We start from the raw sequence: 114,188 nt of genomic DNA on the forward strand, positions 1-114,188 counted from the left end.
TCCCCGCCCTCGGTGTCGCTCTCGGCCGGATCGAGACCGCCCGCCGCCGGACGCCCGTCCGGGAGCAGGGCGAACGGCGAGGGGGTCGCGGACGACAGAGGTACGAGGTAGGGGCGGCAGCCCAGCGGGAACGACAGGTCGCCGGTGTGCACGTCGTACACCGGGTCGAAGCCCCGCCAGGAGAGGAAGGCGAGGTAGCGGCCGTCGCTGGTGAAGACCGGGTTCTCGTCCTCGAAGCGGCCGTTGGTGACGTCGACGATCGTCCGGGCGCCCGGCCCGGAGATCCGGGCCATCTTGATCTGGCGCAGCGAGCGCCCGATGCCGGGGTGCGACCAGGTCAGCCAGGCGCCGTCGGGGGAGAAGGCGAGGTCGCGCACCGGTCCGTTGACCGACCGGATCACCTCGGTGACCTCGCCCCCGCTGCCCTCGTCGGCCTCGCTCCCGGCTTCTTCCGCCGCCGCGGCCCCGGCCGTGTCGTCGGGCACGGTGATGAGGAGGAGACGGCCGTCGTTGGAGGCGATGGCGAGGCGTTCGCCGTCCGGGTCGGAGACCATCTCCTCCACCCGGCCCAGTGCTCCGGAGGCCAGCCGGCGCGGCTCGCGGTCGCCACTGGCCCGTGGCAGGTACGCGACCTCGATCGCGTCCTCGCCCTCGGCGTCGGTGACGTACGCGATCTGGTCACCGCTGCCGAGCATCTCCGGCAGCCGCACCCGTACGCCCGGGGTGTCCGTGATCGTGCGGGCAGGCCCGTCGCGGTGGGTGAGCCAGTACAGGCTGCCGCGCACCGAGACGGCGCTCGCCCGCCCGGTCTCGTCGACCGAGAGGGCGTCCACGTGGTTGGCGGCCGGGACCTGGTAGCGGCGCCGGCCCGCGCGCGGGCCGCCGAGCCGTACCTCCAGCTTGCGCGGCGCGGAGTCGGGCACGGTCAGGTCGTCGACGATCCACAGGTCGCCGGCGCACTGGTAGACCACCCGCCGCCCGTCGCTCGACGCGTGCCGTGCGTAGAAGGCGTCGTGGTCGGTGTGCCGGCGCAGGTCCGTGCCGTCGGGCAGGCAGGAGTACAGGTTGCCGATGCCCTCGTGGTCGGAGAGGAAGGCGATCCGGCCGGAGACGAACATCGGGCAGTCGAGATGGCCGTCCACGTCCGGCAGCAACTGTTCCCCGTGCAGCCACAGCCGCCCCGTGGCGCCGCCCCGGTACCGCTTCCAGGCGGCCGGCTCGTGCGGCGGTTTGCCCGTGAGGAGGAGCGTGCGGCGCTCTCCGTCGAGGTCGGCCACGGAGATGTCGGAGACCGGTCCCCAGGGCATCCGGCCGCCGGGTGAGCCGTCGGTGGGGACGGTGTAGGCCCAGGAGAAGTACGAGAAGGGCTGGCCGTGCGAGGAGACGGCGAGGATGTCGCCGTCCGGGGACCAGGAACAGACCCGGGTGTCCGTCGAACCCCAGTAGGTCAGCCGCCGGGCGGGCCCGCCCTCGACCGGCGCGAGATGGATCTCGGGGTCGAGGCTGCGCCAGCTCGTGTAGGCGAGATGGCGCCCGTCGGGCGAGAAACGCGGGTGGCCGACCCGGGTCCGGTCGACGGTCACCCGCCAGGCCCGGCCGGGTGGGTGTCCCTCCGGCACGAGGGGTGCGACCCAGAGGTCGTCCTCGGCCGCGAAGCACAGCAGATCGTCGTGGAGGTGCGGGAAGCGGAGATACGCGGCGTCGTCACTCACCTCCTCATGCTTTCCGCGCGGAGGAGGCCCGGCAACTCGTACGGGTGTACCAGGGTGTGGGCCACGACACGTACGAAACGGTTTCGTTTCGCTGGGCACCGGGGTACCTTCGTACTGTACGAAACCGTTTCGTTCGCGATGGAGACCGGACATGGCACGCAGCAGACTCACCCCCGAGCGTGAGTCCGAGCTGTACGAAGCCGTGCTCGACCTCCTGCGCGAGGTCGGCTACGACGGCCTCACCATGGACGCCGTCGCCGCCCGCACCCGCTCCAGCAAGGCCACCCTCTACCGCCAGTGGGGGAGCAAGCCCGAACTCGTCGCCAAGGCCCTGCGCCACAACAAGCCCGTCGGTTTCTCCGAGATCGACACCGGCTCGTTGCGCGGCGACTTCCGGGCGATGCTGGAGCAGACCGACGACTGCCAGATGGAGAAGGACTCCGCGCTGATGCGGGGTCTGGCCCATGCCGTCCACGACAACCCCGACCTGCTCCAGGCGCTCCGCGAGCTGCTCATCGCACCCGAGATGACCGGTTTCGACGAAGTGCTGGAGCGAGCGGTGGAACGGGGCGAGATCCGTGCCGACAACCCGGCACTGAGGCTCGTGCCCCACATGCTGATCGGAGCGTTCGTCGCCCGGCCGCTGATCGAGGATCAGCCGGTCGACCACGCCTTCATCAGCGCGTACGTCGACGCCGTCGTGCTCCCCTCACTCGGCGCCTGACAGCACTTCCGTAGTCCCCAGTACCTGACGTCGCACCGCTCACGCCGTCGGGCCGGCTCCCCATGCCCTGTCCCTCACGAATCGGGAGTACGCCCCCGTGGCCACGTTCCTCTACAAGCTGGGTCGCTCCGCCTTCCGGCGCCGACGGCTCGTCGCCCTCCTCTGGGTGGCGCTCCTCGCGCTCGCCGGAGTCGGCGCCGCCACCGCGCCCGCCGCGACCTCCAGCTCCTTCTCGATACCCGGCACGGAGGCCCAGAAGGCCTTCGACCTCCTCGAACAGCGCTTCCCCGGCGGCAACGCCGACGGGGCCACCGCCCGGGTCGTCTTCAAGGCCCCCGACGGCCAGAAGATGACCGACCCGGCCCACAAGGCCACGGTCCAGGACGTCGTCGGCGAGCTGAAGGCCGGTTCGGACCAGGTCGCCTCGGTCACCGACCCGTACACCGCCCAGGCGGTCTCGAAGGACGGTTCGACCGCCTACGTCTCCGTCAGCTACACGGTCTCCGGCATGGAGCTGAGCGACGCGACGCGCGAGGCCCTGAAGAAGACGGGGAACGACGCGCAGGGGAAGGGGCTGACCGTCGAGATCGGCGGTGACGCGCTCCAGACCGTCCCGGCGACCGGCGCGGGGGAGATCGTCGGCGTGATCATCGCCGGCATCGTGCTCGTCATCACCTTCGGTTCGCTGGTCGCGGCCGGACTCCCGCTGCTCACCGCCATCATCGGCGTCGGCATCGGCGTCTCCTCGATCACCGCGCTGGCCAGCGTCCTCGACCTCGGCTCCACCACCTCCACCCTCGCGATGATGATCGGCCTCGCGGTCGGCATCGACTACGCCCTCTTCATCGTCTCCCGCTACCGCGCGGAGGTCGCCGAGGGCCGTGAGGGCGAGGACGCCGCGGGCCGCGCGGTCGGCACGGCCGGCTCCGCCGTCGTCTTCGCCGGTCTGACCGTCGTCATCGCGCTGGTCGGCCTGGCCGTCGTCAACATCCCGATGCTGACGAAGATGGGCTTCGCCGCCGCCGGCACGGTCGTGATCGCCGTCCTGATCGCGCTCACCCTCATCCCGGCCCTGCTCGGGTTCGCGGGGCCGAAGGTCCTGGGCCGCAAGCAGCGCAAGGGCGCCCGTGAGGGCGACGCCAAGGGCGCCGTGGACCTGGCCGAGGCGGACGCCGAGCCCGGCACGAGCGCCGACGCCACGCCCAACATGGGCACCCGCTGGGCCCGGTTCGTGATCCGCCGCCCGGTGACGGTCCTGCTCGTCGGCGTCCTCGGCCTCGGCGCGATCGCCCTGCCCGCCGCCTCCCTGGAGATGGGTCTGCCCGACGACGGCTCCTCGCCCACCTCCACCAGCCAGCGGCGCGCCTACGACCTGCTGTCGGACGGGTTCGGCCCCGGGTTCAACGGGCCGCTGATGGTCGTCGTCGACGGGGACAAGGCCACCGCCGAGTCCACCGTCGAGAAGATCAAGGGCCTGGACGGGATCGTGGCGGTCACCCCGCCGACGCCGAACAAGGCCGGCGACACCTCGATGATCACGGTGATCCCGAAGGACCGCCCCTCCTCGGTGGAGACCGAGAACCTGGTCCACGACATCCGGGACGCGACCGGCGACAACGTCCTGGTCACCGGCGCCACCGCGATGAACGTCGACTTCTCGCAGAAGATGAACGACGCGCTCGTGCCCTATCTGGCCCTGGTCGTCGGGCTCGCCTTCCTGCTCCTCATGGTGGTCTTCCGCTCGATCCTGGTCCCGTTGAAGGCGGCCCTCGGCTTCCTGCTCTCGGTGGTCGCGGCCCTCGGCGCGGTCGTCGCGGTCTTCCAGTGGGGCTGGCTCGGCTCCCTCTTCGGCGTCGAGCAGACCGGCCCGATCATGTCGATGATGCCGATCTTCATGGTCGGTGTGGTCTTCGGTCTCGCGATGGACTACGAGGTCTTCCTCGTGACCCGGATGCGCGAGGCGTACGTCCACGGCGAGCGGCCCGGCGAGACGATCGTGACCGGCTTCCGGCACAGCGCCCGGGTGGTCACCGCCGCCGCGGTGATCATGATCGCGGTCTTCTCCGGGTTCATCGGCATGGACGACCAGATGATCAAGATGATCGGCTTCGGTCTCGCCGTGGCCGTCCTCTTCGACGCCTTCGTGGTCCGGATGGCGATCGTCCCGGCCGTGCTCGCGCTGCTCGGACACAAGGCGTGGTGGCTGCCGAAGTGGCTGGACAAGGCGCTGCCGAACGTCGACGTCGAGGGCGAGGCCCTGGCCGCGCAGGACGCGGAGGACGGGAACGGCCCGCACGACCCGCGGCGCGAGCTGGTGCGGGTCTGAGCCTGAGCCCCGGGGCGGCCTCTTGAGCGGAGGGCTACGCCCCGGATCGCGCCGGACCCGTGGGGACGGGGAGCCGACGCGGCCCTACGCCGTCATCGTGTCGACGAACTCGACGCGGTGACGGCGTAGGTGTGTCTGAGGAAGCGGAGGAGGGCCGTGGAGTCGAACTGGACGACCGCCACCCCGTCCGTCGTGTGGAACTCGACGATCGTCTGCACCCGCCCGCACGGCCAGATCCCGATGTCCCCGCGACGGGCGGGGGCCCGCATCCCGGTCTCGAGCAGGGCGCGGGGGAAGGACCACTCGATGTTGCCGGGGAAGGCGAAGCGCACGGTGGCGGGGCTCGCCCCGGGGTCGAAGCGCAGGGCGACGGGGACGGGGCGGGAGAGCGGGGCGTCGGTGATGATCCGGCCTCGGGCGTGATCCTCGACGGGACGGCCTTCGGCATCGTGATCCAGGGCTGGGGACATCAGCCGACTCCTCACGTTCGTCGCACTTATTCACCAATGTCCCATATATCCGGTGTGTGCGCGGTGCGGTGCTGTGACCTGTGCGCTCTTGCAAGCCCTTTGCAGGTAGCGCCTATCATCAGTGCCGTGCATGTACCCGACGGATTCATCAACGCCCCCATATCGGCCGCGGCAGGCGTCGCCGCCGTCGGCGCCGTCGCCGTCAGCCTCCGCGGCGCCCGGCGCGAGCTGGACGAGCGGGCGGCACCGCTCGCCGGTCTCGTCGCCGCCTTCATCTTCGCCGTGCAGATGCTGAACTTCCCGGTCGGCGCCGGGACCAGCGGACACCTGCTGGGCGGCGCGCTCGCGGCGATCCTCGTCGGGCCGTACACCGGTGTGCTCTGCATCGCGGTCGTCCTGCTCATGCAGGGCATCCTCTTCGCGGACGGCGGACTCACCGCGCTCGGCGTGAACATCACCGTCATGGGCGTCGTCACGGTCGTCGTCGCGTACGTGCTCTTCCGCGGCCTCGTCCTGGTCCTGCCGCGCACCCGCCGCTCGGTGACCGTCGCCTCCTTCGTCGCCGCGCTCGTCTCCGTGCCCGCCGCGGCCGCCGCCTTCACCCTCGTCTACGCGATCGGCGGCACCACCGACGTACCGCTCGGCAAGGTGCTCACCGCGATGGTCGGCGTCCACACGCTGATCGGCATCGGCGAGGCCGTCATCACCATGCTGACCGTCGGCGCGGTCGTCGCCGTACGGCCCGACCTCGTCCACGGAGCCCGTGGCCTGAGCTCCCCGCTCAAGCTGCGCGTGAACGGCGAACTGGTCGACGCGGCACCGGCGCCGACGGCGGCCCCCGCCGCGGGCTCCCCGAAGAAGGTCTGGATCGGCGGCCTCGTCGCCGCCCTCGTCCTGGCCGGCTTCGTCTCCTTCTACGCCTCCGCCAGCCCCGACGGCCTGGAGAAGGTCGCCGCCGACAAGGGCATCGACAAGAACGTCGAAGAGCACGCTGCCGCCGGTTCCCCGCTCGCCGACTACGGCGTCGAGGGTGTCGATACGGCCCGGCTCTCCGGTGGCCTGGCGGGCGTGATCGGCGTGGGCGCGACCCTCGGCGTCGGCACCGGTGCCTTCTGGGTGATCCGCCGCCGACGGACGGCCTCGGCCGCCGGCTCCACCACGGGACCCGCATCCGCCTCGCCCGGGGCGCGGGTCTGACATGGGCGCGGGGCACGCGCACACGCTGTACCGGCGGGGGGACTCGCCGGTCCACGCCCTGCCCCCGCACACCAAACTCGCCGCCGTGCTCGCCTTCGTCGTGGTCGTCGTCTCCACGCCCCGCGAGGCGGTCTGGGCCTTCGCCCTCTACGCCGTCCTGCTCGCGGGCGTGGCGGCGGCGGCCCGCGTCCCGGCCGGATTCCTGCTGCGGCGGCTGCTGATCGAGATCCCGTTCGTGGCCTTCGCCTTCCTGATGCCCTTCGTGGTCCCGGGCGAACAGACCGAGATCCTCGGGGTGTCCGTGAGTGTCCCCGGCCTGTGGGGCGCCTGGAACGTCCTCGCCAAGGGCACCCTCGGCGTCGCCGCCTCCGTGCTGCTCGCCTCCACCACCGAACTGCGCGCGCTGCTCCTCGGCCTCCAGCGGCTGAAGCTCCCGCCCCTCCTCGTACAGATCGCCTCCTTCATGATCCGGTACGGCGACGTCATCACCGACGAGATGCGCCGGATGTCCGTCGCCCGCCGCTCGCGCGGCTTCGAGGCCAAGGGGATCCGTCACTGGGGCGTCCTCGCCAAGTCCGCCGGCGCGCTCTTCATCCGCTCCTACGAGCGGGGCGAGCGCGTGCACCTCGCGATGGTCAGCCGGGGCTACGCGGGCTCGATGCCGGTCATCGACGAGGCGACCGCCACCCGCGCCCAGTGGCTCCGGGCCGCCTCACTGCCGCTCACCGCCCTCCTGATCTGCCTCCTCGGATGGACGACGTCATGACCGCTCCGACCCCCGCCTTCGTGCCCTCCCTCGAGGTACGCGGCCTCGCGTACGCCTACCCCGACGGCCACCAGGCCCTCTTCGGCGTCGACCTGACCGTCGAGCGCGGCGAGCGGGTCGCGCTGCTCGGACCGAACGGCGCCGGCAAGACCACGCTCGTCCTCCACCTCAACGGCATCCTCACCGGCGGCGCCGGCACGGTCTCCGTCGCCGGGCTGCCCGTCGAGAAGCGGAACCTGGCCGAGATCCGGCGCCGGGTCGGCATCGTCTTCCAGGACCCGGACGACCAGCTGTTCATGCCCACCGTCCGCGAGGACGTCGCCTTCGGCCCGGCCTCGGCCGGGCTGCGCGGGCCGGAGCTGGAGGCCGTGGTGGAGAAGGCCCTCGCCCGCGTCGGCATGGCGGAGTACGCGGACCGGCCGCCGCACCACCTGTCGTTCGGGCAGCGACGGCGCGTGGCCGTGGCGACCGTCCTCGCGATGGAGCCGGAGATCCTCGTCCTCGACGAGCCCTCCTCCAACCTCGACCCCGCCTCGCGCCGTGAGCTCGCGGACGTCCTGCGCTCCCTGGACGTCACCGTCCTGATGGTCACCCACGACCTGCCGTACGCACTGGAGCTCTGCCCGCGCTCGGTCATCCTCAGCGAAGGCGTGATCACCGGCGACGGGCCCACGGCGGACGTCCTCGCCGACGAGGAGCTGATGGCCCGCAACCGTCTGGAACTGCCGTACGGCTTCGTCCCCCGCCCGGTCGTCTGACCCCCGGAATCGGGGGCCCCGGGCCGACGTTGCACCATGGGATCGCGACGCGTCCGTCCGTACGAGCGCGTACGAGCGAGAAGGAGTGGGGAACGTGGACGTCCGGGGCACGGTGGCGGCGGGATTCGAGCCGGTCAGGGACGCGTTCCTGCGCAACTTCGAGCACCGGGGCGAGCGGGGCGCGGCGGTCGCCGTCTACCGCGACGGCGTGAAGGTCGTCGACCTGTGGGCCGGGACCCGGGACGCTCACGGCGGGGAAGGTGCCCGGGACACCCCCTGGGCCGTGGACACCGCCCAGGTCGTCCGCTCGGCCACCAAGGGCGTCGCGGCGGCCGTGCCGCTGCTGCTGCACCAGCGCGGGCAGCTCGACCTGGACGCCCCGGTGGGCACGTACTGGCCGGAGTTCAAGGCGGCGGGCAAGGACCGCGTCACCGTACGGCAGTTGCTCGCGCACCGGGCCGGCGTGCCGGTCCTGGACCGGCCGCTGACCCTCACGGAGGCCGTCGACCTGGAGACGGCGACCGCGGCGATCGCCGCGCAGGCGCCCGTCTGGGAGCCGGGCACCGCGCACGGCTACCACGCCCACACCTTCAGCTGGCTGCTCGGCGGGCTGGTGCACCGCGTCACCGGCCGCACGATCGGCCGATGGGTCGCCGAGGAGATCGCCCGCCCGCTCGGCCTCGACCTCTGGATCGGCCTGCCGGCCGAGGAGGCCCACCGGGCCGGCCGCCTCGGCCCGGTCGAGGAGATCGAGCCGCCCGGCGGCGGGGCCCTGAAGCTGCGCCCCAAGCGCTCGGTGACGGAGGCATACCGCGACCCCGAGTCGCTCACGCGGCGCGCGTTCGGGGCGATCGACCCGCAGCCCGACGAGAACGACCCGCTGTACCGGGCGGCCGAACTCCCCGGCTCGGCCGGTGTCTCCACCGCCCGCGCTCTGGCCCGCTTCTACGCCGCCACCCTCGGCCCGGTCGACGGCGGCGCCCGCCTCTTCGCCCCGGCCACCCTGACCCTCGCCCGCACCGAGGAATCCGCGGGCCCCGACCGCGTCCTGATCGTCGGCACCCGCTTCGGCCTGGGCCACATGCTGCACGGCCCGGCCTCCCCGCTCCTCGGCCCCACCTCCTTCGGCCACCCCGGCCGCGGCGGCTCCCTGGGCTTCGCGGACGCGGAGTCGGGCATCGCCCTCGGCTACGTCACGAACGGCATGCGCAAGACGGTGACGGCGGACCCGCGCGCGCAGGCGCTGGTGCGGGCGGTGCGGTCCAGCATCGGGGGCTGAGGCACGCGGGCGCTGCTCGCCGGCCCGGGGGCTGGGCGCGGGCGAGTGCGGAATCGGCGGGCCGGGGGTCTGCAGCCCCCCGGCGGGCTCGCCCGCTCACGGCTCCCGCTCACGGCTCACGGCTCCCGCTCCCGGCTCGCGGCTCAGAACCCACTGCTCACGGCTCAGCCGCCTCCCGCTCACCGTTTCCGGCTCGCCCTCCCGGCTTCGCCCCCTCCGGTTCGCGCTCCGGTTCGCGCTCCGGTTCGTGCTTCGGTTCGCGCTCCGGTTCAGCTCAGCCGGGTATCGGCGTAGACGACCATCGCGTCACGCTGATAGTCGGCCAGGCCGACGGCGATGCTGTCGAAGTTCGCGCGGAAGCGCGGGTCGTCGACGTACGTCTGGGCCAGGCCCTTGTACGCCTCCGCCGTCGGGGTCCAGATGCGGCAGACGGTCCGGTAGTGGGCGTCCACCTCGGTCTGGACCGTGTCGGAGGTGACCGGGGTGCCGGACGCCATCAGCTCCGCGAAGCGGATCATCTGCGCCGTCGCCTCCCGCTGCCACCGCTCCTGGTCCTCCGCGGTCATCGATCCGACGGCCGCGCGGGACTCCTCCCACGCCTCCGGCCACCGCTCGCGCACCTCGTCGTCGATCTCCGGGGAGGGCGCGAAGCCCTCGAAGAGGTTCTCCGGCCTGTTGATCTTCGTCATCGTGTGATCGTCCTCGTCTTCCTCCAGTTCGGCGATGGTCCGCCCGACCGTCCGGGCCAGCGTGTCCAGCCGCTCCCGCTCCCCGAGCAGCCGCGCATGGTGCTCGCGCAGCACGGCCACCCGGTCGACCTGGCTGTCCAGGACCGCCCGGATCTCGCGCAGTCCCAGGTCCAGCTCACGCATCAGCAGGATCTGCTGCAGGCGCAGCAGATCGGCCTCCTCGTAGTAGCGGTGCCCGTTGCTCCCGGTCCACGCGGGCGGCAGCAGCCCGATCTCGTCGTAGTGCCGCAGCGTCCGCGAGGTCACCCCGGACATCCGGGCCACCTCAGCGATCGACCAGGCCATGGCAGGGCCTCCCTCGCCGGGCCGGTCTCTCCGGCCCCACACACGACCGTAGGAGTTGACGCGGCGGCAACCGCAAGTCGGATGTCGGTGCGCCGTGACATCGTGGATTCATGACCATCGAGGTGCGTCCGGCTTCCGTCTTCGAGGATGTCCGCGCCGTGCTGGGCCCGAAGTCACCGGACGCCAGCGTCTGCTGGTGCCTGAGCTACCGGATCCCGTCCGCGCTCAACAACGAGCTCCGCGGACCGGCGCGCGGCGAGTACGTCGCCGAGCTGTGCCGTCGCGGACCGCCACCCGGGGTGATCGCCTACGACGGGGACGAGCCGGTGGGCTGGGCCGCCGTGGCACCGCGTGCGGACACCTCCTTCGCGCGCAGCCGGAAGATCCCGTACGTCGACGACCTGCCGGTCTGGTCGCTGTGGTGCGTCCGGGTGCGCCCCGGCCACCGCAAGCGCGGCGTCTCCCATGCCCTCATCGCCGGCGCGGTCGAGTTCGCGCGCGCCCAGGGCGCCCCGGCGGTCGAGGCGTACCCTCTCGACAACGGGGAGGCGAAGGTCGACCTGACGATGGCGTACGCCGGACTCCGCGGGAACTTCGAACGGGCCGGCTTCGTCCACGCCGCCGACACCACCTCCGTCCTGGCCGGCCACCCCCGGGTCGTGATGCGACTCGACCTGCGACAGCCGCGGTAGGGCAGGTGAGCCCCCTGGTGCGGGGCCCGGGGTCGGTGCTGTGATCGGGGGCATGGACAGATTCGAGGGGTACGCGGCACTGGTCACGGGCGCGGCGCGGGGGATCGGGGCCGCCAGTGCGCGCAGGCTGGCCGAGGAGGGGGCGCGGGTGCTCGTCGCCGATGTGGACGAGGAGGTCGCGCGGGAGACCGCCGACGCGCTGCCCGGGGCCCTGGCCGTGCGGTGCGACGTGGGGGACCCGGAGTCGGTGGCGGCGGCCGTCGCGTACGCGGCCGGGACGTTCGGCGGGCTCGACGTGCTCGTCAACAACGCCTTCGCCCGCGATCTGCCGGACGAGGACTCCTTCGAGGACGAGCGCGAGGACGGCTGGCGCAAGCAGCTCGACATCACGCTGATGGGCGCGATGCGCTGTGCCCGCGCCGCGCTGCCCCTGCTGGCGGAGGGCGGGCGCGGGGCGATCGTCAACATCGGGTCCGTCAACGCCGAGGCGTCCTTCGGCGGTCACGCCTACAGCGCCGCCAAGGCCGGCCTCGGCTCCCTGACCCGGACCCTCGCCGGCGCCGCCGCCCCGCGCGGGGTGCGCGTCAACCAGGTCAACCCCGGCACGATCGACACCCGCGCCTGGGCGACCCGGCAGGAGCGGCTCACCGCGCTCGCCGACCGCGTCTACCCCCTGGGCCGCGTCGGCACCCCGCAGGACGTGGCCGCCGCGGTCGCCTTCCTCGCCTCCTCGGACGCCGCCTGGATCACCGGCACGACGCTCCGGGTGGACGGCGGGCTGCTCGCCGTGAACACGCACTTCGCCGAGGTGCTGGGGGAGTGAGAACGGTCAACTCGCGTACAGCATCAGGCTGATGCCCACCACCATCAGTCCGGCCGCGGCCACCCTCGGCCCCCCGAAACGCTCCTTGAAGAAGAGCGCCCCGATCGCCGCGCCCACGATGATCGAGGACTCCCGCAGGGCGGCGACGGGCGCCAGCGCCGCCCTCGTCTGGGCCCAGAGGACCAGGGCGTACGCGGCGACCGACAGGGCGGCCCCGACCAGCCCCCGGACCGCGTGCGGGCGGAGCTGGTCGAGGAGGGCGGACCGGCGGGTCCAGAGCGCGTACGCCGGGATGGCCAGGCCCTCCAGGACCATCAGCCAGGCGAGGTAGCCGAGCGGGGTGCCCGAGGCGCGGACCCCGACGCCGTCGACGACGGTGTAGCCGGCGATCGCCAGGCCCGTCGCACCGGCCGCGAGCAGCGCCGGCCAGTCGGGGCGGTGGCCGGAGCCCCGGATTCCCCACAGCGCCAGGCCCGTCAGCCCCGCGCAGGCGAACGCGACCCCGGTGAGCTGCCGGCCGTCGGGGATCTCGTCGACGAAGACCGCCGCGAGCGCGGTCACGGCCAGCGGGGCCGTACCGCGTGCGATCGGATACATCTGCCCGAAGTCGCCGAGCGTGAACGACCGCATGAGCAGGGCGTAGTAGCCGATGTGGAGCACCGCCGAAGCGATCAGGTACGGCCACGCCCCGGCCGCCGGCAGGGGGACGAAGAGGGCGAGTGCCCCTCCGATCAGCGCCCCGCCACCGGAGATGAGCGTGAAGGAGAGCAGCTGGTCGCGGATCGCGTGAGCGATGGCGTTCCAACTGGCGTGCGTCACGGCGGCGATGAGCACCGCCACCGCGACCAGCGGCGTCACGGCGTGCGCTCGCGGAGGTCCACCCGCGCGCCGCCCGCGGGGGCGACCAGCGACCTGGGGTCCGGCGCGAACACCGTGGGGGATGCGCTCATGCCCCGCACGCCGGCCGTACGTCTACGGCGCACACGAGCCGTCAACCGGCCTTCAGCACGCTCGCCACGACCGGGCCCGCGGAGTCCCCGCCGTGCCCGCCCTCCTGGACGACGGCGGCGGCCGCGAGGTCGTCGGAGTAGCCGGCGAACCAGCTGTTGGAGGTCGCCTGACCACCGACCTCCGCCGAACCCGTCTTCGCGCCCTTGTCCCCGCCGACCGACGCCATCGCCCGCGCGCCGGTGCCCTCACCGGTCGCGGTGGCCCGCATCATGGCGCGCAGCTGACGGGCCACCGAGCCCGGCAGCGAGCGCGCGGCCTCGGCGAACGTGCGGCCGTCCAGCTCCTGGGAGACGAGGTACGGCTGCTTGAACGTTCCGTACTTCGCGGTGGCGGTGATCGAGGCGATGTTGAGCACGTTCATCTGCACCGTGCCCTGGCCGATGTACTGCTCCGCCGCCGCCCCCTGGGTCTCCTCGGGGATGCTTCCGTCGGAGGACGTGATGCCCGTCTTCCAGTCGAGGCCGATCCCGAAGACGTCCCGGGCCTCCTTGCCGAGGGCGGAGTCGTCGCCCACGTCGTCGATCTTCTTGATGAACGCGGTGTTGCAGGACTTGGCGAAGCTCCGCGAGAACGGGACGTTCCCCAGCGCGAAGCCGTCGAGGTTCCGGAAGGTCCGCCCGTGGTACATGGCGTTCGCCGGGCACTCCGCGGCCCGGTCCGCCCTGACCAGCCCCTTCTCGAGGAGCAGCGCCGCGGTGACGATCTTCAGGGTCGAGCCGGGGGCCTGCTTTCCCTCGAACGCCGTGTTGAAGCCCGCCGCCGGGTTGTTCGCGACCGCCCGCACCTCGCCCGTGGACGGCTTGACCGCCACGACCGACGCCCCGGGGTACCGCGTCACGGCCTGCTCGGCCGCCGCCTGGACCTTCGCGTCGATCGTCGTCCGCAGGAGTCCCGGCTTGCCCGCCACATGGGTCACCAGCGTGCTGTCGGCGACGCCCTCGGTGCCGGACTGGACGAAGGTCTCGATGCCCGGCTCCCCGCCGGTCTTCGTCCCGTACTTGGCACGCAACTGGTCCAGGACCGGCCCGAGTGACGGGTACTTCTCCTTCATCAGCTCGACACCCTTGCGGTCGACGGCCTTGACGGCCCCGGTCGTCGCCGGGCCGGTGCGCAGGGTCCCGTCCTTGGTCAGCTGAGGGTGGATGACGGCGGGCTTCCAGTCGACCAGCGGCCGCCCGGTGGTCAGCCCGCGCACCACGGTGAGTCGAGAGGAGTACGTCCAGGGCTTCGACTGCCCCTCGTACGTCACGGTGGCGTTCACGGTGAACGGCACCGTCGCGCCGACCGCCTTGCCGGGGGTGATCTCGGCCCGGGAGACCTTCGCCCCCTCACGGAAGTTGAGCACGGCCGGCCCTGCCTCGACGGGGTTGTTCGTCGACTGGGCGGCCCGATCGGACTCACCGGCGGCCCAGGCGGCCAGGAACTCCTTGGCTGCGCTCTCGATCTCGTCCCCCGTGACGGGCCCGGACCGTCTCTCCTCGCTCCCGGAGGACCGGGTACCGACGCCGGAGCCGCCGTTGATCCCCTGCCAGAGGTTGTAGCCGCCGTACCCGACGCCGCTCGCGACGACGACGAAGACGCCCCCGACCACCGCGACCTTCACACCACTGCGCATCTCCGTGGTCCCCTCCCCAGAAGCCCCACAAGTTCACTCAGTCAACCAGTGTCACACGCACGTGTCGACCCGTTTCGGGGCTGCGCACCGGGTCCACGGGGATCGTCGTGAGGGTCGGCCGGGTGTCCGCGGCCGGGTCGCCCACCCGGACAGGCCCACCGATAATTGGCGGTATGACCGAGAAAACCGCAAAAGCGCACGGACCGTCCAAGGTGACGGTCAAAGGGCGGGACATGCGCCTGCGCACCATCGGCTTCATCGTTCTGGCCGGCCTGGCCATCTGGTTCATCGCGGCCAACACCGGATCCGTCACCATCAAGCTCTGGGTCCCCACCGTGACGCTCCCCCTGTGGATCGTCCTGACGGTCACCCTGCTCGTCGGGCTTCTCCTCGGACTGATCATCGCCCACCGCCGCGCCGCCCGGCGATAGCCGTCCCCCGTGAGCCGAGAGGGCACGGCCGACGGCCGCGCCCTCTCGCCGCGAATCCCCGGCTAGACCCAGGTGTCCAGCCACATCCGGTTCCGCCACTGGTCCATCGGGATCGCCGTGCCCGTGTAGATCGGCCAGAAGTAGATGAAGTTCCAGACGATGAGGAGCACGAGCACGCCCGCCCCCACCGCCCCGAACGTCCGTCGTCTCTCCGAGGAGCCGGCCGGGCCGAGCATCGCGCCGATGAGCATCGTCACCGCGAGACACAGGAACGGCACGAACACCACCGCGTAGAACAGGAAGATGGTGCGCTCCTGGTACAGCAGCCACGGCAGCCAGCCCGCCGCGATGCCGCACGCGATCGCGCCCGCCCGCCAGTCCCGGCGGAAGAACCAGCGCCACAGGATGTACAGGATCGCGACACAGGCCGCCCACCACAGCAGCGGCGTGCCCAGGGCCAGGACCTCCTGGGCACACTTCTCCGTGGCGGTCGACGGGCAGCCCGCCGTGCCCGGGGCCGGGGACTCGTAGAAGTACGAGACGGGGCGGCCCAGGACCAGCCAGCTCCACGGGTTCGACTCGTAGGTGTGCGGCGAGTTCAGGCCCACGTGGAACTTGTAGACCTCCGTCTCGTAGTGCCACAGGCTCCGCAGCCAGTCCGGCAGGAAGGACCACATCCCGCCGCCGTGCACCTTGTCCTGCTCGGCCGCCCAGCCACGGAAGTAGCCCTTGTCCGTGACGATCCAGCCCGTCCACGTGACCAGGTACGTGACGATCGCGACCGGCACCACCGAGACGAACGCCGGCAGCAGGTCGCGCCGCAGCACCGCCGCGTACGGACGGACCGCGCCGGCCGTGCGCCGGCCGCCCACGTCCCACAGCACCGCCATCAGACCGAACGCCGCCATCACGTACAGGCCGTTCCACTTGGTCGCCGCCGCGAGCCCCAGCGTCACACCGGCCGCGAGCCGCCACGGACGCCAGCCGAGCCGCAGCGTCTCCGCGATGTCCGCGTCCGGCCGCAGGACCCCCTCCTCGTCCACCGGAAGCGCTCCGGCGAGTCGCCGGCGCGCCCAGTCCCGGTCGATGACCAGGCAGCCGAAGGCGGCCAGCACGAAGAACATCAGCACCTGGTCGAGCAGCGCCGTGCGGCTCATCACGAAGTGCAGGCCGTCCACCGTGAGCAGCAGCCCCGCCAGGCACCCCAGGAACGTGGACCGGAACATGCGCCGCCCGATCCGGCAGAGCATCAGCACCGACAGCGTGCCGAGCAGCGCCACCATGAACCGCCAGCCGAACGGCGAGAAGTCGATGATCTTCTCGCCGAGGCCGATGACCCACTTGCCCATCGGCGGATGGACCACATAGCCCGGATCGGTCGGGACGACGACCGTGTCGGGGGCCGTGAGGATCGTCTTGTCGATGTCCTTCGGCCACGCCCCCTCGTACCCCTGGTTGATCAGGGCCCAGGAGTCCTTGGCGTAGTACGTCTCGTCGAATATCACCGCGTGCGGCTTGCCCAGGTTCCAGAACCGCAGCAGGCCCGCCAGCAGCGCCACGGCCAGCGGTCCGCCCCAGGCGGCCAGCCGCCAGATCCGGTCCGCCGCCCCGGGCGAGGCGCCCAGCAGCGACCAGAGGCGCTCCGACGGCCGCGTGTACGGCGGCACGAGACGCTCGCGCAGCCCGGGCCCCGCGGCCTTCCCTGCGGGTGGCACGTAGCCGAAGCGCCGCAGACGCTGCTGCCACGACGGGGGCTCTTGCACGGCGTGCTGACCCTGCAGGGCCTCGGGTGCGGTACTGGTCACCGCGCCATCGTAGGGAACGCGCCTGTGCGCGTCGCCTGTCCGGGCTGCGAGGATGACCCATGTGACAGGAACGCTGGTACTTGCAGGGACCCCCATCGGGGAGATCGCGGACGCCCCGCCGCGGCTCGCGGCCGAGCTGGAGACCGCCGACATCGTCGCGGCGGAGGACACCCGGCGGCTGCGCGGCCTGACGCGGGCCCTCGGGGTGCACACCTCGGGCCGGGTCGTCTCCTACTTCGAGGGCAACGAGTCCGCCCGTACGCCCGAACTGGTCGAGGCGCTCGTCGGCGGCGCGCGGGTGCTGCTGGTCACCGACGCGGGCATGCCGTCCGTCTCCGACCCCGGCTACCGGCTCGTCGCCGCCGCCGTCGAGCAGGACATCAAGGTCACCGCGGTCCCCGGCCCCTCCGCCGTGCTGACCGCGCTCGCCCTGTCCGGGCTGCCCGTGGACCGCTTCTGCTTCGAGGGCTTCCTGCCGAGGAAGGCGGGCGAGCGGCTCGGGCGGCTGCGGGAGGTGGAGAAGGAGCGCAGGACCCTCGTCTACTTCGAGGCCCCGCACCGCCTCGACGACACCCTCGCCGCGATGGCCGAGGTGTTCGGCACCGAGCGCCGGGCCGCCGTCTGCCGTGAACTCACCAAGACGTACGAGGAGGTCAAGCGCGGCGGCCTCGGTGAACTGGCCGCCTGGGCCGCCGAGGGCGTACGGGGCGAGATCACCGTGGTCGTCGAGGGCGCCCCGGAGGCGGGGCCGGCCGAGCTGGACGCCGAGGAGCTGGTGCGCAGGGTGCGGATCCGCGAGGAGGCGGGGGAGCGGCGCAAGGAGGCCATCGCGGCGGTCGCCGCCGAGGTCGGCCTGCCCAAGCGTGAGGTGTTCGACGCCGTCGTCGCGGCGAAGAACGCGGCCGCGCAGGGGCACGTGGCGGCGCCGGGGACCGCGGCGGGCGGGTCGGTGCGCGGCGGGTCGGTGCAGGGCCCCACGAACGGGTAAAGGTTTATGGTGAAAGGCAAAGCGGAACCCGCGTGGCAGGCCTTCTGAGGGCCTCAGGGCAAGGGAAGGCCCAAGGGCATTCCATTGTTCCACCGGCGCTGATGCGCTCCGGCCGGAAAAGGCGTCCACTGGTTCGGTGGAGAGGAGCTGGCATGAGTGAGATCACCGGCACCGGAGTACCCGTCGCCCATGAGGCGTACGCCTTCGCCTGCATGCGCTGCGGATACGGCTGGGAGCAGGCGTACGACATCGAGCACCACGTCGACCCCGCCGGCCAGGAATTCATCGTCTACAAGGCCGGTGGCGAGCGGGTGCCCTCGCCGCTGTCCAGCCCGACCTGCCTGAACTGCGGGGGCCATGTCGTCCGCATCATGCGCGCGGGCCAGGTCTCGTCGGCCGTGAGCTCCTGGGAGGAGGCCTACCACCCGCGCGAGACCCGGGAGGGCAGGCCGTTCGCCCCGGCCGGCCCGATCGGACCGGCCGGCCCGATCGGACAGGACCTGGAACGCAACCAGGGAGTCGAGCGGGCCGAGAGCGCCAGGAAGCACGCCCCCAAGACGGGCGGCCCCGAAGGGGACGCGCCCGGTCCCGTGCACGTGGGGGAGGAGCCGCAGCGCAGGCGCTTCTCCGGCCTTTTCCACCGCAAGCCGCCCACCACCTGACCGCCTACCCCCACGGGCCGCCGGAACCGGGCCGTCGCGAGCGAACCCATGGCCCCTCGTACGATCGGGGCCATGAGTTCCAAGGACGCCCCGCCGCCGCTGCCCGAGCCCCTCATGGTGCCCGTGGCGGACTCGCACACCCACCTGGACATGCAGTCCGGCACCGTCGAGGAGGCCCTCACCAAGGCCGCCGCCGTCGGCGTCACCACCGTCGTCCAGGTGGGCTGCGACCTCAAGGGCTCCCAGTGGGCCGCCGAGACCGCGGCCCAGTACGACAACGTCCACGCGGCCGTCGCCCTGCACCCGAACGAGGCCCCCCGGATCGTCCTGGGCGATCCCGACGGCTGGTCCCGGCAGGGGGCCCGCGAGGCAGGCGGGGACACGGCGCTCGACGAGGCGCTCGCCGAGATCGACCGGCTGGCCGCCCTGCCGCACGTCCGCGCCGTCGGTGAGACCGGACTCGACCACTTCCGCACCGGCCCCGGGGGCATGGCCGCCCAGGAGCGCTCCTTCCGCGCGCACATCGAGATCGCCAAACGCCACGGCAAGGCGCTCGTGATCCACGACCGCGACGCGCACGCCGACGTCCTGCGGGTCCTGGAGGAGGAGGGCGCGCCGGAGCGCACCGTCTTCCACTGCTACTCCGGCGACGCCGAGATGGCCGAGATCTGCGCCGCGAAGGGCTACTACATGTCCTTCGCGGGCAACATGACCTTCAAGAACGCGCAGCCGCTGCGCGACGCCCTCGCCGTCGCCCCGCTGGAGCTCGTCCTGGTCGAGACGGACGCCCCGTTCCTCACCCCGGCGCCGTTCCGCGGACGCCCCAACGCGCCGTACCTGATCCCCGTCACCGTCCGGGCGATGGCCGCCGTGCGCGGGATCACGGAGGAGGAACTCTGCGAGGCGATCGCCGTGAACTCCGCCCGCGCCTTCGACTACTGAGCCCCCGGCCGGTCACCGGTCCATCACCGATCCATAACGGTTACGAGGAGTAGTCGGGTCGCTTTGGAGAGTGACCGCCGCTCCGCTAGGGTCCCGGCCTCGTGAGCACCTCGCAGGGAAGTCACCGCGCCGCACGGGGCGGGCGCCGGTCGGACGTCTCCCTCCATGAGCAGCCGACCCAGGCGGCCCCGCTCGTCGTCCCCGGCCAGGGCACCCGGGCCGAGGCCCGGCGGGCCGCCCGCCGACGCAAGGCGGGCCCCGGCCCGGCCGAAGGGCTGCGGCGCATCGTCCCGCAGGCCCTGGTCGTGGCCTTCCTCGCCGGCGGCACCAGCGCCTTCGTCGCCGACGACAAGGCGATCCGGCTCTCCGTCGACGGGGTGCCCCGCACCCTGCACACCTTCGCCGACGACGTCGGTGAACTCCTCGCCGACGAGGGGCTCGCCGTCGGCGCCCACGACCTGGTCGCCCCCGGCCCCGGCGCCGACCTGGCCAGCGGCGACGAGGTCGCCGTCCGCTACGGCCGGCCCGTCACCCTCACCCTCGACGGGCAGCGCCGCCAGGTGTGGACCACGGCCCGCACCGTCGACGGCGCCCTGCGCCAGCTCGGGGTACGCGCCGAGGGCGCGTACCTCTCGGTCTCCCGCTCCGCCCCCATCTCCCGCAGCGGCCTCACCCTCGACGTCCGCACCGAACGGACCGTCACCCTCCTCGCCGACGGCCGCGAACGGACCCTGCGCACCAACGCCGCCACCGTCCGCGAGGCCGTCGCGGAGGCCGGGATCACACTCTCCGGCCAGGACACCACGTCCGTACCGCCGAGCTCCTTCCCCCGCGACGGCCAGACGATCACCGTCATGCGGATCACCGGCACCAAGGAGATCCGCGAGGAGCCCATCCCGTACGTCGTCGAGAGGACCCGCGACCCCGAGCTCTTCGCGGGCACGGAGGTCGTCGAACGGCAGGGGGTGCAGGGCGTGCGCCGGGTCACCTACACCCTGCGGACCGTCAACGGCGTCCGGCAGAAGCCGAAGAAGATCGGCGAGGAGATCGTGCGGCAGCCCGTCGCCCGGAAGGTGAAGGTCGGCACCCGTCCGCTGCCCTCCTCGGTGTCCGGCGCGGACGGGCTGAACTGGGGCGCGCTCGCCGCGTGCGAGTCCGGAGGCCGGCCGGGCGCGGTCGACCCGTCGGGCACGTACGGCGGGCTCTACCAGTTCGACCCCGGCACCTGGCGCTCGCTCGGCGGCAGCGGAGTCGCCCAGAACGCGCCCGCGTCGGAGCAGACGTACCGGGCGAAGAAGCTCTACGTGCAGCGGGGTGCGAGTCCCTGGCCGCACTGCGGCCGAAGGCTGTACCGGTGAGCCCTCGGGGCCTCGCCGCGCCAGGGAGCGGGCTCGCGGTCGTTAGTCTGTACCGGTGAGCACCACCACCGGCCCCGAAGGCCCCGACGCCCTCCTCGGCCCCGCCGACATCCGTGAACTGGCCGCAGCCCTCGGCGTGCGCCCCACGAAGCAGAAGGGCCAGAACTTCGTCATCGACGCCAACACCGTGCGGCGGATCGTCCGCACGGCCGAGGTACGCCCCGACGACGTGGTCGTGGAGGTGGGCCCGGGCCTCGGCTCGCTGACCCTGGCGCTCCTGGAGGCGGCGGACCGGGTGACGGCCGTCGAGATCGACGACGTGCTGGCCGGCGCGCTGCCGGCGACGATCGAGGCACGCCTGCCCGGGAAGAAGGACCGCTTCGCGCTCGTCCACTCCGACGCCATGCACGTCCAGGAGCTGCCGGGCCCGCCGCCGACCGCGCTGGTCGCGAACCTTCCGTACAACGTGGCCGTGCCCGTCCTGCTGCACATGCTGGACCGCTTCCCGACGATCGAGCGGACGCTGGTCATGGTCCAGGCCGAGGTCGCCGACCGGCTCGCGGCCCGGCCCGGGAACAAGGTCTACGGCGTGCCGTCGGTCAAGGCGAACTGGTACGCCGAGGTGAAGCGGGCCGGCTCGATCGGCCGCAACGTCTTCTGGCCCGCGCCGAACGTCGACTCGGGTCTCGTCTCGCTCGTCCGCCGTACGGAGCCGGTGGCGACCACCGCCTCCAAGGCGGAGGTCTTCGCGGTCGTCGACGCGGCGTTCGCGCAGCGCCGCAAGACCCTGCGCGCCGCGCTCGCCGGCTGGGCGGGCTCGCCCGCGGCGGCGGAGGAGGCGCTGGTGAAGGCCGGGATCTCGCCGCAGGCGCGGGGCGAGGCGCTGACGGTGGAGGAGTTCGCGCGGATCGCGGAGGCCAAGGCGTGAACGGCGGTACGGCGACCGGGGGCACCGTCACGGTGCGCGTGCCCGCGAAGGTCAACGTCCAGCTGGCGGTCGGTGGGGCGCGCCCCGACGGCTTCCACGACCTGGCCAACGTCTTCCTCGCCGTGTCCCTGTACGACGAGGTCACGGCGACGCCCGCGGCGGAGCTGACGATCACGTGCGAGGGCCCGGACGCGGACAAGGTCCCGCTGGACCGGACGAACCTCGCCGCGCGCGCGGCGGAGCTGCTCGCCGCCCGGCACGGCATCTCCCCGGACGTGCACCTCCACATCGCCAAGGACATCCCGGTCGCCGGCGGCATGGCGGGCGGCAGCGCGGACGGCGCGGGCGCGCTGCTCGCGTGCGACGCGCTGTGGGGGCTGAACTCCTCGCGCGCGGAGCTGCTGGAGATCTGCGCCGAGCTGGGCAGCGACGTTCCCTTCAGCCTGGTCGGCGGGGCGGCGCTCGGCGTCGGCCGTGGCGAGAGGCTGACGGAGCTTCCGGTGGGCGGCACCTTCCACTGGGTGTTCGCGGTCGCCGACGGCGGACTGTCGACCCCGGCGGTGTACGGCGAGTTCGACCGGCTCACCGAGGGCGTCGCCGTCCCGGAACCGGCCGCCTCGCCGGAGCTGCTGGAGGCCCTGCGCACTGGTGACGCGACCGCCCTGGCCGGTGCGCTGGCCAACGACCTCCAGCCGGCCGCCGTCTCCCTGCGCCCGTCCCTGACGCCGACGCTGGACGCCGGCCTCGCGGCCGGCGCCCTGGCCGCCCTGGTCTCGGGCTCCGGCCCGACGACGGCGTTCCTGGTGAAGGACGCGGAGTCGGCGGAGTCGGTGGCGGCCGCGCTGACCGCCTCCGGCACCTGCCGCACGGCCCGCGCGACCACCTCCCCGGCTGCGGGGGCGACGGTCCTCGGCTAGGACGGTTTCGCTCCGGCCCTTCTGCGGCGGGACGCACCCCTCCCGGTCGCGCACCGTGCCGGGAGGCGCGGGTACTCAGGTACCGGTTGAGTACGTGGACCCTGACGGAGGCGGGAGGGTGCGCGGGACCGTATCCACATGGTCATCGGTGGAGTCAGGGCAGGCGGCGGAGCCGGTGGGGCCGGTGCGCGGGAGCTCGCCGCCGCCACGCCCGCGACGCGGGACCGGTACGTCGATCTGCTGCGGGTCGCCTCGCTCGCCGTCGTGGTCCTCGGCCACTGGCTGATGGCCGCGGTGACCGCCGACGGATCGGTGGGCAATCTGCTCGCCGTCGTGCCCGAACTCCAGGTGGTGACCTGGGCGTTCCAGGTCATGCCGGTGTTCTTCTTCGTCGGCGGCTTCTCGCACGCGCTGGCCCACCGCTCCCGCCCCCGGTACGCCGCCTTCCTGCGCGCCCGGCTCCAGCGGCTGCTGCGACCGACGATGGTCTTCGTCGGGGTGTGGGGGGCCGTCGCGCTCCTGGCGCAGCTCCTCGGCGCCGACCGGGGACTGGCCGGAGTCGCGCTGCGGCTCGTCACCCAGCCGCTGTGGTTCGTCGGCATCTACCTCGCCATGGTGGCCTTCACTCCGTCGCTGCTCAGGCTCCACGAGCGGTGGGGATGGGGCGCTTTCGCCGTGCTCGCGGGCGGGGCGGTGGCCGTGGACGTCCTGCGGTTCGCGCTCGACGTGCCCTTCGTGGAGTTCCTGAACTTCGCCTTCGTCTGGCTCGCGATCCACCAGCTCGGCTTCCTCAGGGCCGACGGAAGGATCCGCCTGCCCGGTGTCCTCGCCGCGGGCGGCCTGCTCGGCGCCGGGCTCCTGGTCGCCCTCGGGCCGTATCCGCTCTCCATGGTCGGGATGCCCGGCGAGAAGGTCTCCAACATGGCCCCGCCGACCCTGGCCCTGCTCTGCCACGGCCTCTGGCTGGTCGGCGCGGTGGAGCTGCTGCGGGGCCCGGGGGCCCGGTTCGCCGCCCGGGCGGGCGTCTGGCACAAGATCGTCGTCGCGAACGGGATCGCGATGACCGCCTTCCTGTGGCATCTGACCGCGATGCTCGCCGTGTACGGCACGCTCCTGGCGTTCGGCGTACGGCTCCCCGAGCCCGCGAGCGCCGCCTGGTGGGCCCAGGTGCCGCTCCGTATCGCCGCCGCGGCCGTCCTCACCGCCCTGCTCGTCGCCGCCTTCCGCCGCTTCGAACGGCCCCCCGCACCCGAGTCGGTGGCGCCCACCGAGGGCTCGGGCGGCCCGGTCGCCGCCGCCGGAATCATCCTCGCCCTCTTCGGCGTCCTCGGCCTGTCCATGGTCGGCTTCGGCGGGCTGCTGGAGGGCCACGCGGCCACCCTGATCGTCGTCCGGATCACGGCCCCGGCCGCGGTGGCGATGGCCCTCGCGGGCTGGCTGCTCGTCGAACGGGCGGGGCGCGGGCGGGCGAACTGACGCCGCGTCGGGCCGGAGGGCGAGCCCCGGGGCCGTCCGACGCCTTCGCCACGCCTACCCCTACGCTGGTCCTTCGGCGTGATGAGTCGGTGCGGTACGACGGAGCGGAGCGTGACAGGTGACGGGGGCTAACGGCGCGGAGCTGGTCGGTCAGGTCCTGGGCGGGCGCTACCGCGTGACCGCGACGATCGGGCGCGGCGGCATGGGCGTCGTCGCCCGGGCGGTGGACCAGGTCCTGCACCGCGAGGTCGCCGTCAAGGTCCTGCGGGCCTTCACCGACGCGTCCGCCGTCGAACTGGCCGATCTGCGCTCCCGGATGCAGCGGGAGGCGCAGGCCGCCGCCCGCGTCCGGCACAGCGGCGTGGTCACCGTGCACGACGTGGTCGAGGAGCGGGGACTGCCCGTCATCGTCATGGAGCTGGTCGACGGACCGTCCCTCGACGACCTGGTGACGCGACGCGGACCGCTGGACCCGCGCGAGGTGGCCTCGATCGGTGCCAAGCTGATGGACGCGCTGGCGGCGGCGCACCGGGCCGGCGTCCTGCACCGGGACGTCAAGCCCGGCAACGTGCTCCTCGACCGCTCGGGCCGGGTCGTGCTCACGGACTTCGGCATCGCCACGATGGAGGCCGGCGACGGCGACGCCATGGCCAAGCTGACCCAGAGCGGTCAGATCGTCGGCTCCCTCGACTATCTGCCGCCGGAGCGCGCGCAGGGCCAGGAGCCGGGGCCCGCCTCCGACATCTGGTCGCTCGGCATGACGCTGTACGCGGCCGTGGAGGGCACGGCGCCCTTCCGCCGTACGTCGGCGTGGTCCACGCTCTCGGCGATCGTCACCGAGCCGCTGCCCGAACCCCACCGGGCCGGAGCGCTCGCCCCCGTGCTGTGGGCGCTCATGGCCAAGGACCCGCATCAGCGCCCCGACGCCGCCCAGGCACGCGAGATGCTGGAGGCGGTCGCCGCGGGCGGAACGGTGAACCCGGCCCCCGGTCCCGTACCCGCGTCTGCTCCCGGTCCCGTACCCGCGCCTGCCCCCGGTCCCGTACCCGCGCCTGCTCCCGGTCCCGTACCCGCTCCGGCTCCCGGTCCCGTACCCGCGTCTGCTCCCGGTCCCGTACCCGCGCCTGCTCCCGGTCCCGTGGCCCCGCCCGGTGCCTTCGGGCCCCCCGCGGGGGCGTTCCATCAGTCCGCCCCGCAGCCGGGCTTTCCGCACGGCGCGCCCACCGGCCCCGGCGACCGCGCCGACACCCCCACCTCGACCGTCCACGCACGTCGCCGACGCACCCGTACCGTCGTCGCGGCGGCGGTCGCCACCGTCCTCGTCGGCGGCGGGGTCGCGTACGGGCTGATGAACACGGAGAGCGAACCCGGCGGCACCTCGCAGGCGGCGGCTCCCACGACGAGCGCCCCGGCCGGCGACGACGTGTCCGGCACGGGCGGCCTCACCGACGGCCCGACCCCACCCGGGGACCTGACGTCCATGGCCCCCGACGGAACGCCGACCGGCACCCCCACGAAGAAGACGGAGCCCGGCGCGCCGACCCCCACGAAGTCGCCCGCCGACGACAAGCCGACGACCACCCCCTCGGCCGCGCCGGCGACCACACCCGGCACCACGGTGAAGGAGCCCACCCCCGTCTCCACCGCGTGCACCGGCTGGGCCCACGCGAACCGCAGCGACGGCCACGGCTACCTGGCCCAGAACTCCCACCTCTACACGGGGCCGTACTCGGAGTGCTCCTACGTGAGCGGGGTCAAGGCCGGCACGAAGATCTACTACCACTGCTACGCCACCAACGCCTACGGCAACAAGTGGATCTACGCCCGGATCCAGGGCACGGAGACCGAGGGCTGGGTCTACAGCGACAAGACCACCCGGGAGAGCGGCTCACTCGCCCGCTGCTGACAAGGCCCGGAGGAGGCGGGATCACCGCACGCCGTCGCACCGGCCCGGCCGTCTACCCTTGGACGTCGATCCATCCCCCGGTACAGGAGTCAAAGTGGCCGTCAATCTGGTCAATGTCGAGGCTGTCAGCAAGGTGTACGGCACCCGTGCCCTGCTCGACGGCGTCTCGCTCGGCGTCTCCGAGGGCGACCGGATCGGCGTCGTGGGCCGTAACGGCGACGGCAAGACCACCCTCATCCGCATGCTCGCCAAGCTGGAGGAGGCCGACACCGGCCGCGTCACGCACAGTGGCGGGCTGCGGCTCGGGGTGCTCACCCAGCACGACTCGCTCGACCCGAAGGCGACCGTCCGGCATGAGGTCATCGGCGTCATGGCCGACCACGAGTGGGCCGGCAGCGCCAAGATCCGCGATGTGCTCACCGGGCTCTTCGGCGGACTCGACCTGCCCGGTTTCGAGCACGGTCTCGACACCGTCATCGGCCCGCTCTCCGGTGGCGAGCGGCGCCGGATCGCGCTCGCCAAGCTCCTCATCGAGGACCAGGACCTGATCGTCCTCGACGAGCCCACCAACCACCTCGACGTCGAGGGCATCGCCTGGCTCGCCAAGCACCTCCAGGAGCGCCGCTCGGCGCTCGTCTGCGTCACCCACGACCGCTGGTTCCTCGACCAGGTCTGCACCCGCATGTGGGACGTGCAGCGCGGTGACGTCCACGAGTACGAGGGCGGCTACTCCGACTACGTCTTCGCCCGCGCCGAGCGCGAGCGCATCGCCGCCACCGAGGAGACCAAGCGGCAGAACCTGATGCGCAAGGAGCTCGCCTGGCTGCGGCGCGGCGCCCCCGCCCGTACCTCCAAGCCCCGCTACCGCATCGAGGCCGCCAACGAGCTGATCGCCGACGTGCCGCCGCCGCGCGACACCTCCGAGCTGATGAAGTTCGCCAACGCGCGCCTCGGGAAGACGGTCTTCGACCTCGAGGACGTCACCGTCACCGCCGGCCCCAAGACGCTGCTGCAGCACCTCACCTGGCAGCTCGGGCCGGGCGACCGCATCGGCCTGGTCGGCGTCAACGGCGCCGGCAAGACCTCCCTGCTGCGGGCCTTGGCCGACGCGGCGGTCTCCCACGGCGACATCCAGCCCGCCGCCGGGAAGATCGTCGTCGGCAAGACCGTACGGCTCGCCTACCTCTCCCAGGACGTCACGGAGCTGCCCGCGCCGCTGCGGGTCCTGGAGGCCGTCCAGCAGATCCGCGACCGGGTCGACCTCGGCAAGGGCCGGGAGATGACCGCCGGTCAGCTCTGCGAGCAGTTCGGCTTCTCCAAGGAGAAGCAGTGGACGCCCGTCGGCGACCTCTCCGGCGGCGAGCGGCGCCGGCTCCAGCTGCTGCGTCTGCTGATGGACGAGCCGAACGTCCTCTTCCTCGACGAGCCCACCAACGACCTGGACATCGAGACCCTGACCCAGCTGGAGGACCTCCTCGACGGCTGGCCGGGCTCCATGGTCGTCATCTCCCACGACCGGTTCTTCATCGAGCGCACCACGGACCGGACGTTCGCGCTGCTCGGCGACCGGACGCTGCGGATGCTGCCGCGCGGGATCGAGGAGTACCTGGAGCGCCGGCAGAGGATGATCGAGGCGTCGGTCCCCGCCCCGGCCGCGGCACAGACCGCGCAGCAGAAGCCCGGTGTCTCCGCCGCGGACGCCCGTGCCGCGAAGAAGGAGCTGCAGAAGGTCGAGCGGCAACTCGACAAGGTGGCCGACAAGGAGGCCAAGCTGCACGCGCAAATCGCCGAAAACGCGACAGACTTCGAGAAGGTCGCGAAGCTCGACGCCGAGCTGCGGGAACTGGCGGGCGAGCGCGAGGAGTTGGAGATGCGCTGGCTGGAATTGGCCGAGGACGCGTAGAGAACCCGTGCGGAACGCGTAACGAGGGCATCACGGGCCGGTCCTCCCTTGGGAACAAGGGGCGGACCGGTCGCTTTTGCGCCATCCCCTGAGTGGTAGAAAGAAAACCCGCTCACTTCAAGGGGGAACGCGCTGATGACCCAGCCGCCCAGCAACCAGCCGCCTGGCTTCGGCGCACCGCAGGATCCGCAGGACCACGGCGCCGGCCAGGGCGTCCCGCCGATGCCTCCGGCCCCGCCGCAGGCCCCGCAGACGCCTCAGCCTCCGCAGGCCCCGCAGACTCCCCAGGCCCCGCAGACGCCGCCGCCCGCCGCGCCCGGCCCGTACGGCCAGCCGGCGCAGCCCGGTTACGGCTATCCCCAGCAGGCCCCGCAGCCCGGTTACGGATACCCGCAGCAGCCCCAGCAGCCGCAGACCGGCCCGTACGCCGCGCAGCCCGGCCCGTACGGCCAGCCGGCGCAGCCCGGTCCGTACGGCCAGCAGGCTCCCTACGGCGGCTACCCCGGCCAGCCCCAGTATCCCGGTGCTCCCGCCCCCTCCGGAGGCGGCAACAACCCCTTCAAGGGCAAGCCGGGCGTCATCGTCGCCGCGGCCGTGGCCGCGCTCCTCGTCATCGGCGGCGGCACCTGGTTCGCCCTCAGCGGTGGTGACGACGAGAAGGAACCGGTCGCGAAGCCGACCACGAGCAGCGGCGCCCCGAAGCCCACCGAGTCCGTGGACCAGGGCGACGGCAGCGGCGACGGCCGCAACGGCGAGGAGGACCTCAACGCCGGCCGCAAGCCCGGCGAGGCGAAGATCAACTGGCTGCTGAAGAACAACGTCGACCTGCCCCGCAACGGCGCCGACGTGTTCGGCCCGTGGATCGTCGGCGACATCGTCGTCAAGGGCATGTACAAGAGCCTCGACGGCTACAGCCTGAGCGACGGCTCCGCCAAGTGGCACCTGGACCTGCCCTTCGAGCTGTGCACGACCGCGCCCGAGCCCGCCGCCGACGGCAGCCTCGTCATCGGCGTCAACGACAGTGCGGGCGACCGCGCCAAGTGCACCGAGCTGCAGAAGGTCGACCTCAGGACCGGCAAGGTCGGCTGGAAGAAGTCCGTCCCCAAGGGCACCGGCTTCAGCTCGCTCTCCGACACCACCATCGCCGTCAGCGGCAACACGGTGACCGCGGCCGGCACCGGCAACTCGCACGGCTACTCCCTCGCCGACGGGCGCGAGCTCTTCACCGGGCCGACCAGCGGCTGCAAGCCGTACGCCTTCGCGGGCGGGGCGAAGCTGATCGCCGCCGCCAGCTGCCCCACGAGCGACTACAAGAAGAAGCAGGAACAGATCAGCGAGGTCGACCCGAACACCGGAAAGGCCCGGTGGACCTTCAAGCTCCAGCCCAACTGGGAAGTCGACAAGGTCTACTCGGTGAACCCGCTGGTCGTCTCCGCCCAGCAGCGTGACGAGAAGAAGTGGACCGTCTTCGCCGTCACGCCGGACGGCAAGCTCCGCTCCCAGATCGAGGGCGGCACCGACAAGTACGCGCCCAAGTGCGGCGGCGGATTCGTCGTCTTCGGCCGCAACCTCCAGGGCTGCACCGGCGTCACCGCCGACGCCAACACCTTCTACATGGCCACCGAGGCCGCCTACGGCACCGCCAACGCGGTCGTCGCCTTCGATCTGAACACCGGCAAGTCCAAGTGGCGCGCCTCCGCGCCCGCCGAGCGGACCATGACCCCGCTGCGCATGGAGGGTGCGGACGTCCTGCTCTACGTGGACGCCTCGTACGACACCGGCGGCGCGGTCGCCACGCTCGCCCCGACCGGCGGCACGCCGAAGATCCTGCTCCAGCACCCGGCGTCGACGGCCCAGATCGAGAACACCTTCTACGACGCGGGCTACGCCTACGGCAACGGCACGTTCGTCGTCTCCAGCGGACGAGTGAGCGCCTCGAACGACAAGGAAGAGAAGGAAGCCAAGACGATGATGGCTTTCGGCAAGTGACGGCTGCCGGAATCCGATGACGACACCGCGACAGCCGGGGCCGCCCCCGTCGGCACACGGCCCGTACGGACGGCTCAATCCGTACGGGGGCGGGGGCCCCGGCCCTGCCGCGCCACCTCCGCCGCAGCAGCCGCCCGTCCGCCGGAAGCGCCGCACGACCGCCGTGATCGCGGCGGTCGTGGCGGCGCTGCTGGCCGTGGGCGGGATGACCTGGTACGCCCTCGGGGACACGGGGGACCGCTCGGACGCCGAGGCGTCCGGGAGCCCCGCGTCCGGCGCCCCGGGGAAGCCTTCGGCGCGGCCCTCGGGCCCGCCCGCCGGCCCGCCCGGGCCGGACACCGGCGCCGCGGCCCGCTACAACAAGGGCCGCGCCGCCGGTGACGCGTCCGTGCTCTGGGTCCGCCGGAACGACATCGACGTACCCGGTCTGGGAGGCGGCGTCTTCGGCCCGTGGCTCGTCGGGGACACCGTCGTCACCGCCATGTACCGCACGGTCACGGCGGTCGACGTGGCGGACGGCACGGTGAAGTGGCGGCTGACGCTCGGCACCGAGATCTGCCGGGCGTCGCAGGTCGCCTCCGCCGACGGGAAGATCGCCCTCGCCCTCAAGGACCGCCTCCACGCGGAGACCGACGAGTGCCGCCGGCTGCAACTGGTCGACCTGCGCACCGGCACGGCCGGCTGGCAGCAGAAGATCGTCGAACAGAACCGGTGGGACTTCAGCGACGCGTACTCGATCGCGATCAGCGGCGGCACCGTCACCGCCGGCCGGCACGGCTTCTCGACCGGGTACCGGCTCAGCGACGGCAAGCAGCTGTTCGGCCGGTGGGAGGGGAGCGGCTGCCAGCCGTACGCGTACGCCGGCGGGCCCAAGCTCGTCGCCGCCGTCTCCTGCCCGACCTCCGACGCGGACAAGCCGCAGGAGGAGATCCACGAGGTGGACCCGGCCACGGGGAAGTCCCGCTGGAAGTACCGGCTTCCGGTCGGCTACCGGGTGGACCACGTCTACTCCGTGCGGCCCCTGGTCGTGTCCGCCTACCACCGCGCCGAGGACAAGCGCGGGATCGTCGTCCTGAACGAGGACGGCAGCAAGCGCTCCTCGCTGACCGGCCGGGACCCGTACGCCGACGGGTGCGCCGACGCCGTCGAGCACCAGGGCAACCTGCAGCGCTGTCAGGTCGTCGCGGACGACGACACGCTGTACCTGGCGACCGCCGGGGCCGGCAAGGGCAAGAGCAACGCGATCGTCGCCTTCGACCTGCGCACCGGCAACGAGGTGCGGCGTATCCAGGGGCCCGTGGGGCGCATGGCGTGGCCGCTGCGGACGGAAGGCGGTTCGCTGATCGTCCGGATGGCCGCGCTCCTCGACGAGCCCGGCTCGCTGGCCACCGTCGCACCCGGTTCGAGCACCCCCGTCGAGCTGCTGCGCATCCCGCGGGCGGCCGGGCGGGCCGAGTCACGGTTCTACGACTGTCCGGCGCTGTACACCGGCGGTCGCTACATCCTGATGCAGAACGTCGTCGCCGGCACGGACGACGATGACGAGAGGGAGAGGGAGACGCTGATGGCCTTCGGCATGTGACACCGGCTCCCGCGCGACTCCCGCCCGCCTTCCGAGACTTCAGAGGTACGCATACCCATGACACAGCCGCCCCCGCCGAACCAGCCCCCGGGCCCTCCGCCGAACCAGCCGCCCGGCCCGCCCCAGGGGGGCTTCGGCGCGCCCCAGGAGCCCCAGGGAGGCTTCGGCGCGCCCACGCCGCCCCCCGGGCAGCCCGGGTACGGATATCCCCAGCAGCCTCCGACGCAGCCGCAGTACGGCTACCCCCAGCAGCCGCCGACCCAGCCGCAGTACGGCTACCCGCAGCAGGGCCCGCCGCAGGGCCCCGGGGGACAGCCGCCGTACGGCTACCCGACGCAGCCGCAGTACCCGCAGGCGGCCGCGCCGGCCGGCGGCGGCAAGAAGCTGTCCACGCAGATGCAGATCGTCATCGCCGCCGTGGTCGCCGTCGCCCTGATCGTCGGCGGCGGCATCTGGTACGCGACCTCCGGTGGCGAGGAGAACGACAAGGCCAAGGGCGGCTCCGGCGCTTCCCAGGGCCAGGGCGGCGAGCAGGGCAAGGGGCTCGGGGGCAACGGCAAGGAGAAGGTCCCCGCCAACACGCAGTCCAAGCTGTCCTTCCAGCTGCCGCTGCCGAAGGTCCCCGAGCTCACGGACGTGACCGGTTCCTGGATCACGGACAAGGCGTACGTCAAGACGGACGTGAACTCGATCGTCGGCCGTGACCTCGACAAGGGCACCCCGCTGTGGACGCTGCCCCTCCCGGGCCAGGTCTGCGGCGCCTCGCGTCACGTCACGGCGGACCACAAGGTGCCGATCCTCTTCGAGGCGTCCAAGCGCGTCCCGCCGAGGTACTACCAGCCGTGCACCGAGGTCGGCCTGGTCGACCTGACCACCGGCAAGTTGGTGTGGTCCACCTCGGTCACCGGCGGCACGGCCGGCGACCAGAAGGTGCGGTTCAGCGAGATCACGCTCAGCGGCACGACCGTCGCGGCCGGCGGCACGGACGGCGGCGCCGCCTTCGACCTCGCCAACGGCAACCCGCGCTGGAAGCCGCAGGCCAACGACCAGAACTGCGTCGACATGGGTTACGGCGGCGGCGCCGGCCTCGTCGCGGCACGCAAGTGCGGCTCGTACGACGCCCGTCAGCTCATCATCCAGAACCTCGACCCGATGACGGGCGCGCCGATCTCGCAGTACAAGATGCCGACGGGTGTGGAGTACGCCTCGATCGTCTCGTCCAAGCCCCTGGTCGTCGCCGCCGACGTCGGCGACACCGCCGGTGACGGCAGCGGCATCTCGGACTTCTTCTCGATCGACGAGAAGACCGGCAAGCTGAAGGCCAAGATCGCGGCGGACGCGGACCGGTACGCCGCCCGCTGCCGCTCGACCACGGTCGAGCAGTGCTCCAAGGTGCTCGTCGGCAACGGCCGGCTCTACCTTCCGACCGAGGAGCACGAAGGCTCCACCGGGGAGTACGGCGACGAGACCAACGAGATCGTCGCGTTCGACCTGGCCACCGGGAAGCCGGCCTCGGGCAAGGCGGACGCCGGCGACCGGTACACGCTCGTCCCGCTCCGGATGGACGGCGGCAACCTGATCGCGTACAAGGTCCCGCCGTACGACAAGGGCGGGCAGATCGTCTCGATCGACGGCGGCACCATGCAGTCGACGGTGCTCATGGAGAACCCGTCGGACAAGACCGTGCGCGACGCGGAGGACACCTTCAGCGAGGACTACTCCGAGATCCTCTTCGGGAACGGCCGGATGTTCATCTCCGTGATGAGGGTCAGCGAGCCGCGTGAGTCCTCGACGAGCCTCAAGGAGTACTTCGCGCTGTCGTTCAGCACGAACTGAGCCCCGCCGGGGACCGGGACGGCCCGGCGCGTCGAGCAGTCGACGCGCCGGGCCGTTCGCGTCCGCGTCCGCGGGACTGCGGTGATTTCGGCCCGTGAGGGGCATTCCGTCGGAGTTCGGGAACGTATGCCCACAGGAGCGTGTAGTTTGCCGGGTCATCGGAGTGGCTGGGGCCGGGGGACGGCTTCAGGGGGGATCTAAGGGGTTGCTCGATGGGCGTGCGGCTCATGGTGGTCGACGACCACCGTCTGCTCGCCGAGGCGCTCGCCTCGGCATTGAAACTGCGCGGGCACCGTGTGCTCGCGGCGGCCGCCCCGGTGGCGGGGGCCGCGGAGCTGGTGGTGAGCCGCGCGCCGGAGGTGTGTCTGCTCGGTACGGCAGCACCGGCCGAACCGGGCGTCTTCGACCCGATCGTGCGGATCAAGCGCGAGCGGCCGCAGGTGGCCGTGGTCGTGCTCGGGCCGGTGCCCTCGCCGCGCGGCATCGCGGCGGCCTTCGCGGCCGGCGCCTCGGGTTACGTACGGCACGACGAGCGCATCGAGGGCGTCGAGCGGGCGCTGATCAAGGCGCGGGCGGGGGAGACGGCGGTGGCGCCGCAGCTTCTCCAGGGGGCCTTCGCCGAGCTGCTCGACCCGGCCGCGCAGCCGGACGACGAAGGGCAGCGGCTGCTCGGGATGCTGACGCCGCGGGAGATCGAGGTCCTCGTCCGGGTGGCGGAGGGCGAGGACACGCGGCTGATCGCCGCGGGGATGGGGATCGCGCCGAGCACGGCGCGGACGCATGTGCAGCGGGTGCTGATGAAGCTGGGCGTGGGCTCCCGTCTGGAGGCGGCGGCGCTCGCCGCGCGAACCGGTCTGCTGGACCGCGCCCCGCTCCCGGGGCCTCGGCGGGAGTTCCTCTAGGGGTGTCCGAAGACCCGGGCCGTCTCACGGTCCGGGCCTTCGGCGTTGACGCGGATGTTTGGTTGTGATTCCTTGTGCGTGGTTCTGTTTGGTTCCCCGTTGAGGACACCCCGTGAAGAAGACCGTCACCACCCTCGCCGACGGACGCGAGCTCATCTACTACGACGCGCGGGACGACGCCGTCCGCGACGCCGTCGACGCACGGCCGCTCGATCCCGTCTCCTCCGCCTCCGAGATCCGGTACGACGCGCTCCTCGGGGACTCCGTCGTCATCGCCTCGCACCGGCAGGCCCGGACCTACCACCCGCCCGCCGACGAGTGCCCGCTCTGCCCCTCCCGCGACGGGCGGCTGAGCGAGATCCCCTCACCCGACTACGAGGTCGCCGTCTTCGAGAACCGCTTCCCCTCGCTCGCCGGCGACTCCGGGCGGTGCGAGGTCGTCTGCTTCACCCCCGACCACGACGCGTCCTTCGCCGACCTCACCCCCGCACGGGCCCGGCTCGTCCTCGACGCCTGGACCGACCGGACCGTCGAACTCGCCGAGCGGCCCGGCGTCGAGCAGGTGTACTGCTTCGAGAACCGGGGCGCCGAGATCGGCGTCACCCTCGGCCACCCGCACGGCCAGATCTACGCGTTCCCGTTCACCACCCCCCGCACCGCCCTGATGCTGCGCAACGCCGCCGAGCACCGGGCCCGCACCGGCCGCAACCTCTTCGACGACCTCGTCGCCCGCGAGCGGACCGACGGCGCCCGCGTCGTCCTGGAGACCGAGGACTGGATCGCCTTCGTGCCGTACGCCGCGCACTGGCCGTACGAGGTCCACCTGCACCCCACCCGCCGCGTCCCCGACCTGCGGGCGCTCGACGACGCGGCGCGCACCGCCTTCCCTCAGATCTATCTGGAACTCCTGGGGCGCTTCGACCGGATCTTCGGTCCGGGGCAGCCGCCCACGCCCTACATCGCCGCCTGGCACCAGGCGCCGTTCACCGGCGCCGGCCGCGAGGAGTTCGGGCTGCACCTGGAGCTTTTCACCGTCCGGCGGACGCCCGGCAAACTGAAGTACCTCGCGGGCACCGAGTCCGGCATGGGCGCCTTCATGAACGACGTGCCGCCGGAGGCGGCGGCCGAGCGACTCCGAGAGGTGGCAACCCGATGAAATACCTGGTCACAGGTGGAGCCGGCTACGTAGGGAGCACGGTCGCCCAGCATCTCCTGGAGGCGGGCCACCGGGTCACGGTCGTCGACGACCTCTCCACCGGCTTCGCCGAGGGCGTCCCGGCCGGCGCCGAGTTCGTCGAGGGCCGCGTCCAGGACGCCGCCGCGTGGCTGGACGGCTCGTACGACGGCGTCCTGCACTTCGCCGCCTTCTCCCAGGTCGGCGAGTCGGTCGTCCGGCCCGAGAAGTACTGGGAGAACAACGTCGGCGGCACGATGGCCCTGCTCGCCGCCATGCGCGCGGCGAACGTCCGCAAGCTGGTCTTCTCCTCCACCGCCGCCACCTACGGCGAACCGGTCTCGGTCCCGATCACCGAGACCGCGGCGACCGCCCCGACGAGCCCCTACGGCGCCTCCAAGCTGGCCGTGGACCACATGATCGGCGGCGAGTGCGCCGCCCACGGCCTGGCCGCGGTCTCCCTGCGGTACTTCAACGTGGCGGGGGCGTACGGCCGCTGCGGTGAACGGCACGCGCCCGAGTCGCACCTCATCCCGCTGGTCCTCGAGGTCGCCCTCGGCCGGCGCGAGGCGATCGGCGTCTACGGCGACGACTACCCGACCGCCGACGGCACCTGCGTACGGGACTACATCCACGTCGCCGACCTCGCCGAGGCCCATCTGCTCGCCCTCGGCGCCATGACGCCCGGCGAGCACCTGATCTGCAACCTCGGCAACGGCAACGGCTTCTCCGTGCGCGAGGTCGTCGAGACCGTCCGGAAGGTGACCGGACACCCCGTCCCCGAGGTGACGGCCGCGCGCCGCCCCGGCGACCCCGCCGTGCTCGTCGCCTCGGCCGAGGCCGCGCGCGAGCGGCTCGGCTGGATTCCGTCCCGCCCGGACCTGGCGGACATCGTGCGTGACGCGTGGGCGTTCGCCAGAGAGAGGGAGCAGGGCGGGGCATGAGCGTACTGGCGGAGTTCGAGGCGCTGTACGGGGTGGAGCCGGAGGGAATCTGGGCGGCCCCCGGGCGTGTCAACCTCATAGGGGAGTACACCGACTTCAACGACGGTTTCGTCATGCCGCTGGCCCTGCCGCACACGGCCGTCGCCGCCGTCGCCCGGCGGACCGACGGCGTCCTGAGGGTCCACTCCGCCGACGTCGAGGGCGGCATCGTCCAGCTCGACGTCGGCGCCCTCGAACCGCTCGCCGGCACGGAGTGGGCCGCCTACCCGGCCGGGGTCGTCTGGGCGCTGCGCGAGGCGGGCCACCCGGTCACCGGGGCGGACATCCATCTCGCCTCGACCGTCCCCACCGGTGCCGGTCTTTCGTCCTCCGCCGCCCTGGAGGTCGTCACCGCGCTCGCCCTGAACGACCTGTTCGGGCTCGGTCTGAGCCGTCCGGAGATCGCCGTCCTCGCGCAGCGCGCGGAGAACGCCTTCGTCGGCGTCCCCTGCGGGGTCATGGACCAGATGGCGTCCGCGTGCGCGGCCGAGGGCCACGCGCTGTTCCTCGACACCCGCGATCTCTCGTACCGCCAGGTGCCCTTCGACCTGGCCGCGCAGGGGCTGGGGCTGCTGGTGGTGGACACCAGGGTGAAGCACGCGCTCGGGGACGGCGCGTACGCGGAGCGGCGCGCCGGCTGCGAAGCCGGTGCGCGGGCGCTCGGCGTGCGAGCGCTGCGCGAAGTCCCCCACGCGCATCTGGCCGACGCCCTCGGGCGTTTGAGCGAGGAATCGGTTCGCCGCTACGTCCGGCACGTCGTCTCGGACAACCACCGGGTCGAGCGGACCATCGCCCTCCTCGACGCCGAAGACCCCCGCTCGGTCGGCCCCGTCCTCACCGAGGGCCATGCCTCGCTCCGGGACGATCTGCGCGTCTCCTGCCGGGAGTTGGACCTCGCGGTCGAGACGGCGAACGCGGCGGGCGCGCTCGGGGCGCGGATGACGGGCGGTGGTTTCGGTGGTTCGGCGATCGTGCTGGTCGAGACCCGGCTGGCGGGCACGGTGTCCGCCGCGGTGGAGAAGGCCTTCGCCGAGGCCGGGTTCACCGCCCCGAGGATCTTCCCCGCGGTGCCCTCGCGGGGTGCGCGACGGCTCTGAAAGCCCTTGCGGCGCACGGCAAGAGCCCTTGGATCGTCGACTTCTGTCGTGATCGGCCCCAGGCGGCACAGGCGCACCCGGGACGTTCGGCCAGTTCTGCGAATCGCCTTCCGCGGCGTCCACCCGCCCGTACCCTGATGCACAGCACCGGTGGGGGCCGGTGCTGATCAGGGGGCGAGACCAGTCGGGTACGGCGCCCGGGACGGATCCCCGTCACCGCACGGCGGCGGCCGCGCGGTCGGCGGACCCTCGTCACCGGCGCCGTGCCCGCGCCGGTCCGTTCCTCGACACATAGGGGTGTCCGTGGGTCGTATCCGGGTTCTGGTGGTGGACGACCACCGCATTTTCGCCGAGTCGCTGGCCGCCGCGCTCGCGGCGGAGCCCGACGTCGACGTCTCGGCGGCGGGCAGCGGTCCGGCCGCCCTGCGCTGTCTGGACCGCGCGGTGGCGGAGGGGCGCCGGTACGACGTGATGCTGGTCGACGCCGACCTGGGCACGGTGGCCGGGCCGGCCGCGTCGGTCGCGGTGGCCCGGGTCGTACCGGAGCAGGGCGGGGGCGTGGTCGACGGCATCTCGCTGGTCGCCGGGGTCCGCTCGGCCCAACCCGCCGTCCGTACGATCGTGCTCGCGGAGAAGGACGACGCCCACCGGGCCGCGCTCGCGCTGCAGGCCGGGGCATCTGGCTGGGTGGCCAAGGACTGCTCGCTGCAGCGGCTGCTCGCCGTGATCCGCGGTGTCCTGCGCGACGAGACGCATCTGCCGCCCGCGCTCCTCACCGGCGTGCTGCGGGAGCTGACGGCGGCCCGCAAACACCGCACCGAGAGCGAACAGCTGGTGGAGTCGCTGACCCCGCGCGAGCGGGAGGTGCTGCGGTGCATGGTGGCGGGCCTGGGACGCAAGGCCGTCGCGGAGCGGCTCTTCCTCTCCCCGCACACCGTCCGTACGCACATGCAGAACGTGCTCGGGAAGCTGGGGGTGCACTCCACGCTCGCCGCGGTCGCCCTGGCGCGCCGGGCCGGTGTCGGCCCCGCCGAGCTGGAGGGGGACCTAACCGGGGATGTTGTCGAACGGGGCGGTCAGCCGGCGTAGCAGACCGGCCAGGTCGCCGCGCTGGGCGCGGGAGAGCTGGGCCAGGATGGCCCGCTCCTGGGCGAGCAGTCCGGCGAGCGCCTGGTCGGCCCGGTCACGGCCCTCGGGGGTCAGGCGGACCAGGACCCCGCGCCGGTCGCTGGGGTCGGGCAGCCGCTCGACCAGGCCCTTCTTGGTGAGCCGGTCGATGCGGTTGGTCATGGTGCCGGAGGTGACCAGCGTCTGGGTGAGGAGCTGGCCGGGAGAGAGCTGGTACGGGGCGCCCGCGCGGCGCAGCGACGTCAGGACGTCGAACTCCCACGGCTCCAGCTGGTGCTCGGAGAAAGCGAGCCGCCGGGCGCGGTCGAGGTGGCGGGCGAGCCGTGAGACGCGGCTCAGCACCTCGAGCGGTTCCACGTCGAGGTCCGGGCGCTCGCGGCGCCATGCAGCGACCAGCCGGTCGACCTCGTCCTCCATGTCGATCAGTGTAGATGGTCTGTTGACATAAAGTCTCTTGACGTCAAGATATATTCCGCTGGACTATGGGGAAGGACCGGGCCGGAACCCTGTTCCGCTTCGGCAACTCGTTCCAGCAAGGGGGCTCGAACATGCATTCCGCACCATCTTCTGCGTCTGCCGCACCGACATGGGACCCACAGCAGTACCTCCGGCACTCCGGCCACCGCACGCGCCCGTTCCTCGACCTGCTCGCCCGAATACCGCATCTGCCCACCACCGATCAGCCCGCCCGCATCGCCGATCTCGGCTGCGGCCCCGGCAATGTGACCGTCCTGCTCGCGGACCGCTGGCCCGACGCCCACATCAGCGGCTTCGACCTCTCGCCCGACATGCTGGAACGCGCCGAGAAGGACTGGGCCGGCACCACCGCCGGCGGCGGCTGGCTCGACTTCCGGCCCGCCGACGCCGCCCACTGGGTGCCGGAAGAGCCCTACGACCTGATCGTCTCCAACGCCGCCCTGCAGTGGGTCCCCAACCACCCCGAGTCCTTCGCCGCCTGGATCGACGGCCTCAAACCGGGCGGGACCCTCGCCTTCCAGGTCCCCGGCAACTTCACCTCGCCCAGCCACGCCCTGCTCGGCGAGCTCTGCGACACCCCCCAGTGGCGCGACCGCCTCGACGGCGAGGGGCGCCGGTTCGTGCACGTCCTCGACGCGGCCGACTATCTGAACCGCCTTGCCGACCTCGGCTGCGAGACCGACACCTGGGAGACCACCTACTCACAACTCCTGCCGGGGGAGGACCCGGTCCTCGACTGGGTCAAGGGCACGGCCCTGCGCCCCGTACTGACCGCACTGGAAGGTGACGAGGAGGCGACCGCCGCCTTCCTCGCCCAGTACCGCGACCTGCTGCGCGAGGCGTACCCGCCGGGGCCGCACGGCACGGTCTTCCCGTTCCGCCGCATCTTCGCCGTCGCGACGAAGCCGCTGTGACGCACGGGCGCCCCGCACCGGTGATCCGGTGCGGGGCGCCCGTGCGGTGCGGGACCGCCGTCGTGCCCACGGAGGCGGTGGGGAATCGCCGCCGTGCCGCCGTGCGGTCGTGCCGTCGTGCCCTCGTGCGGTGCGGGACCGTCGTCGCGTCAGCTCTTGCGGTGGCCTATCAGGCGCGGCTTCTGCTCCAGGCCGTCCAGGCCGTGCCAGGCCAGATTCACCAGGTGCGCCGCGACCTCCGCCTTCTTCGGCTTGCGGACGTCCAGCCACCACTGGCCCGTCAGCGCCACACTGCCCACCAGCGCCTGCGCGTACAGCGGCGCCAGCTTCGGGTCGAACCCGCGGGCCTTGAACTCCAGCCCCAGGATGTCCTCCACCTGCGTGGCGATGTCGCTGATCAGCGAGGCGAACGTGCCCGTCGACTGGGCCACCGGCGAATCGCGGACCAGGATCCGGAAACCGTCGGTGTACCGCTCGATGTAGTCCAGCAGCGCGAACGCCGCCTGCTCCAGGAGCTCCCGCGGATGGCCCGCCGTCAGCGCCCCGGTCACCATGTCGAGCAGCTGCCGCATCTCCCGGTCGACGACGACCGCGTACAGCCCCTCCTTGCCGCCGAAGTGCTCGTAGACCACCGGCTTGGAGACGCCGGCCTTCGCCGCGATCTCCTCCACCGACGTGCCCTCGAAGCCCTTCTCGGCGAAGAGCGCCCGGCCGATGTCCAGCAGCTGCTCCCGGCGCTCCGCGCCCGTCATCCGCACCCGGCGGCCGCGCCGGGGCTTGTTCTCGCTGCTTCCGGTACCGCTGGTACTGCCCTCGATCGCCACGTTCTCCATCATGCCGCGTCGGCGGGCTCGCCCCGGCGCCGGGCTTCGATCCGGGAGGCGTCCGGCCAGCGCACGTCGTGGGCCCAGCCCAGCTGCTCGAACCAGCGGATCAGCCGCGCGCTGGAGTCGACCTGGCCCCGCAGCACCCCGTGGCGCGCCGAGGTCGGGTCGGCGTGGTGCAGGTTGTGCCAGGACTCACCGCAGGACAGCACGGCCAGCCACCACACGTTGCCCGAGCGGTCGCGGGACTTGAAGGGGCGCTTGCCGACGGCGTGACAGATCGAGTTGATCGACCACGTGACGTGGTGCAGCAGCGCGACCCGGACCAGCGAACCCCAGAAGAACGCGGTGAACGCGCCCCACCACGACATCGTCACCAGACCGCCGACCAGCGGCGGGATCGCCAGCGACAGCACCGTCCAGAAGATGAAGTCGCGCGAGATCCGGCGGATCGCCGGGTCCTTGATCAGGTCGGGCGCGTACTTGGCCTGCGGGGTGCGCTCCTGGTCGAACATCCAGCCGATGTGCGCCCACCACAGCCCCTTCATCAGGGCCGGCACCGTCTCGCCGTAACGCCACGGCGAGTGCGGGTCGCCGTCCGCGTCGGAGAACTTGTGGTGCTTGCGGTGGTCCGCCACCCAGCGCACCAGCGGACCCTCCACCGCGAGCGAGCCCATGATCGCCAGGGCGATCCGCAGCGGCCGCTTGGCCTTGAAGGAACCGTGGGTGAAGTAACGGTGGAAGCCGATCGTGATGCCGTGGCAGCCGATGTAGTACATCGCGACCAGCAGGCCCAGGTCGAGCCAGGACACGCCGCCCCAGCTCCAGGCCAGCGGCACGGCCGCGATCAGGGCGATGAAGGGCACCGTGATGAACAGCAACAGCGTGATCTGCTCGATCGATCGCTTTTTGTCCCCGCCGAGCGTCGCGGGGGGCAGGTCCTGTTCGGTTTCGAGCACATCGGGGCTAGTGGTCATGGGTGTCCCCTGGGGATGAAGGGATGAGGGAGAGGGAAGAAGACGGGGAGGAAAGTGAGCGGAACGGGGCGAAACGAGCGCGTGGCTACGCCTCCGTAACCTACGGCGACGTAAGTATGGCAGTGCGGTGGCGCGCGGCAAGAGGGCGCAAGAGGGGCTCGGGAGGAGTCCAGGGAATGGACACCTATCCTGTGTCCGTCGGACAGCGCGGTCCGCAAGCCTCCAGTACCCCTCCAGACGTGCTCAAACACTGCAAGGAGCCGCACCTGTGAGCAGTGCCGACCAGACCCCCACCGCCAGCGCCGAGCTGCGTTCCGACATCCGCCGACTGGGCGACCTGCTGGGCGAGACACTCGTCCGCCAGGAAGGACACGAGCTTCTCGACCTCGTCGAGAAGGTCCGCAGCCTCACCCGCGAGAACGGCGAGGCCGCCGCCGAGCTGCTCGGGGAGACCGATCTGGAGACCGCCACCAAGCTGGTGCGCGCCTTCTCCACCTATTTCCACCTGGCGAACGTCACCGAGCAGGTCCACCGCGGCCGCGAGATGCGCGAGAAGCGCGCCGCCGAGGGCGGGCTCCTCGCCCGCACCGCCGACATGCTCAAGGACGGCGACCCGCAGCACGTCCGCGAGACGGTACGGAACCTCAGCGTGCGGCCCGTCTTCACCGCGCACCCCACCGAGGCCGCCCGCCGCTCCGTCCTCAACAAGCTGCGCCGGATCGCCGCCCTCCTGGAGACCCCGGTCATCGAGGCCGACCGGCGCCGCCACGACCTGCGGCTCGCCGAGAACATCGACCTCATCTGGCAGACCGACGAACTCCGGGTCGTCCGCCCCGAGCCCGCCGACGAGGCCCGCAACGCCATCTACTACCTCGACGAGCTGCACGCCGGCGCCGTCGGCGACGTCCTGGAGGACCTCGCCGCCGAGCTGGAGCGCGTCGGCTTCGAGCTGCCCTCCGGCACCCGCCCGCTGACCTTCGGCACCTGGATCGGCGGCGACCGCGACGGCAACCCCAACGTGACCCCGCAGGTCACCTGGGACGTGCTGATCCTCCAGCACGAGCACGGCATCACCGACGCCCTCGACCTCATCGACGAGCTGCGCGGCTTCCTCTCCAACTCCATCCGCTACGCCGGCGCCACCGAGGAACTCCTCGCCTCCCTCCAGGCCGACCTGGAGCGCCTGCCGGAGATCAGCCCCCGCTACAAGCGCCTCAACGCCGAGGAGCCGTACCGGCTCAAGGCCACCTGCGTCCGCCAGAAGCTCGTCAACACCCGTGAGCGCCTGGCCAACGGAACCCCGCACCAGGAGGGCCGCGACTACCTCGGCACCTCCGAGCTGGTCCAGGACCTCGCCCTGATCCAGACCTCCCTGCGCGAGCACCGCGGCGCCCTGTTCGCCGACGGCCGGATGGACCGCACCATCCGCACGCTGTCCGCCTTCGGCCTCCAGCTCGCCACCATGGACGTCCGCGAGCACGCCGACGCCCACCACCACGCCCTCGGCCAGCTCTTCGACCGACTCGGCGAGGAGTCCTGGCGGTACGCCGACATGCCGCGCGACTACCGGCAGAAGCTGCTCGCCAAGGAGCTGCGCTCCCGCCGCCCGCTCGCGCCCAAGCCCGCCCCGCTGGACGCGGCCGGCCAGAAGACCCTCGGCGTGTTCCACACGATCAAGGAGTCCTTCGAGCGCTTCGGCCCCGAGGTCATCGAGTCGTACATCATCTCGATGTGCCAGGGCGCCGACGACGTCTTCGCCGCCGCCGTCCTCGCCCGCGAGGCGGGCCTCCTCGACCTGCACGGCGGCTGGGCCAAGATCGGCATCGTGCCGCTCCTGGAGACCACCGACGAGCTCAGGGCCGCCGACGTCATCCTCAACGACATGCTGGCCGACCCCTCCTACCGCCGTCTCGTCTCGCTCCGCGGCGACGTCCAGGAGGTCATGCTCGGCTACTCCGACTCCTCCAAGTTCGGCGGCATCACCACCTCCCAGTGGGAGATCCACCGCGCCCAGCGCCGGCTCCGCGACGTCGCCCACCGCTACGGCGTCCGCCTGCGCCTCTTCCACGGCCGCGGCGGCACCGTCGGCCGCGGCGGCGGCCCCTCGCACGACGCGATCCTCGCCCAGCCCTGGGGCACCCTGGAGGGCGAGATCAAGGTGACCGAGCAGGGCGAGGTCATCTCCGACAAGTACCTCATCCCGTCCCTCGCCCGCGAGAACCTCGAACTGACCGTCGCCGCCACGCTGCAGGCCTCCGCCCTGCACACCGCGCCGCGCCAGTCCGACGAGGCCCTGGCCCGCTGGGACGCGGCCATGGACACCGTCTCGGAGGCCGCCCACACGGCGTACCGCAGGCTCGTCGAGGACCCGGACCTGCCGACGTACTTCCTCGCCTCGACCCCGGTCGACCAGCTCGCCGACCTGCACCTGGGCTCGCGGCCCTCCCGCCGCCCCGGCTCGGGCGTCTCCCTCGACGGCCTGCGGGCCATCCCGTGGGTCTTCGGCTGGACCCAGTCCCGGCAGATCGTCCCCGGCTGGTTCGGCGTCGGCTCCGGCCTCAAGGCCCTGCGCGAGGCGGGTCTCGACGAGGTCCTCGGCGAGATGTACGAGCGCTGGCACTTCTTCCGCAACTTCCTCGCCAACGTCGAGATGACGCTGGCCAAGACGGACCTGCGGATCGCCCGCCACTACGTCGACACCCTGGTGCCCGACGAGCTCAAGCACGTCTTCGAGACCATCCAGGCGGAGCACGAGCTCACCGTCGCGGAGGTCCTGAAGGTGACCGGCGGTCAGAAGCTGCTCGACTCCAACCCGGTGCTCCAGCAGACCTTCGCCATCCGCGACGCCTACCTGGACCCGATCTCCTACCTCCAGGTGGCCCTGCTGGCCCGCCAGCGCCAGGCGGCGGAGCGCGGCGAGGACCCCGACCCGCTGCTCGCCCGGGCGCTGCTGCTCACGGTGAACGGAGTGGCGGCGGGCCTGCGCAACACGGGCTGACGCGCTGAGACGACGAACGACGGTGCCCCCGCCGGAATCGCTTCCGGCGGGGGCACCGTCGTCACCACGGGACTCAGTGCTGCTGAGCCTTGCGGCGGCGCGTCACCAGGAACGCACCGGCGCCCGCGAGGGCGACAGCGGCGGCGGCGAGGATGCCGACGGGGGCGCTGGAGCCCGTCTCGGCGAGGTCACCGGAGCCGGCGGCGCCGCTGCTCGTGCCGGCGGACGGAGTCGCACCGGCCGACGCGGAGTCCGTGGCGGACGGCGTACCGCCCGGGGTCGACGCCGTCGCCGACGGCGTCACGCTGGGCGTACCGGTGGGGGTATCGGTGGGCTTGGGGGACTCCTCGTAAGGCGGGCAGTCGATCTTGAAGACCTTCTGCTTGGCGCGGCCGTTCTCGCCCTCGAAGTTCCAGAACAGCTTGTACTGGCCGTCCGGGAGGGTCATGTCCGCGGTGCGCTCGTGACCGTCGGCGTCGAGGGTGATGAGACCGGTCTTGACCGTCTCACCCTTCTCCTGCTCGTTGTTCGCCCACGCCTCGATGTGCCAGGTGACCTTCTGGCCGGCGTCGAACTTGAAGGCGTCGAGGTAGAAGGAGCAGACCTTCGGCTGGTTGGCCTTGATTTCCTCGCCGGTCTCCGACTTGTGAATCTTCACGGTGCCGTTGTCGCCCTTGGGGTCGTCCTTCGGACCCTTCGTGGCGGAGGCGGCCGGAGCCAGCAGCAGAGAGGCAGCGGTCACGGCAGTGACGACGGTGCCGGTGGAGATGAGGGTACGTCGCATAGGGGCTTGTCCATCTGAGAGATGAGAGGGATGCCGTGGGAGGTGGCGGAGGGCAGCCTAGCGGCACCTTTAAGCCACCCTTAACCCAAGGGGCATAACAATCAGAGCGCGAAGAACGCCGCCACCAGCAGCGCGCCCCCCGCGCCCGCCAGCCCCCACGCCGTCCGCGTCAGCCGCAGACCGCCACCGACGAGCGGCGCCGCCAGCAACAGCGCCCCGCCCAGCGGCAGCCAGGCGTGCAGGCCGCCGCCCCAGCCCGTCCGTACCGCCTCCGTCGTACCCGGCTTCACGACCACCGGCAGCGTCTGGCCCTTGCCGGCCGCCACCGAGCGGTCGATGGTCAGGGTGGTGTGCGGCGACGGCGGCCCGGCCGGTACGTAACGGCCGCTGCACGTCTCCTCGTCGCAACCGGTCACCGTCAGCGTGCCGTGCTCACGGCCCTTGGGCAGCAGGACGTGCTGCGCCGTCCCCCAGGACGACCAGACGCCCGCGACGACGAGCAGCAGGGCGACCAGGACCATGGCGGCGTTACGGGCGTGCGTCATGGTCCGCGATCGTACAGTCGTACCGCTCGGGTCGGTCGCTCAGGAGTTGTACGCCGACTGCGCCCGCTCCAGACCCTCCGCCACCAGGCACTCGACGGAGTCCGCCGCCCGGTCCACGAAGTAGTCGAGCTCCTTGCGCTCCGTCGACGAGAAGTCCTTCAGAACGAAGTCGGCGACCTGCATCCGGCCGGGCGGACGGCCGATGCCGAACCGCACCCGGTGGTAGTCCGCCCCCATCGCCTTCGTCATCGACTTCAGACCGTTGTGCCCGTTGTCGCCGCCGCCGATCTTCAGCCGCAGCACCCCGTAGTCGATGTCCAGCTCGTCGTGGATCGCCACGACGTGCGCCGTCGGCACCTTGTAGAAGTCCCGCAGCGCCGTCACCGGGCCACCCGAAAGATTCATGTACGACATCGGCTTCGCGAGGATCACCCGGCGGTTCGCCGGCCCCGGAGGCCCCATCCGCCCCTCGACGACCTGCGCCTGCGCCTTCTGCGCCCGCTTGAACTTCCCGCCGATACGGTCCGCGAGCAGGTCCACCACCATGAAGCCCACGTTGTGGCGGTTGGCGGCGTACTCCGGCCCCGGGTTGCCGAGACCGACGATCAGCCAGGGGGCGTTCGCCTCGTCCGTCATGGGGGTCTCGTCTCCTCGTGTGCGTACCGGCAGGTGTACAGAAGAAACGGGGTGACGGGCCGCACGGCCCGTCACCCCGTCACGTCAGGCAGAGCCTACGGCTCAGGCCTCGGCGCCCTCGGTGGCCTCGCCCTCGGCGGCCGGCTCCTCGGCCTGGGCGGCCAGGATCTGGATGACGACGGCGTCGGGGTCCGTCTCCAGGGTGGTGCCCTTCGGCAGCGCGATGTCCTTGGCGAGGATGGAGTTACCGGCCTCCAGGCCCTCGATCGAGACCGTGACGGACTCGGGGATGTGGGTGGCCTCGGTCTCGACGGAGAGCGTGTTCAGCACGTTCTCGACGAGGTAGCTGCCCGGCGCCAGGTCGCCCTCGGTCTCGACGACGATCTCGACGGTGACCTTCTCGCCGCGCTTCACCAGCAGCAGGTCGACGTGCTCCAGGAAGCCCTTCAGCGGGTCGCGCTGCACGGCCTTCGGGATCGCCAGCTCGGTGGTACCACCCAGGTCCAGCGACAGCAGGACGTTCGGGGTACGCAGGGCGAGCAGCAGCTCGTGGCCCGGCAGGGTGACGTGGACCGGCTCGGTGCCGTGACCGTAGAGAACGCCGGGGACCTTGCCCTCGCGGCGGACGCGGCGCGCCGCACCCTTGCCGAACTCGGTACGGGTCTCGGTGGCCAGCTTGACCTCGGACATGTGCACTCCTCGTAGACGATGACGAAAAAAGGGTGGTCACCCGGCCACGACTGGCGATGGCCTGCTACGAAGAGCGCGTCGATAACGGACCGCCGTACCACGCCGGGTACGGCCTCCCTCGCCGAGCAACTACGGCAGTCTACTCGGCCCCCGCCGCACGGCCCAATTGGATCACCGGCCCCCGTCGCGACGGCCCACACCGGCCCCGGCGGTCCCACGTCGGCGCACGGGAAAGGGCCCGCTCCCCCCGAGGGGAGCGGGCCCTTCCACGACATACGAGAAAGCTCAGTGCTCCTCGAAGAGGCTCGTCACCGAACCGTCCTCGAACACCTCACGCACCGCGCGGGCGATCGTCGGGGCGATCGACAGAACCGTGATCTTGTCGAGCTCCAGGGAACCCGGCACCGGGAGCGTGTCCGTGAAGACGAACTCGCTCACCTTGGAGTTCTTCAGACGATCGGCGGCCGGCCCGGACAGGATGCCGTGCGTGGCCGTCACGATGACGTCCTCGGCACCGTGCGCGAAGAGCGCGTCCGCGGCGGCGCAGATCGTGCCACCCGTGTCCACCATGTCGTCGACCAGGACGCAGACGCGGCCCTTCACGTCACCGACGACCTCGTGGACGGTCACCTGGTTGGCGACGTCCTTGTCACGGCGCTTGTGCACGATCGCCAGCGGCGCGTCCAGACGGTCGCACCACCGGTCGGCGACACGCACACGGCCGGCGTCCGGGGAGACGATCGTCAGCTTCGAGCGGTCGACCTTGCTGCCCACGTAGTCCGCCAGGACCGGAAGGGCCGACAGGTGGTCCACCGGGCCGTCGAAGAAGCCCTGGATCTGGTCGGTGTGCAGGTCGACCGTGAGGATGCGGTGCGCACCGGCGGTCTTCAGCAGGTCCGCGACCAGACGCGCCGAGATCGGCTCACGGCCGCGGTGCTTCTTGTCCTGACGGGCGTAGCCGTACGACGGGATGATCACGGTGATGCTCCGCGCGGAAGCCCGCTTCAGAGCATCGATCATGATCAGCTGCTCCATGATCCACTTGTTGATCGGAGCCGTGTGGCTCTGGATCAGGAAGCAGTCCGCGCCACGAGCCGACTCCTGGAAACGGACGTAGATCTCACCGTTCGCGAAGTCGAAGGCCTTCGTCGGCACGAGGCCGACACCCAACTGGTGCGCGACCTCCTCGGCCAGCTCGGGGTGGGCGCGGCCGGAGAAGAGCATCAGCTTCTTCTCGCCGGTCGTCTTGATCCCGGTCACAGCACTGTCTCCTCAGACGTGTCCTCTGGTCGCGATCTCCGCGCTCCCGTGCGCGTGTGCGAGCCAGCCGAATTTATGTGCACGTATCACGGTACGCCGAGTTCGACGCACCTGTTTCCGGTCAGCTCGCGCCGGAGGACTCCTCCGAGGCCGCCTGAGCAGCCTGCGCCGCGGCACTCCCGGGCCGCTTCCGCGCCACCCAACCCTCGATATTCCGCTGCTGGCCGCGGGCCACGGCGAGCGAACCGGCCGGTACGTCCTTGGTGATGACGGACCCGGCGGCCGTGTACGCGCCGTCCCCGATGGTGATGGGTGCCACAAACATGTTGTCCGACCCGGTCCGGCAGTGGGACCCGATCGTGGTGTGGTGCTTCGCCTCGCCGTCGTAGTTCACGAAGACGCTGGCTGCGCCGATGTTCGTGTGCTCACCGATCGTGGCGTCGCCCACGTAGGAGAGGTGCGGGACCTTGGTGCCCTCGCCGATCTTGGCGTTCTTCATCTCCACGTACGTCCCCGCCTTGGCCTTCGGGCCGAGATGGGTGCCCGGACGCAGATACGCGAACGGACCCACGGACGCGCTCTCGCCGATCACGGCGGAATCGGCGACCGTGTTGTCCACCCGGGCGCCCTTGCCGACCGTGGTGTCCTTCAGGCGCGTGTTCGGGCCGACCTCGGCGTCCTCACCGATGTGGGTCGTGCCGAACAGCTGCGTACCGGGGTGGACGACGGAGTCCGGCTCGAAGGTCACCGTGACGTCGACGAGGACGGAGGAGGGGTCGACGACCGTGACGCCGGCCATCATCGCCCGCTCCAGGAGGCGCTGATTGAGCAGGGCGCGGGCCTCGGCGAGCTGGACACGGTTGTTGATGCCGAGGATCTCCCGGTGGTCACCGGCGACGGACGCGCCGACACGGTGACCGGCCTCGCGGAGGATCGACAGCACGTCGGTGAGGTACTCCTCGCCCTGGCTGTTGTCGGTGCGCACCTTGCCGAGCGCGTCGGCGAGCAGCCGGCCGTCGAACGCGAACACCCCGGAGTTGATCTCCCGGATCGCGCGCTGCTCGTCCGTCGCGTCCTTGTGCTCGACGATCGCGGTCACGGCGCCCGAGGCGTCCCGGACGATCCGGCCGTAGCCGGTGGAGTCCGGCACCTCGGCGGTCAGCACGGTGACGGCGTTGCCGTCGGCGGCGTGCGTGGCGGCGAGCGCCTTCAGGGTCTCCCCGGAGAGCAGCGGGGTGTCGCCGCAGACCACGACCACGGTGCCGTCGGGGGCCTGCCCCAGCTCCTCGAGGCCCATGCGGACGGCGTGACCGGTGCCGTTCTGCTCGTGCTGCACGGCGGTACGGGTCCCGGCGTAGTGCGCGTCGAGATGCGCGGTGACCTGCTCCCGGGCGTGCCCGACGATCACGACGAGCTGCTCGGGCTCCAGCTCGCGCGCGGCGGAGACGACGTGTCCGACGAGGGACCGTCCGGCGATCTCGTGCAGGACCTTGGGGGTCTTGGACTTCATGCGGGTGCCCTCACCCGCTGCGAGGACGACGACGGCGGCCGGGCGATTGGCGCTCACGGGAATGCCCTTCGGCTTCGGGTGGTGGACAACCGCAGGATACCGGGGGGTTTCGGGGCGGAAACGAGTGCGGGTCCTGACCAGGGAGGTCAGGACCCGAACCGAACGGCTCCCAGGGAAGGAATCGAACCCTCATTCAATGGACCAAAACCATTTGTCCTGCCATTAGACGACCTGGGAAGGTCTGCCCTTTATGTCCGACTCTCTCGATCGGCCGAGTGGGCAGCCCCTACTATGCCGCACCACCAGCCCTCGACGCGACGGTAGAGCTCCGCGCTTCGGTGAACTTGGATCACCAGGCAGCCTCGGTACTCCTCTCCGGTGTTCTGCCGGTTGGTTTTCGGGTTGTGCCTCTTGAGCGAGGTCTTGTTGAAGGACGAGGCGTCCGCACCGACCAGTTCGGCCCAGAATCGTTCGGCCGCGCCGACGTCGGCGGTTTCGTGGATGTGGACGTAGAAGCGCACCCGCTCCCTCTCGACCCCGATGAGGCGGAGCCAGTCCAGGAAGAGCTTGATCATGTCCGGGTCGCTGTTGACGAACGTGATGCGTTCCTGCCGTCGATGCGGCTTGGACTTCGTGCCTTCGGCCCAGTAGAGCGCGACGCCCAGGAGGAACAGCTCGCGGTCGGTCACGGAGCCGATCTCGTGCGCGGCCTCCCGCTTGGTCCGCCGGCGCTCCTCCTCACGGCGTTGCAGCGTGGCCGCCCACCCCTTACGGGCGATCGCCGACGCCTCCTCGCGGGTGCGCGTCCGCTCCGGCTTCGGAAGGTCGCGTACCCACAGCGAGATCGAGCTCTTCGAGCAGCCCAGCTCGACCTGGATCTGGTCGTAGGTCATGCCCTCGAGGCGGAGTTCCCGGGCTCTCTCCCGTAGGGCGTCCTTGGCCCTCGGGCGCTTCGTCCAGTCCGGTGGGGGTTCTCCCTTCACCAGGCGGTTGAGAAGGTCGTTGTTGTCGATCTTCAGTCGGTCCCGGATCCGGGCGCAGGCTGAGGCCCTCTCGGCGTAACGCGATCGCCTGTTCGCGCAGGGACTCGAAGTCCGCGTACTTGTGGGTGGCGGATGTCATACGAACACCATCGTCCGGATGGTGAACGTCCGGGTCGAAAGCGTGGGCGATTCAGTAGTTCGAGGGACGGGTGTGTGTACGTGGTTGACGTGCGCCGTCCGCGGGCCGCGGCCGTCTCCGGAAAATGACTCGCGCCCGCCCGTAGGCTGGTCCGCATGACCACAACGGGGGCGCACCAGGACGCGGCGGGTTCCGTCGCGCCGGGCTGGTGGTGGTGGGGGAGACGGCGCAGTGCGGTGCTCGACGGCGGGCTCGCCGTCGTGTCGGCGCTGGAGTGCGGGCTGGAAGGGGTCGCCTTCGCCGGTGAGGCGGGGCTGCCCGTTCCCCTGGGGGTGCTGTTCGGGCTGGTCGTCGGGACGGTGCTGCTGGTGCGGCGCCGGTGGCCGATCGTCGTCGTGCTCGTCTCGATCGCCGTCACGCCCGCCGAGATGGGCTTTCTGATGGGGATCGTCGGGCTCTACACGCTCGCCGCCTCCGAGGTGCCCCGCCGGATCACGGCCGCGCTGGCCGGAATGTCGACGGTCGCCGTCTTCCTGGTGACCGTGGTGCGGCTGCGCCAGGACGTCGCGCAGGCCGATGTCGACCAGCGGGAATTCGATCCCAGCGGCTGGTACGTCCCTCTCGTCTCGCTCTTCATGACGCTCGGCCTCAACGCGCCCCCTGTTCTCTTCGGCCTGTACATAGGGGCACGGCGCCGGCTCATGGAGAGCCTGCGGGAGCGGGCAGACAGTCTGGAGGCGGAGCTGTCGCTGCTCGCCGACCGGGCCGAGCAGCGGGCGCAGTGGGCGCGGCAGGAGGAGCGGACGCGGATCGCGCGGGAGATGCACGACGTGGTCGCCCACCGGGTGTCGTTGATGGTGGTGCACGCGGCGGCGCTGCAGGCGGTCGCGTTGAAGGATCCGCAGAAGGCGGTGAAGAACGCGGCGCTGGTCGGGGACATGGGCCGGCAGGCGCTGACGGAGCTGCGTCAGATGCTCGGTGTGCTGCGGGAGGACGTGGCGCCGGTCCCGGCCGCTCCGGTGCCGTTGGCCGCGGTCGGCCGGGCGGCGGCGGCCGCCGCCGAGGCCGCCTCGGAGGACGGTCCGTGTCTGGACGCGCTGGAGGACCTGGTCGAGCAGTCCCGGCAGGCCGGGGTGGTCGTCGAGCTGACCGTGCTGGGTGAGGTGCGGGCGTACGCGGCGGAGGTCGAGCGGACCGCGTACCGCGTGGTCCAGGAGGCGCTGACCAACGTGCACAAGCACGCGGCCGGCGCGAAGGTCGTCGTGCGCCTCGCCCATCGGGACGGGGAGGTGGCGATGCAGGTGGAGAACGGTCCGTCGGACGCGGGTGCGGCCGACGCGCACCTGCCGAGCGGTGGCAACGGTCTGGTGGGCATGCGGGAGCGGGTGACCCGGCTGGGCGGCGTGTTCGTGTCGGGTCCGACGGACGCGGGTGGTTTCCGGGTGTCGGCGGTGTTGCCGGTGGGGGAGCGGGCGGCGTAGGCCGGGCCGGGCTCAGCCCGTGATCAGCCGGGCCGGCTGCGTCCCCGTGATCAGCGTCGAGAGTGCCGCGTCGATGTCCTGGCCGAGGTACCAGTCCCCGGTGTGGTCCAGGCTGTAGACCCGGCCCTCCAGGTCGATGGCGAGGACCGCCTGGTGGTCGCCCTCCTCGCCGAGCGGGGCGATCTCGGTGTCGAGCGCGCGCCCCAGGTCCGCGAGGGTGCGGGCCAGGTGCAGGCCGGCCAGCGGGTCGAAGCGTACGGTCGCGGGGGCGATCTGGCGGCCGCCGCCCGGCGCGGTGACGCGCAGGCCGCCGAACTCCGCCCATGCCTCGACGGCCGCGGGGAAGACGCTGTGCCGGTGGCCGCCGGGGGAGACGTGGGCGCGCAGGGTGTCGGCCCACTGCTCGGCGAGTTTGATGTCCCAGCGGCCCGGTTGCCATCCGGCCTCGCGGAGTGCGGCGTCGATGTTGACCGGGAATCGGGTGGTGCTCAGGTGGTCGGGCATGAAGGTGCGGTCAGCCGTTCTCGACAGTCGAGGTGGGGTCGACGGTGCGGACGCCGAAGTGGGCGAGCATCGCCGTACAGGAGCGGCAGGGGGCGGCGTAACTGCCGTGCAGCGGGTCGCCGTCCTCGCGGATGCGGCGCGCGGTCAGTTTGGCGTGCTTGAGCGAGCGGCGGGCCTCGCTGTGGGTGAGCGGCTTGCGCTGGGCGCGCTTGGAGCGGCCGGTCTCGGCGGCCGTGAGGTGGCGGGAGAGCAGGATCGCCTCGGGGCAGCGGCCGGTGAACCGCTCGCGCTGTCCGCTGGTGAGGGTGTCCAGGAAGTCCTGGACGAGGGCGTGCAGGACCGGCGGCTGGTCGCCGCGGCCCGCGGTGCAGGTGAGGGTCTCGCCGCGGACGGAGAGGGCGGCGCCGACGGTGGGGAGGATGCCGTCGCGGCGGAAGCGCAGTAACGGGGCGCGGCTGGGCTCGGTGCTGCTCCAGTTGAGGCGTGGGTCACCCTGCGTGGGCGTCGGTGCTGCGTACATGGTGCGATTCTTCCCCTCCTGCAATCCCCCGAGTTGCGGGAACAGAGTGCCAAATGGGACGCCTCATGTGGAAGCGGGGTACGCAAACGGGGTGTCGGTGTGTCGGAACTATCGCCGGTGCGTCATCCGGTCGTGACACTTGGTCACGGACGGTGGTCATGGCCGTATCGGGCCGGGTGGTGGGCTTGTGGCAGCGCATAGGCTGTGCGGAATCAGCCAGTAGCCAGCGCAGGGGGCAACCGCCATGACGACAGGTCGGCTCGGGCAGCATGCCGCGCCACCGAACGCGGCTTACGCCGGGCAGGTCGTGCACTTCCCGGACCCGGTCCGCGCTTCCCGGCACCCCAGAGGGGTGCGGGTGGACGAACGGGGCTATCCGGACTTCTCGCCGTACGCCCGGGCGGCGGCGGAGATTGCCGATCCGCCCGAGGGCTTCGGCGTCGACGAGCTGCGGCTGACGGACTACGTGTCGGCGAACGCGGCGCTGGCCGCGACCGGCCATGAGTTGTGGGACACGATTCCCCCGGTGGCCACTCCGCACGGCTGGACCTGGCACCACGTGGCGGGCGGCCGGCGGATGGAGCTCGTACCGGTCGAGGTGAAGGCGTTGCTGCGTCACCACGGCGGGGTGACGACGGCCGCCGTCGACCACGCCAAGCGGGGTACGCGCCCGCTGCAGGAGACCCGGCCGGCGCACTTCGGGCTGCCGAAGGGCCTGGTGTCAGTGTCCGAGCAGCAGCTGCTCGGTGTCGAGGAGGACCTGGGGTACCGCCTGCCGGGCGCGTACCGCTCCTTCCTGAAGGCGGCGGGCGGTTGCGCGCCGGTGGGCGCGGCGCTCGACGCGGAGCTCGGCCTGCTGGTGGACCAGCCGTTCTTCACGGTGCGCGAGGAGGCGGGGGTCAACGACCTCGTCTACGTCAACAAGTGTCTGCGGGACCACCTGACGAAGGACTACCTGGGCGTCGCGTTCGTCCAGGGCGGGATTCTCGCGGTGAAGGTGAAGGGCGAGGCCATCGGGTCGGTGTGGTTCTGCGCGTACGACGACGCGCGGGACGTCAGCGACGCGGTCGGGTGGTCCGTGAACGAGCGGGTGGAGCGGTTGCTGCTTCCGTGCGGCGAGGACTTCGACGCGTTCCTGCAGCGCCTCGCCGGCAATCCGCCGGAGCTGGAGACGGTGGCGAACCTGATGGTGGACGGTGGCTTCGCGCGCGCCGTGCCCGTGGTCCCGGTAGGGGAGTGAACTGGCTGTGGTGACGTTCGCGCAGGCGCAGGAGCGCGCCGAGGAATGGATCAACGGTGACGTGCCGGCGTACCAGCAACGTGAGGTGCGGGTACGGGAGTTCGAGCTGGGCTTCGTCGTGTGGGCGGAGGACCGTGAGGAGGGTCCGACCTCGGACGGCGGCCGGCAGCGGCTGGTCATCGCGCGGGACAGCGGCGAGGCGACGCTGTGGCCCGGGCTGCCGGTGGGTGAGGTGATCCGCCGGTACGAGGAGGAGTACGGGACCTCCGGCGAGGCCGACGCGGGGGCCGCGGCGCCCGCGCCGCCGGAGCGGGTCGATCTGAACGCGACGTCGTTCCTGCTGAGCCCGCCGGAGTGGCTGCAGGACGCGGCGGACAAGCTGGGCCTGCCGCCGGCCCCGTCGAAGGGCCCGGACGCCTCGCGGGCGGACGGGGGTTCGTCGTCTCCGGAGGCGACGGGTGAGGCGACGGGTGAGGTGTCGGACGCGCCGGTGGATGCGCCGGTGGATGCGCCGGGCGCGGTGCCGGATGCGGTGACGGACGTGCCGGCGGGTACGCCGTCGGGTGCCGGCGTCGGCGTCGGCGCCGGTGCCGGTGCGGGTGCTTCGGCGGGCCGTCCGGTCGACTACGAGCCGACGGCGTCGGACGGGGTGCCGGCGAGCAGCCCGTGGGTGGACGCGAACGCGAGCTCGGGAGGGGCGGAGGGTCTGGTGCCGCTCCCGGCGACGGTCTTCGCCCCGCCGCTCTCGGGTGCGGACGACGAGGACACGCCGCCCCCGGTGGTGGGCGCGGACGCCCCGACGGCCCTGATGGCGGCCGGCAGCGCGCTCCCGCCGACGGCGATCGCCCCGGCCCTCGACCCCCACGCCCCGCCGCCCGGTGGCTCGATCGGTGGCCCGGCCGCTCCGGCGGCCCCGGGCGCTCCCGGCTCTTCTTCCGGTGGGCCTTCGGCTCCGGGCGCTCCCGGCTCTGCTCCCGGTTCTCCCGGTGGTCCGGCGTCCGTCGGTTCTTCCGGTGGACCCGGTGTACCCCCGGCGCCCGGCGCGCCCGGCGGGTCCGGTGCCTCGGGGGCCGTGTCCATGCCCGCCGCGCCCACGCCTCCCCCCGCTCCGGGGGCCGGGGCCCGGGACATCGCGGACGCCGCCACCAGTAAGGCCGCACTGTCGCCGCGCGGCCCGCGGTCGACCGGGGGAAACCCTCCTCCGCCGCCGCAGGCGCCGGGGGTTCCCGGTGCGCCCGCGGGCGGATACGTACCGACGCAGATGGTGGCGCAGCTCGGGCCCGACGGGCCAAAGCCGCCCGGGCCTCCCGGCCCGCCCACGCCTCCGCAGCCGGTGCACCAGGCCGCGACCATGCTCGCGCACCCGAGCCAGGGCGGGCCCGGCTCACCGCCGCCCCCGCCCGCGCCGCCGGGCATGCCCGGTGGTTCCGACGGTGCCGGTGTGGCGCACGCGGCGACGATGCTCGCCCACCCCGGACCCCAGGGCATCGCCCCGCCCGGGCCGCCCGGTGCTCCGGGAGCCCCCGGTGCGCCCGGCGCTCCGGGGACGCCGCCCGGTGGGGTGCACCACGCGGCGACGATGCTCGCGCAGCCCGGTCCGGGCGGTCCGCCCGCCCCGCCGGTGCCGCCGCCGTCCGCGCCGGGCGCCCCGCTCGGCGCGCCCACGCCGCCGCCCGCGTACGGGTACCCGCAGCAGCCCCCCGGTCAGCCGACCGTCGGCCCCGGCTACCAGGCCGTGCTGCGCTACCGCGCGCCCGACGGTTCCGAGGCGCAGATCATCCGGCGGTCCGCTCCCGGCACCCCGCACCCCGAGTGGCAGATCCTGCACGAGCTGCGCGCCATGAACGTGCCGCCGCAGCAGGTCCTCGAACTGCACACGGAGCTGGAGTCCTGCGAGCTGCCGGGCGGTTACTGCGCCCGGATGATCCGGGAGACCTGGCCGCAGGCGCGGATCACCAACATCGCGCCGTACGGCAGGGATCACGCGGGCCGGCAGCAGGGAATGCGCCAACTTCTCACGCACCAGGGCGAGTTGCATCAGGTCGCGGACGGTCCGGCCCGGCCGGCGCCGATCCGTGCCCCGCTGCCGCCGGTGCAGCCGGCGCCGCCGATCCCCCCGGAGGGTGTCGCGCAGGAGCTGGCGGGTGCCTTCGGCCCCGGCATCTGCCGGTTCGACCAGCGGGCGGTGTCCCGCCAGGGTGTGCCGGAGGTCGTGGCGCTGACCCTCGTATGGGCGGGTCTGCCGGCCGATTTCGGGCCGTTCTTCTGGGCCCAGCCGGCTCATCCGGTGGTTCCGACGCTGGCCGAACTCGCGGCCCAGCGGCAGGTGCAGCCGGCGGCGGACGCGGGCTCGTACCTCGTGATCGGCTCGGACTTCGGTCGCGCGATCTGCGTCCAGTACGGGACCGCGCACATCGTCGCCGTACCGGTCGAGGCCGGGCCGGGCGGGCAGCCGGTACCGCCGCAGTTCGTCAACAGCGGGCTGCCGGAGTTCACCCGGTCCATGGCGCTGCTCGGCCGGATGTGGCGGCTGCGGTTCGGGCTCAACCCGGAGCAGGCGGGCCGCTGGACGGTCGACTTCCAGGCGCAGCTGGCGATGCTGGACCCGGCGGCGCTGGCGTCGCCGGACAACTGGTGGTCGGTGCTTCTGGAACAGATGTGGGACGGACTGCTCTAGTGCCCCGCTAGTCCGTACCGGTCCGTACCCTTCCGCACCGGTCCGTTCGTGACCGAAGGCGCCCGACGTGTACCTCATGTCGGGCGCCTTTTGTCGTGTCTGATGGTGCCTTATGTCGCATCCTTGGCTTGTGAGCCATTACGGAAGGGGCGTCACGGATGGGTTTCTCCGTCGGACGGGGCCGCGGTTACCGCCCCGAACAGGTCGACCGTCATCTCGCCGCGCTGTCCGGGCAACGCGACGCCGCGTGGGAGCGGGTGGCGCGGCTGGCCGTCCTCGTGAAGGAGAAGCAGGCGGAGGCGGCGCGGCTGCGCACGGTGGTCGCCGGGCTGGCCCCGCAGCGGTACGAGTCCCTGGGCGATCGGGCCCGGAAGATCCTGGAGCTGGCCGAGCAGGAGGAGCAGGCGCTCGTGACCGCGGCCGAGGCGGCGGCCCAGCGCCTCGTCGCACAGGCGGAGTCGGCGGCGGCGCGGACGGTCGAGGCGGCGCGGGCGTCCGCGGACGGCGTCCGGGCCGAGGCGGAGTCCGCGGCCGGGGAGATCCTGCGGAAGGCCGACGGTGAGGCCGAGGCGATCCGCGCCCACGCCCGCCGCGCGGCCGAGGGGGAGCGCGGCGCCGCGCAGGAGGACTTCGAGGAGGCCACCCGCCGGTCGGCGGCGCTGCTGGCGGCCCAGAAGCAGGAGCAGGCGGCCGTACGGGCGGAGGAGGAGCGGGCCGCGAAGGCCCGGGCGGCCGCACTGGACGCCCGCCACGAGGAGCTCGTCACCTCCGCGGAGGCCCGCCTGGCCGAGGCCCGGCGCGCCCTCACGCAGACGGAGGAGCAGGCCCGCCACGGCCAGGAGGACGCGGAGGCCCGGGCCGCCGAAATCCTCGCGGAGGCCCGGCTGCACGAGGAGCGCACCGCACGCGAGACGGAGCGCATCCTGCGGGAGCACGAGGAGGCACGGGAGGAGATCCACGCCCGCGTGAACCACATCCGCACCGCCCTGGCGACCCTCACCGGCCGCCCGGACCCGGACCCGGACCCGGAGCCGGAGGACAAGGGCGGGGAGGAGGGTGGCGAGCGAGACTGAGCGCCCCGCGGGCCGAGCCGCGCCCCGGAAGCTTCGCCTGGAAGCCTCACGCCTCGGCGGGCCGATCCTCCTCCGTCAGGACCGGGAAGCGGCGCGGGGCCAGGACCAGCAGGACGAGGAGGGCCAGGGCCGCCGCCCCCGCCGCGCCCAGGTAGACGTAGTCGACGGCCGTGTCGATCGCGCGGCGCAGGGTGTCGTCCGCGTGGTCCAGCCGGGAGCCCAGGCCGTCCAGGTCCTGGCCGCCGCCGAGGCGGGCCGCCAGGACGGCGTTGGCGATCGCGCCGAACAGGGCCGCGCCCACGCTCTGGCCGACCTGGCGGCAGAAGAGGACGGACGCGGTCGTCGTACCGCGCTCCTCGTACGGGACCGTCGACTGGACCCCGACGATCAGCGGGAGCTGGAAGAAGCCGAGCGCGCCGCCGAGCAGCAGCATGAGCAGGGCCGGCTGCCAGGGTTCGCCGGGGAACGGCAGGAAGGGGAAGGCGAGCAGGACGAGGAGGGCGAGGGTGATGCCGACGATCGCGGTGAGGCGGAAGCCGATGCGGTTGTACACCCGGTTGGAGAGGGCCGCGGTGACCGGCCAGCTGAGGGTCATCGCGGAGAGGACGAAGCCGGCGGCCGTCGATCCGAGGCCGAGCACGGCCTGGGCGTAGGTGGGCAGGAAGACGGTCGGGGCGACCATGACCAGGCCGAGCGCGCCGAGGGCCAGGTTGACCGCGGCGATCGTGCGGCGGCGCCAGATCCAGCCGGGGATGACCGGTTCGGCGGCCCGGCGCTCCACGAGGACGGTCACCCCGGCGAGGAGGAGCGCGCCGCCGAAGAGACCGAGGGAGGGCGCGGACAGCCAGGGCCAGGCGACGCCGCCCTGGACGAGCGCGGTGAGCAGCAGGGCCCCGGTGGCGAAGACGGCGACCGCTCCCGCCCAGTCGACGGACACCTTCCGGCGCGCCGCTCTCGGCGGCTCCACCAGGTATCGCCCGACCAGCCACAGCGCCACCAGCCCCACCGGCAGGTTGATCAGGAAGATCCAGCGCCAGTCCGCGTACCCCGCGAGGAGTCCGCCCGCCGCGGGCCCCGCGACGGAGGCCGTCGCCCAGACCGAGGAGAGCTTGGCCTGGATCTTCGGGCGTTCCTCGAGCGGGTACAGGTCGGCCGCGATCGTCTGGATCGTGCCCTGGAGCGCGCCGCCGCCCAGGCCCTGGACCACCCGGAACGCGATCAGCGATCCCATGTTCCAGGCGGCCGCGCACAGCAGGGAGCCGATGAGGAAGAGGACCGTCCCGGCGATCAGGACCGGCTTGCGGCCGAAGGTGTCGCAGAGCTTCCCGTACACGGGCAGCGTCACGGTCACGGCGAGCAGATAGCCGGAGAACAGCCAGGAGAAGACCGACAGACCGCCGAGGTCGCCGACGATCTGCGGCACGGCGGTGGAGACGACGGTGCCGTCGAGCGCGGTCAGGCCCATCACGAGCATGAGCGCGGCGACGACGGGGCCGCGTCCGCGCGCCGTGGTGGCCGGTGGCGCGCTGCGCCGTGTCGTCGTCTCGGGCACCCCGGAACCCCTCTCTCCGTCCCTCGACGCGGGCCCCCACCTGTCCGCCACGGCCTGAATGCGTCGTACACCTAGTTCGTCGGGACAGCCTCTCACTCAACCGCGAGGCGGAGAACCCCTAGGGGCGCCTCCCCCATAGAGGGCAGGGGCCGCTCGTCCCGGCGGAGGACGAGATGGTCATGGTCCGGTCTTTAGCTTGGTCCTACGGAAGCCCGGGCCGGCTCGGACCTACGGAAAACCCCAGGGTGAAGTGTGCGGCCTGCACCAGCGACCCGTCGGCCCTCCCTCGCGCAGACTCGACACGAGTCGGATCCGCCCCAGACATAGGAGACATACCGTGACTTCGGCTGTGACCATCCCCAAGCACGGGAGTATTGGAGCGAGTTCCGCCGTGGCCGCGCGGGCGCGGCAGGTCGTCAAGGCGTACGGCGCGGGGGAGACGCGGGTCGTCGCGCTCGACCACGTCGACGTGGACATCGCCCGCGGGCGGTTCACCGCGATCATGGGCCCCTCGGGCTCGGGCAAGTCGACGCTGATGCACTGCCTCGCGGGTCTCGACACCGTCACCAGCGGCGAGATCTTCCTCGACGAGACCGAGATCACCGGGCTGAAGGACAAGAAGCTCACCCAGCTCCGCCGGGACCGGATCGGCTTCATCTTCCAGGCGTTCAACCTGCTGCCGACCCTGAACGCGCTCGAGAACATCACGCTGCCCATGGACATCGCGGGCCGCAAGGCCGACGCCGCGTGGCTCGACCGGGTCGTGTCGACCGTCGGCCTCGCCGACCGGCTCAGACACCGCCCCGCCCAGCTCTCCGGCGGACAGCAGCAGCGCGTCGCCGTGGCCCGCGCGCTCGCCGCCCGCCCCGAGATCATCTTCGGCGACGAACCCACCGGAAACCTCGACTCCCGTGCCGGAGCCGAGGTGTTGGGCTTCCTGCGGCAGTCCGTGGACGAGCTGGGACAGACCATCGTGATGGTCACGCACGACCCCGTCGCCGCCAGTCACGCCGACCGCGTCCTCTACCTCGCCGACGGCCGGATCGTCGACGAGATGGCCCGGCCCACCGCCGAAGCCGTACTGGACCGCATGAAGGACTTCGACGCGCGCGGGCGGACGTCATGACCGTCCTCAAGACCTCGCTGCGCAACTTCCTCGCGCACAAGGGACGCATGGCGCTCTCCGCCGTCGCCGTCCTGCTCTCCGTGGCGTTCGTGAGCGGCACGCTCGTCTTCACGGACACCATGAACACCACCTTCGACAAGCTCTTCGCCTCGACGGCCTCCGACGTCACGCTCAGCCCCAGGGACGGGACGGTCGAGAGCGAGACGCCGCAGACCGGCCGCCCCGAGACCCTGCCCGCCTCCCTCGTCGACCGGGTCCGCAAGGCCGACGGTGTCAAGGACGCCCAGGGCTCGGTCGTCTCGCTGAGCGTCACCGTCGTCGACTCCCGGAACAAGAACGTCGGGCCCACCAGCGGCGCCCCGACGATCGCCGTCAACTGGGGTCCCAACGAGCTGCGTTCGGTGGACATCGCCTCCGGTCACGAGCCGCGCGGACCCACCGAGGTGATGGTCGACGCCGGCACCGCGGAGAAGCACAAGCTGAAGATCGGCGACGAGCTGCGCACCATCGCCGTCACCGGCGACTTCAAGGCCCGGATCTCCGGCATCGCCGAGTTCAAGGTGACCAACCCCGGTGCCACGGTCGTCTACTTCGACCTCGCCACCGCCCAGCGCGAACTCCTTGGCAAGGAGGGCCTGTTCACCCAGATCACGGCCGACGCCGCGCCCGGTGTCAGTGACGAGCGGCTGAAGAGCAACATCATCGCCGCCGTCGGCGGCGGGTACACGCTCCAGACCGCGGCGGAGGTGGCCGACGCGGGCCGCGAGGACGTCGCCGGCTTCCTCGACGTCATGAAGTACGCGATGCTCGGCTTCGCCGGGATCGCCTTCCTGGTCGGCATCTTCCTCATCGTCAACACCTTCTCCATGCTGGTGGCCCAGCGCACCCGCGAGATCGGTCTCCTGCGGGCCATCGGCTCCAGCCGCAAGCAGGTCAACCGCTCCGTCCTCGTCGAGGCGTTCCTGCTGGGCGTCGTCGGCTCGATCGCCGGAGTCGCGGCCGGCGTCGGACTCGCCGTCGGCCTGATGGAGCTCATGTCCTCCATGGGCATGGAGCTGTCCACCCAGGACCTCACCGTGAAGTGGACGACGCCCGCCGTCGGTCTGCTCCTCGGCATCGTCGTCACCGTCCTCGCCGCGTACATCCCGGCCCGCCGCGCCGGCAAGGTGTCCCCGATGGCGGCCCTGCGCGACGCCGGGACCCCGGCCGACGGCAGGGCGGGACGCATCCGGGGCGGGCTCGGCCTGGCGCTCACCCTGGGCGGCGGCGCCGCGCTGTGGACGGCGACCCAGGCCGAGAAGGCATCCACCGGCTCCCTCTGGCTCGGCCTCGGCGTGGTGCTCTCGCTCATCGGCTTCATCGTCGTCGGACCGCTCCTCGCGGGCGGCGTCGTCCGGGTCCTCGGCGCGGTCGTCCTGCGGGTCTTCGGCCCGGTCGGACGGATGGCCGAGCGCAACGCACTGCGCAACCCCCGTCGTACGGGTGCCACCGGCGCCGCCCTGATGATCGGGCTCGCGCTCGTCGCCTGTCTGTCGGTGGTCGGCTCGTCGATGGTCGCCTCGGCCACCGAGGAGCTGGACCGTTCGGTCGGCGCGGACTTCATCGTCCAGTCCACGAACGGTCAGCCGGTCATGCCGCAGGCGCAGGCCGCCCTGGAGAAGACGCCCGGCCTGAGCCACGTCACCGAGTACAAGTGGGTCGAGGCGACGATCACCGACCCGAAGGGCAAGGCCGTCGAGAAGGGCGTGGTCGCCGCCGACCCGACGTACGCCAAGGACCTGCGCCGGGACACCACCGCGGGCACCCTCACGAAGGCGTACGACGAGAACGCGATGTCCGTCGGCAGCGACTACGCCACCGAGCACGGCGTGAAGGTCGGCGACGAGCTGACCGTGGCCTTCCAGGGCGGCCGGAGCGCGAAGCTGAGGATCGCGGCGATCACCTCGGACGAGAACAACGTCGACAAGGGCGTGATGTACACCAGCATCACCACCGCGGCGCAGTACCTGCCCGCCGACAAGCTGCCGCAGAGCATGATCATGTTCGCGACGGCGGAGGACGGCAAGGAGACGGAGGCGTACGCGGCCCTCAAGAACTCCCTCGCCGCCTACCCGCAGTACACGGTGCAGAACCAGGCCGACTACAAGCAGGACCTGAAGGACCAGGTCGGCCAGCTCCTCAACATCGTGTACGGGCTGCTGGCGCTCGCGATCATCGTCGCCGTGCTCGGCGTGGTGAACACGCTCGCCCTGTCGGTGGTCGAGCGCACCCGGGAGATCGGCCTCATGCGGGCCATCGGCCTCTCGCGCCGCCAGCTGCGCCGCATGATCCGCCTGGAGTCGGTGGTCATCGCCCTCTTCGGCGCCCTGCTCGGACTCGCCCTGGGCATGGGCTGGGGCACGTCGGCCCAGAAGCTGCTGGCCCTGGAGGGCCTGGGGGTCCTGGAGATCCCCTGGCCGACGATCCTGACCGTCTTCGTCGGCTCGGCTTTCGTGGGCCTGTTCGCGGCGCTGGTCCCGGCGTTCCGCGCGGGCCGGATGAACGTCCTGAACGCGATCGCGACGGAGTAGCGCGGCACTGCACGCGTGCACGGCCCCCGGTGCGTCCGCCGGGGGCCGTCCGCGCGTGCGTCCGTGTCCCAGGTCGGGGGCCGGCTCTTCCGCTCCCCCGAGTGAACGCCTTCCCTCGCGCCGGTGAGCCGGCCACGTCGTAGGCTGGGACCACCCCGGCCCCGCGTCGGGACCCCCGGCCCGTGAGACGTGTCGGGCTGTTCGCGTTGCTCGCTGCCGTAACCCCCGGGATGGAAGTCCATGAGCCTGCACGGTCTGCTCGACGTCGTCGTCAAGGACGCGGCCCTCGCCGAAGCGGTGAAGGCCGCGGCGGACGGCAACCGCAGCCACGTCGATCTGGTCGGTCCGCCGGCCGCGCGGCCCTTCGCGCTGGCCGCACTCGCCCGGGACGCCGGCCGGACCGTCCTCGCCGTCACCGCGACCGGCCGGGAGGCCGAGGACCTGGCCGCCGCCCTGCGCACCCTCCTCGACCCGGACACGGTCGCCGAGTACCCCTCCTGGGAGACGCTGCCGCACGAGCGGCTCTCGCCCCGCTCCGACACCGTCGGCCGGCGCCTCGCCGTGCTGCGCCGCCTCGCGCACCCCTCCGCCGACGACCCGTCCTCCGGCCCGGTGTCCGTCGTCGTCGCGCCCGTACGGTCCGTGCTCCAGCCCCAGGTCAAGGGCCTCGGCGACCTGGAGCCGGTGGCCCTGCGCAGTGGGCAGACGGCGGACCTGAACGAGATCGTCGAGGGCCTCGCGGCCGCCGCGTACTCCCGGGTCGAGCTGGTCGAGAAGCGCGGCGAGTTCGCCGTGCGCGGCGGCATCCTGGACGTCTTCCCGCCGACCGAGGAGCACCCGCTCCGGGTCGAGTTCTGGGGCGACGACGTCGAGGAGATCCGTTACTTCAAGGTCGCCGACCAGCGCTCCCTCGAGGTCGCCGAGCACGGCCTGTGGGCGCCGCCCTGCCGCGAGCTGCTGCTGACCGATTCCGTACGCGAGAAGGCCCGGGCGCTGGCCGAGGCCCACCCCGAGCTGGGCGAACTCCTCGGCAAGATCGCGGAGGGCATCGCGGTGGAGGGCATGGAGTCCCTCGCCCCGGTCCTCGTCGACGACATGGAGCTGCTGCTCGACGTGCTGCCCAAGGGCTCCATGACGGTGGTCTGCGACCCCGAGCGGGTCCGCACCCGGGCATCCGACCTGGTGGCGACCTCGCAGGAGTTCCTGCAGGCGTCCTGGGCGGCCACCGCCGGCGGCGGCGAGGCCCCGATCGACGTCGACGCGGCCTCCCTGTGGGGGATCGCGGACGTACGGGACCGGGCACGCGAGCTCGACATGATGTGGTGGTCGGTCTCCCCGTTCGCCGCCGACGAAGAGCTGACGGGGACCTTCGCCGCCGACGCGGCGGGCGACACCCTCAAGCTCGGGATGCACGCCCCGGAGTCGTACCGCGGCGACACCGCCCGCGCGCTCGCCGACACCAAGGGCTGGCTGGCCGACGGCTGGCGCACGGTCTACGTCACGGAGGCGCACGGCCCGGCGGCCCGCACGGTCGAGGTGCTCGGCGGGGAGGGCATCGCGGCCCGCCTCGACGCCGACCTGACGGAGATCTCGCCGTCCGTCGTGCACGTGGCGTGCGGCTCGATCGACTACGGCTTCGTCGACCCGGCGCTCAAGCTCGCCGTCCTGACCGAGACCGACCTGTCCGGGCAGAAGGCGGCCGGCAAGGACGGCCGGCGCATGCCGGCCAAGCGGCGCAAGACGATCGACCCGCTGACCCTGGAGGTCGGCGACTACATCGTGCACGAGCAGCACGGCGTCGGCCGGTACATCGAGATGGTCCAGCGGACCGTCCAGGGCGCCACCCGCGAGTACCTCCTCGTCGAGTACGCGCCGGCCAAGCGCGGCCAGCCCGGTGACCGGCTCTACATCCCCACCGACCAGCTGGAGCAGGTCACCAAGTACGTCGGCGGCGAGGCACCCACCCTGCACCGGCTCGGCGGAGCCGACTGGACGAAGACCAAGGCGCGCGCGAAGAAGGCGGTCAAGGAGATCGCCGCCGACCTGATCAAGCTGTACAGCGCCCGGATGGCGGCGCCCGGCCACGCCTTCGGCCCGGACACCCCGTGGCAGCGCGAGCTGGAGGACGCCTTCCCGTACGCCGAGACGCCCGACCAGCTGTCCACCATCGCCGAGGTGAAGGAGGACATGGAGAAGACGGTTCCGATGGACCGTCTGATCTGCGGCGACGTCGGTTACGGCAAGACCGAGATCGCCGTGCGCGCCGCCTTCAAGGCCGTCCAGGACGGCAAGCAGGTCGCCGTCCTCGTACCGACGACCCTCCTCGTGCAGCAGCACTTCGGCACGTTCTCGGAGCGGTACTCCCAGTTCCCCGTCGTCACCCGCGCGCTCAGCCGCTTCCAGTCGGAGAGCGAGTCCAAGGCGACTCTGGAGGGGCTGCGGGACGGCTCCGTCGACATCGTCATCGGCACGCACCGCCTCTTCTCCTCCGAGACCAAGTTCAAGGACCTGGGCCTGGTCATCGTCGACGAGGAGCAGCGCTTCGGCGTCGAGCACAAGGAGCAGCTGAAGAAGCTGCGGGCCAACGTCGACGTCCTGACCATGTCCGCGACGCCCATCCCCCGTACGCTCGAGATGGCGGTGACGGGCATCCGCGAGATGTCGACGATCACGACTCCGCCGGAGGAGCGGCACCCGGTCCTCACCTTCGTCGGCCCGTACGAGCAGAAGCAGATCGGGGCCGCGATCCGCCGCGAACTCCTGCGCGAGGGCCAGGTCTTCTACATCCACAACCGGGTGGAGTCGATCGACCGGGCGGCCGCGAAGCTCCGCGAGATCGTCCCGGAGGCGCGGATCGCGACAGCGCACGGTCAGATGGGCGAGAGCCAGCTGGAGCAGGTGGTCGTCGACTTCTGGGAGAAGAAGTTCGACGTCCTGGTCTCGACGACGATCGTCGAGTCCGGCATCGACATCTCCAACGCCAACACGCTGATCGTCGAGCGCGGCGACAACTTCGGCCTGTCGCAGCTGCACCAGCTGCGCGGTCGGGTCGGCCGCGGCCGCGACCGCGGCTACGCGTACTTCCTGTACCCGCCGGAGAAGCCGCTGACCGAGACCGCGCACGAGCGGCTGGCGACGATCGCCCAGCACACCGAGATGGGCGCGGGCATGTACGTGGCCATGAAGGACCTGGAGATCCGCGGCGCGGGCAATCTGCTCGGCGGCGAGCAGTCCGGACACATCGCGGGCGTCGGCTTCGACCTCTACGTACGGATGGTGGGCGAGGCGGTCGCGGACTACCGGGCGCAGATGGAGGGGGGCGCCGAGGAGGAGGTCCCGCTGGAGGTCAAGATCGAGCTCCCGGTCGACGCGCACGTCCCGCACGACTACGCGCCCGGCGAGCGGCTGCGTCTGCAGGCGTACCGCGCGATCGCCTCGGCCAACACGGAGGAGGACATCAAGGCGGTACGGGAGGAGCTGACCGACCGCTACGGCAAGCTGCCCGAGCCGGTGGAGAACCTCCTCCTGGTCGCCGGCCTGCGGATGCTGGCCCGTGCCTGTGGGGTCGGGGAGATCGTGCTGCAGGGCCCGAACATCCGCTTCGCGCCGGTGGAGCTGCGCGAGTCGCAGGAGCTGCGGCTCAAGCGGCTGTACCCGCGGACGGTCATCAAGCCGGCGGTCCACCAGATCCTGGTGCCGCGGCCGACGAGCGGCAAGATCGGCGGGAAGCCCGTGGTGGGGCGTGAACTGCTCGCGTGGACGGGCGAGTTCCTGACGACGATCCTCGGGTCGTAGGGGCGGGTGGTTTCCGGGGCCGGCCGTGCGCGGCCGGCCCCGGACGGCCCTCGGGGCCGGCGGAGCGCGTCGAGGTCCGGCGCCCGGGCCGTCGCGCGGTAGCCCGCGCCGCCCTCGGCCTCGGCGGGGGCCCACCTCCCCTGGAGTACGGTCCTGTTCGCGGTCTGGGCGGTCATGCGCGTGACCGAGCGGGGAATGACTCCGGTCATTCCCCGGGGAGTCGAGGGGTGTCGTCCGCGAACAGCAGTCCCGCGAGCGTACGGAAGACCTCCTCGGGGTCCCGCTCGCCGACCGGCCCTTCGAGGTTGTGGCTGAGCAGGAGTGTCGCGAAGCCGTGCGCGAGAGACCAGGCCGCGACGCCCGCGAGGCGGGGATCGGCGCCCCGGGCGCCGCCGCCGGGCAGCCCGGCGACCCCGGCTCGGAGCTGGTCACCGGCCCGTTCCTTGGCGGCCAGGAGATGCGGGTCGTCGGGCCGGTGCAGGTCGGGCTGGAACATCACCTGGAAGTGCGCCGGGTGCTCGCCGGCGAAGCGCACGTACCGCACCCCCGCGTCCTTCAGGCCCTTCGCCTCGCCCAGCGCCTCCGCCAGCAGATCGAAGCCCTCGGTCGCGACGGCGGTCAGGAGCCCCGCTCGGTCCTTGAAGTGATGGGCCGGGGCCGCGTGGGAGACGCCCGCGCGGCGGGCCAGGTCGCGCAGGCTCAGGGCGGAGGGGCCCTCGGTGGAGATGACGTCGAGGGCGGCGGTCAGGACCGCCTGCCGCAGGTCGCCGTGGTGGTAGGTGCGCCGACTGCTCATGGCGCACAGCGTACGCCCCATCTAGGCATTGACAAGTTCCGGGCGCGGGAGCAATCTAGTCATTGTCAAGATGAAGCGTCGGCGGAGGAGGCGGGCATGGGCACGCAGGTCCAGGACATCGTGGAACCGGGGCGCGTACGGCAGATGTGGCATCTGCTGGAACCCCTCCACGCGCTGCTCTACTACGCCCCCGAGGGCTTCGACGAGGCCCGTGCGCTCGGCCATGACATCGAGGAGCGCTGGCCGAGCTACTTCGCCTGGCGTGCGGCCCCCCTCGGACCGGCCGGGGCGGAGCGGATCGGCTCCGCCTTCTACAGCTTCAGCCCGGAGATGGTGGCCCGGTACGTGCCGGGGATCTGGCGGACGGCCGCGCCCGACGCGGTGCTGGACGCCCGGCTGCGCGCCGTCGACCGCGCCTACCGCTCGGTCCTCGGTTCCGAGACCGTCGAGGGACCCGACCTCGCCGAGGCGGCCGCACTCGCCCGGCGGGCCGCCGAGGCCGCCGTGACGGCCGGCCGGCCGCTCGCCGCCGCCAACGCCGAACTGCCCTGGCCCGAGGCCCCGCACCAGGTCCTCTGGCAGGCGGCGACGATCCTGCGCGAGCACCGCGGGGACGGCCATCTGGCCGCGCTCCTCGCCGGACTCGACCCGGTCGAGTCGCTGGTCTCCTTCGCCGCCGTCGGGGCCGCGTCCGAGCGGACCTTCGCGAGCCGCGGCTGGAGCGGGCCCGCCTGGACCGCCGCCCGTGACCGGCTGGCCGCCCGCGGTCTGCTCGCCGCCGACGGCTCGGCCACCGACGCCGGCCGCGCCCTGCGCGCCGGGGTGGAGCTGCGTACGGACGAACTGGCCGCCGGCCCATGGGCCGCCCTCGGGCCCGAGTCCACCGGCCGACTGGCCGAACTCCTCGGCGGGCCCTGGCTGGCCGTCATCGGCTCCGGACTGCTGCCGGGCGAGAACACCCTGGGCATCGGCAAGGTCTGACGCCGCGGAGGCGCGCACCGGCGCCCGGCGCGGGGGCCGCGCGGCGAGCGGGGGACGGCGCCCGGCGCGGGGCCGCGCGGCGAGCGGGGGTGCGGGGCGAGCGGGGGTGCGGGGAGGCGTCCCGGCCCCGGGCGCCCGGCGCGGGGGGGCCGGGGAAGCGCACCCCGGCCGCGGGGCGCTCAGGAGCGCCCCGCGGCCGGTCGTGTGCCGTGTGTGCGGGAGCCGTCAGGTCGGCGGCTGCTGCGGGTCCTGTCCGCGCTCCCTGTCGATGTACTCCTGAGCCTTCCGCTGGCCCTGGTCGACCTTGCCGGCGTACTTGCCGCCGGTCTTCTTGTCGATCATGTCCCCGGCCCGGTCGACGCCCTGCTGGGCCTTGTCGGGGTGCTGGCCCATCATGCCCTTGAGCTTGTCCATGATCCCCATGATGCGTGTGACTCCTTCGAAAGGGGACGAACGGCGCATTCGACGCTACGCGCCCCTCGTCGATTCCGCGCGTCGAACGGCGCAATGGTCTGGACCATGGAGGGGGCTGGTTAGGATCCCCGCGTGCTCAGCTACCCGAAGGCCCTTCCCCTGGCCGCACTTGCCGCCGCCGCGCTCATAACCTCCGGCTGTGCGGCGGACCCTGACGGTTCCCCGGCCGAGGGCGCCCCCGGTGGAGGAGGCGCGGCGCTCGTCGCCGTCGACACCCTCACCGTCAAGGGCCGCGCTCCGAGGACCGGCTACGAACGCGAGAAGTTCGGCAAGGCGTGGGCCGACGTCGACGGCAACGGCTGCGGGACCCGCGACGACATCCTCAAGCGCGACCTCACCGACGTCCGCTTCAAGGAGGGCCGCTGCAAGGTCGCGTCCGGGGTGCTCGCCGACGACCCGTACACGGGGGACCGCGTGGACTTCGTCCGGGGCCGCAGCAAGGTCGACATCGACCATGTCGTGGCGCTCTCCGACGCCTGGCAGAAGGGCGCGCAGCAGTGGGACGCGGAGAAGCGGCGGCGCTTCGCCAACGATCCGCTGAACCTCCTCGCCGTCGACGCGTCCGCCAACCGCCGCAAGTCCGACGGCGACGCCGCGACCTGGCTGCCGCCCAACAAGGCGTACCGCTGTACCTATGTGGCCGCGCAGGTCGCCGTGAAGAAGAAGTACGGGGTGTGGGTCACCCGGGCCGAGCGGGACGCGATGAAGAAGGTCCTCGGCGGCTGCCCGAACCAGAAGCTGCCGTAATTCGGTTGGTGGCCCCGGGGGTGGTCGTTAGCGTGCCCCCTCATGGAGCTGAACATAACGACCCTTGCCGAACGCCCGGAACTGCAGGCGCCGATGTGGGGGATGAAGGACCTCTGGCCGGAGTTCGTGCAGAACGACCCGGTGGGCTGGTCCCACTTCGGGCGGATCGTCGCCGAGCTGCCCGAGTACGTCCTCGTCGCCACGGACAGCGAGGGCGAGGTCGTCGCCCGTGCGCTCAGCGTTCCCTTCCGGCTCCATGCCGAGGACCGCGGCACCCTGCCCGGCACCGGCTGGGACCAGGTGCTGCTGTGGGCGTTCTCGGACCGGCGGCACGGGCGGATCCCCGACACCGTCAGCGCGATCGAGGTCACCGTGGACACGAGCGCCCTCGGTCGGGGGCTTTCGGCGCGGATGCTGGCCGCCCTGCGGGACAACGCGCGCCGGCTCGGCTTCTCCGAGGTCGTGGCCCCGGTCCGCCCCAACGGCAAGCACCTGGAGGCAGCGTCCTCCATCCATGAGTACGCCTTCCGCACGCGCCCGTCGGACGGCCTGCCCCACGATCCGTGGCTGCGCGTCCACGTGCGCGCGGGGGCCACCATCGAGGCGGTGGCACCGGCGTCGATGACGATCGGCGCTTCCGTGGAGCAGTGGCGCGCGTGGACGGGGCTGCCGTTCGACACCGACGGCCCCGTCGAGGTCGAGGGCGCGCTCGTGCCGGTGCACTGCGAGGCCTCGCGCGGCTACGCGGTCTACGTCGAGCCGAACGTGTGGGTCCGCCACAAGCTGTGAACAGTGCCAGGTGTGGACAGTGCGAGGTGTGACCCCGTGCGAGGTGTGACCCCGTGTGAGGTGTGACCGCGCGCGTGGGTGTGAACAGCGCGCGGGCGTGAACCGCGGAAGGGTGTGAGGGCCGCTTCCCCGCGGCGGCCCTCACACCCCTGTTCACACGCGTGCGTCAGCGCTGCGGACGCCCGTCGGCCGTCTTCGGCCCGCCGTGGTCCTCAGCCCGCCTTCGTCTCGTCCATGACGACGTCCTTGGCGGCCGGCGCCTTGGCCTTCACCGGCTTGCCGAAGCCGGTGAAGGTGATCGTCCCGGGCTCCTCGCCGCCCGTCTCCACGATCTTCAGGATGAGGGGCTCGCCCTCCGTCGCCACATAGACCGTCGTCGTCTCGTCGCCGGCCTTCTCCGTGAGCATCAGCGCCTTCTTGCCGCCGACGGTCGTCTCCTTGCCCTTGAGGGCGAGGCTCGTTCCCTCCTCGAAGTCGCCGAGAAGAGCGTTCAGGTCGCAGAGCTCCAGGTTGTCCTTGGCCTCCGGATCGGTCACCGGCGTCTTCACCCAGCGGCCCTTGAGCTCCTTGAGCACGGCCTCCTGGACCTCGGCGGACTCGCCCTGCGCCTGCGCCCGCAGGAACGCCTCGTCGAAGCGGAGGTAGACGTCCTTGTCGTCGGCCTTGATCAGCTCGGCCGTGCCCGTCGCGCCGACCGTCAGGGTGCCGGCGCACTTCCCGCGGGTGTCCATCGCCAGGTAGGCCTTCATCGGCCCGTCGGTGGTCCTGGCGGCGAGGTCGAGCGTGAGGGAGTCCGCCTTCTTCGTCGCGGCGATCGCCTTGTCGGCTATCTGCGGTCCGGTCAGGTCCCCGAAGGGGCCGGAGGCCTTCGCGTCGTCCGAGAAAGGTCCGCAGGCGGTGGCTCCGAGTGCGACGGCGGCGCAGAGGGCGGCGACCAGGGCCGTGCGGCGGGTGCGGGTGGTGGGGGCGGCGGCAGACATGGCGGTTCTCCGGGGGTGGGGTGACGGGCACATGTGATCGAGGCCCTTGCGGACCCCGTGGAGCGCTGCATCAATAACAGCAGAGCCTGTGAACCGAGTCAACACGGTTCACATGGATTGAACCGGATCACGCTGTGAAGTGGTGCGCCTTGCGTTCATCAGTAAGATCGGGGCGCACCAGCGAACAGCAGCGGGGTACGTGCGGACGACGTCCGAGCGGGACGAGGGGAGTCAGCCAGGTGCCGGAGCACGCAGCGGAGGTGACCGCCGCCGGGATCGCCCGGCTCGCGGGGGTCGGACGGGCCGCCGTCAGCAACTGGCGTCGCCGCCACGCCGACTTCCCCCGGCCCGTGGGCGGGACGGAGACCAGCCCGTCGTTCGCCCTCGCCGATGTGGAGCGATGGCTGCGCGCCCAGGGAAAGCTCGCCGAGGTGCCCCTGCGCGAGCGGGTCTGGCAGCAGGTCACCGGCCACCCGGCGGGGGCCGTCACCGCCCTCGTCCAGGCCGGCTGCGTGCTGCTGCTCGTCCACGACCGGGCCACCGCCTGGCCGGCGCTCGCCGCCGTCTCGGACCAGCGCCTCACCGAGACCCTGCCGACCGCCCTGGAGGAGGTCCTCACCGAGCGCTTCGGGCCGGAGAGGGCCGTCCCCACCCCCGTCGCGACCGAACTCGCGCCTGCCGCGGCGCTGGTGCGGGGCGTCGCCGACCTCGCCGCCGAGACCGGGGCCCGCCAGGCGTTCGAGTTCCTCCTCGGCCGGCACCTCGACGCCAACCCCCGCCAGTACACGCTGACCCCGCCAGGCCCCGCCGCCCTCATGGCCGCCGTCGCCGCCCCCGGCGCCGGCCCCCGGCCCACCGTCCTCGACCCGGCCTCCGGCACCGGCACCCTGCTCCGCGCCGTCGAGCGGCCCGGCGCCCTCCACGGCCAGGACGCCGACCCCGACCTGGCCGCGCTCACCGCCCTGCGCCTCGCCCTCGCCTCCGGCGCCGACATCCGCGTGCGGACCGGCGACAGCCTGCGGGCCGACGCCTTCCCGCAGCTCACGGCGGACACCGTGCTCTGCCACCCGCCGTTCAACGAGCGCAACTGGGGCCACGACGAACTGGCCTACGACCCGCGCTGGGAGTACGGCTTCCCGGCCCGTACGGAATCCGAACTGGCCTGGGTCCAGCACGCCCTGGCCCGGCTCCGCCCCGGTGGCACCGCCGTCCTGCTCATGCCGCCCGCGGCCGCCTCCCGGCGCTCCGGCCGCCGCATCCGCGCCGACCTCCTCAGGAGGGGCGCCCTGCGGGCCGTCGTCGCCCTCCCGGCGGGCGCTGCCCCGCCGTACGGCATCCCGCTGCACCTCTGGGTGCTGCGCAAGCCCGCCGCCGGCGTGACCCCCTCCCCGCAACTCCTCGTCGTCGACACCACCGCCACGGCCCCGACCGACCAGACCGGCGGCGGCGCGGCCCGCGGCAAGCTCGACTGGCAGGCCGTCCACACGGCCGTCCTCGACGCGTGGCTGCCCTTCGACAAGGACGGCACGGTCACCGAGACCCCGGGGTCGAGCCGGGCCGTGCCCGTCATCGAACTCCTCGACGACGACGTCGACCTGGCACCCGCCCGCCACCTGCCGCCCCCGGCCGCGGGCGGAGGCGCCGCCGAACTCCTCGCGGTCCGCGACCGGCTGGCCGATACCCTCGGCCACACCGTCGCCCTCACCCCGCCCCCCGCCCTGCCCGCGCCCGCCGACCCGGCCGCCCGGCTCACCGGCGTCACCGTCGGCGAACTCGCCCGCACCGGCGCGCTCGAACTGCGCGCGGGCGGCGCCGGCACGGCGTCGTTCACGGCATCGTTCCCGGGCGGCCCAGGGGCGGACCCCGCTCCCGCCGGTCCCGTCCGCGTCCTCACGGAGAACGACGTCTTCGGCGCCCAGCCGCCGTCCGGCTCCCTGCCCGACGGAGTCCCCGAGGAACCGGTCCTCCTCGCCGAGGGCGATGTCGTCGTCCCCGTCCTCGGCGGCGGCTCCCTCGCCCGGGTCGTCGACACGGCGACCGCCGGAGCGGCCCTCGGCCGCAACCTCCAGCTGCTGCGCCCCGACCCGGCCGCGCTCGACCCCTGGTTCCTCGCCGGCTTCCTGCGCGGCACCGCCAACACCCGCAAGGCCAGCAGCTACGCGTCCACCGCCACCCGGCTCGACGTCCGCCGCCTCCAGCTGCCGCGCCTGCCGCTCGCCGAACAGCAGCGGTACGGGGAGCGGTTCCGGGCCCTCGCCGAGTTCGAGGACGCCCTGCGCCTCGCGGGCCGGCTCGGCGAACAGCTGGTGCAGGGCCTGTACGACGGTCTCGCGGACGGAACGGTTGCTCCCTGATACGTACAACCCAGGAGCCCTTGTCGCCGTGGGTGTATACGCTCGTCTCCGCAACCGACCCGAGTGCCAGGAGCAGGAATGTACGGCCACGGCTATACGCCTAGCCCACCACCGCGTGCCGTTCCCACGTCGGTGATCGTGCTGCGCGTGCTCTTCGCGCTTCTTCCGCTGTTCAGCATCGGGATCCTGACCTGGGGGACGATGATCCGGCTCGCCGTCGTGACCCGCCGCGCGCTGGACTGGGTCCTGTGCGGGGTGTCGGCGGCCGTCATGATCACGGGATTCGCCCTGATGCCCGACGACATCGAGTCGGCCCAGGCCGATTTCGCGATGAGCCTGGTACTGCTCAACGCCCTCGGCTTCACGGTCTACTTCCTGGTCGCCGACATACGCCACGACAAGATCCGCGTCGCCTCGCCGGTGGGGCCGACGCCGTTCACGCCGTACGGGACGACGGTCCCGCAGCACCGGCCCGGTTACGGCTACCCGTCCCAGCCCCAGCCCCAGCCCCAGCCTCAGCCCCAGCCCGTGACGCCCCCGCCGCCGCATGCCGTGACCCCGCCGCAGCCGTCGCGGCAGCCCGCCGTCCCGCCCCGGCCTCCCGTCCCCGGCCCCCGGATCGACCAGGTCCGCGCCGAGCTGGACGAGCTCAGCGATCTCCTCCGCAAGGACCCGAAGGACCAGAGGGACCAGAGCGACCCGCGAGAGGGCGGTCGGTGAACGGACGCGTCATCGGTGGCCGGTACGAACTCTCCACGGTCATCGGCCAGGGCGGCATGGGCCAGGTCTGGACGGCGTACGACGGGCGGCTCGACCGCCGCGTCGCCGTCAAGCTGCTCCGCCCCGCCACCATGACCGGCCCCGCCACCGCGGCGGAGGAGCTCCGCCGCCGCTTCGTGCGCGAGTGCCGCGTCACGGCGCAGGTCGACCACCCCGGCCTGGTCACCGTCCACGACGCCGGCAGCGACGGCGACGACCTCTACCTCGTCATGCAGTACCTCGACGGCGCGGACCTCTCCGACCACCTCGCGGAGCACGACCCGTACCCCTGGCAGTGGGCCGTCTCCGTCGCCGCGCAGCTGTGCGCGGTGCTCGCCGCCGTGCACGCGGTGCCGATCGTCCACCGCGACCTGAAGCCCCGGAACGTGATGGTGCGGCCCGACGGCACCGTCACCGTCCTCGACCTCGGCGTCGCCTCCGTCCTGGACACCGACACCACTCGCCTCACACACACCGGTTCGCCGATCGGCAGCCCCGCATACATGGCGCCCGAGCAGGCGATGGGCGGTGCCGTCGGCCCGTACACGGATCTGTACGCGCTCGGCGTCCTGCTCCACGAACTCCTCAGCGGCAACGTGCCGTTCGCCGGATCGACCGCGCTCGGGGTCCTGCACCGCCACCTCTACGAGCCCCCGCTCCCGGTCCGCCAGCTGCGCCCCGAGGTGCCGGAGAGCCTGGAGGCGCTCGTCCTGCGCCTGCTCGCCAAGGACCCGCAGCACCGGCCGTCCGGCGCGCACGAGGTGTACGAGGCGCTGCTGCCGCTGCTGCCCGCGCGCGGGGCCCCCGCGGGGCCGCTCGACCCGACGCGCCCCTTCCTTCGTCCGCACGCGCCCTGGCCCGACCGCGCGTCCGTGCCGCCCCCGCCGGTCGCGCCGCCCGTCCCGCGCCCGGACGTGGCCGCCGCCGTCGACGAGGTGAAGAGGCTGCTCGGCGAAGGCTCGCTCACCCAGGCCGTCGACCTCCTCGGCTCGATCCTGCCGGCGGCCGCCGCCGAGCACGGCGAGCGCTCGCCGGTCGTCCGGATCCTGCGCAAGCAGTACGCGACGACCCTCATGGACGACGGCCAGTACAGGCGCGCGCTGCCGGAGCTGCGCCGCCTCGCCGACGACCGCGCGACCGAGGCCGGACCCGGCGATCCGCAGACCCTGCAGTACCGCTACGAGGCGGCGCAGTGCCTGGAACAGCTGGGGGAGACGGCGGCGGCGCTGACGGAGTACCGGGCGCTCCTGCCGTTCCACGAGCACGGCGCGGACCAGGCCCGGTTCTTCGACATCCGGCGGCGGATCGGGATGCTGCTGCTGGCCATGGGCGACCACACGGCGGGCCATCAGCAGCTCCAGGCCCTGCTGTACGACACGGAGCGGACGTACGGCCCGTACCACGCGCTCCCGACGGACCTGCGGCGCGCACTGGCGCGACAGCAGCAGATGGGGCGCTTCGCCTGACGGCGGCTTGGCCTGATGGCGACTTCGCCTCATGGGGCTTCACCTGACAGGGCGCCAGAGTCACGAGTGCACAACTGATACGGAAGTGGATCTTCCGGGTCCGTTTTGCCGCTTCCGGTGCATGTAGCGTTCGCGTCTGATCATGTTCACGTCCCCAAGGAAGCCTTCATGACGACTCCCCCCGCCACCCCCGAGCAGCCCCTCGCGCCCGCCGAGCCGGCGAAGAAGAAGCGGAGCATCGGCAAGACGCTCCTCACCATCGTCGTGGCGATCGCGGCCGTCCTGTTCTGGAAGCTCGGCGTCCCGTACCTCACCGGCAACGCCCCGGTGCACGCCGAGGCCGGCGACTGCGTGACGGTGACGGGTCCGGAGAACGCCCCCGAGGTCGACAGCAAGCCGTGCACCGAGAAGGTGCCCGACCTCTACAAGGTCGTGAAGGTCATCGACAACACCTTCGACGTCGACAAGTGCGGCGAGGTGGGCGAGGTCGCGCTGGCGCAGCAGCTGGAGTCGGACAAGTTCGTGCTCTGCCTGAACGCCGTCAAGAACTGACGCCGCTTCGCGGAACGAAGGGGTCGGACCGGTCGGGTCCGGCCCCTTCGGCGGCCCCACGGCGTCCGTCGCTGTCGTCGCCTCCGTCGCCTCCGTCGCCCCCGCCGTCGCCGGGTCGACCGGCCCGCCGGCGCGCGGCGCGCACGGTCGTGAGCGCGAGAAGGACCAGCGCCACCGCCCCAGCGCCCAGCCCCGCCCGCAGACCCGGTGGCCTGAAGTCACAGCTCACCGACGTCTCGCCGGACACCTTCACCGCCACCAGGCCGCCGTACGCGTCCGCCGGCCGCCCCCCGCACGTCCAGCCCGCGATCCGCGGGGCCGCCAGCACCACCGTGCCCCGGGTCCCCGGCGGGAGCTCCGCGCGGACGCCGCTGTCCGTCACCTCGACCGAGACGGCGGCCGTGGTCCTCAGCCGCGCCACCGCCGTGGCCAGCCGCCCCCGGTCCAGGCAGCCGACCGAGTGACCCCGGGCGGCGCCGCCCCCCTCCAGGACCGGCCGGGAGCCCGCCGTCCGCTGCGTGCCCAGCGAGGTGAGCGCGGCCCGCCACTTCGGCATCCCGCCCTCCATCCGTACCGGCGCCCCGCCCTCGCCGAGCCGGGCCGTCCCCCTCAGATCGGGGGCCCAGAGGAAGACCTCGCTGCCGACCGGGCAGACCCCGTCGGCCGGCAGCGTGTACACCGGCGAGCCCAGCAGCATCTCCTGGTTGCGGAACGGAGAGGCGCCGTAGCGGGGCGCGGCGGCGCCCTCGGGACGGACCGTCACCAGCGGCAGCACCGGCCCGGTCCGCACCACGCTCTCGCCCCGCCAACGCGCGCCCACGCCGAACAGCGCGTCCGTCACCGGGTTGTCCAGGCTCTGCAGGTTCCGCCCCCGCGAGGTCCAGCCGCCGCCGAGCGCGGCGAGCGTCCGCGTCAGCACCGCCGGGGTGTGACTGCTGTAGTACGCGGCGCCCTGGCCGCCGAGGAGCAGCGGTTCGTTGCCGGTGATCCGCGGGCGGCCGGAGTCGGTCCGATGGGCCGGCCAGCCGTCGGCCGCGGCGAGCGCGGCCGTCCGCCGGTCCTGCTCCGAGCCCCAGGCCGGGTAGTCGTCGAGCCGCAGCCGCGCCCGGTCCGCGTACGCGGTGGTCGCCGCGGCCTGCCCGAGGAGCGCCCCCGCCAGCAGTACGGTCGCGACGACCACCCTCCTGCCCCGGGAGGCCGACCACAGCGCGCCGTACGCCGCCGCCAGGCCGAGGGCGAGCAGCGGGTACGACCAGCCGGTCACCAGCTCACTGGCGGACGCGCCGACGCCGACCGCCGCCACCACCCCCGCCCCGCCGAGCAGCGCGCGCCGCCCGGGCGGGCCGTACGAGAGGGTGATCCAGGCCGTGACGACCAGGACCCCGGACAGGACGAACGTCTGCCGGTACGGGCTGCCGTTGGGCGTGGCGAAGACATGCCACGCCAGATGCGTCGGGCCCCACTGCAGCGACATCGCGACCGCGAGTGCGAACCCGGCCCACAGCCACCGCTCCCGTCGGGGCACCGCATGGTGGAAGAGGAGCGCGCCGGCGAGCAGCAGCGTGCCGGTGCCGACGAACGCGGCGGGGGTGGAGAAGCTGTACGTCACCGGGAGCAGCCGGGCCAGGAAGTCCGTCCCGTCCGCCGGCCGGAACTCCTTCACCAGCCCCGGGTACGCGTGCGTGGAGCCGAGGAACACCGGGACCAGGACCGGCGAGGCGAGCCCGATCCCGAGGAGCACGGTCGTCGCCGCCCGCACCAGGACGCGGAGCCGGAGCCGGAGCGCGAGCCGGTTCGCCACCGGCAGCCGGACCAGGAGCACCAGCGCGGCGCCGAGCGTGGCCATGTACGCGGTGTAGAAGTTGGCGACCCAGCACAGCGCCACGACCAGCGGACCGAGCAGCGGCCGGCGCCCCTGCCGCGCCCACTCGCCGACCAGGCACAGCAACGGGAAGCCGATGAGACCGTCCAGCCACATCGGGTTGTACGTGGCCTCGACGACCGCCCAGCCGCACAGCCCGTACGACGCCCCGAGGACCGCCGCTCCCCACCACGGACCGGGCCGCAGCCGGGGCAGCGTCACGGCCATGGCGGCCGCCGCGACGGCCATCTTCAGGACCGTGACGCCGTAGACCGCGTACTCGATGTCCGCGCGCGGGAGGAGCGCCACCAGCGGGGCGAAGGGGCTGCCCAGATACGTCCCGAGGTCGGGCAGGAAGCTGGTGCCCCAGCCGGACTGCCAGTTGAGCAGGAGCCCGCCGTCAGCCCGGCCGTGCAGCAGGTCCCAGAGATGGGCGTGGTACGGGACGAACTGGTTGGCCAGGTCGTTCACCCCGCGCCGCCCCGGACCGAACGGGAAGGTGCGGGCGGCGGCGTCGCCCGCGCAGACGGCGAGCGCGGTGAGGAAGGCGGCGAGGCCGGCGGCACGGCCGGCCGAGCGGCCCGCGGAGGGGGCCACGGCCGGTGTCGCGGGGTGGGCCACGGCCGGTGTCGTCTGAACAGGCATGGTGGTGCGAATATGCCAGTACGGGACACGAAATGGTGTTCCCCCCGGCCCAGTTCACTCAATGGTCGCCTCGGCGTCACGTCGCGAATCAGCCGGCGCCATCCAGGTGGGTTGTCGTGTCCTCTGTGCTGCTCTCGATCGTGGTCCCGTGTTTCAACGAAGAGGAGATCATCGGTCGCTTCCACGACCATGTGACCACCGAACTCTCCCGTTTCGACGGGGAATTCGAGCTGGTCTACGTGGACGACGGAAGTCACGACCGTACGCTCCCGCTCCTGGAGGAGATCGCCTCCTCCGACCCCCGCGCCCGCTACGTCTCCTTCAGCCGGAACTTCGGCAAGGAGGCCGCGATGCTGGCCGGCCTCCAGCACGCGAAGGGCGACGCGGTCGTCATCATGGACGCCGACCTCCAGCACCCGCCGGAGCTCGTGCACCGCATGGTGGGCCTGCACGCCGAGGGGTACGACCAGGTCATCGCCCGGCGCACCCGGACGGGCGACCGGGTGACCCGCACCCTGACCGCCCGCGCCTACTACTGGGCGATCAACCGGCTGGTGGACGTCGAGCTGGTGGACGGGGTCGGCGACTTCCGGCTGCTGTCCCGCCGCACCGTCGACGCGATCCTCGGACTCACCGAGTACAACCGCTTCTCCAAGGGCCTTTTCGCCTGGGTCGGATTCCGCACCACCACATTCGAGTACGAGAATGCGGTGCGCGAGCAGGGCCGCTCGAAATGGTCCTTCGGAAAACTGCTCAACTACGGCCTGGACGGGCTGCTCTCCTTCAACAACAAGCCCCTGCGGGCCGCCGTCTATCTCGGAATGACACTGGTGTCGGTGGCCCTGGTCTACGCGGCCTGGATCGTCGGCGTCGCCCTGGTGCGGGGCGTCGACACCCCCGGGTACGTCACCCTGCTCGTCATCGTCACGGCGCTGGCCGGGGTCCAGATGGTGATGCTGGGGCTGGTCGGCGAGTACGTGGGCCGCATCTACTACGAGGTGAAGCGCCGCCCGCACTTCCTGGTGAAGGCGACGAACACGGACGTTCCGGGTGCGATCGGGCCGCGGACCGCCACCACCCGAACGCGTGAGTCGTTGATCGGGGCAGTCACGTCGAAGTAGTGGCCCACGCCACTGCGACTGCCTACTATCGATCACCGCACGGTCGTCCAAACTGACGCACGACCCACGCCGGGAGGCTCCTTTGCACCGCCGCACTGCGCTCTCCGTCTCCGCCGCGCTCCTCGCCGCGGCCCCGCTGCTCACCGCCTGCGGCGGTGAGGCCCACCCAGGCGCGGCGGCGGTCGTCGGCGGCGAACGGATCGAGGTGGCCAGCCTCCAGGCGCAGGTGCGCGACGTACGGACCGCCCAGCAGGCGTCGCCGCAGGCGGCGCAGCTGATCCAGGGGACCGGGGACCTCAGCCGCGAGAAGCTCAACGTGATGATCTTCGACAAGGTCGTGGACAAGGTCGCCGCGGACCACGGCATCACGGCCAACCGCGGGGAGATCCAGAAGGCGCGGGGCGAGTTCGCCGCGCAGAGCGGCGGCGAGGCCCAGCTCGCCGCGATGCTGCTCCAGCAGCAGGGCGTCGCTCCTGACCAGATCGACGTGGTCGTCCGCCGCACGGTCCTCATGAACAAGATCGCCGCGAAGCTCGGCGTCGCGAACACCCCCGAGGGCCAGCAGAAGCTCACCGCGGTCTTCGCCGAGGCGTCCCGGGCGCTCGACATCGACGTGAACCCGCGCTTCGGCGCCTGGGACGACAAGAAGATCCAGCTGGGCACGTTCACCCCGGCCTGGCTGCGCCCGATCAGCCAGGACCAGGCGGCCGTGGAAGCGGGAGCGTAGCCCCACGTAAGGTCGAAGGGTGAACGCTGAAGCACCCGTCGAGCCCGGTCGTATCGTTCTGCTCACCGCCAGCCACCGCGTGGCGCCCGGACTACTGTCCTGGCCCGCGTGGCAGGCGCTGCACGGCGCCGACCGGGTGCTGTGCGCCGACGCGCACCACCCCCAGCTGCCGTACCTCCGCGAGGCGGGCGTCGCCGTCGAGCACGTCCGCCCGGCCGCCGAGGACCTCGTCGACGCCTGCGCCGGGGGACGGACCGTCGTGGTCCTGCCCTCCGGCGAGGGCGACCAGGCCCTGACCGACGGACTGGCCCGGCTTGCCGGCTCCGGCCGGGTCACGATGCCCGACCTGGAGCTGCTACCCGGCTCGTACGACCTGCCCGGCGCCCGGCTCCTCGACGTGGTGCAGGTCATGGACCGCATCCGCCGCGAGTGCCCGTGGTCCTCCCGGCAGACGCACAAGGGACTCGCCAAGTACGGCATCGAGGAGGCGTACGAACTCGTCGAGGCGATCGAGGACGGCGACCGCGACGAGCTGCGCGAGGAACTGGGGGACGTCCTGCTCCAGGTCGTCTTCCACGCCCGGATCGCCGAGGAGGACCCGGAGGAGCCCTTCTCCGTCGACGACGTGGCGGGGACGATCGTCGAGAAGCTGATCCACCGCCACCCGCACGTCTTCGGCGACGCGACCGCCGAGACCCCGGAGGACGTCAAGGCGCACTGGCTGCGCACGAAGGCGATCGAGAAGCAGCGCGACTCGGTCACCGACGGGGTGCCGCTGGGCCAGCCCGGGCTCGCGCTCGCCGCGAAGCTGGCGGGCCGGGTGCGTACGGCGGGCCTGGACGTGGCGCTGCCGACGGGCGAGGGCGTCGGCTACGAACTGCTGGCACTGGCCGCCCGGGCGGAGGCGACCGGCATCGATCCGGAGGCGGCCCTCCGAGCCGCCGCCCGGACCTACCGCGACACGATCCGGGCCACCGAGGGCGTCGCCGCGACACCCTCCTGACACCCACCGCCGCCCGGCCGGCTCCCTGTCCGTGGGGGCGGAGGTCAAAGCCGGCGCGGGGCCCGGGCCTCCGGGTCGTGCCAGCGCAGTTCCGGTGGGTCGATGAGCCATTCCGCCGTGCCGGTCGGCCGGCGGCCCACCGCCGGCAGGTGGTCGTGGTGGAGCCGGGCCGCGCCGAGGTGCTCCAGGACGGGGACGGTCTCGGCGAGAAAACCCGGCGGGCCCGCGAGGTACACCTCGTGGGACGGCCAGTTGCCGCAGGCGTACAGCGTGTGGATCAGACGCTCGGTCGCCTGGTCGCGCGGGTGGCGGGGCGCGGAGGTGATGTACGTGACGTTCAGCCCGGGTATGCGCTCCTTCAGGCGCGCGACGTCCTCCCGCCCGTACAGGTACTCCTTGGCCCGCGCGACGAGGAAGAGTCGCGCCTCGATCCCCCCGGGCCCTTCGGCCACCTCCTCGAGGAGCGCCTTGACCGGTGCCCAGCCGGTCCCCGCGGCGATGTAGGTCCGGGGCACGTCCGGCGCGGTCCGTGCGGTGAGCGCGCCCCCGGGCGCGCTCAGCCGCAGCGACTCGCCCGCGCGCACGTCGTCGACCAGCGCGGTGCTCAGCGCGCCGCCCGGGATCCGGCTGACGTGCAGATCCACCGTCCCGTCCGGCCGGGCGGCGTTGGCCAGGGAGTACGTCCGCCACACCCGTGCCACCCGCAGGGAGCTGACGCCGACGTACTGTCCCGGCAGGTACGCGAAGGGCCGCCGCGGGCGCAGGGTCAGCACCGCCAGGTCCTCGCCGAGCCGCTCGTGGCGCGCCACGACGGCGTCCCACCAGGCAGGCTCCCCGTCCGCCGCCGCCTCCTCGGCGCCCCGGATCATCAGCTCGGAGACGTATCCGTACGCCTCGGTCCACGCCTTCTCCGCCTCGACGCTCCAGGCGGCGCCGGCGGCGTGCGCGAACGCGGCGGTCAGGCTGGCCCCGACGGAGGCGTAGAGCGCCGGCGCGGCCATGAACTTGCGGTGGTCGCGGCCCAGATGGGTGAGGTAGACCGGCAGGTCGGGATCCTCCAGATGTGTCACGACATGGGTGAGCGCGGCGAAGAGCCGGTCCCGCTGGGGTCGCATGTCCTCGGGGAAGAGCTCACGGACGCCCGGGTTGTGCCAGAAGAGATGGGAGTAGAAGAAGGTGACGGCGTGTTCGGCCCGTCTCTCGACGACGGCGAACGTGCTTCTGAGCAACTGGGCATCCACCCGGGAGAATCTAGGCCACGCCCCTTCACAGGACGATCACAAAAGGGACGCCCGGCGGCCGGGAAGCCGGCGGGGGAGCGACCTTGTACCGTCTCAGGGTGAGCACGCCCCCCGCCCCCGAGCTCTTCACCTGGGAGTTCGCGACCGATCCGTACCCCGCCTACGCCTGGCTGCGCGAGCACGCGCCCGTCCACCGGACGAAGCTGCCCAGCGGGGTCGACGCCTGGCTGGTGACGCGCTACGCGGACGCCCGGCAGGCGCTCGCCGACCAGCGTCTGTCGAAGAATCCCGCGCACCACGACGAGCCCTCGCACGCCAAGGGGAAGACCGGGATCCCCGGGGAGCGCAAGGCCGAGCTGATGACACATCTGCTCAACATCGACCCGCCCGACCACACCCGGCTGCGGCGGCTGGTGTCGAAGGCGTTCACCCCGCGCCGGGTCGCCGAGTTCGCACCGCGGGTGCAGGAGCTCACGGACCGGCTGATCGACTCCTTAGCGGAGAAGGGGGAGGCCGACCTCATCCACGAGTTCGCCTTCCCGCTGCCCATCTACGCGATCTGCGACCTGCTCGGCGTCCCCCGCGAGGACCAGGACGACTTCCGGGACTGGGCCGGGATGATGATCCGCCACGGCGGAGGGCCGCGCGGCGGGGTGGCACGGTCGGTCAAGAAGATGCGCGGGTATCTCGCGGAGCTGATCCACCGCAAGCGGCTCGACCCGGGCGACGACCTGATCTCGGGGCTCATCAAGGCCTCGGACCACGGCGAGCACCTCACCGAGAACGAGGCCGCCGCCATGGCCTTCATCCTGCTCTTCGCCGGGTTCGAGACCACCGTCAACCTCATCGGCAACGGGGTGTACGCCCTGCTGCGCAACCCGCGGGAGCGCGCGCGGCTGGAGACCTCCCTCGCGGCGGGGGAGCGGGGCCTGCTGGAGACCGGCGTCGAGGAGCTGCTGCGCTACGACGGGCCGGTGGAACTGGCGACCTGGCGGTACGCCATGGAGCCGTTGACGATCGGCGGGCAGGAGATCCCGGCGGGCGACCCGGTCCTCGTCGTGCTCGCCGCCGCCGACCGCGACCCGGCGCGCTTCGAGGAGCCGGACACCCTGGACCTGTCCCGGCGCGACAACCAGCACCTCGGGTACGGGCACGGCATCCACTACTGCATCGGCGCCCCGCTCGCCCGGCTGGAGGGCCAGATCGCGCTCTCGACGCTGCTGACCCGCCTGCCGGAGCTGCGACTTGCCGTGGATCCGGCCGATCTGCGGTGGCGCGGCGGTCTCATCATGCGTGGATTGCGCACCCTTCCGGTGCGGTTCGACCGACTTGCGAGCTGACGGGCCGTCAAGAATGTGACTTTTACGTGATCTCCGCTGCATCGACTTGTGACTGACGTTCGAATGCCGCTACGTTCACCGTCACCTCAGCAGTCACGCGAAAGGCATTCCGCATGCGCTCCGGGAACGGTCGACACCGCAGACCCCGCCAGGCCCCCGCCATCGTCGTCGCCGCCGGCGTGACGGGATCGGCCCTCGCTCTGCCGCTGCTCGCCGCGGGCTCGGCCTCCGCCGCCGACGCCGCCACATGGGACCGGGTCGCCGAGTGCGAGTCGGGTGGCCTGTGGAGCGCCCACTTCGGCAACGGCCTCTACGGTGGACTGCAGTTCACGCAGGAGACCTGGGAGGCGTACGGCGGCCTGGCGTACGCGACCAGTGCCGATCTCGCCAGCCGCGCCCAGCAGATCGCGGTGGCCGAGAAGGCGCTCGCCGCGGGCTCCACGCAGTGGGCCACCTGCGCCCCCATCGCCGGACTGACGAACGACGGCGTCGCGCCCGGTGTCGACCCGGGCTCGGCGCTCACGCCGCCGGAGCCGACGGGTCCGGTCGCGGAGTCGAACCGGACCGCGGGCCTCCCGGCCGCTCCCGACGCCCTCGAGAGCGTCACTCCCGCCCCTGACGCCCCGGCGACCACCGCGCCCGCGACGCCGGCCCCGGACGCCCTCACGGAGGCCCCCGGCGCGTCCGTCGCCCCCACCGCGCCGGTGGCGCCCGGTACGGGCAAGCACCGCGGTGACGCGGCCCCGGAGGAGACGGTCAATCCGGGCAAGTCTGGCGAAACAGGTCGCCACGCCTCGCCCGGCACCTCGCCGACCGACGCACCGACCGACGCGTCGTCGGCCGGTGCGACGCCGGGCGCAGATCTGAACAATACGGACCTTGCGGACGGTTCGGGCTCCACGGACTCCGGGAACTCCGCGGACGTCACGGACTCGAAGGACACTTCGGGCGAATACACCGTCAAGCCGGGTGACAGTCTCACCGGCATTGCTCAGGAGAACGAACTCCCCGGCGGCTGGGGTGCCCTCTACGACGCCAACCGTTCGACGGTGGGCGCCGATCCGGACCTCATCCTCCCTGGCCAGAGCCTCGATCTGACGATCGGTCTGCCCGGGTCGAAGGGTTAGTTAGAAGCCGTTTGTCCGGTTCTGCTCCAGTGAGACATGGGTCTCTTTGTCTCAACTGGCATGTAGCGTCCGCAAACTTTGCTTCCGTCACCTCTCACCTGCGTAAACACCCTTCGTCCTGGAGTGCTTACGGGCGATATTTCCCCAATGGACGTCTTTGAACTTCCGAGGGGTCTGTGTCTACGGTCGTCATCGCTCGCCACCGCGGGCCCCGTCGACCGATACGCCGAATCCTGCCGTCGGCCGATGGGAACAGTCGTCGCGTCATGCGCCGAAGGCAGGAGCGGGGGACCCAAGGTAAGTGCCGTCCCCGGCCGTTGAGACAGACGGCCGACGGAACGGCTTGGGGTGAAGCCGCGCGCAAGGTCGCGCGGCCGGGCAACTCACATGGCCCGAACCCGACAGCTCACCTCGTAGGCGTCGGTGAGGAGAATCTCCATGCTGTTTTCCGCCAAGGGCAAACACCGTCGTCCCTCCAAGGCCACCCGCGCCGTCGCCCTCGCCGGTGTCGCCGGTGTCGCCGTCGCCGCCCCGCTGATGACCGCCGGCTCCGCCTCGGCCGCCACCGTCTCCGAGTGGGACACCGTCGCCCAGTGCGAGTCCGGCGGCAACTGGTCCATCAACACCGGCAACGGCTACTACGGCGGCCTTCAGTTCTCCGCCTCCACCTGGGCCGCCTACGGTGGCACCGCGTACGCCTCCTCCGCCGACCAGGCCTCGAAGTCGCAGCAGATCGCCGTCGCCGAGAAGGTCCTCGCGGGCCAGGGCAAGGGTGCCTGGCCGAGCTGTGGCGTGGGCCTGTCCAGCGCCTCCCCCGAGCAGGCGCCGCAGCAGAGCGCCCCGCAGCAGCAGGAGCGTCAGGCCGAGCAGCCGACGACCCGCAGCGAGCAGCGGACCGCGCCGAAGAGCGCGCCGAAGGCCGAGTCCAAGAAGACCGTCACCACCCCGACCGGCAAGAAGGTCGAGAAGGGTGACGGCGAGTACAAGGTCGTCACCGGCGACACCCTGAGCAAGATCGCCGCCGCGCACGACGTCAAGGGCGGCTGGGAGAAGCTCTTCGAGCTCAACAAGGACGTCGTCGACGACGCCGACCTGATCTACCCGGGCCAGCAGCTTCACCTGAAGTGAGCCCGGCGGCTCGCGTGAGTCCGGCGGCTCACGCGGCCCCTCCGACCCTCCCGCGGTGACCACCCCGGTCCGGCGCGCCCTCCCCCGTGCGCGCCGGACCGGGGTTCCGCGCGTTCGGAGGGTGCGCCTCGCGGGGGAAGCCTCCCGGCGGTGCGCCTCCCGAGGGTGCCCCTCCCGGTAGTGCGCCTCGCGAGGTGCCCCTTCCGGTCGTGCGCCTCCCGGGCCGGTCCGGCGCTCCGCAGGGCCACGCGCTCCGGCGATTCCGCGCTACCGGAGGGTAGCTTCGGGGTCGTTCGTCCGGGGATGCGTGCCCTTGGGTCCTTTTTCGTCCCAGCGGGCGGGCGCACGGCCGACCGGAGCCCCCGAGCCGGTTAGGCTCTTGTCGCAAGGCCGAAGCGACCCTGCACAAGTGTTCGTCACATCTAGCGTCACATCCCAGAAGGAGATGCTCGTGCCGTCCATCGACGTCGTCGTAGCCCGGGAAATCCTGGACTCCCGAGGCAACCCCACGGTCGAGGTCGAGGTCGGCCTCGACGACGGCAGCACCGGTCGTGCTGCTGTTCCGTCCGGTGCCTCCACCGGAGCGTTCGAGGCCATTGAGCTCCGTGACGGAGACAAGAGCCGCTACATGGGCAAGGGTGTCGAGAAGGCCGTCCTCGCCGTCATCGAGCAGATCGGCCCGGAGCTCGTCGGCTACGACGCCACCGAGCAGCGCCTGATCGACCAGGCCATGTTCGACCTGGACGCCACCGACAACAAGGCCTCGCTCGGCGCCAACGCCATCCTCGGCGTCTCCCTCGCCGTCGCGCACGCCGCCTCCGAGGCCTCCGACCTCCCGCTCTTCCGCTACCTGGGCGGTCCGAACGCGCACCTGCTGCCCGTTCCGATGATGAACATCCTGAACGGCGGCTCGCACGCCGACTCCAACGTGGACATCCAGGAGTTCATGATCGCGCCGATCGGCGCGGAGTCCTTCTCCGAGGCCCTGCGCTGGGGCACCGAGGTCTACCACACCCTCAAGTCCGTCCTGAAGACCAAGGGCCTGTCCACCGGTCTCGGCGACGAGGGCGGCTTCGCCCCGAACCTCGGCTCCAACCGCGAGGCGCTCGACCTCATCCTCGAGGCCATCAAGCAGGCCGGCTACGTCCCGGGCAAGGACATCGCGCTGGCGCTCGACGTCGCCGCGTCCGAGTTCTACAAGGACGGCTCGTACGAGTTCGAGGGCAAGTCCCGCTCGGCCGCCGAGATGACGGACTACTACGCCGAGCTCGTCGACGCGTACCCGCTCGTCTCCATCGAGGACCCGCTGTTCGAGGACGACTGGGCCGGCTGGAAGGCCATCACCGACAAGCTCGGCGCCAAGGTGCAGCTGGTCGGTGACGACCTGTTCGTCACCAACCCGGAGCGCCTGGCCCGCGGCATCGAGGAGGGCACCGCCAACGCCCTCCTGGTGAAGGTCAACCAGATCGGTTCGCTGACCGAGACCCTGGACGCCGTCGAGATGGCCCAGCGCAACGGCTTCAAGTGCATGATGTCCCACCGCTCCGGCGAGACCGAGGACGTCACCATCGCCGACCTGGCCGTCGCCACCAACTGCGGCCAGATCAAGACCGGCGCCCCGGCCCGCTCCGAGCGCGTCGCCAAGTACAACCAGCTGCTGCGCATCGAGGAGATCCTCGACGACGCCGCGGTCTACGCCGGCCGTAGCGCCTTCCCGCGCTTCAAGGGCTGACAGCCCCGTCGTACATACGTCCCCGCACGCGGTCCCGTACCGTGTGCGGGGACGTTCGTACGTAAAGGGGAGGCGCGCACATGGCCCGGGACCGGTTCTCGACCGCGACCAGGATCAAGCTGCTCGGCGAGCAGACCGCCGCCCGCGTCTACCGCTCCCAGACCCGCCGTCAGGCCCGCCGCTCCCGGCTCACCGGCCGGGCGGCGTTCCTCGCCCTGGTCGTCTGCTCGCTGGTGGTGGCGCTCGCGTACCCGATGCGGCAGTACGTCTCCCAGCGCGGCGAGATCGCGGAGCAGGAGCGCCAGGCCGCCGAGGCCGCGGCCCGGGTGGAGGAGCTGCGCGACGAGAAGGCCCGTCTCCAGGACCCGGCCTACGTCCGCCGCCTCGCCCGTGAGCACCTGCACTACGTGATGCCCGGGGAGACCGGCTTCACCGTGAACGACCCCGAGGCCGAACGCGCCCGGCGCGAGGACCAGGGCGCGAGCGAGCTCCCCTGGTACTCCGACCTCTGGACCGGCATCGACAACACCGACGCGCGCCGCTAGCGCGCCGACGCGAGATGATGGGCCCGTGCCCGGTGGCCCCTGACCGCTCGGGCCTCGGGCCTTCCGGCCCGCGGGCCACGGCCCGCGAAGGCCGGCGCATCGGACCGGACTCGGCCAGCGGCCGGGGCCGGTCCCGATCGGCCACCGGCACCGGCCCGGCCACCGATCACCCACCACCGACCACCCCACCGACGAGAAGACAAGACGCCGCATGGAAACGCCCCCTCCGCAGACCGAACGCACCGAGCCCACCGACGCGGACGTCGCCGCCTTCGAGGCGCAGCTCGGCCGCCCGCCCCGGGGGCTGCGCGCCATCGCGCACCGTTGCCCGTGCGGCAACCCGGACGTCGTCGAGACCGCGCCGCGGCTCCCGGACGGCACCCCGTTCCCCACCACGTACTACCTGACCTGCCCCCGTGCCGCCTCCGCGATCGGCACGCTCGAGGCCAACGGGGTCATGAAGGAGATGCAGGCCCGGCTCGGCACCGACCCGGAGCTGGCCGCCGCCTACCGTGCCGCGCACGAGGACTACATCGCCCGCCGCGACGCCATCGAGGTCCTGGAGGGCTTCCCGAGCGCGGGCGGCATGCCCGACCGGGTCAAGTGCCTGCACGTCCTCGTCGGCCACTCGCTGGCCGCCGGCCCCGGCGTGAACCCGCTGGGCGACGAGGCGCTCGAGATGCTCCCCGAGTGGTGGGCCAAGGGCCCCTGCGTCGACCCGTGCGGGGAGAAGGAGGCCGCCGAATGACGCGGGTCGCGGGCATCGACTGCGGAACGAACTCCATCCGGCTCCTCGTCGCCGACGTCCACCCGGAGACGGGTGAGCTGATCGAGCTGGACCGGCGGATGACGATCGTCCGGCTCGGGCAGGGCGTGGACAAGACCGGCCGGCTCGCGCCCGAGGCGCTGGAGCGGACCTTCGCCGCCTGCCGCGCGTACGCGGCCGTCATCGAGGAGCTGGGCGCCGAGAAGCTGCGCTTCGTCGCCACCTCCGCCTCGCGGGACGCCGAGAACCGCGAGGAGTTCGTCGCCGGGGTCCTGGACATCCTCGGCGTCGAGCCCGAGGTGATCTCCGGTGACCAGGAGGCCGAGTTCTCCTTCACCGGCGCCACGGTCGAGCTGCACGGGGACGAGCGGTACCTGGTCGTCGACATCGGCGGCGGCTCGACCGAGTTCGTCGTCGGCAACCGGCATGTCGAGGCCGCCCGGTCCGTCGACATCGGCTGCGTACGGCTCACCGAGCGGCACGTCCGCAACGACCCGCCGGCCGCCGCCGAGATCGAGGCGATCCGCGCCGACATCCGGGCCGCGCTCGACCTGGCCGAGCGGACGGTCCCGATCACCGAGGCCGACACCCTCGTCGGGCTCGCCGGTTCCGTGACCACGGTCGCCGCGATCGCGCTGGGTCTGGAGGAGTACGACTCCGAGAAGATCCACCGCTCCCGGATCTCCTACGACCGGGTCGCCGAGGTGGTCGGGCGGCTGCTGGGCTCCACCCACGACGAGCGCGCCGCGATCCCCGTCATGCACCCGGGACGGGTCGACGTGATCATCGCCGGGGCGCTGGTCCTGCTCGAGATCATGGAGCGGACGAGGGCCCGCGAGGTGGTCGTCAGCGAGCACGACATCCTCGACGGAATCGCACTGTCCGTGGCATAACGGGCACCCGACGGCACGCCCGAAAAGGGTCCGTCGGGAAAGTTCGTGAAGTTCTTCACAAGGAAAAGGGCCCTGATGGGGGCCGCGGAGGGCCTTCAGAGCCTCCAACACCCCTGTCGGGGCTCTTTCGTAGGCTCGGAGCCGGGTTCGCTCGATGTTTCCATCGTGTGAACGCACCCTGTGGTTCAGCGTTAAGAACTGCTCTCCGGGCCAGTTCAGTAGGGGTGAACAACGTTCACCCCCCCACCCTGGTTCCTTTGCACGACCATGACGTGGGTCACGTGGGCGGCGGAGTGTAGCAGAGCATCCGCAAGAGCTTGTGAAGGGGCGCACGAGCGACCCCCCTGAGAGGGGTGGATACTCGATGCATGAGCACCACGGAGCGTCCCAGGATCCTCGTAGTAGGCGGTGGGTACGTAGGCCTGTACGCAGCTCGGCGCATCCTCAAGAAGATGCGCTTCGGCGAGGCGACCGTCACGGTCGTCGACCCGCGGTCGTACATGACGTACCAGCCCTTCCTCCCCGAAGCCGCCGCAGGCAGCATCTCCCCGCGCCACGTCGTCGTCCCGCTGCGACGCGTCGTTCGCGGAGCCGAGGTGCTCACCGGTCGCGTCACCACCATCGATCAGGACCGCAAGGTCGCCACGGTCGCGCCGCTCGTCGGCGAGGCCTACGAGCTGCCCTTCGACTACCTGGTCATCGCGATGGGCGCGGTCTCCCGTACCTTCCCGATCCCCGGCCTGGCCGAGCAGGGCATCGGCATGAAGGGCGTGGAGGAGGCCATCGGCCTTCGCAACCACGTCCTGGAGCAGCTGGACAAGGCCGACTCGACGACGGACGAGGACGTCCGCCGCAAGGCGCTGACCTTCGTCTTCGTGGGCGGCGGCTTCGCCGGCGCGGAGACCATCGGCGAGGTCGAGGACATGGCCCGCGACGCGGCGAAGTACTACACCAACGTGAAGCGCGAGGACATGCGCTTCATCCTGGTCGACGCCGCCGACAAGATCCTTCCCGAGGTCGGCCCCGAGCTGGGCCGCTGGGGCAAGGAGCACCTCGAGGGCCGTGGCGTCGAGATCTACCTCTCGACCTCGATGGACTCCTGCGTCGACGGCCACGTCGTGCTGAAGAACGGCCTCGAGGTCGACTCCAGCACCATCGTCTGGACCGCGGGCGTCAAGCCCAACCCGGCGCTGGCCCGCTTCGGCCTCCCGCTCGGCCCGCGCGGCCACGTGGACGCCCAGCCGACCCTCCAGGTCACCGGCACCGACTACATCTGGACCGCCGGCGACAACGCCCAGGTTCCGGACCTCGCCGCCCGCAAGGCCGGTGTGGAGAACGCCTGGTGCCCGCCGAACGCCCAGCACGCGCTGCGTCAGGCGAAGGTCCTCGGCGACAACGTGGTCTCCGGCATGCGGGGCTTCCCGCAGAAGGAGTACGCCCACGCCAACAAGGGCGCGGTCGCGGGTCTCGGCCTGCACAAGGGCGTCGCGATGATCGTCATGGGCAAGATGAAGATCAAGCTCAAGGGCCGTCTCGCCTGGTACATGCACCGTGGCTACCACGGCATGGCCGTGCCGACCTGGAACCGCAAGATCCGCGTCTTCGCCGACTGGACCCTCGCGATGTTCCTCAAGCGCGAGGTCGTCTCCCTCGGAGCGATGGAGACACCGCGCGAGGAGTTCTACGAGGCGGCCAAGCCCGCTCCCGCTCCGGCCCCCGCCGCGAGCCAGGAGAAGGCCAAGGCCTCCTAGTTCCCCGCAGTACACCCCCGCAAGGGCCGTCCGCCATCCGTGGTGCGGACGGCCCTTCGGCATGTGCGCCGGAGTCTTCCGCCCGAGTGTTTTGCCGAGTCGTTGCGTGCCGACGGGACGAAAAACGCCTACGGAGGGTGTTTACGTGGTGACGAGCATTTCTGGGGCACGACATCACGGAGGTGTGCACCATGGCCGACGCCGCATCGCGGCTGACCACTCTCGCGGAGGAACTCCTCGGCTCCCCGCTCCCGGTGCGTCTGCGGGCCTGGGACGGCAGTGAAGCCGGCCCGGCGGACGGCCCCGTCCTGATCGTCCGGCAGCGTCGTGCCCTGCGGCGGCTGCTGTGGAAGCCCGGCGAGCTGGGCCTCGCGCGTGCCTGGGTCGCCGGTGAGATCGACGTCGAGGGCGACCTCTACGAGGTCCTGGACCGGCTCGCCGGACTGATCTGGGAGCGCGGGGAGGAGACCAGGAGCGCCCTGGAGACCGTACGCGATCCGAGAATGCGCGCCGCGGCCCGCGCCCTCGTCACGCTCGGCGGACCGTTCCCGCCGCCCGCGCCGCCCGCCGAGGAGATGCGCCGGCGCTTCGGCTCCCGCCACAGCAAGCACCGCGACAAGCAGGCGATCAGTCACCACTACGACGTGGGCAACGACTTCTACGAGCTGGTCCTCGGGCCGTCGATGGTCTACTCGTGCGCGTACTGGACGGACGGCGGCACCCTGGAGGACGCCCAGCGCGACAAGCTGGACCTCATCGCCCGCAAGCTGAACCTCGGGGAGGGCGACCGGCTGCTCGACGTCGGCTGCGGCTGGGGCTCCATGGCCATGCACGCGGCCCGTGAGTACGGCGCCCAGGTCGTCGGCATCACGCTCTCCCGCGAGCAGGCCGTCTACGCCCGCAAACGGATCGCCGAGGAGGGGCTGACCGACCGCATCGAGATCCGCGTCCAGGACTACCGGGACGTCAAGGACGGACCGTACGACGCCATTTCGTCCATCGGCATGGCCGAACACGTCGGGGCCGTCCGCTACCGCGAGTACGCCGACACCCTCCACGCGCTCCTCAGGCCCGGCGGCCGGCTGCTCAACCACCAGATCTCCCGCCGCCCCGAACCGGACGAGACCGCCTACCAGGTCGACGCGTTCATCGACGCGTACGTCTTCCCGGACGGCGAGCTCGCCCCGATGGGCCGCACCCTCTCCACCCTGGAGGACGCCGGCTTCGAGGTCCGCGACGTGGAGGCCATCCGCGAGCACTACGCGCTGACGCTGCGCCGCTGGGTGGCCAACCTGGAGGCCGACTGGGACCGGGCCGTACGAAACAGCTCGCCCGCCCGGGCGCGGATCTGGCGGCTCTACATGGCCGCCTCCGCCGTCTCCTTCGAGCGCAACAGGATCGGCGTGAACCAGTTCCTCGCGGTGAAGACACCGGAGTCGGGCGCCTCGGGCCTGCCGCTGCGGCCCCGCGTCTGGAACGAACAGAGCTAGGCCGTACGACGCGAGGGCCGGACTCCCCTGGGGAGTCCGGCCCTCGCGTCGTGGCTGGTCCGCCGCTACTCGGCCTTGATGGCGGTCAGCATGTTCAGCCGCGCCGCGCTGCGGGCGGGCCAGAGGGAGGCCAGGACGCCGACCAGGCCGGCCAGGACCACGAAGACGCCGATGCGGTCCCAGGGCAGGACGAGGGCGTAGCCGGGCAGGCTCGCCTTGAACGTCTCGCCGATCGCCCAGCCCAGGAACGCGCCGAGACCGATGCCGACGACCGCGCCGAACAGCGAGATGACCACGGCCTCCAGACGGACCATCCGCTTGACCCGGCGACGGTCGAGACCGATCGCCCGCAGCATGCCGATCTCCTGCTGACGCTCGAACACCGACATCGCGAGGGTGTTCACGACACCGAGGACCGCGATGATCAGGGCCATCGCCAGCAGGCCGTACATGATGTTCAGCAGGATGTTGATCGGGCCGCCGAAGGCGTCACGGATGTCCTTGTGGTCCATGACGGTGATGGCCGGGTTGTCGCCCATCGCCTTCGCCAGCGCCTTCTCGTTGGCCGCCGAGGAGCCGCCGTCCATCGAGACGAAGATCTGCGGGATGTGGGCCTGCTGCTCGTGCGAGGTGAGGATCGCGGAGTCCACCAGGACCGGCGAGACGAACTCGCTGTCCTCGAAGACCGCGCCGATCGTCAGCTTGCCCTTCTGCCGGTCCATGAACTCGACCGGCAGCGTGTCGCCGACCTTCCAGCCCTGCTTGGTCGCGGTCTTCTCGGCGACCGCGATCTGCCCCTCGCCGAGGGTGTCGAGGTCGCCCTTCACGGTGGTGAGCTTGAGGACCCGCTCGATGTCGATCGGGGTGACGCCCGAGGCCGAGACGCCCTTGCCCCGCAGGTCGAACCAGCCGGCCTGCTGCGGCGAGGAGGCGACGACGCCGGGTGCCTTCTCGATCGCGGCGAGCGCGTCCGCGCTCAGCCCCTCGCCGCTGGCCATGGTGACCATGTAGTCGGCCTTGATCTGGTCCGTCGTCATCTTGTCCAGCGCCGTGCCGACCGTCGCGCCGAGCACCGAGAGACCGGTGACCAGGGTCAGGCCGATGGCGAGCGCGGAGGCGGTGGCGCCGGTACGGCGCGGGTTGCGGACCGCGTTGAGGCCGGCGAGCTTGCCGGAGACCCCGAAGACCCGCACGAAGAAGGGGCGGATCACGGCGATCACCGGACGGGACAGCAGCGGGATGAGCACGATCACGCCGATGAGGGTGAGGAAGGCGCCCCCCGCGATGACCGCCTGGCCGGTGTCACCGCCCTCGCCGGCGCCGTACACGATCAGGGCCACGCCGAGCGCGGTGAGCGCGGCGCCGATGGAGTTGCGCACCACCAGGGACTTGGTCGTCGCGGCGGCGTGGACACTGCTCATCGCGGCCACGGGCGGGATCTTCGCGGCACGGCGGCCGGGCAGCCAGGCGGCGAGCATGGTGATCAGGATGCCCACGGCGAGCGCGGAGACGACCGGGGTGGCGCCGAGGATCAGCGGGCCGTCCGGCACCTTCAGGTCGAAGGCGTTCATGCCGGCGCGCAGCCCGAGGGCGAGGGCCACGCCGAGGCCGTAGCCGATGACCGAGGCGACCAGGCCCACCAGACCGGCCTCGGCGAGGACGGAGCGGGTCACCTGCTTGCGCGAGGCACCGACCGCGCGCATCAGGGCCAGTTCCTTGGTGCGCTGGGCGACCAGCATGGTGAAGGTGTTGGAGATCAGGAAGACACCGACGAAGAGAGCGATGCCGGCGAAGCCGAGCAGCACCTTGTTGAGGGCGCCGAGGCCCTCCTCGATCTCCCGGGCCTGCTCGTCGGCGAGCGCCTGCCCGGTCTGGGCCGTGGCCGCCTTCGGGACGACCTTCAGGACCTCGTCGAGGAGCTTGTCGGCGTCGGTGCCGGGGGCGGCGACGACGGCGGCGTCCTGGAAGTAGCCGGGCTTCAGGTACTGCTTCTGCGCGACGGAGGTGTCGAACAGGACCAGGCTGCCGCCGGCGCCGACGGCACCGTCCTCGGTGGTGAAGACACCGGAGAGGGCGTACTCCTTCACCGGGCCGTTGGTGGCCACGCGGACGGTGTCGCCGACCTTGTAGCCGCCCTTGGCGGCGGTCTCCTTGTCGAGGGCGATCTGCCCGTCCCGCACCGGGCCGGCTCCCTGGACGAAGTCGTACGCCCGGTCCTTGCCGTCCTTGCCGGGGGCGAAGTTGGTGCCCTTGTTGGACCACCCGACGCCGATCAGCTTGCCGTCCTTGTCGGGCACGCCGGCGAAGCCGTCGACCCGGCCGGAGACGGAGGCGACGCCGTCGAGCTTCCCGATGCGGTCGAGCACGTCCTGGGAGAGGCCGGGCGTCTTGGCGGCCTCGTCGGGGCCCGGCTGCATGCTGACGGCGACGGCCACGTCGTCGTAGCTCTTGGCCGACTGGCTGCGGAAGGCGTGGGAGAGGGTGTCGGTGAAGACCAGGGTGCCGGAGACGAAGGCCACGCCGAGCATGACGGCGAGCACGGTCATCAGCAGCCTGGCCTTGTGCGCGAGCACATTGCGCAAGGCGGTACGGAACATGGTGTGTCCTGGTGTGTGCCCCGCCTGCGCCGGGGCGCGCGGGGAGAAGTCGGGTGGGGTGGGGCGTGGCCGTACCGGATCGGCTCGGGCCCGGCCCTTCGCTGTCGCGGGGCGTCAGGCCCCGAGGACCGGGGCGTCCCCGGGGCGGAGCCCGGGGAGGCGAGGCGGCGGCGCGGGTGCCGTCAGCTCGTGCGGCCCTTCGCGTCGAAGGCCTTCATGCGGTCCAGCACCCCGTCCGCCGTCGGCGCGATCATCTCGTCGACGATCCGGCCGTCCGCGAGGAAGATCACCCGGTCGGCGTAGGACGCGGCGACCGGGTCGTGCGTGACCATGACGACGGTCTGGCCCAGCTCACGTACCGAATTGCGCAGGAAGCCGAGCACCTCGGCGCCCGAGCGCGAGTCCAGGTTTCCGGTCGGCTCGTCACCGAAGATGATCTCGGGGCGGGAGGCCAGCGCGCGGGCGACGGCGACTCGCTGCTGCTGGCCGCCGGAGAGCTGGGCGGGGCGGTGGCTCAGGCGGCCGGACAGGCCGATCATGTCGATGACCTTCTCCACCCACTGCTTGTCGGGCTTGCGGCCCGCGATGTCCATCGGCAGCGTGATGTTCTCCAGGGCCGTCAGCGTCGGCAGCAGGTTGAACGCCTGGAAGATGAAGCCGATCTTGTCCCGGCGCAGCTGTGTGAGCTGCTTGTCCTTCAGCGTGCCCAGCTCCGTGTCGCCGAGGCGGACCGATCCGGAGCTGAAGGAGTCCAGACCCGCGACGCAGTGCATCAGGGTCGACTTGCCCGAGCCGGAAGGGCCCATGATCGCGGTGAACTCGCCCTGCCGGAAGTCGACGGTGACGTGGTCCAGGGCGACCACCTGGGTCTCGCCCTGTCCGTAGACCTTCGAGAGATCCGTGGCGCGGGCGGCCACCGCGGTGGCGCGGGACACGGTGGGGGTGGTGGTCACGAGGAGGACTCCTGTCACTGCGGATGTTCGGGAACCACTCCATCGTGTCGAGCGTTGAGGCCCGGAGCGTCCGCCCACGTGCCCGTTCCTGGGGCAGTCTCGAGTCGGACCGGGAAGCCCTCCCCTCCTCCTGAGGTATGACAGCGCCCCTGAGACGCCCCGAGCGGTGCGGGCCGGACGGGTCCTCGCCGGAGTCGCGCGGGCGACCTGACACAGATGCGGCGACTTTCCGTCATTCCGGCGTACGCACCTTTGCGCCTGCGACCCCTGTCACAGTTCGTCAGATGGGCCCCCACCTGCACTGACGCACCCTCAGACGTCAATAAAATAAGACAACATCGGACCGGCGTTCCGCTGAACGGGGGAAGCGTCCCGATAGGCTCATGTGCCAACGCGGAGCCGCGCGCCATGCCCGGGTGGTGGAATGCAGACACGGCGAGCTTAAACCTCGCTGGCCTTCGGGCCGTACCGGTTCGAGTCCGGTTCCGGGCACAGCTCAGCCCCGTCGACCGCCGGGCTTCCTTCGTGATCTCGGAAAGATCCTCCCCGAGCACTAGGGAGTTTCTTTTGCTTCCGCATTACTCTTGACGCAAGGCCGCGCAGTGCGGCCATGGAGGAGTGAGATGAGGAGCAGCAACCCGGTCTTCTCGCGACGGGGGTTCAGCCGCGACAACGGCTACGCCGGCTACAACGCGCAGCAGCCGCAGGCCGGGGGCCCCGCCGTCGGAACCAACCCGTACGCCGAAGCCGCGACGAACCCGTACGCGACCAACCCGTACGCGCAGGACACCCAGCTCGGGGCCCCGCAGCAGGCACACGGCAATGTGATGACGATCGACGACGTCGTGAGCCGTACGGCCATGACGCTCGGCACGGTCGTGGTCACCGCCGCCCTGTCGTGGTTCCTGCTGCCGGTCGACGAGGCGAACATCGGCAAGTCGTACGGCATCGCCATCGGCGCCGCCCTGGTGGCCTTCGTCCTGGCGATGGTGCAGTCCTTCAAGCGCAAGCCCTCGCCCGCGGTGATCCTGGCGTACGCGGCGTTCGAGGGTGTGTTCCTCGGCGTCATCTCGGCCGCCGTCTCGACCTACATCTCGCCCGGTGTGGTCGCGCAGGCGGTCCTCGGCACGATGGCGGTCTTCGCCGGCGTGCTGATCGCGTACAAGATGCGCTGGATCCGTGTGACCCGCCGTTTCTACGGCTTCGTGATGGCGGCCGCCATCGGCTTCGTCCTGCTGATGCTGGTCAACGCGGTGTTCTCCATGTTCGACGGCGCCGGTGACGGCCTGGGCTTCCGCAGCGGCGGCCTCGGCATCCTGTTCGGTGTCATCGGCATCATCCTCGGCGCCTGCTTCCTCGCCCTCGACTTCAAGCAGGTCGAGGACGGTCTGACGTACGGCGCCCCGCGCGAGGAGTCCTGGCTGGCGGCCTTCGGCCTCACCATGACCCTGGTGTGGATCTACCTCGAGATGCTGCGCGTCCTGTCGATCCTGCAGGGCGACGACTGACGCACCCTCGCGTGACGAAGGGCCCGTCCGGCTCCCGCCGGGCGGGCCCTTCCGCGTTCCTCTCCGGACACCCACCCATCACCCGCGTCAACAACCCTGCGGGTCAATACACCTAGGGCCTGAGCGCGGCGTCCAGGAGCACCCGGGCCGCGGCCTTCGCGCGGGTGGCCGGTTCGGGGGAGCCGTCGATGCCCGCCACGGCCATGGCGCCGTTGGCGAGCAGCGCCAGCTGGTCGGCCAGCTCCGGCGGCGCGCCGAGGGCGTTCGTCTGCTCCGCGAAGTACTCCCGTACCGCCTGCTTGTGCCCGCGGGCGATGTCGGCGACGTCCGGTGAGATGCCGCCCATCTCGCCGAAGGTGTTGATGAAGGCGCAGCCGCGGAAGCCGGGGGCGGCGAACCAGTCGCCGAGGTAGTCGAAAACCGCCAGGGCGCGCTCGTACGGCGTTGCGGCGTGACGTGCGCCGTGGGCGGCGACGGCCTCCCGTACGGCCGCGTCGCGTCGGTTCAGGACGGCCCACACCAGATGGTCCTTGGACGGGAAGAGCTGGTAGAGGCGCTTGAGGGAGACGCCGGACGCGGTGCGGATGGCGTCCATGCCGACCGCCTGCACCCCACGCTCGTCGAAGAGGGCCTCCGCGGCCTCCAGGAGCCGCAGCTCGGCGGTGTCCGTGTCCATCGTCCGCTCACCCCTTGCGTGGAGAACCACCGTTCTCCCACTCTACCGAGGTCACCCTCGAGCTGCTCGACCGACTCGGACCCGACCGCTTGGCGCTCTGCCTCCGGGACCAGGAGCGCCCATCGGTCTGCGCATCGCCGCGCGGGACCCCGAACGGGTCACCGCGATCGTCACCCGGAGCGGCACCGTCTGCACGGAGGGCTTCACGCCCTTCCGGGCACGAGGGGCCGGCACGTGAGGTGAGCCGTGCCGGGTGGGCGGGCGCGTGCGGAGAGCCGACGGGGGCCCGTCCGGCCGGACGGGCCCCCGCGCGGAGTGTCAGAGCAGCCGGCGGGCCGCTCGCCGAAGGTCGTACTCGTGGATGATCGCCTTCGCGTGGCCGTACGCGAGGTCGTGCTCGCCCCGGAGCCAGCTCATCTTCTCCTCGAAGCGGACGAGGGAGGGGCCTTCCTCGACGGTGCGAAGCCAGTCGGAGACTTCACGACCGGTGCAATGGGGGATGCGGGCGAGCAGGTTGCGATGGGTCTCTTCGGAGAATGCGTGGGACATCGGCGCCTCCGGACGCGTGTTGCCGTGTGCTCCTTCCCGTCACCGTGCCTGAGTGCCGGGCCGTTGGCAACAGTCCCTGGAGGGCGCGTAGGGTCGCGGAGTGCTTGATACGAGTGAACTGACCGCCGCCGTCGAACGGTTCGCCGACCGTCTGCGGACCGCCCCGCAGAGCCGCCTCCAGCGCGGCGCGGCCGCCGAAGGGCTGGGCCTGGCAAGGGAGTTGGCGCTGCGGGCGCAGCGAATCGAGGAGCCAGGAGGCGCCGCGCGGATCATGCCGGACGCCGGAGTCTTCACGGTCGCCGACCAACTCGTGGTGGCCGGCAACGATCTGGCGGAGATTCTGCGAACGGCCCCGGCCGGACCCCCGGAGGGGGAGCTGGGCGAGGCCGTGAGGCTGGTGCGCGAGGCGGCGGAGCGGGCGGGGCTGTAGCCCGCGGCCCGGGCGGGGCCGTGGCCCGCCGGGCCCTCCGCGGGATCAGAGCGAGGCGATGACGCGGTCGGCGAGGATGTAGACGTTCTCGTCGTCCGCCTCACCGAAGGAGAACGTCAGGGCGTACGCGCCCGAGACGCCCGAACCGCCGAGCAGGACCGGCGTACGGCCGGCGTGCAGGGCGTCCGCGAGGCGCTCGGCGGTCTCCCGGTGGCCGGGGGTCATGCAGAGCGTGGTGCCGTCGGCGAAGACGTAGACGTCCAGCGTGCCCAGCGGCCCCGGGCGCACGTCCGTCAGCGCGGTGCGCGTGTCGGCGAGCTCCTCCAGGCGGGCCACCGTGCGCTCGTGGTCGGTGACGACGGGCGTCTGGACCGGCACGAAGTCCGGGTGCGAGGGGTGGCGGCGGCGGGCCGCGGCGAGCTCGGGCGAGTCCTCGGCGTACTCGGTCAGCTCGGGGAACTCGTCCAGGACGCTCTCGGCGCCGGGGCCGTCCAGCGCGGCGGCCTCGGCCTCCATCGCCTCCAGGGCCATGGCCTCCAGGCCCGCGAAGTCGGCCTGGCGCGGGACGTAGAAGGGGCCGTCCTCGGTGGTGCCGCCGAGGCCGCCGAGCAGGGACGGGGCGTCGGCCGCGTCACGGGCCTCCTGCGCCGCCCAGAACGCCCGCGCCTCGGCGAGCTCGCGCTCCCGCTCCTCGGCCAGCGCGTCGGCGACCGCGGCGCGTATCTCGGCCGCGGGCGACTGGCGGGCGTGGGGCACGGACACGCCCTCGGCCGTGGCGAGTTCGCTACGCAGAGCGGCGACCTGCTTACGGAGACCGTGGGCAGCGTGCAGGGCGGCGGCGCCCACGGCCGTGGCGGCGGCCGTGGTCACCAGCAGGGCAAGAGACATGGCGCTCACTGACGTACTCCCGATTCCGAGTCGATCCCCCGACTTCCTACATCAGCTTGTCGTGGGAGTGCGCCCCCTGTCAGTGCATTACGTCACGAAATGGACAGGTATTTGGGCCGGGTGTTTAGTCCCGAAACTACTCTGACCTGGGAAAAGAGTCTCCCCCGGGACGTAGGTCACATCCTGGGGGAGATTCGGTCACGGCTGGGACGCGGGGCGGTTGGGACCCGCGTCAGCAGGCCATGGGAGCGCTGCCGCTCCCTTCAGGCGCCGCTTATGACAGTGGCTCGGTTCTTTCGCTCACGCTTCGCTTCGTCACCGCTACGGGCAGGTGCCGCCCTTCCTCGGGCGGCGCCTGCCCTCCGCTTCGGCTCAGCTCAGACGCTCGATGACCATCGCCATGCCCTGGCCACCGCCGACGCACATCGTCTCGAGGCCGAACTGCTTGTCGTGGAACTGCAGGCTGTTGATCAGCGTGCCGGTGATGCGGGCGCCGGTCATGCCGAAGGGGTGGCCGACGGCGATGGCGCCGCCGTTCACGTTCACCTTGTCCAGATCCAGACCCAGGTCCTGGTAGGACGGGATGACCTGAGCCGCGAACGCCTCGTTGATCTCGGCCAGGTCGATGTCGCCGATGGTCAGGCCGGCGCGCTTGAGGGCCTGCTTGGACGCCTCGACCGGGCCGAGGCCCATGATCTCGGGGGAGAGACCCGAGACGCCGGTGGAGACGATGCGGGCGAGCGGGGTCAGGCCGAGCTCGCGGGCCTTCGTGTCCGACATGATCACGAGCGCGGCGGCGCCGTCGTTGAGCGGGCAGCAGTTGGCGGCGGTGACACGGCCGTCGGGACGGAAGACGGGCTTGAGGCCCTGCACGCCCTCCAGCGTGACGCCGGCGCGCGGGCCGTCGTCGGTGGAGACGACGGTGCCGTCCGGGGTCGTCACCGGGGTGATCTCGCGCTCCCAGAAGCCATTCTTGATGGCCTGCTCGGCGAGGTTCTGCGACCGTACGCCGAACTCGTCCATCTCCTGGCGGCTGATGCCCTTGAGGCGCGCCAGGTTCTCGGCGGTCTGGCCCATGGCGATGTACGCGTCCGGGACGAGGCCGTCCTCGCGCGGGTCGTGCCAGGTGGAGCCCTCGGAGGCGGCGACGGCGGCCGTACGGGCCTCGGCCTCGGCGAAGAGGGGGTTGCGCGTGTCGGGCAGGGAGTCGGAGTTGCCCTTCACGAAGCGGGAGACCATCTCGACACCGGCCGAGATGAAGACGTCGCCCTCGCCCGCCTTGATGGCGTGCAGCGCCATGCGGGAGGTCTGCAGCGAGGAGGAGCAGTAGCGGGTGACCGTGCAGCCGGGGAGGTGGTCCATCCCCATCTGGACGGCGACGATCCGGCCCAGGTTGTTGCCCTGCTCGCCACCGGGGAGGCCGCAGCCGAGCATCAGGTCGTCGATGTCCCGCGGGTCGAGCTCGGGGACCTTGGCGAGCGCGGCCTGCACGATGGTCGCGGTGAGGTCGTCGGGCCGCAGGTCCTTCAGGGAACCCTTGAAGGCCCGGCCGATGGGGGAGCGGGCGGTCGAGACGATGACGGCTTCGGGCATCACGGCTCCAGAGGGATGCGGGGTGACGGACTGAAAGGGAAGTTACCTGCACGTACGGCACGGGTCACCGCCCTGACAGTGTGACGCGGACCTCTTTTCTAAGCGAGCGCTCAGTCGGTCGGGTCCGTCCCCGGCCGCCCGGCGGCGGATCCGGGGCCGGCGGCCGTGCCCGGGCCTGCCCGCCCGGCGGTGCGGCCAGAGCCGGGGTTCGTGCCCGGACCTGGCCGTTCAGCGGTGCGGCCAGAGCCGGGGTTCGTGCCCGGACCTGGCCGTTCAGCGGTGCGCTCAGGGGCGGCGGGCGTCCTCCGGGGAGGGCGTCGGGGCCTCCGCGGCCGGCAGCCGCCTCCGGCGGCGGTGCTTCAGCAGCGCCCACGGGGCCCGCGCCCCGGTGACCTCCGTACCGGCCTCCTTCGCCGCCTCCGCGGCCGCCTTCGCCACCGGCAGGATGTTCTCGCGGCGGTCCGGCTCCAGGCCGTCCGGCTCCGGCCAGACACCCAGGACGGCGCAGACCGTCGGCAGCACCGCCATCGCCGCCGTCGCGTACCCCTCCGCCGACGGGTGGTAGTTGTCCACCCCGAACATCTCCCGCGGATTGGCCGCGAACTCGGGACCCAGCAGGTCCCCCAGTGACACCGTCCGCCCGCCCTGCTCCACCACCACGATCGTCTGCGCCGCCGCCAGCTGCCGCGAGACCCGCCGCGCCAGCCACCGCAGCGGCTGGTAGACCGGCTCGATCGTCCCGAGGTCCGGACAGGTCCCCACGACCACCTCCGCCCCCGCCGTCCGCAGCCGCCGCACCGCCGCCGCCAGCAGGCGCACCGACTCCGTGGCCGGCATCCGGTGCGTGACGTCGTTCGCCCCGATCATGATCACGCACACATCCGGCGGTCCCGCCGGGGACGACAGCAGCAGCGACACCTGACGCTCCAGGTCGTCCGAGCGCGCCCCGGGCAGCGCCACGTTCCGCAGGACCACCGGACGCTCCGCCACCGCGGAGAGCCCCGAGGCCAGCAGCGCCCCCGGCGTCTGGCCCACCCGGCGCACCCCCTGACCCGCCGCCGTCGAATCACCCAGAAGGGCCAGCCGAAGAGGGGGGGTGACGGGATCCGAGGTCTCGAAGGAGCGGCCGTACAACCCGTCCGCCCCCGGTGGCAACGGCGCCACCCCGCCCCCGACCGTCCTCTTCGCCAGCTGCACCTCGGCCAGGAGCACCCCCACCGCCGCCACACCGAGCAGCCCGATGCTCCCGCCTCCGTACGCAGCGCCCGCCGCGATCCGCCGTGCCACCCTCGCCCTCGACATAGGGGCAGTCACCTCCTTCAAGCCGTTAGGGAACTAACTGCCCCGTAACCCGCTCCGACTACGCATACGCTGGCTGCACCATTACGGAGACCCCGGAGATTACGGTGCAATTCCACGACTCGATGATCAGCCTCGTCGGCAACACCCCGCTGGTGAAGCTCAACAATGTGACAGCGGGCATCCAGGCCACCGTGCTGGCCAAGGTGGAGTACTTCAACCCCGGCGGTTCGGTCAAGGACCGCATCGCCCTGCGCATGATCGAGGCGGCCGAGGAGAGCGGCGCTCTCAAGCCCGGCGGCACCATCGTCGAGCCCACGTCCGGCAACACCGGCGTCGGACTCGCCATCGTGGCCCAGCAGAAGGGCTACAAGTGCATCTTCGTCTGCCCCGACAAGGTGTCCACGGACAAGATCAACGTGCTGCGGGCGTACGGCGCCGAGGTCGTCGTCTGCCCCACGGCCGTCGACCCCGAGCACCCCGACTCGTACTACAACGTCTCGGACCGGCTCGTCCGTGAGACGCCCGGTGCCTGGAAGCCCGACCAGTACTCGAACCCGAACAACCCCCGCTCGCACTACGAGACCACCGGTCCCGAGCTGTGGGAGCAGACGGACGGGAAGATCACCCACTTCGTCGCGGGCGTCGGCACCGGCGGCACCATCTCCGGCACCGGCAAGTACCTGAAGGAGGTCAGCGGCGGTGCGGTCCGGATCGTCGGGGCCGACCCCGAGGGCTCGGTCTACTCCGGCGGCTCCGGCCGGCCGTACCTCGTCGAGGGCGTCGGCGAGGACTTCTGGCCCACCGCCTACGACGCGTCCGTCACCGACCGGATCGTCGCGGTCTCGGACAAGGACTCCTTCCAGATGACCCGCCGCCTCGCCAAGGAGGAGGGCCTCCTGGTGGGCGGCTCCTGCGGCATGGCGGTCGTCGCCGCGCTCGAGGTGGCCAAGGAGCTCGGCCCCGACGACGTCGTGGTCGTCCTGCTGCCGGACTCCGGCCGCGGCTACCTCTCCAAGATCTTCAACGACGAGTGGATGGCCGACTACGGCTTCCTGGAGGACACCGAGTCCGCCACCGTCGCCGACGTCCTGCGCCACAAGGAGGGCGGCCTGCCGTCCCTCGTCCACATGCACCCCGAGGAGACGGTCGGTCAGGCCATCGAGGTGCTGCGGGAGTACGGCGTCTCCCAGATGCCGATCGTGAAGCCGGGCGCGGGGCACCCCGACGTGATGGCCGCGGAGGTCGTCGGCTCGGTCGTCGAGCGCGAGCTCCTCGACGCGCTGTTCACCAAGCGGGCCTCCCTCGAGGACCCGCTGGAGCGTCACATGAGCGCGCCGCTGCCGCAGGTGGGGTCCGGCGAGCCGGTCGCCGACCTGATGTCCGTCCTCGGAGCGGCGGACGCGGCGATCGTGCTGGTCGAGGGCAAGCCGACGGGTGTGGTGAGCCGTCAGGACCTGCTCGCCTTCCTGGCCGGCGGTGGCGTCAAGGGCGCCGCGAAGTAGCCCGGACCCCCACCGAGCGGGCGTTCGCGAAAACGGTACGAGCGCGACACGTACCGGCAGCACTCGCTTAACACGCGTCCGGCACCTTGGTGTTGTCGGCGTCACGGACTACCGGAGCGGCTCCCGGACCTCCTATCGACGCCGCCGGACGCGGAGACCGGCCCTGACCCGGGCCCGTGTCCCTCGCGGGGACCGCCGTCGTCCCGCCCCCCGTTCACGGGGGTGCGGCGGTCCCCGCGATATTTTCTCGGCTCGGCTCGGCTCGGCGCCTGTGGAGACACGGGTGGGCCCCGTCCGGCTCTAGAAGTCGTCCTTCTTCGTACGGCGGGGCAGACGGCCCCGGAAGGCGTGGACGAAGTTCACCGCCGCGATGCCGAGCCAGGCCACGATCAGGCCCTCCAGGTCCGCCTGGACCACGGCGATCGCGGAGAGCGGGATCGCCAGGACCAGCGAGATGATCCCGAAGCCGTAGCGCTCACCGAACCCCTCGACCCCCGAGCCCGCCGGCCGGCCGCCGCGGGCGGCCGCCACCTGCTGCTCGCCCAGCCTGCGCCGCACCTGACGCTCGATCGTGGCGTCCAGGCGCTGCTCCACCGTGCCGAGGAAGGACTCCACGAGGGCCGCCTCGTACTCCGTACCCAGCTCCCGCCGGGCGTGCAGGGTGGCGTCCAGTTCGCTCTTGAGCTCGTCCATGCCCGCCACCGTAGAGACCCCGGGCCCGCTGCGTCGGTAGGGCTATCCCCCCACTTTTCTTGCCCTCCTGCATATCCTCATGCAGAGTTCGAGGTGGATGAATAGACGAAGGGGGACGGCGTGAGCGACAGCCCGGCCGGACGGCTGCAGGCGCTCTTCGAGGGGCACCGGCTGACACCGACACAACGGCGCATCGCGCACTGCATGGTGCGCCGGGCCGGAGACGTGCCGTTCCTGTCCAGCGTGGAGCTGGCGGACCTCGCCGGCGTCAGTCAGCCCTCCGTCACCCGCTTCGCCGTCGCCCTCGGCTTCGACGGCTACCCCGCCCTGCGCCGCCATCTGCGCGAGGTCGCCCCGGCCGAGAAGCCCACGGGGGAGGTGAGCGAGCACAACGAGTACCAGCAGGCCGTCCTCGCCGAGATCGAGAACCTCCGCCATCTCGCGGAGCTGCTCGCCGATCCCGCACCCGTCGAGCGCGCGGGGCGGCTGCTCGCCGCCTCGCGGCCGCTGCTCGTCCTCGGCCTGCGCGCCGCCTCCTCCCAGGCCCGCGGCTTCGCCTACTTCGCCGCCAAGGTCCACCCCGACATCCGCCTTCTCGACGAGGGCGGCTCGATGCTCACCGACCGCGTCGACGCGGCGGTACGGGCCGGGGCCACGGCCCTGCTCTGCTTCGCGCTGCCGCGCCACCCCAGGGAGGTCGTGGAGGCTCTGGAGTACGCGCGGGCGGCCGGACTCACCGTCGTGACCGTCGCCGAATCGGCGTTCGCGCCCGTCGCCGCCCACAGCGACCTGCTGATCCCCGCCGCCGTCGGCACCGGGCTCGCCTTCGACACGGCCTGCGCCCCGATGCTCCTCGGCCGGGTGCTCCTGGAGGCGATGGCGGACGAGCTGCCGGACGCCCAGGCGCGCCTGGAGGAGTTCGACACGAAGGCGGCGACGCGGAGCCTGTTCGTCGAGTAGCGGGCCGGAGGGGTGGGCCTCGGCCGGGAGGTCAGACCTCCAGCTCGGCCTCGATCCGCTTCAGGTGGTGGCGGGCCATCGCCAGGTTCGCGCGCTCCTTGTCCAGCGCCAGGTACAGGAAGAGGCCGTTGGACGTCCGCCCCTTGATCAGTCGGATCAGGTGGTACTGGCCGCCGAGGGTGATCAGGATGTCCTCGATCTCGTCGTTGAGGCCGAGCATGTCCATCGTCCTGACCTTGGCGCGGACGACGTCGGTGTTGCCCGCGGCCGCCACGTTGAGGTCGAGCTCCTTGTTGCCGCCGATCGTGCCGAGGGCCATGCCGCTGGTGTAGTCGACCAGCGCGGCGCCGATGGCGCCTTCGATGGAGGCTGCTTCCTTCAGAGAGGTCTCGGTGTTCGCCATGGGTGTCGCACTTCCTTTTCGCGTGGTGGTGGTGGGATCAGTTCAGGTCTTTGCGTTCGAGCGCGCCGTCGACCAGCTCGCCTATCCGGGCGCTGGAGCGTCGCGCCTCCAGATGGAGCCGGCCCACGTTGGTCCGGGGCTCGGCGAGGAGTGTGAGGACGGCCGAGCCGCCGGCCGCGTAGGTGGCCACATAGCCGTTCTCGCCGCGCACCAGCAGCTCGCGGAAGCCACCCTGACCCGTGGACTCGGTCAGCCGCTGTCCGACGCCGAGCGCCGCCGCCGTGAGCGCCGCCACCGACTCCGCCTCGCCGGCGACGGTGTCCTGGGCCAGGATCAGACCGTCGGCGCTCGCCGCGAGCGCCCCGGTGAGCTGGGGCATTCGGGCCCGCAGCCGTCTCAGCTCGGCGAGCACCTCGGCCTCTGCCGACATCATGTGTCTCCTCTCGGCGCGCAGGCGCAGGGCACGCCTCATCACAGACTTGCCTCCAGGGCGTCACGGAGCCGGCGCAGCAGGGCGATGTCCGGATCGACCGCGACCTCGCCGACCCATGCGGGGACGGCGGGCGGGGCGGCCGGTACGGGTTCGAGCGGGGTCTCGACAAGGCCGGCGGCCGCCAGGCGGCGGATGTCGAGAAGGGTGTGGAACGCGGGCCGGCCGAGCAGCCGCGCGATCTCCGCCGGCGTGCGGGTCCCGTCGGCGGCGGCCAGCAGCGCCCGCTGCCGCAGGCTCACCGTCTGCCCGGGAGCGGCCGCGCGCGGCACGACCGGGGCCGTGTCCACGGCGGCGTACGGCCAGACGCTGTCCAGCAGTTCACGGCGGCGTACGGTCTCGCGCTCGACGGCCTCGGTGGAGACCGGCCGCACCGGGCCCAGCCAGTGGGCGACTCCGTAGCGGAAGCGGGTGGGTCCGCTCGCGGGGGCGAGCGCGAAGAACGCGGCGTCGAACACTGCGCCGAGGTGGCAGATCTCCAGCTCGCCGTCGCGCAGCCGACCGCTGTCCACCAGGAACCGGCCGACCTCGCGGCGCGCCCCGGCCCGGTCGACGGCCTCGTCCCAGCCCTCGCGGGGCAGCCGTCCGCCGGCCGTCAGCAGAACGTCGAGGCCGGGGGCGGCGGGGCTCTCGGCGTGGACGACACGGCCGTCGACGAGGTAGAGCGTGCCGTGGTCGCGCAGCAGGGCACCGGTCGCGCGCTCGGCGGCGAGGCGGGTCAGCATCGGCGAGACGGTCATCCCAGGACCAGCCTCTCGGCGAGATCGCGCAGCCGTATGCGGGCGAGGGCGAGGTTGCCGGTGTCCCGGTCGAGCCACAGGTGGAGGAAGACGCTGCTGTCGAAGGCCGTCTCGACGAAGCGGAGCACGTGGTAGCCGCCGCGGGCGGTGACGATCAGGTCCTCGACGGGCGGGCCCTTCGGCGACGCCTCGTCGGTCCCCGCGGCCGGGCCCGAGGACTCGGCGGGGTCCGGGGCGTGGGCGAAGGAGTCGTACTCCGCTGCCGCACGCGCCAGTTCGGCCGCCTCCGCGGCGGTCGTCTCGTGGTCGCCGACCGGCGAGTCGCCCGCCGTGCCGAGGGCGAGCCCACTGGTCCAGTCGACCAGCCAGGCCCCGCGTGCGCCCGGCAGGCTCATGGCCTCCAGCAGGCACTCGTCGATTCCGGGCACGCGGGTTCCCCTCCCGATGCGGCGTGCGGGCGTACGGCAGTGACGGTGACGTTACTCAACGTTCCGGCCAGGGGGAGGAGTTCTGGCATTTTCCATCGGAACATGCCCGATGCTTGCTTGAATTCGCCCTCACGCGGCTCGGAACCGGTCGCTCCGGGCCGGCCGCCCGGCCCCGGACGCTCATTCCTCTCCCCGGACCCGCAGGGCGATCCTGTTGACCACCCAGAGCCCGATCCCGATGGCGAGCAGCACCCCGGCCCGGACGTACACGTCCGCCGAGCGGTCCGCGAGCGGGCTCGCCAGGATCAGCGCGGTCACGGCACCCAGGACCGGAAGCGCCGTCGGCGTACGGAAGTGAGCATGCTCCACCCGGTCCCTGCGCAGCACCAGGACCGCGATGTTGACCACCGCGAAGACGCACAGCAGGAGGAACGCCGTGGTGTCGCCGAGACCCTCGATCTCACCCGTGGTGACCAGGCCGACGGTGAGGAGGGTGGCGAAGACGATGCCCGTGATGGGGGTGCGGCGGTTCTTCAGGACCTTGCCCATCACCCGCGGCAGCACCCGCTCGTTGGCGAGGCCGTAACAGAGGCGGGAGGCCATCATGATGTTGATGAGCGCGGAGTTCGTGACCGCGAACAGGGCGATCAGCGCGAAGAGTTTCGGCGGGAAATCGACTCCGCCGGCCTTCACGACCTCCAGGAGCGGTCCGCTCGACTTCTCCAGGACCCGGTGGTCGACGAGGAGCGAGGAGGCCAGGGCGACCAGGACGTAGATCGTGCCCGTGACGGCGACGCCCAGGAAGATGGCCCGGGGAAACGTGCGGACCGGATCCTGCGTCTCCTCCGCCATGTTGACGGAGTCCTCGAAGCCGACGAAGGCGAAGAAACCCAGCGCCGTGGCCCCCAGCACGCTCGTCATCAGCGCGTATCCGCTGCCCGACGCCTCGAACTCGCCGAGCCGCGACGGCTCTCCCTCACCGGCCAGGACGGCCCAGGCGCCGATCGAGAGGATGATCAGCAGGCCGGTGAGCTCGACGAGCGTCAGGACGACGTTCGTCTTCACGGACTCCGACACTCCGCGCAGCGCGAGGCAGGCGAGGGCGAGGACGAAGACGATCGCGATGAGCGTGGCCGGGATCGCGTCCGTGAACTCCTGGAAGTAGTCCCCGCTGAAGGCGCGGGCCGCGGCGCTCGCGGAGGAGAGCCCCGAGCACATCACCATGAAGGCGACGATGAAGGTGAGGAAGGGGACCTTGAACGCCTTCTGCGTGTAGAGCGCGGCGCCCGCCGCCCGGGGGTACTTCCCGACCAGCTCCACGTACGAGGCGGCCGTCAGCAGCGCGACGACGAAGCCGATCACGAAGGGGAGCCAGAGCGCGCCGCCGACCTTGCCCGCGACCTTGCCGGTGGTCGCGTAGATCCCGGTGCCGAGGATGTCGCCGATCACGAAGAGGATCAGCAGCTTGGGCCCGATCGCCCGTTTCAGCGCGGGCTGTTCGGCCTCCCCGTGCGATAACGGCGGTGAGGGGCGCGAGGGCTGGGGTGGTCGGTCGGGCTGGGGTGCCGTGGTCATGGGTGGCCTCCTGTCGCGGCGTCAGGAAGTGCCTGCCCGGGGCCCCGTCACGTGATGCCCGCCGCACTGTCACTCGTACGAGCGAACATGTGTGCGGGTTGGGTGGGTGTGCGGGTGGGATGGGTGTGTGGGCGGTGGGTGCGCGGCCGCCGGTCGGTGGTGCGTGGCGCGCCGGTCAGCGGCGGCTCTCCACCGCCGCCGCCACGTCGTCCAGGTCCTTCGCCAGCGCCCGGCTCACCGCCTTCGCGCCGAGGCGGCCCAGGAGCGTGGCGAGGAACCCCGTGCGGCTCCCCTCGGCCGGCGTCGCCGAGAACGTCATCCGTACCGTGGTCGCGCCCGCCCCGTCCGGCCGGAGCGCGATCTCGGAGACGTAGTGCATGCCGTGCGAGTCGGCCACCGCCACGTACCGGTCCGGCGGCTCGGCCTCGGTGACGGTCATCTCCTCCGTGGCCTCCTTGCCCATCATCCGCCGGGTCTCGCGCCAGCGGGTGCCCACCCCGAAGACACCCTCCGTCAGCACCTCGACCCGCACCACGCCGCTCAGGACCCGGTCCATGTCCTTCAGGTCCGTCAGCGCCTCCCAGACGGGCCCGGGGGACGCCGCGATCCGGCGCTCGACGACGACGCTCTTGATAGCCATGGCTCCATGGAAGCACCGGGTCCGGACCACCGCTCGCAGTGCTAGGGGGTGTCGTGTCCGGAAGCCCCGCCCGGCCGACGACGGACGCGGCCTGCGGCACCCGCGACGGCACGGCCACAGCACCCGCGACGGACACGGCCTACGGCAGCAGGGCGTCCGGCCGGTCCCCGCCCGCCTCCGCGACGATCTCGTCGAGGCTCTGCGCCTCCCGTACGGCCGAGAAGGCGATCCCGCCCTCCTCGTCCGCGGTGAAACCGTGGATCGCGGGCCGGGGCAGGCTGTTGTACGCGTAGTGGTGGGCGAAGTAGTACGCGCCCGTGTCCGGCACCGCGACGATGTCGTCCGGCCGCAGCAGCGGAAGCGGGCGCGCCGTGGTGAGCATGTCGCCCGAGAAGCAGGCGGGCCCCGCGACGTCCTGGACGACCTCCTCCCCGCCTCGCGGCCGGCCCTCGGAGTCGTACGCGAGGACGCGCAGCGGCCAGGAGACCGGGTCGTAGACGGTACGGGTGGCCACCTGGACGCCCGCGTGGGTGACCGCGATCGGGCGGGACCCCGAGGTCTTCGTGTACTCGACGCGGGCCAGGATCGTGCCGTGCTTGGCGAGCAGGGAGCGCCCGAACTCGGTGACGAGCCCGTAGCGGCCGTCGAGCAGGCCCGGGGCCGTAGCGGCGAGCAGCCCGGCGTACTCCGCGTAGGTCGGCGTCTCCTCGTCGGAGGCGAAGTTCACCGGCAGTCCGCCGCCGATGTCGACGGTGTCGATCTGCTGCCGGCCGGCCTTGGCGTTGATCTCCTCCGCCAGTTCGTGGGCCGCCGCGACCCCCTCCGCCATGAGGGCGAGCGGAATGCCCTGCGAGCCGCTGTGCGTGTGCAGCCGTCGCATCCAGGGCCGGTCCAGATACGCCTGGACGACGGCTTGCCTGGCACCCTCGTCGCGCAGCGCCACCCCGAACTTGGACGTGGCGGTCGCCGTGGAGAGCGCGCCGATCGCGCCCGCCCCGATCTGCGGGTTGACCCGCAGCCCGATCGGGCTCGCGGTCGGCGCGGAGGCGACGAGGGCGTCGATCCTGGCCAGTTCCTGCACGTTGTCGGCGTTGACGGCGATCCCGAGGGCAAGAGCCTGGCGCAGCTCGGCGGGAGTCTTGGCGGGCGAGTCCAGCACGGTACGGGACGGCGGGACGCCGGCCGCGCGGGCAAGGGCCAGCTCGCCGGGGCTGGCGACCTCGGCGCCGAGTCCGCAGTCGTCCAGCAGGCGCAGCACGGGCACGAGAGGGCACGCCTTCACGGCGAAGGCGTGCAGGACGGGG

Annotated in this window: 96 protein-coding genes, 2 tRNA genes, 1 pseudogene and 1 riboswitch (2 of these 100 only partly in view); of the genes and pseudogenes, 59 read left to right on the forward strand and 40 right to left on the reverse strand. The window is 72.1% G+C overall.

Features of this window, described 5'->3' with window-relative positions; all coding sequences use genetic code 11:
• Positions 1–1,712: the 5' portion of a S41 family peptidase gene (locus tag ACZ4VW_RS18460; RefSeq protein WP_467963524.1), read on the reverse strand. It extends 1,612 nt beyond the left edge of the window; only the first 1,712 of its 3,324 coding nucleotides appear in the window; the start codon lies at positions 1,710–1,712; its stop codon lies beyond the left edge, outside the window.
• A gap of 151 nt (positions 1,713–1,863) precedes the next feature.
• On the opposite strand from ACZ4VW_RS18460, the gene ACZ4VW_RS18465 reads away from it, so the two are divergent.
• Positions 1,864–2,436, forward strand: a complete 573-nt coding sequence (locus tag ACZ4VW_RS18465) for a TetR/AcrR family transcriptional regulator (protein ID WP_467963526.1) — start codon at positions 1,864–1,866, stop codon at positions 2,434–2,436.
• Positions 2,437–2,533: 97 nt separating this feature from the next.
• Positions 2,534–4,762, forward strand: coding sequence for an MMPL family transporter (locus ACZ4VW_RS18470; protein ID WP_467963528.1), 2,229 nt, complete (start codon positions 2,534–2,536; stop codon positions 4,760–4,762).
• 92 nt (positions 4,763–4,854) lie between these two features.
• Here the strand turns inward: ACZ4VW_RS18470 and ACZ4VW_RS18475 are convergent, their stop codons facing one another.
• Positions 4,855–5,232 (reverse strand): SsgA family sporulation/cell division regulator, encoded by a 378-nt coding sequence (locus tag ACZ4VW_RS18475; RefSeq protein ID WP_467963530.1) that lies wholly within the window; start codon positions 5,230–5,232, stop codon positions 4,855–4,857.
• Between the two features lie 126 nt (positions 5,233–5,358).
• Between ACZ4VW_RS18475 and ACZ4VW_RS18480 the strand changes: the two genes are divergently transcribed.
• The 4 genes from ACZ4VW_RS18480 to ACZ4VW_RS18495 all read left to right on the forward strand — a co-directional run bounded on the left by ACZ4VW_RS18480 (position 5,359) and on the right by ACZ4VW_RS18495 (position 9,232).
• The gene (locus ACZ4VW_RS18480; protein ID WP_467963532.1) at positions 5,359–6,429 is read left to right on the forward strand and encodes an energy-coupling factor ABC transporter permease; all 1,071 of its coding nucleotides are present in this window, start codon (positions 5,359–5,361) and stop codon (positions 6,427–6,429) included.
• A 1-nt stretch (position 6,430) separates the two neighbouring features.
• Complete coding sequence (gene cbiQ, locus ACZ4VW_RS18485) at positions 6,431–7,195, forward strand: cobalt ECF transporter T component CbiQ (RefSeq protein ID WP_467963534.1); 765 nt, start codon at positions 6,431–6,433, stop codon at positions 7,193–7,195.
• Positions 7,192–7,953, forward strand: a complete 762-nt coding sequence (locus tag ACZ4VW_RS18490) for an energy-coupling factor ABC transporter ATP-binding protein (protein ID WP_467963536.1) — start codon at positions 7,192–7,194, stop codon at positions 7,951–7,953. Before cbiQ ends, ACZ4VW_RS18490 begins: the two co-directional genes overlap by 4 nt.
• A 94-nt stretch (positions 7,954–8,047) precedes the next feature.
• Entirely contained in the window at positions 8,048–9,232 is a 1,185-nt protein-coding gene (locus ACZ4VW_RS18495; RefSeq protein WP_467963538.1) for a serine hydrolase domain-containing protein, read from the forward strand.
• Positions 9,233–9,501: 269 nt separating this feature from the next.
• On the opposite strand, the gene ACZ4VW_RS18500 is transcribed toward ACZ4VW_RS18495, so the two are convergent.
• Positions 9,502–10,266: a MerR family transcriptional regulator gene (locus ACZ4VW_RS18500; protein ID WP_467963540.1), complete on the reverse strand. Its 765-nt coding sequence runs from the start codon at positions 10,264–10,266 to the stop codon at positions 9,502–9,504.
• A 110-nt stretch (positions 10,267–10,376) separates the two neighbouring features.
• Between ACZ4VW_RS18500 and ACZ4VW_RS18505 the strand changes: the two genes are divergently transcribed.
• Together ACZ4VW_RS18505 and ACZ4VW_RS18510 are read left to right on the forward strand one after the other, a co-directional pair.
• Positions 10,377–10,958 (forward strand): GNAT family N-acetyltransferase, encoded by a 582-nt coding sequence (locus ACZ4VW_RS18505; RefSeq protein WP_467963542.1) that lies wholly within the window; start codon positions 10,377–10,379, stop codon positions 10,956–10,958.
• A 52-nt stretch (positions 10,959–11,010) separates the two neighbouring features.
• A complete protein-coding gene (locus tag ACZ4VW_RS18510; protein WP_467963544.1) occupies positions 11,011–11,781 on the forward strand; it encodes an SDR family NAD(P)-dependent oxidoreductase in 771 nt (256 codons plus the stop codon).
• Positions 11,782–11,787: 6 nt separating this feature from the next.
• Here ACZ4VW_RS18510 and ACZ4VW_RS18515 read toward each other — a convergent pair whose 3' ends face one another.
• On the reverse strand, positions 11,788–12,639 hold the full coding sequence (locus tag ACZ4VW_RS18515; RefSeq protein WP_467963546.1) for an EamA family transporter: 852 nt from the start codon (positions 12,637–12,639) through the stop codon (positions 11,788–11,790).
• A gap of 133 nt (positions 12,640–12,772) precedes the next feature.
• Positions 12,773–14,407, reverse strand: a complete 1,635-nt coding sequence (locus tag ACZ4VW_RS18520) for a penicillin-binding transpeptidase domain-containing protein (protein ID WP_467963548.1) — start codon at positions 14,405–14,407, stop codon at positions 12,773–12,775.
• Between the two features lie 173 nt (positions 14,408–14,580).
• Here ACZ4VW_RS18520 and ACZ4VW_RS18525 point away from each other — a divergent pair, with 173 nt between their 5' ends.
• Complete coding sequence (locus ACZ4VW_RS18525; RefSeq protein WP_467963550.1) at positions 14,581–14,838, forward strand: lipopolysaccharide assembly protein LapA domain-containing protein; 258 nt, start codon at positions 14,581–14,583, stop codon at positions 14,836–14,838.
• Between the two features lie 62 nt (positions 14,839–14,900).
• Here the strand turns inward: ACZ4VW_RS18525 and ACZ4VW_RS18530 are convergent, their stop codons facing one another.
• Positions 14,901–16,643: a dolichyl-phosphate-mannose--protein mannosyltransferase gene (locus ACZ4VW_RS18530; protein WP_467963552.1), complete on the reverse strand. Its 1,743-nt coding sequence runs from the start codon at positions 16,641–16,643 to the stop codon at positions 14,901–14,903.
• A 52-nt stretch (positions 16,644–16,695) separates the two neighbouring features.
• On the opposite strand from ACZ4VW_RS18530, the gene rsmI reads away from it, so the two are divergent.
• The 17 genes from rsmI (at position 16,696) to ACZ4VW_RS18615 (ending at position 38,375) form a co-directional block, all read left to right on the forward strand.
• On the forward strand, positions 16,696–17,631 hold the full coding sequence (rsmI, locus tag ACZ4VW_RS18535; RefSeq protein ID WP_467963554.1) for a 16S rRNA (cytidine(1402)-2'-O)-methyltransferase: 936 nt from the start codon (positions 16,696–16,698) through the stop codon (positions 17,629–17,631).
• Between the two features lie 152 nt (positions 17,632–17,783).
• Positions 17,784–18,293, forward strand: coding sequence for a hypothetical protein (locus ACZ4VW_RS18540; protein WP_467963555.1), 510 nt, complete (start codon positions 17,784–17,786; stop codon positions 18,291–18,293).
• A gap of 72 nt (positions 18,294–18,365) precedes the next feature.
• Complete coding sequence (locus ACZ4VW_RS18545; RefSeq protein ID WP_467963557.1) at positions 18,366–19,235, forward strand: TatD family hydrolase; 870 nt, start codon at positions 18,366–18,368, stop codon at positions 19,233–19,235.
• 101 nt (positions 19,236–19,336) lie between these two features.
• Positions 19,337–20,593 carry a ubiquitin-like domain-containing protein gene (locus ACZ4VW_RS18550; protein ID WP_467963559.1) on the forward strand — a complete coding sequence of 419 codons (1,257 nt, stop codon included), beginning with the start codon at positions 19,337–19,339 and terminating at the stop codon, positions 20,591–20,593.
• Between the two features lie 55 nt (positions 20,594–20,648).
• Positions 20,649–21,521 carry a 16S rRNA (adenine(1518)-N(6)/adenine(1519)-N(6))-dimethyltransferase RsmA gene (gene rsmA / locus ACZ4VW_RS18555; protein ID WP_467963561.1) on the forward strand — a complete coding sequence of 291 codons (873 nt, stop codon included), beginning with the start codon at positions 20,649–20,651 and terminating at the stop codon, positions 21,519–21,521.
• Positions 21,518–22,438 (forward strand): 4-(cytidine 5'-diphospho)-2-C-methyl-D-erythritol kinase, encoded by a 921-nt coding sequence (locus ACZ4VW_RS18560; protein ID WP_467963563.1) that lies wholly within the window; start codon positions 21,518–21,520, stop codon positions 22,436–22,438. The genes rsmA and ACZ4VW_RS18560 overlap by 4 nt, the downstream gene beginning before the upstream one ends.
• Positions 22,439–22,576: 138 nt before the next feature.
• Entirely contained in the window at positions 22,577–23,914 is a 1,338-nt protein-coding gene (locus ACZ4VW_RS18565; protein WP_467963565.1) for an acyltransferase family protein, read from the forward strand.
• 202 nt (positions 23,915–24,116) lie between these two features.
• Positions 24,117–25,820 carry a serine/threonine-protein kinase gene (locus ACZ4VW_RS18570; RefSeq protein ID WP_467963810.1) on the forward strand — a complete coding sequence of 568 codons (1,704 nt, stop codon included), beginning with the start codon at positions 24,117–24,119 and terminating at the stop codon, positions 25,818–25,820.
• Positions 25,821–25,914: 94 nt separating this feature from the next.
• The gene (locus ACZ4VW_RS18575) at positions 25,915–27,723 is read left to right on the forward strand and encodes an ABC-F family ATP-binding cassette domain-containing protein (protein WP_467963567.1); all 1,809 of its coding nucleotides are present in this window, start codon (positions 25,915–25,917) and stop codon (positions 27,721–27,723) included.
• A gap of 135 nt (positions 27,724–27,858) precedes the next feature.
• Positions 27,859–29,712, forward strand: coding sequence for an outer membrane protein assembly factor BamB family protein (locus tag ACZ4VW_RS18580; protein ID WP_467963569.1), 1,854 nt, complete (start codon positions 27,859–27,861; stop codon positions 29,710–29,712).
• Positions 29,713–29,728: 16 nt separating this feature from the next.
• Entirely contained in the window at positions 29,729–31,294 is a 1,566-nt protein-coding gene (locus tag ACZ4VW_RS18585; RefSeq protein WP_467963571.1) for an outer membrane protein assembly factor BamB family protein, read from the forward strand.
• 57 nt (positions 31,295–31,351) lie between these two features.
• Positions 31,352–33,130, forward strand: coding sequence for an outer membrane protein assembly factor BamB family protein (locus tag ACZ4VW_RS18590; protein WP_467963573.1), 1,779 nt, complete (start codon positions 31,352–31,354; stop codon positions 33,128–33,130).
• Between the two features lie 212 nt (positions 33,131–33,342).
• Entirely contained in the window at positions 33,343–34,032 is a 690-nt protein-coding gene (locus ACZ4VW_RS18595) for a helix-turn-helix transcriptional regulator (protein WP_467963575.1), read from the forward strand.
• A gap of 112 nt (positions 34,033–34,144) precedes the next feature.
• On the forward strand, positions 34,145–35,188 hold the full coding sequence (gene galT, locus ACZ4VW_RS18600; RefSeq protein ID WP_467963577.1) for a galactose-1-phosphate uridylyltransferase: 1,044 nt from the start codon (positions 34,145–34,147) through the stop codon (positions 35,186–35,188).
• Entirely contained in the window at positions 35,185–36,150 is a 966-nt protein-coding gene (gene galE / locus ACZ4VW_RS18605; RefSeq protein ID WP_467963579.1) for a UDP-glucose 4-epimerase GalE, read from the forward strand. Before galT ends, galE begins: the two co-directional genes overlap by 4 nt.
• Positions 36,147–37,286 carry a galactokinase gene (gene galK, locus ACZ4VW_RS18610; protein ID WP_467963581.1) on the forward strand — a complete coding sequence of 380 codons (1,140 nt, stop codon included), beginning with the start codon at positions 36,147–36,149 and terminating at the stop codon, positions 37,284–37,286. The genes galE and galK overlap by 4 nt, the downstream gene beginning before the upstream one ends.
• A gap of 303 nt (positions 37,287–37,589) precedes the next feature.
• Positions 37,590–38,375, forward strand: coding sequence for a LuxR C-terminal-related transcriptional regulator (locus tag ACZ4VW_RS18615; protein ID WP_467963583.1), 786 nt, complete (start codon positions 37,590–37,592; stop codon positions 38,373–38,375).
• On the opposite strand, the gene ACZ4VW_RS18620 is transcribed toward ACZ4VW_RS18615, so the two are convergent.
• Complete coding sequence (locus tag ACZ4VW_RS18620) at positions 38,334–38,831, reverse strand: MarR family winged helix-turn-helix transcriptional regulator (RefSeq protein WP_467963585.1); 498 nt, start codon at positions 38,829–38,831, stop codon at positions 38,334–38,336. The two genes, ACZ4VW_RS18615 and ACZ4VW_RS18620, sit on opposite strands and share 42 nt — an antisense overlap.
• 131 nt (positions 38,832–38,962) lie before the next feature.
• Here ACZ4VW_RS18620 and ACZ4VW_RS18625 point away from each other — a divergent pair, with 131 nt between their 5' ends.
• Positions 38,963–39,805 (forward strand): trans-aconitate 2-methyltransferase, encoded by an 843-nt coding sequence (locus ACZ4VW_RS18625; RefSeq protein ID WP_467963587.1) that lies wholly within the window; start codon positions 38,963–38,965, stop codon positions 39,803–39,805.
• A 149-nt stretch (positions 39,806–39,954) separates the two neighbouring features.
• On the opposite strand, the gene ACZ4VW_RS18630 is transcribed toward ACZ4VW_RS18625, so the two are convergent.
• Both ACZ4VW_RS18630 and ACZ4VW_RS18635 read right to left on the reverse strand, forming a co-directional pair.
• Positions 39,955–40,641, reverse strand: a complete 687-nt coding sequence (locus ACZ4VW_RS18630; protein WP_467963589.1) for a TetR/AcrR family transcriptional regulator — start codon at positions 40,639–40,641, stop codon at positions 39,955–39,957.
• Positions 40,638–41,606 carry an acyl-CoA desaturase gene (locus tag ACZ4VW_RS18635; RefSeq protein WP_467963591.1) on the reverse strand — a complete coding sequence of 323 codons (969 nt, stop codon included), beginning with the start codon at positions 41,604–41,606 and terminating at the stop codon, positions 40,638–40,640. The genes ACZ4VW_RS18630 and ACZ4VW_RS18635 overlap by 4 nt, the downstream gene beginning before the upstream one ends.
• Before the next feature lie 268 nt (positions 41,607–41,874).
• Between ACZ4VW_RS18635 and ppc the strand changes: the two genes are divergently transcribed.
• Positions 41,875–44,604 (forward strand): phosphoenolpyruvate carboxylase, encoded by a 2,730-nt coding sequence (ppc, locus tag ACZ4VW_RS18640; RefSeq protein WP_467963592.1) that lies wholly within the window; start codon positions 41,875–41,877, stop codon positions 44,602–44,604.
• A 73-nt stretch (positions 44,605–44,677) separates the two neighbouring features.
• On the opposite strand, the gene ACZ4VW_RS18645 is transcribed toward ppc, so the two are convergent.
• From ACZ4VW_RS18645 to ACZ4VW_RS18680, 8 genes and pseudogenes are all read right to left on the reverse strand, one after another.
• On the reverse strand, positions 44,678–45,388 hold the full coding sequence (locus tag ACZ4VW_RS18645) for an LPXTG cell wall anchor domain-containing protein (protein WP_467963594.1): 711 nt from the start codon (positions 45,386–45,388) through the stop codon (positions 44,678–44,680).
• 101 nt (positions 45,389–45,489) lie between these two features.
• Positions 45,490–45,933 (reverse strand): hypothetical protein, encoded by a 444-nt coding sequence (locus ACZ4VW_RS18650; protein ID WP_467963596.1) that lies wholly within the window; start codon positions 45,931–45,933, stop codon positions 45,490–45,492.
• Between the two features lie 39 nt (positions 45,934–45,972).
• Positions 45,973–46,569, reverse strand: coding sequence for an aminoacyl-tRNA hydrolase (pth, locus tag ACZ4VW_RS18655; RefSeq protein ID WP_467963598.1), 597 nt, complete (start codon positions 46,567–46,569; stop codon positions 45,973–45,975).
• A 102-nt stretch (positions 46,570–46,671) separates the two neighbouring features.
• On the reverse strand, positions 46,672–47,259 hold the full coding sequence (locus ACZ4VW_RS18660; protein ID WP_467963600.1) for a 50S ribosomal protein L25/general stress protein Ctc: 588 nt from the start codon (positions 47,257–47,259) through the stop codon (positions 46,672–46,674).
• A 285-nt stretch (positions 47,260–47,544) separates the two neighbouring features.
• The gene (locus ACZ4VW_RS18665; RefSeq protein WP_467963602.1) at positions 47,545–48,519 is read right to left on the reverse strand and encodes a ribose-phosphate diphosphokinase; all 975 of its coding nucleotides are present in this window, start codon (positions 48,517–48,519) and stop codon (positions 47,545–47,547) included.
• Positions 48,520–48,640: 121 nt separating this feature from the next.
• Positions 48,641–50,086 carry a bifunctional UDP-N-acetylglucosamine diphosphorylase/glucosamine-1-phosphate N-acetyltransferase GlmU gene (glmU, locus tag ACZ4VW_RS18670; protein WP_467963604.1) on the reverse strand — a complete coding sequence of 482 codons (1,446 nt, stop codon included), beginning with the start codon at positions 50,084–50,086 and terminating at the stop codon, positions 48,641–48,643.
• Between the two features lie 109 nt (positions 50,087–50,195).
• Positions 50,196–50,266 (reverse strand) — tRNA-Gln (locus ACZ4VW_RS18675).
• Between the two features lie 11 nt (positions 50,267–50,277).
• Positions 50,278–51,151 (reverse strand): annotated as a pseudogene (locus tag ACZ4VW_RS18680) (hypothetical protein).
• 155 nt (positions 51,152–51,306) lie between these two features.
• Here ACZ4VW_RS18680 and ACZ4VW_RS18685 point away from each other — a divergent pair.
• A complete protein-coding gene (locus ACZ4VW_RS18685) occupies positions 51,307–52,632 on the forward strand; it encodes a sensor histidine kinase (RefSeq protein ID WP_467963605.1) in 1,326 nt (441 codons plus the stop codon).
• Between the two features lie 12 nt (positions 52,633–52,644).
• Here ACZ4VW_RS18685 and ACZ4VW_RS18690 read toward each other — a convergent pair whose 3' ends face one another.
• Both ACZ4VW_RS18690 and ACZ4VW_RS18695 read right to left on the reverse strand, forming a co-directional pair.
• On the reverse strand, positions 52,645–53,136 hold the full coding sequence (locus tag ACZ4VW_RS18690; RefSeq protein WP_467963607.1) for an SUKH-3 domain-containing protein: 492 nt from the start codon (positions 53,134–53,136) through the stop codon (positions 52,645–52,647).
• A 10-nt stretch (positions 53,137–53,146) separates the two neighbouring features.
• Positions 53,147–53,656 carry a YwqJ-related putative deaminase gene (locus ACZ4VW_RS18695; protein ID WP_467963609.1) on the reverse strand — a complete coding sequence of 170 codons (510 nt, stop codon included), beginning with the start codon at positions 53,654–53,656 and terminating at the stop codon, positions 53,147–53,149.
• A 244-nt stretch (positions 53,657–53,900) separates the two neighbouring features.
• On the opposite strand from ACZ4VW_RS18695, the gene ACZ4VW_RS18700 reads away from it, so the two are divergent.
• The 3 genes from ACZ4VW_RS18700 (at position 53,901) to ACZ4VW_RS18710 (ending at position 58,646) form a co-directional block, all read left to right on the forward strand.
• Positions 53,901–54,896 carry an SMI1/KNR4 family protein gene (locus ACZ4VW_RS18700; protein ID WP_467963610.1) on the forward strand — a complete coding sequence of 332 codons (996 nt, stop codon included), beginning with the start codon at positions 53,901–53,903 and terminating at the stop codon, positions 54,894–54,896.
• A gap of 7 nt (positions 54,897–54,903) precedes the next feature.
• Positions 54,904–57,573, forward strand: a complete 2,670-nt coding sequence (locus ACZ4VW_RS18705; protein ID WP_467963612.1) for an SUKH-4 family immunity protein — start codon at positions 54,904–54,906, stop codon at positions 57,571–57,573.
• Between the two features lie 158 nt (positions 57,574–57,731).
• Positions 57,732–58,646 carry a cellulose-binding protein gene (locus tag ACZ4VW_RS18710; protein WP_467963614.1) on the forward strand — a complete coding sequence of 305 codons (915 nt, stop codon included), beginning with the start codon at positions 57,732–57,734 and terminating at the stop codon, positions 58,644–58,646.
• Positions 58,647–58,692: 46 nt separating this feature from the next.
• Here the strand turns inward: ACZ4VW_RS18710 and ACZ4VW_RS18715 are convergent, their stop codons facing one another.
• Positions 58,693–60,198, reverse strand: coding sequence for an MFS transporter (locus tag ACZ4VW_RS18715; RefSeq protein ID WP_467963616.1), 1,506 nt, complete (start codon positions 60,196–60,198; stop codon positions 58,693–58,695).
• Positions 60,199–60,535: 337 nt separating this feature from the next.
• Between ACZ4VW_RS18715 and ACZ4VW_RS18720 the strand changes: the two genes are divergently transcribed.
• From ACZ4VW_RS18720 to mfd, 3 genes are all read left to right on the forward strand, one after another.
• Positions 60,536–61,324, forward strand: coding sequence for an ABC transporter ATP-binding protein (locus ACZ4VW_RS18720; RefSeq protein WP_467963618.1), 789 nt, complete (start codon positions 60,536–60,538; stop codon positions 61,322–61,324).
• Positions 61,321–63,894, forward strand: coding sequence for an ABC transporter permease (locus ACZ4VW_RS18725; RefSeq protein ID WP_467963620.1), 2,574 nt, complete (start codon positions 61,321–61,323; stop codon positions 63,892–63,894). Before ACZ4VW_RS18720 ends, ACZ4VW_RS18725 begins: the two co-directional genes overlap by 4 nt.
• A 240-nt stretch (positions 63,895–64,134) precedes the next feature.
• Positions 64,135–67,689 (forward strand): transcription-repair coupling factor, encoded by a 3,555-nt coding sequence (gene mfd / locus ACZ4VW_RS18730; protein ID WP_467963622.1) that lies wholly within the window; start codon positions 64,135–64,137, stop codon positions 67,687–67,689.
• Positions 67,690–67,894: 205 nt separating this feature from the next.
• Here mfd and ACZ4VW_RS18735 read toward each other — a convergent pair whose 3' ends face one another.
• Positions 67,895–68,485, reverse strand: coding sequence for a TetR/AcrR family transcriptional regulator (locus tag ACZ4VW_RS18735; RefSeq protein WP_467963624.1), 591 nt, complete (start codon positions 68,483–68,485; stop codon positions 67,895–67,897).
• Between the two features lie 96 nt (positions 68,486–68,581).
• Between ACZ4VW_RS18735 and ACZ4VW_RS18740 the strand changes: the two genes are divergently transcribed.
• Positions 68,582–69,466 (forward strand): SCO6745 family protein, encoded by an 885-nt coding sequence (locus tag ACZ4VW_RS18740; RefSeq protein ID WP_467963626.1) that lies wholly within the window; start codon positions 68,582–68,584, stop codon positions 69,464–69,466.
• Between the two features lie 225 nt (positions 69,467–69,691).
• On the opposite strand, the gene ACZ4VW_RS18745 is transcribed toward ACZ4VW_RS18740, so the two are convergent.
• The gene (locus tag ACZ4VW_RS18745) at positions 69,692–69,889 is read right to left on the reverse strand and encodes an antitoxin (RefSeq protein ID WP_467963628.1); all 198 of its coding nucleotides are present in this window, start codon (positions 69,887–69,889) and stop codon (positions 69,692–69,694) included.
• Between the two features lie 123 nt (positions 69,890–70,012).
• Here ACZ4VW_RS18745 and ACZ4VW_RS18750 point away from each other — a divergent pair, with 123 nt between their 5' ends.
• Together ACZ4VW_RS18750 and ACZ4VW_RS18755 are read left to right on the forward strand one after the other, a co-directional pair.
• Complete coding sequence (locus tag ACZ4VW_RS18750) at positions 70,013–70,687, forward strand: HNH endonuclease family protein (RefSeq protein ID WP_467963630.1); 675 nt, start codon at positions 70,013–70,015, stop codon at positions 70,685–70,687.
• Positions 70,688–70,729: 42 nt separating this feature from the next.
• Positions 70,730–71,476 carry an N-acetyltransferase gene (locus tag ACZ4VW_RS18755; RefSeq protein ID WP_467963632.1) on the forward strand — a complete coding sequence of 249 codons (747 nt, stop codon included), beginning with the start codon at positions 70,730–70,732 and terminating at the stop codon, positions 71,474–71,476.
• A 212-nt stretch (positions 71,477–71,688) separates the two neighbouring features.
• Here the strand turns inward: ACZ4VW_RS18755 and ACZ4VW_RS18760 are convergent, their stop codons facing one another.
• Positions 71,689–72,456 carry a hypothetical protein gene (locus ACZ4VW_RS18760; RefSeq protein ID WP_467963634.1) on the reverse strand — a complete coding sequence of 256 codons (768 nt, stop codon included), beginning with the start codon at positions 72,454–72,456 and terminating at the stop codon, positions 71,689–71,691.
• A gap of 239 nt (positions 72,457–72,695) precedes the next feature.
• Between ACZ4VW_RS18760 and ACZ4VW_RS18765 the strand changes: the two genes are divergently transcribed.
• From ACZ4VW_RS18765 to ACZ4VW_RS18780, 4 genes are all read left to right on the forward strand, one after another.
• Positions 72,696–74,810, forward strand: a complete 2,115-nt coding sequence (locus tag ACZ4VW_RS18765; RefSeq protein WP_467963636.1) for an N-6 DNA methylase — start codon at positions 72,696–72,698, stop codon at positions 74,808–74,810.
• 147 nt (positions 74,811–74,957) lie between these two features.
• On the forward strand, positions 74,958–75,530 hold the full coding sequence (locus tag ACZ4VW_RS18770; RefSeq protein ID WP_467963638.1) for a hypothetical protein: 573 nt from the start codon (positions 74,958–74,960) through the stop codon (positions 75,528–75,530).
• On the forward strand, positions 75,527–77,035 hold the full coding sequence (locus ACZ4VW_RS18775; protein ID WP_467963640.1) for a protein kinase domain-containing protein: 1,509 nt from the start codon (positions 75,527–75,529) through the stop codon (positions 77,033–77,035). The genes ACZ4VW_RS18770 and ACZ4VW_RS18775 overlap by 4 nt, the downstream gene beginning before the upstream one ends.
• Before the next feature lie 168 nt (positions 77,036–77,203).
• Positions 77,204–77,587 carry an LppU/SCO3897 family protein gene (locus ACZ4VW_RS18780; protein ID WP_467963642.1) on the forward strand — a complete coding sequence of 128 codons (384 nt, stop codon included), beginning with the start codon at positions 77,204–77,206 and terminating at the stop codon, positions 77,585–77,587.
• On the opposite strand, the gene ACZ4VW_RS18785 is transcribed toward ACZ4VW_RS18780, so the two are convergent.
• On the reverse strand, positions 77,577–80,093 hold the full coding sequence (locus tag ACZ4VW_RS18785) for a YfhO family protein (protein WP_467963644.1): 2,517 nt from the start codon (positions 80,091–80,093) through the stop codon (positions 77,577–77,579). The genes ACZ4VW_RS18780 and ACZ4VW_RS18785 overlap by 11 nt on opposite strands.
• 125 nt (positions 80,094–80,218) lie before the next feature.
• Here ACZ4VW_RS18785 and ACZ4VW_RS18790 point away from each other — a divergent pair, with 125 nt between their 5' ends.
• The 3 genes from ACZ4VW_RS18790 (at position 80,219) to ACZ4VW_RS18800 (ending at position 82,944) form a co-directional block, all read left to right on the forward strand.
• Positions 80,219–81,214 carry a glycosyltransferase family 2 protein gene (locus ACZ4VW_RS18790; RefSeq protein ID WP_467963812.1) on the forward strand — a complete coding sequence of 332 codons (996 nt, stop codon included), beginning with the start codon at positions 80,219–80,221 and terminating at the stop codon, positions 81,212–81,214.
• A gap of 82 nt (positions 81,215–81,296) precedes the next feature.
• On the forward strand, positions 81,297–81,941 hold the full coding sequence (locus ACZ4VW_RS18795) for a SurA N-terminal domain-containing protein (RefSeq protein ID WP_467963646.1): 645 nt from the start codon (positions 81,297–81,299) through the stop codon (positions 81,939–81,941).
• A 19-nt stretch (positions 81,942–81,960) separates the two neighbouring features.
• Positions 81,961–82,944 (forward strand): nucleoside triphosphate pyrophosphohydrolase, encoded by a 984-nt coding sequence (locus tag ACZ4VW_RS18800; RefSeq protein WP_467963648.1) that lies wholly within the window; start codon positions 81,961–81,963, stop codon positions 82,942–82,944.
• Between the two features lie 44 nt (positions 82,945–82,988).
• On the opposite strand, the gene ACZ4VW_RS18805 is transcribed toward ACZ4VW_RS18800, so the two are convergent.
• Positions 82,989–84,173 carry a globin domain-containing protein gene (locus ACZ4VW_RS18805; RefSeq protein ID WP_467963650.1) on the reverse strand — a complete coding sequence of 395 codons (1,185 nt, stop codon included), beginning with the start codon at positions 84,171–84,173 and terminating at the stop codon, positions 82,989–82,991.
• 110 nt (positions 84,174–84,283) lie between these two features.
• On the opposite strand from ACZ4VW_RS18805, the gene ACZ4VW_RS18810 reads away from it, so the two are divergent.
• From ACZ4VW_RS18810 to ACZ4VW_RS18850, 9 genes are all read left to right on the forward strand, one after another.
• Positions 84,284–85,525, forward strand: coding sequence for a cytochrome P450 family protein (locus ACZ4VW_RS18810; protein ID WP_467963652.1), 1,242 nt, complete (start codon positions 84,284–84,286; stop codon positions 85,523–85,525).
• A gap of 113 nt (positions 85,526–85,638) precedes the next feature.
• A complete protein-coding gene (locus tag ACZ4VW_RS18815) occupies positions 85,639–86,652 on the forward strand; it encodes a transglycosylase family protein (RefSeq protein WP_467963654.1) in 1,014 nt (337 codons plus the stop codon).
• A 259-nt stretch (positions 86,653–86,911) separates the two neighbouring features.
• A riboswitch (cyclic di-AMP (ydaO/yuaA leader) is annotated at positions 86,912–87,087 on the forward strand.
• A gap of 3 nt (positions 87,088–87,090) precedes the next feature.
• Positions 87,091–87,780, forward strand: a complete 690-nt coding sequence (locus ACZ4VW_RS18820; protein ID WP_467963656.1) for a transglycosylase family protein — start codon at positions 87,091–87,093, stop codon at positions 87,778–87,780.
• A 451-nt stretch (positions 87,781–88,231) separates the two neighbouring features.
• On the forward strand, positions 88,232–89,512 hold the full coding sequence (gene eno, locus ACZ4VW_RS18825; RefSeq protein WP_467963658.1) for a phosphopyruvate hydratase: 1,281 nt from the start codon (positions 88,232–88,234) through the stop codon (positions 89,510–89,512).
• Positions 89,513–89,592: 80 nt separating this feature from the next.
• Positions 89,593–90,057: an FtsB family cell division protein gene (locus tag ACZ4VW_RS18830; protein WP_467963660.1), complete on the forward strand. Its 465-nt coding sequence runs from the start codon at positions 89,593–89,595 to the stop codon at positions 90,055–90,057.
• Between the two features lie 211 nt (positions 90,058–90,268).
• The gene (locus ACZ4VW_RS18835; protein ID WP_467963662.1) at positions 90,269–90,805 is read left to right on the forward strand and encodes a DUF501 domain-containing protein; all 537 of its coding nucleotides are present in this window, start codon (positions 90,269–90,271) and stop codon (positions 90,803–90,805) included.
• Positions 90,802–91,716 (forward strand): Ppx/GppA phosphatase family protein, encoded by a 915-nt coding sequence (locus tag ACZ4VW_RS18840; protein WP_467963664.1) that lies wholly within the window; start codon positions 90,802–90,804, stop codon positions 91,714–91,716. The genes ACZ4VW_RS18835 and ACZ4VW_RS18840 overlap by 4 nt, the downstream gene beginning before the upstream one ends.
• Before the next feature lie 368 nt (positions 91,717–92,084).
• Positions 92,085–93,467: an NAD(P)/FAD-dependent oxidoreductase gene (locus ACZ4VW_RS18845; protein WP_467963666.1), complete on the forward strand. Its 1,383-nt coding sequence runs from the start codon at positions 92,085–92,087 to the stop codon at positions 93,465–93,467.
• 191 nt (positions 93,468–93,658) lie between these two features.
• Positions 93,659–94,957, forward strand: coding sequence for a class I SAM-dependent methyltransferase (locus ACZ4VW_RS18850; RefSeq protein WP_467963668.1), 1,299 nt, complete (start codon positions 93,659–93,661; stop codon positions 94,955–94,957).
• Positions 94,958–95,022: 65 nt separating this feature from the next.
• Here ACZ4VW_RS18850 and ACZ4VW_RS18855 read toward each other — a convergent pair whose 3' ends face one another.
• Entirely contained in the window at positions 95,023–97,554 is a 2,532-nt protein-coding gene (locus ACZ4VW_RS18855) for an ABC transporter permease (protein ID WP_467963670.1), read from the reverse strand.
• Between the two features lie 182 nt (positions 97,555–97,736).
• Entirely contained in the window at positions 97,737–98,507 is a 771-nt protein-coding gene (locus tag ACZ4VW_RS18860; RefSeq protein ID WP_467963672.1) for an ABC transporter ATP-binding protein, read from the reverse strand.
• 410 nt (positions 98,508–98,917) lie between these two features.
• Between ACZ4VW_RS18860 and ACZ4VW_RS18865 the strand changes: the two genes are divergently transcribed.
• A tRNA-Leu gene (locus ACZ4VW_RS18865) sits at positions 98,918–98,999 on the forward strand.
• Between the two features lie 131 nt (positions 99,000–99,130).
• A complete protein-coding gene (locus ACZ4VW_RS18870) occupies positions 99,131–100,015 on the forward strand; it encodes a Bax inhibitor-1/YccA family protein (protein WP_467963674.1) in 885 nt (294 codons plus the stop codon).
• Positions 100,016–100,127: 112 nt separating this feature from the next.
• Here ACZ4VW_RS18870 and ACZ4VW_RS18875 read toward each other — a convergent pair whose 3' ends face one another.
• The gene (locus tag ACZ4VW_RS18875; RefSeq protein ID WP_467963676.1) at positions 100,128–100,691 is read right to left on the reverse strand and encodes a TetR/AcrR family transcriptional regulator; all 564 of its coding nucleotides are present in this window, start codon (positions 100,689–100,691) and stop codon (positions 100,128–100,130) included.
• A gap of 318 nt (positions 100,692–101,009) precedes the next feature.
• Positions 101,010–101,240 carry a DUF4287 domain-containing protein gene (locus tag ACZ4VW_RS18880; protein ID WP_467963678.1) on the reverse strand — a complete coding sequence of 77 codons (231 nt, stop codon included), beginning with the start codon at positions 101,238–101,240 and terminating at the stop codon, positions 101,010–101,012.
• A 100-nt stretch (positions 101,241–101,340) separates the two neighbouring features.
• Between ACZ4VW_RS18880 and ACZ4VW_RS18885 the strand changes: the two genes are divergently transcribed.
• Positions 101,341–101,670, forward strand: coding sequence for a hypothetical protein (locus ACZ4VW_RS18885; protein WP_467963680.1), 330 nt, complete (start codon positions 101,341–101,343; stop codon positions 101,668–101,670).
• Between the two features lie 45 nt (positions 101,671–101,715).
• On the opposite strand, the gene ACZ4VW_RS18890 is transcribed toward ACZ4VW_RS18885, so the two are convergent.
• The 3 genes from ACZ4VW_RS18890 to ACZ4VW_RS18900 all read right to left on the reverse strand — a co-directional run bounded on the left by ACZ4VW_RS18890 (position 101,716) and on the right by ACZ4VW_RS18900 (position 105,438).
• A complete protein-coding gene (locus ACZ4VW_RS18890) occupies positions 101,716–102,567 on the reverse strand; it encodes a hypothetical protein (protein ID WP_467963682.1) in 852 nt (283 codons plus the stop codon).
• A gap of 363 nt (positions 102,568–102,930) precedes the next feature.
• A complete protein-coding gene (locus ACZ4VW_RS18895; protein WP_467963684.1) occupies positions 102,931–104,151 on the reverse strand; it encodes an acetyl-CoA C-acetyltransferase in 1,221 nt (406 codons plus the stop codon).
• A gap of 285 nt (positions 104,152–104,436) precedes the next feature.
• Positions 104,437–105,438, reverse strand: a complete 1,002-nt coding sequence (locus ACZ4VW_RS18900; RefSeq protein WP_467963814.1) for an SGNH/GDSL hydrolase family protein — start codon at positions 105,436–105,438, stop codon at positions 104,437–104,439.
• 119 nt (positions 105,439–105,557) lie between these two features.
• Between ACZ4VW_RS18900 and ACZ4VW_RS18905 the strand changes: the two genes are divergently transcribed.
• The gene (locus ACZ4VW_RS18905; protein ID WP_467963686.1) at positions 105,558–106,955 is read left to right on the forward strand and encodes a cystathionine beta-synthase; all 1,398 of its coding nucleotides are present in this window, start codon (positions 105,558–105,560) and stop codon (positions 106,953–106,955) included.
• 300 nt (positions 106,956–107,255) lie between these two features.
• Here ACZ4VW_RS18905 and ACZ4VW_RS18910 read toward each other — a convergent pair whose 3' ends face one another.
• Positions 107,256–107,648: a hypothetical protein gene (locus ACZ4VW_RS18910; RefSeq protein WP_467963688.1), complete on the reverse strand. Its 393-nt coding sequence runs from the start codon at positions 107,646–107,648 to the stop codon at positions 107,256–107,258.
• A 120-nt stretch (positions 107,649–107,768) separates the two neighbouring features.
• On the opposite strand from ACZ4VW_RS18910, the gene ACZ4VW_RS18915 reads away from it, so the two are divergent.
• Complete coding sequence (locus ACZ4VW_RS18915; protein ID WP_467963690.1) at positions 107,769–108,608, forward strand: MurR/RpiR family transcriptional regulator; 840 nt, start codon at positions 107,769–107,771, stop codon at positions 108,606–108,608.
• A 31-nt stretch (positions 108,609–108,639) separates the two neighbouring features.
• Here the strand turns inward: ACZ4VW_RS18915 and ACZ4VW_RS18920 are convergent, their stop codons facing one another.
• From ACZ4VW_RS18920 to ACZ4VW_RS18950, 7 genes are all read right to left on the reverse strand, one after another.
• Entirely contained in the window at positions 108,640–109,011 is a 372-nt protein-coding gene (locus ACZ4VW_RS18920; RefSeq protein ID WP_467963692.1) for a hypothetical protein, read from the reverse strand.
• Positions 109,012–109,048: 37 nt separating this feature from the next.
• Complete coding sequence (locus ACZ4VW_RS18925) at positions 109,049–109,441, reverse strand: roadblock/LC7 domain-containing protein (protein ID WP_467963816.1); 393 nt, start codon at positions 109,439–109,441, stop codon at positions 109,049–109,051.
• 41 nt (positions 109,442–109,482) lie between these two features.
• Positions 109,483–110,241: a transcriptional regulator gene (locus ACZ4VW_RS18930; protein ID WP_467963694.1), complete on the reverse strand. Its 759-nt coding sequence runs from the start codon at positions 110,239–110,241 to the stop codon at positions 109,483–109,485.
• Positions 110,238–110,669, reverse strand: a complete 432-nt coding sequence (locus ACZ4VW_RS18935) for a hypothetical protein (RefSeq protein ID WP_467963696.1) — start codon at positions 110,667–110,669, stop codon at positions 110,238–110,240. The genes ACZ4VW_RS18930 and ACZ4VW_RS18935 overlap by 4 nt, the downstream gene beginning before the upstream one ends.
• Before the next feature lie 180 nt (positions 110,670–110,849).
• Positions 110,850–112,244: an APC family permease gene (locus ACZ4VW_RS18940; protein ID WP_467963698.1), complete on the reverse strand. Its 1,395-nt coding sequence runs from the start codon at positions 112,242–112,244 to the stop codon at positions 110,850–110,852.
• Positions 112,245–112,419: 175 nt separating this feature from the next.
• On the reverse strand, positions 112,420–112,884 hold the full coding sequence (locus tag ACZ4VW_RS18945) for an SRPBCC family protein (RefSeq protein ID WP_467963700.1): 465 nt from the start codon (positions 112,882–112,884) through the stop codon (positions 112,420–112,422).
• A 139-nt stretch (positions 112,885–113,023) separates the two neighbouring features.
• A protein-coding gene (locus ACZ4VW_RS18950) for a type III PLP-dependent enzyme domain-containing protein (protein ID WP_467963702.1) crosses the window boundary here: on the reverse strand, positions 113,024–114,188 show its 3' portion. It continues 173 nt past the right edge of the window; only the last 1,165 of its 1,338 coding nucleotides appear in the window; its start codon lies off the right edge, out of view; it ends in the stop codon at positions 113,024–113,026.

It is taken from the genome of Streptomyces sp. NPDC029139, assembly GCF_055564335.1.

What these genes read in the sequence shown, in the direction of transcription:
- ACZ4VW_RS18645 (WP_467963594.1), bottom strand. Translation starts at nt 45,388, where the DNA reads ATGCGACGTACCCTCATCTCCACCGGCACCGTCGTCACTGCCGTGACC.
- ACZ4VW_RS18710 (WP_467963614.1), top strand. Translation starts at nt 57,732, where the DNA reads ATGGGTTTCTCCGTCGGACGGGGCCGCGGTTACCGCCCCGAACAGGTC.
- cbiQ (WP_467963534.1), top strand. Translation starts at nt 6,431, where the DNA reads ATGGGCGCGGGGCACGCGCACACGCTGTACCGGCGGGGGGACTCGCCG.
- ACZ4VW_RS18595 (WP_467963575.1), top strand. Translation starts at nt 33,343, where the DNA reads ATGGGCGTGCGGCTCATGGTGGTCGACGACCACCGTCTGCTCGCCGAG.
- ACZ4VW_RS18840 (WP_467963664.1), top strand. Translation starts at nt 90,802, where the DNA reads ATGACGCGGGTCGCGGGCATCGACTGCGGAACGAACTCCATCCGGCTC.
- ACZ4VW_RS18590 (WP_467963573.1), top strand. Translation starts at nt 31,352, where the DNA reads ATGACACAGCCGCCCCCGCCGAACCAGCCCCCGGGCCCTCCGCCGAAC.
- ACZ4VW_RS18700 (WP_467963610.1), top strand. Translation starts at nt 53,901, where the DNA reads ATGACGACAGGTCGGCTCGGGCAGCATGCCGCGCCACCGAACGCGGCT.
- ACZ4VW_RS18850 (WP_467963668.1), top strand. Translation starts at nt 93,659, where the DNA reads ATGGCCGACGCCGCATCGCGGCTGACCACTCTCGCGGAGGAACTCCTC.
- rsmI (WP_467963554.1), top strand. Translation starts at nt 16,696, where the DNA reads ATGACCCATGTGACAGGAACGCTGGTACTTGCAGGGACCCCCATCGGG.
- ACZ4VW_RS18760 (WP_467963634.1), bottom strand. Translation starts at nt 72,456, where the DNA reads ATGTCTGCCGCCGCCCCCACCACCCGCACCCGCCGCACGGCCCTGGTC.
- ACZ4VW_RS18870 (WP_467963674.1), top strand. Translation starts at nt 99,131, where the DNA reads ATGAGGAGCAGCAACCCGGTCTTCTCGCGACGGGGGTTCAGCCGCGAC.
- ACZ4VW_RS18510 (WP_467963544.1), top strand. Translation starts at nt 11,011, where the DNA reads ATGGACAGATTCGAGGGGTACGCGGCACTGGTCACGGGCGCGGCGCGG.
- ACZ4VW_RS18745 (WP_467963628.1), bottom strand. Translation starts at nt 69,889, where the DNA reads ATGGGGATCATGGACAAGCTCAAGGGCATGATGGGCCAGCACCCCGAC.
- ACZ4VW_RS18920 (WP_467963692.1), bottom strand. Translation starts at nt 109,011, where the DNA reads ATGGCGAACACCGAGACCTCTCTGAAGGAAGCAGCCTCCATCGAAGGC.
- galE (WP_467963579.1), top strand. Translation starts at nt 35,185, where the DNA reads ATGAAATACCTGGTCACAGGTGGAGCCGGCTACGTAGGGAGCACGGTC.
- ACZ4VW_RS18945 (WP_467963700.1), bottom strand. Translation starts at nt 112,884, where the DNA reads ATGGCTATCAAGAGCGTCGTCGTCGAGCGCCGGATCGCGGCGTCCCCC.
- ACZ4VW_RS18785 (WP_467963644.1), bottom strand. Translation starts at nt 80,093, where the DNA reads ATGCCTGTTCAGACGACACCGGCCGTGGCCCACCCCGCGACACCGGCC.
- ACZ4VW_RS18625 (WP_467963587.1), top strand. Translation starts at nt 38,963, where the DNA reads ATGCATTCCGCACCATCTTCTGCGTCTGCCGCACCGACATGGGACCCA.
- galK (WP_467963581.1), top strand. Translation starts at nt 36,147, where the DNA reads ATGAGCGTACTGGCGGAGTTCGAGGCGCTGTACGGGGTGGAGCCGGAG.
- ACZ4VW_RS18925 (WP_467963816.1), bottom strand. Translation starts at nt 109,441, where the DNA reads ATGTCGGCAGAGGCCGAGGTGCTCGCCGAGCTGAGACGGCTGCGGGCC.
- ACZ4VW_RS18545 (WP_467963557.1), top strand. Translation starts at nt 18,366, where the DNA reads ATGAGTTCCAAGGACGCCCCGCCGCCGCTGCCCGAGCCCCTCATGGTG.
- ACZ4VW_RS18630 (WP_467963589.1), bottom strand. Translation starts at nt 40,641, where the DNA reads ATGATGGAGAACGTGGCGATCGAGGGCAGTACCAGCGGTACCGGAAGC.
- ACZ4VW_RS18660 (WP_467963600.1), bottom strand. Translation starts at nt 47,259, where the DNA reads ATGTCCGAGGTCAAGCTGGCCACCGAGACCCGTACCGAGTTCGGCAAG.
- ACZ4VW_RS18650 (WP_467963596.1), bottom strand. Translation starts at nt 45,933, where the DNA reads ATGACGCACGCCCGTAACGCCGCCATGGTCCTGGTCGCCCTGCTGCTC.
- ACZ4VW_RS18910 (WP_467963688.1), bottom strand. Translation starts at nt 107,648, where the DNA reads ATGGACGAGCTCAAGAGCGAACTGGACGCCACCCTGCACGCCCGGCGG.
- ACZ4VW_RS18845 (WP_467963666.1), top strand. Translation starts at nt 92,085, where the DNA reads ATGAGCACCACGGAGCGTCCCAGGATCCTCGTAGTAGGCGGTGGGTAC.
- pth (WP_467963598.1), bottom strand. Translation starts at nt 46,569, where the DNA reads ATGACGGACGAGGCGAACGCCCCCTGGCTGATCGTCGGTCTCGGCAAC.
- ACZ4VW_RS18740 (WP_467963626.1), top strand. Translation starts at nt 68,582, where the DNA reads ATGGGCACGCAGGTCCAGGACATCGTGGAACCGGGGCGCGTACGGCAG.
- ACZ4VW_RS18835 (WP_467963662.1), top strand. Translation starts at nt 90,269, where the DNA reads ATGGAAACGCCCCCTCCGCAGACCGAACGCACCGAGCCCACCGACGCG.
- ACZ4VW_RS18505 (WP_467963542.1), top strand. Translation starts at nt 10,377, where the DNA reads ATGACCATCGAGGTGCGTCCGGCTTCCGTCTTCGAGGATGTCCGCGCC.
- ACZ4VW_RS18940 (WP_467963698.1), bottom strand. Translation starts at nt 112,244, where the DNA reads ATGACCACGGCACCCCAGCCCGACCGACCACCCCAGCCCTCGCGCCCC.
- ACZ4VW_RS18695 (WP_467963609.1), bottom strand. Translation starts at nt 53,656, where the DNA reads ATGTACGCAGCACCGACGCCCACGCAGGGTGACCCACGCCTCAACTGG.
- ACZ4VW_RS18475 (WP_467963530.1), bottom strand. Translation starts at nt 5,232, where the DNA reads ATGTCCCCAGCCCTGGATCACGATGCCGAAGGCCGTCCCGTCGAGGAT.
- ACZ4VW_RS18465 (WP_467963526.1), top strand. Translation starts at nt 1,864, where the DNA reads ATGGCACGCAGCAGACTCACCCCCGAGCGTGAGTCCGAGCTGTACGAA.
- ACZ4VW_RS18895 (WP_467963684.1), bottom strand. Translation starts at nt 104,151, where the DNA reads ATGCCCGAAGCCGTCATCGTCTCGACCGCCCGCTCCCCCATCGGCCGG.
- ACZ4VW_RS18690 (WP_467963607.1), bottom strand. Translation starts at nt 53,136, where the DNA reads ATGCCCGACCACCTGAGCACCACCCGATTCCCGGTCAACATCGACGCC.
- ACZ4VW_RS18570 (WP_467963810.1), top strand. Translation starts at nt 24,117, where the DNA reads ATGGGCGTCGTCGCCCGGGCGGTGGACCAGGTCCTGCACCGCGAGGTC.
- ACZ4VW_RS18755 (WP_467963632.1), top strand. Translation starts at nt 70,730, where the DNA reads ATGGAGCTGAACATAACGACCCTTGCCGAACGCCCGGAACTGCAGGCG.
- ACZ4VW_RS18565 (WP_467963565.1), top strand. Translation starts at nt 22,577, where the DNA reads ATGGTCATCGGTGGAGTCAGGGCAGGCGGCGGAGCCGGTGGGGCCGGT.
- ACZ4VW_RS18930 (WP_467963694.1), bottom strand. Translation starts at nt 110,241, where the DNA reads ATGACCGTCTCGCCGATGCTGACCCGCCTCGCCGCCGAGCGCGCGACC.
- ACZ4VW_RS18725 (WP_467963620.1), top strand. Translation starts at nt 61,321, where the DNA reads ATGACCGTCCTCAAGACCTCGCTGCGCAACTTCCTCGCGCACAAGGGA.
- ACZ4VW_RS18620 (WP_467963585.1), bottom strand. Translation starts at nt 38,831, where the DNA reads ATGGAGGACGAGGTCGACCGGCTGGTCGCTGCATGGCGCCGCGAGCGC.
- ACZ4VW_RS18820 (WP_467963656.1), top strand. Translation starts at nt 87,091, where the DNA reads ATGCTGTTTTCCGCCAAGGGCAAACACCGTCGTCCCTCCAAGGCCACC.
- ACZ4VW_RS18830 (WP_467963660.1), top strand. Translation starts at nt 89,593, where the DNA reads ATGGCCCGGGACCGGTTCTCGACCGCGACCAGGATCAAGCTGCTCGGC.
- ACZ4VW_RS18520 (WP_467963548.1), bottom strand. Translation starts at nt 14,407, where the DNA reads ATGCGCAGTGGTGTGAAGGTCGCGGTGGTCGGGGGCGTCTTCGTCGTC.
- ACZ4VW_RS18500 (WP_467963540.1), bottom strand. Translation starts at nt 10,266, where the DNA reads ATGGCCTGGTCGATCGCTGAGGTGGCCCGGATGTCCGGGGTGACCTCG.
- ACZ4VW_RS18780 (WP_467963642.1), top strand. Translation starts at nt 77,204, where the DNA reads ATGACGACTCCCCCCGCCACCCCCGAGCAGCCCCTCGCGCCCGCCGAG.
- ACZ4VW_RS18580 (WP_467963569.1), top strand. Translation starts at nt 27,859, where the DNA reads ATGACCCAGCCGCCCAGCAACCAGCCGCCTGGCTTCGGCGCACCGCAG.
- ACZ4VW_RS18880 (WP_467963678.1), bottom strand. Translation starts at nt 101,240, where the DNA reads ATGTCCCACGCATTCTCCGAAGAGACCCATCGCAACCTGCTCGCCCGC.
- ACZ4VW_RS18735 (WP_467963624.1), bottom strand. Translation starts at nt 68,485, where the DNA reads ATGAGCAGTCGGCGCACCTACCACCACGGCGACCTGCGGCAGGCGGTC.
- ACZ4VW_RS18855 (WP_467963670.1), bottom strand. Translation starts at nt 97,554, where the DNA reads ATGTTCCGTACCGCCTTGCGCAATGTGCTCGCGCACAAGGCCAGGCTG.
- mfd (WP_467963622.1), top strand. Translation starts at nt 64,135, where the DNA reads ATGAGCCTGCACGGTCTGCTCGACGTCGTCGTCAAGGACGCGGCCCTC.
- ACZ4VW_RS18635 (WP_467963591.1), bottom strand. Translation starts at nt 41,606, where the DNA reads ATGACCACTAGCCCCGATGTGCTCGAAACCGAACAGGACCTGCCCCCC.
- ACZ4VW_RS18875 (WP_467963676.1), bottom strand. Translation starts at nt 100,691, where the DNA reads ATGGACACGGACACCGCCGAGCTGCGGCTCCTGGAGGCCGCGGAGGCC.
- ACZ4VW_RS18585 (WP_467963571.1), top strand. Translation starts at nt 29,729, where the DNA reads ATGACGACACCGCGACAGCCGGGGCCGCCCCCGTCGGCACACGGCCCG.
- ACZ4VW_RS18685 (WP_467963605.1), top strand. Translation starts at nt 51,307, where the DNA reads ATGACCACAACGGGGGCGCACCAGGACGCGGCGGGTTCCGTCGCGCCG.
- ACZ4VW_RS18815 (WP_467963654.1), top strand. Translation starts at nt 85,639, where the DNA reads ATGCGCTCCGGGAACGGTCGACACCGCAGACCCCGCCAGGCCCCCGCC.
- ACZ4VW_RS18540 (WP_467963555.1), top strand. Translation starts at nt 17,784, where the DNA reads ATGAGTGAGATCACCGGCACCGGAGTACCCGTCGCCCATGAGGCGTAC.
- ACZ4VW_RS18525 (WP_467963550.1), top strand. Translation starts at nt 14,581, where the DNA reads ATGACCGAGAAAACCGCAAAAGCGCACGGACCGTCCAAGGTGACGGTC.
- ACZ4VW_RS18490 (WP_467963536.1), top strand. Translation starts at nt 7,192, where the DNA reads ATGACCGCTCCGACCCCCGCCTTCGTGCCCTCCCTCGAGGTACGCGGC.